Source organism: Collinsella sp. CLA-ER-H5 (assembly GCF_040092375.1).
GTDB lineage: Bacteria > Actinomycetota > Coriobacteriia > Coriobacteriales > Coriobacteriaceae > Collinsella.
In genome coordinates this window covers 1-94,462 of record NZ_JBBNLR010000007.1, presented here as the reverse complement: position 1 = coordinate 94,462, position 94,462 = coordinate 1, and the positions used below count along the sequence as shown (strand labels likewise).

At 60.1% G+C, this 94,462-nt stretch carries 75 protein-coding genes, 4 tRNA genes, 1 other RNA gene and 2 pseudogenes; 69 read left to right on the top strand and 13 right to left on the bottom strand.

Going from position 1 to position 94,462, the window contains the following annotated elements; translation table 11 throughout:
- Window positions 1-176: 176 nt before the first annotated feature.
- A complete protein-coding gene (rpiB, locus tag AAAX31_RS04290; RefSeq protein WP_055251633.1) occupies window positions 177-644 on the bottom strand; it encodes a ribose 5-phosphate isomerase B in 468 nt (155 codons plus the stop codon).
- Window positions 645-916: 272 nt separating this feature from the next.
- Here rpiB and AAAX31_RS04285 point away from each other — a divergent pair, with 272 nt between their 5' ends.
- Window positions 917-2,236 carry an L-serine ammonia-lyase, iron-sulfur-dependent, subunit alpha gene (locus AAAX31_RS04285; RefSeq protein ID WP_349076287.1) on the top strand — a complete coding sequence of 440 codons (1,320 nt, stop codon included), beginning with the start codon at window positions 917-919 and terminating at the stop codon, window positions 2,234-2,236.
- On the opposite strand, the gene AAAX31_RS04280 is transcribed toward AAAX31_RS04285, so the two are convergent.
- Window positions 2,233-2,991, bottom strand: a complete 759-nt coding sequence (locus AAAX31_RS04280; RefSeq protein WP_349076285.1) for an HAD family hydrolase — start codon at window positions 2,989-2,991, stop codon at window positions 2,233-2,235. The genes AAAX31_RS04285 and AAAX31_RS04280 overlap by 4 nt on opposite strands.
- 315 nt (window positions 2,992-3,306) lie before the next feature.
- Here AAAX31_RS04280 and rpsA point away from each other — a divergent pair, with 315 nt between their 5' ends.
- The 3 genes from rpsA (at window position 3,307) to AAAX31_RS04265 (ending at window position 6,038) form a co-directional block, all read left to right on the top strand.
- Window positions 3,307-4,473: a 30S ribosomal protein S1 gene (rpsA, locus tag AAAX31_RS04275; protein WP_022095232.1), complete on the top strand. Its 1,167-nt coding sequence runs from the start codon at window positions 3,307-3,309 to the stop codon at window positions 4,471-4,473.
- 340 nt (window positions 4,474-4,813) lie between these two features.
- Window positions 4,814-5,175, top strand: an RNA gene (rnpB, locus tag AAAX31_RS04270) — RNase P RNA component class A.
- Between the two features lie 224 nt (window positions 5,176-5,399).
- On the top strand, window positions 5,400-6,038 hold the full coding sequence (locus AAAX31_RS04265; protein WP_271807042.1) for a YigZ family protein: 639 nt from the start codon (window positions 5,400-5,402) through the stop codon (window positions 6,036-6,038).
- Window positions 6,039-6,105: 67 nt separating this feature from the next.
- On the opposite strand, the gene AAAX31_RS04260 is transcribed toward AAAX31_RS04265, so the two are convergent.
- Window positions 6,106-6,552, bottom strand: coding sequence for a C-GCAxxG-C-C family protein (locus AAAX31_RS04260; RefSeq protein ID WP_349076283.1), 447 nt, complete (start codon window positions 6,550-6,552; stop codon window positions 6,106-6,108).
- A gap of 233 nt (window positions 6,553-6,785) precedes the next feature.
- On the opposite strand from AAAX31_RS04260, the gene AAAX31_RS04255 reads away from it, so the two are divergent.
- The 4 genes and pseudogenes from AAAX31_RS04255 to AAAX31_RS04240 form a co-directional block, all read left to right on the top strand.
- Window positions 6,786-8,069, top strand: a complete 1,284-nt coding sequence (locus AAAX31_RS04255) for an O-acetylhomoserine aminocarboxypropyltransferase/cysteine synthase family protein (protein WP_349076282.1) — start codon at window positions 6,786-6,788, stop codon at window positions 8,067-8,069.
- Between the two features lie 141 nt (window positions 8,070-8,210).
- Window positions 8,211-9,515, top strand: coding sequence for an MFS transporter (locus AAAX31_RS04250; protein WP_349076280.1), 1,305 nt, complete (start codon window positions 8,211-8,213; stop codon window positions 9,513-9,515).
- Window positions 9,516-9,673: 158 nt separating this feature from the next.
- Window positions 9,674-10,252: a xanthine phosphoribosyltransferase gene (locus AAAX31_RS04245; RefSeq protein ID WP_117790618.1), complete on the top strand. Its 579-nt coding sequence runs from the start codon at window positions 9,674-9,676 to the stop codon at window positions 10,250-10,252.
- A gap of 152 nt (window positions 10,253-10,404) precedes the next feature.
- Window positions 10,405-10,716: pseudogene (locus tag AAAX31_RS04240) on the top strand (peptide chain release factor-like protein); the annotation flags it as partial.
- 86 nt (window positions 10,717-10,802) lie between these two features.
- Here the strand turns inward: AAAX31_RS04240 and AAAX31_RS04235 are convergent.
- Together AAAX31_RS04235 and AAAX31_RS04230 are read right to left on the bottom strand one after the other, a co-directional pair.
- The gene (locus tag AAAX31_RS04235) at window positions 10,803-11,765 is read right to left on the bottom strand and encodes a diacylglycerol kinase family protein (RefSeq protein ID WP_349076278.1); all 963 of its coding nucleotides are present in this window, start codon (window positions 11,763-11,765) and stop codon (window positions 10,803-10,805) included.
- Between the two features lie 87 nt (window positions 11,766-11,852).
- On the bottom strand, window positions 11,853-13,274 hold the full coding sequence (locus tag AAAX31_RS04230) for a chloride channel protein (protein ID WP_349076277.1): 1,422 nt from the start codon (window positions 13,272-13,274) through the stop codon (window positions 11,853-11,855).
- 210 nt (window positions 13,275-13,484) lie between these two features.
- Here AAAX31_RS04230 and glp point away from each other — a divergent pair, with 210 nt between their 5' ends.
- The 16 genes from glp (at window position 13,485) to AAAX31_RS04150 (ending at window position 29,080) form a co-directional block, all read left to right on the top strand.
- Window positions 13,485-14,747 (top strand): gephyrin-like molybdotransferase Glp, encoded by a 1,263-nt coding sequence (gene glp / locus AAAX31_RS04225; RefSeq protein ID WP_349076275.1) that lies wholly within the window; start codon window positions 13,485-13,487, stop codon window positions 14,745-14,747.
- Between the two features lie 10 nt (window positions 14,748-14,757).
- Window positions 14,758-15,237 (top strand): MogA/MoaB family molybdenum cofactor biosynthesis protein, encoded by a 480-nt coding sequence (locus AAAX31_RS04220; RefSeq protein WP_349076274.1) that lies wholly within the window; start codon window positions 14,758-14,760, stop codon window positions 15,235-15,237.
- A gap of 203 nt (window positions 15,238-15,440) precedes the next feature.
- Complete coding sequence (gene modA, locus AAAX31_RS04215; protein ID WP_349076273.1) at window positions 15,441-16,313, top strand: molybdate ABC transporter substrate-binding protein; 873 nt, start codon at window positions 15,441-15,443, stop codon at window positions 16,311-16,313.
- A 68-nt stretch (window positions 16,314-16,381) separates the two neighbouring features.
- Entirely contained in the window at window positions 16,382-17,824 is a 1,443-nt protein-coding gene (gene modB, locus AAAX31_RS04210; RefSeq protein WP_349076272.1) for a molybdate ABC transporter permease subunit, read from the top strand.
- 3 nt (window positions 17,825-17,827) lie between these two features.
- Window positions 17,828-18,898: an ATP-binding cassette domain-containing protein gene (locus AAAX31_RS04205; protein WP_195919185.1), complete on the top strand. Its 1,071-nt coding sequence runs from the start codon at window positions 17,828-17,830 to the stop codon at window positions 18,896-18,898.
- Window positions 18,899-19,327: 429 nt separating this feature from the next.
- On the top strand, window positions 19,328-20,611 hold the full coding sequence (locus AAAX31_RS04200) for a double-cubane-cluster-containing anaerobic reductase (protein WP_195544610.1): 1,284 nt from the start codon (window positions 19,328-19,330) through the stop codon (window positions 20,609-20,611).
- 154 nt (window positions 20,612-20,765) lie between these two features.
- A complete protein-coding gene (locus AAAX31_RS04195; protein WP_349076271.1) occupies window positions 20,766-21,929 on the top strand; it encodes a double-cubane-cluster-containing anaerobic reductase in 1,164 nt (387 codons plus the stop codon).
- Window positions 21,930-22,084: 155 nt separating this feature from the next.
- Window positions 22,085-22,849 (top strand): acyl-CoA dehydratase activase, encoded by a 765-nt coding sequence (locus AAAX31_RS04190; RefSeq protein WP_349076270.1) that lies wholly within the window; start codon window positions 22,085-22,087, stop codon window positions 22,847-22,849.
- A gap of 70 nt (window positions 22,850-22,919) precedes the next feature.
- Entirely contained in the window at window positions 22,920-23,969 is a 1,050-nt protein-coding gene (gene selD, locus AAAX31_RS04185; protein ID WP_349076269.1) for a selenide, water dikinase SelD, read from the top strand.
- Between the two features lie 60 nt (window positions 23,970-24,029).
- Window positions 24,030-24,656 (top strand): sulfurtransferase-like selenium metabolism protein YedF, encoded by a 627-nt coding sequence (yedF, locus tag AAAX31_RS04180; protein ID WP_349076267.1) that lies wholly within the window; start codon window positions 24,030-24,032, stop codon window positions 24,654-24,656.
- Between the two features lie 18 nt (window positions 24,657-24,674).
- A complete protein-coding gene (locus AAAX31_RS04175; protein ID WP_195239643.1) occupies window positions 24,675-24,926 on the top strand; it encodes a DUF3343 domain-containing protein in 252 nt (83 codons plus the stop codon).
- Entirely contained in the window at window positions 24,923-26,062 is a 1,140-nt protein-coding gene (locus tag AAAX31_RS04170) for an aminotransferase class V-fold PLP-dependent enzyme (protein ID WP_349076265.1), read from the top strand. The genes AAAX31_RS04175 and AAAX31_RS04170 overlap by 4 nt, the downstream gene beginning before the upstream one ends.
- Window positions 26,063-26,139: 77 nt before the next feature.
- Window positions 26,140-27,498, top strand: coding sequence for a branched-chain amino acid transport system II carrier protein (brnQ, locus tag AAAX31_RS04165; protein WP_346982238.1), 1,359 nt, complete (start codon window positions 26,140-26,142; stop codon window positions 27,496-27,498).
- A gap of 91 nt (window positions 27,499-27,589) precedes the next feature.
- Window positions 27,590-27,666 (top strand) — tRNA-Pro (locus tag AAAX31_RS04160).
- Window positions 27,667-27,672: 6 nt separating this feature from the next.
- Window positions 27,673-27,746: transfer RNA gene (locus AAAX31_RS04155), tRNA-Gly, on the top strand.
- Between the two features lie 332 nt (window positions 27,747-28,078).
- The gene (locus tag AAAX31_RS04150; protein ID WP_250787406.1) at window positions 28,079-29,080 is read left to right on the top strand and encodes a hypothetical protein; all 1,002 of its coding nucleotides are present in this window, start codon (window positions 28,079-28,081) and stop codon (window positions 29,078-29,080) included.
- A 110-nt stretch (window positions 29,081-29,190) separates the two neighbouring features.
- Here the strand turns inward: AAAX31_RS04150 and AAAX31_RS04145 are convergent, their stop codons facing one another.
- On the bottom strand, window positions 29,191-29,667 hold the full coding sequence (locus AAAX31_RS04145) for a hypothetical protein (RefSeq protein WP_349076262.1): 477 nt from the start codon (window positions 29,665-29,667) through the stop codon (window positions 29,191-29,193).
- Window positions 29,660-29,983 (bottom strand): type II toxin-antitoxin system RelB/DinJ family antitoxin, encoded by a 324-nt coding sequence (locus tag AAAX31_RS04140; protein WP_158554596.1) that lies wholly within the window; start codon window positions 29,981-29,983, stop codon window positions 29,660-29,662. The genes AAAX31_RS04145 and AAAX31_RS04140 overlap by 8 nt, the downstream gene beginning before the upstream one ends.
- A 427-nt stretch (window positions 29,984-30,410) precedes the next feature.
- Between AAAX31_RS04140 and AAAX31_RS04135 the strand changes: the two genes are divergently transcribed.
- The 29 genes from AAAX31_RS04135 to AAAX31_RS03995 all read left to right on the top strand — a co-directional run bounded on the left by AAAX31_RS04135 (window position 30,411) and on the right by AAAX31_RS03995 (window position 66,845).
- The gene (locus AAAX31_RS04135; protein ID WP_022095206.1) at window positions 30,411-30,929 is read left to right on the top strand and encodes a 4Fe-4S dicluster domain-containing protein; all 519 of its coding nucleotides are present in this window, start codon (window positions 30,411-30,413) and stop codon (window positions 30,927-30,929) included.
- Between the two features lie 76 nt (window positions 30,930-31,005).
- The gene (gene fdhF / locus AAAX31_RS04130; protein ID WP_349076260.1) at window positions 31,006-33,228 is read left to right on the top strand and encodes a formate dehydrogenase subunit alpha; all 2,223 of its coding nucleotides are present in this window, start codon (window positions 31,006-31,008) and stop codon (window positions 33,226-33,228) included.
- Between the two features lie 78 nt (window positions 33,229-33,306).
- Window positions 33,307-33,924 (top strand): 4Fe-4S dicluster domain-containing protein, encoded by a 618-nt coding sequence (locus AAAX31_RS04125; RefSeq protein ID WP_117564604.1) that lies wholly within the window; start codon window positions 33,307-33,309, stop codon window positions 33,922-33,924.
- Window positions 33,917-35,935, top strand: a complete 2,019-nt coding sequence (gene hyfB / locus AAAX31_RS04120; protein ID WP_217107802.1) for a hydrogenase 4 subunit B — start codon at window positions 33,917-33,919, stop codon at window positions 35,933-35,935. The genes AAAX31_RS04125 and hyfB overlap by 8 nt, the downstream gene beginning before the upstream one ends.
- A gap of 12 nt (window positions 35,936-35,947) precedes the next feature.
- Window positions 35,948-36,874 carry an NADH-quinone oxidoreductase subunit H gene (locus tag AAAX31_RS04115; protein ID WP_217107803.1) on the top strand — a complete coding sequence of 309 codons (927 nt, stop codon included), beginning with the start codon at window positions 35,948-35,950 and terminating at the stop codon, window positions 36,872-36,874.
- Between the two features lie 15 nt (window positions 36,875-36,889).
- Window positions 36,890-38,347 (top strand): hydrogenase 4 subunit D, encoded by a 1,458-nt coding sequence (locus AAAX31_RS04110; protein WP_217107804.1) that lies wholly within the window; start codon window positions 36,890-36,892, stop codon window positions 38,345-38,347.
- 13 nt (window positions 38,348-38,360) lie between these two features.
- The gene (gene hyfE, locus AAAX31_RS04105; protein ID WP_349076258.1) at window positions 38,361-39,014 is read left to right on the top strand and encodes a hydrogenase 4 membrane subunit; all 654 of its coding nucleotides are present in this window, start codon (window positions 38,361-38,363) and stop codon (window positions 39,012-39,014) included.
- A 3-nt stretch (window positions 39,015-39,017) separates the two neighbouring features.
- Window positions 39,018-40,577, top strand: a complete 1,560-nt coding sequence (locus AAAX31_RS04100; RefSeq protein ID WP_217107806.1) for a hydrogenase 4 subunit F — start codon at window positions 39,018-39,020, stop codon at window positions 40,575-40,577.
- 3 nt (window positions 40,578-40,580) lie between these two features.
- On the top strand, window positions 40,581-42,353 hold the full coding sequence (locus AAAX31_RS04095) for a hydrogenase large subunit (RefSeq protein ID WP_349076257.1): 1,773 nt from the start codon (window positions 40,581-40,583) through the stop codon (window positions 42,351-42,353).
- Between the two features lies 1 nt (window position 42,354).
- A complete protein-coding gene (locus tag AAAX31_RS04090) occupies window positions 42,355-43,071 on the top strand; it encodes a formate hydrogenlyase complex iron-sulfur subunit (RefSeq protein ID WP_349076256.1) in 717 nt (238 codons plus the stop codon).
- Between the two features lie 2 nt (window positions 43,072-43,073).
- The gene (locus tag AAAX31_RS04085) at window positions 43,074-43,856 is read left to right on the top strand and encodes an NADH-quinone oxidoreductase subunit B family protein (protein ID WP_022095195.1); all 783 of its coding nucleotides are present in this window, start codon (window positions 43,074-43,076) and stop codon (window positions 43,854-43,856) included.
- A complete protein-coding gene (locus tag AAAX31_RS04080) occupies window positions 43,857-44,438 on the top strand; it encodes a formate hydrogenlyase maturation HycH family protein (protein ID WP_349076255.1) in 582 nt (193 codons plus the stop codon).
- On the top strand, window positions 44,438-44,941 hold the full coding sequence (gene hycI, locus AAAX31_RS04075) for a hydrogenase maturation peptidase HycI (protein WP_349076254.1): 504 nt from the start codon (window positions 44,438-44,440) through the stop codon (window positions 44,939-44,941). The genes AAAX31_RS04080 and hycI overlap by 1 nt, the downstream gene beginning before the upstream one ends.
- 39 nt (window positions 44,942-44,980) lie before the next feature.
- Window positions 44,981-45,820 (top strand): formate/nitrite transporter family protein, encoded by an 840-nt coding sequence (locus tag AAAX31_RS04070; protein WP_006234104.1) that lies wholly within the window; start codon window positions 44,981-44,983, stop codon window positions 45,818-45,820.
- 122 nt (window positions 45,821-45,942) lie between these two features.
- Window positions 45,943-48,060: a molybdopterin-dependent oxidoreductase gene (locus AAAX31_RS04065; protein WP_349076253.1), complete on the top strand. Its 2,118-nt coding sequence runs from the start codon at window positions 45,943-45,945 to the stop codon at window positions 48,058-48,060.
- A gap of 76 nt (window positions 48,061-48,136) precedes the next feature.
- The gene (selA, locus tag AAAX31_RS04060; protein ID WP_349076252.1) at window positions 48,137-49,594 is read left to right on the top strand and encodes an L-seryl-tRNA(Sec) selenium transferase; all 1,458 of its coding nucleotides are present in this window, start codon (window positions 48,137-48,139) and stop codon (window positions 49,592-49,594) included.
- A complete protein-coding gene (gene selB, locus AAAX31_RS04055) occupies window positions 49,591-51,558 on the top strand; it encodes a selenocysteine-specific translation elongation factor (protein WP_349076251.1) in 1,968 nt (655 codons plus the stop codon). Before selA ends, selB begins: the two co-directional genes overlap by 4 nt.
- 149 nt (window positions 51,559-51,707) lie before the next feature.
- A tRNA-Sec gene (locus AAAX31_RS04050) sits at window positions 51,708-51,804 on the top strand.
- 154 nt (window positions 51,805-51,958) lie between these two features.
- Window positions 51,959-52,591: a molybdenum cofactor guanylyltransferase gene (locus AAAX31_RS04045; RefSeq protein WP_349076250.1), complete on the top strand. Its 633-nt coding sequence runs from the start codon at window positions 51,959-51,961 to the stop codon at window positions 52,589-52,591.
- A gap of 15 nt (window positions 52,592-52,606) precedes the next feature.
- Window positions 52,607-53,002 carry a DUF3343 domain-containing protein gene (locus AAAX31_RS04040; protein ID WP_349076248.1) on the top strand — a complete coding sequence of 132 codons (396 nt, stop codon included), beginning with the start codon at window positions 52,607-52,609 and terminating at the stop codon, window positions 53,000-53,002.
- 257 nt (window positions 53,003-53,259) lie between these two features.
- Window positions 53,260-54,615: an NADP-specific glutamate dehydrogenase gene (gdhA, locus tag AAAX31_RS04035; RefSeq protein ID WP_349076247.1), complete on the top strand. Its 1,356-nt coding sequence runs from the start codon at window positions 53,260-53,262 to the stop codon at window positions 54,613-54,615.
- 155 nt (window positions 54,616-54,770) lie between these two features.
- Window positions 54,771-55,685 (top strand): FAD binding domain-containing protein, encoded by a 915-nt coding sequence (locus tag AAAX31_RS04030; protein WP_349076246.1) that lies wholly within the window; start codon window positions 54,771-54,773, stop codon window positions 55,683-55,685.
- Window positions 55,685-58,516 carry a molybdopterin cofactor-binding domain-containing protein gene (locus AAAX31_RS04025; protein WP_349076245.1) on the top strand — a complete coding sequence of 944 codons (2,832 nt, stop codon included), beginning with the start codon at window positions 55,685-55,687 and terminating at the stop codon, window positions 58,514-58,516. The genes AAAX31_RS04030 and AAAX31_RS04025 overlap by 1 nt, the downstream gene beginning before the upstream one ends.
- A 140-nt stretch (window positions 58,517-58,656) precedes the next feature.
- A tRNA-Leu gene (locus tag AAAX31_RS04020) sits at window positions 58,657-58,740 on the top strand.
- Window positions 58,741-58,828: 88 nt separating this feature from the next.
- Window positions 58,829-60,121: a trigger factor gene (gene tig / locus AAAX31_RS04015; RefSeq protein ID WP_349076243.1), complete on the top strand. Its 1,293-nt coding sequence runs from the start codon at window positions 58,829-58,831 to the stop codon at window positions 60,119-60,121.
- 163 nt (window positions 60,122-60,284) lie between these two features.
- Window positions 60,285-60,905, top strand: coding sequence for an ATP-dependent Clp protease proteolytic subunit (locus AAAX31_RS04010; protein WP_022095182.1), 621 nt, complete (start codon window positions 60,285-60,287; stop codon window positions 60,903-60,905).
- Window position 60,906: 1 nt separating this feature from the next.
- Window positions 60,907-62,313: an ATP-dependent Clp protease ATP-binding subunit ClpX gene (clpX, locus tag AAAX31_RS04005; RefSeq protein WP_349076242.1), complete on the top strand. Its 1,407-nt coding sequence runs from the start codon at window positions 60,907-60,909 to the stop codon at window positions 62,311-62,313.
- 211 nt (window positions 62,314-62,524) lie between these two features.
- Entirely contained in the window at window positions 62,525-65,221 is a 2,697-nt protein-coding gene (locus tag AAAX31_RS04000; protein ID WP_349076241.1) for a valine--tRNA ligase, read from the top strand.
- A gap of 280 nt (window positions 65,222-65,501) precedes the next feature.
- Window positions 65,502-66,845 (top strand): Mur ligase family protein, encoded by a 1,344-nt coding sequence (locus AAAX31_RS03995; RefSeq protein WP_349076239.1) that lies wholly within the window; start codon window positions 65,502-65,504, stop codon window positions 66,843-66,845.
- Between the two features lie 351 nt (window positions 66,846-67,196).
- Here the strand turns inward: AAAX31_RS03995 and AAAX31_RS03990 are convergent, their stop codons facing one another.
- The 4 genes and pseudogenes from AAAX31_RS03990 to AAAX31_RS03975 all read right to left on the bottom strand — a co-directional run bounded on the left by AAAX31_RS03990 (window position 67,197) and on the right by AAAX31_RS03975 (window position 71,652).
- The gene (locus AAAX31_RS03990) at window positions 67,197-68,285 is read right to left on the bottom strand and encodes an aminopeptidase P family protein (protein WP_349076238.1); all 1,089 of its coding nucleotides are present in this window, start codon (window positions 68,283-68,285) and stop codon (window positions 67,197-67,199) included.
- A 128-nt stretch (window positions 68,286-68,413) separates the two neighbouring features.
- On the bottom strand, window positions 68,414-68,812 hold the full coding sequence (locus AAAX31_RS03985) for a DUF1667 domain-containing protein (RefSeq protein WP_117840082.1): 399 nt from the start codon (window positions 68,810-68,812) through the stop codon (window positions 68,414-68,416).
- 4 nt (window positions 68,813-68,816) lie between these two features.
- Window positions 68,817-70,169: pseudogene (locus AAAX31_RS03980) on the bottom strand (FAD-dependent oxidoreductase).
- Between the two features lies 1 nt (window position 70,170).
- Window positions 70,171-71,652 carry an NAD(P)/FAD-dependent oxidoreductase gene (locus AAAX31_RS03975; RefSeq protein ID WP_349076237.1) on the bottom strand — a complete coding sequence of 494 codons (1,482 nt, stop codon included), beginning with the start codon at window positions 71,650-71,652 and terminating at the stop codon, window positions 70,171-70,173.
- A 405-nt stretch (window positions 71,653-72,057) separates the two neighbouring features.
- Between AAAX31_RS03975 and AAAX31_RS03970 the strand changes: the two genes are divergently transcribed.
- The 14 genes from AAAX31_RS03970 to AAAX31_RS03905 all read left to right on the top strand — a co-directional run bounded on the left by AAAX31_RS03970 (window position 72,058) and on the right by AAAX31_RS03905 (window position 88,129).
- Window positions 72,058-72,489, top strand: a complete 432-nt coding sequence (locus AAAX31_RS03970; protein ID WP_035138069.1) for a zinc ribbon domain-containing protein — start codon at window positions 72,058-72,060, stop codon at window positions 72,487-72,489.
- Window positions 72,490-72,715: 226 nt separating this feature from the next.
- Complete coding sequence (thrS, locus tag AAAX31_RS03965) at window positions 72,716-74,479, top strand: threonine--tRNA ligase (protein ID WP_349076235.1); 1,764 nt, start codon at window positions 72,716-72,718, stop codon at window positions 74,477-74,479.
- A gap of 325 nt (window positions 74,480-74,804) precedes the next feature.
- Window positions 74,805-75,395 carry a hypothetical protein gene (locus AAAX31_RS03960; RefSeq protein ID WP_349076234.1) on the top strand — a complete coding sequence of 197 codons (591 nt, stop codon included), beginning with the start codon at window positions 74,805-74,807 and terminating at the stop codon, window positions 75,393-75,395.
- Window positions 75,396-75,479: 84 nt separating this feature from the next.
- Entirely contained in the window at window positions 75,480-76,232 is a 753-nt protein-coding gene (locus tag AAAX31_RS03955; protein ID WP_349076233.1) for a sugar transferase, read from the top strand.
- On the top strand, window positions 76,233-77,342 hold the full coding sequence (locus AAAX31_RS03950) for a glycosyltransferase family 1 protein (RefSeq protein WP_349076232.1): 1,110 nt from the start codon (window positions 76,233-76,235) through the stop codon (window positions 77,340-77,342). It abuts the gene before it with no gap.
- A complete protein-coding gene (locus AAAX31_RS03945; RefSeq protein ID WP_349076231.1) occupies window positions 77,342-78,460 on the top strand; it encodes a polysaccharide pyruvyl transferase family protein in 1,119 nt (372 codons plus the stop codon). Before AAAX31_RS03950 ends, AAAX31_RS03945 begins: the two co-directional genes overlap by 1 nt.
- 11 nt (window positions 78,461-78,471) lie before the next feature.
- Entirely contained in the window at window positions 78,472-79,677 is a 1,206-nt protein-coding gene (locus AAAX31_RS03940; protein WP_349076230.1) for a Coenzyme F420 hydrogenase/dehydrogenase, beta subunit C-terminal domain, read from the top strand.
- A complete protein-coding gene (locus AAAX31_RS03935) occupies window positions 79,670-80,887 on the top strand; it encodes a glycosyltransferase (RefSeq protein ID WP_349076229.1) in 1,218 nt (405 codons plus the stop codon). Before AAAX31_RS03940 ends, AAAX31_RS03935 begins: the two co-directional genes overlap by 8 nt.
- Before the next feature lie 17 nt (window positions 80,888-80,904).
- Window positions 80,905-81,849 (top strand): glycosyltransferase, encoded by a 945-nt coding sequence (locus tag AAAX31_RS03930; protein ID WP_349076228.1) that lies wholly within the window; start codon window positions 80,905-80,907, stop codon window positions 81,847-81,849.
- A gap of 9 nt (window positions 81,850-81,858) precedes the next feature.
- Window positions 81,859-83,091, top strand: a complete 1,233-nt coding sequence (locus AAAX31_RS03925) for an O-antigen ligase family protein (protein ID WP_118094139.1) — start codon at window positions 81,859-81,861, stop codon at window positions 83,089-83,091.
- A 33-nt stretch (window positions 83,092-83,124) separates the two neighbouring features.
- Window positions 83,125-84,540, top strand: coding sequence for a hypothetical protein (locus AAAX31_RS03920; RefSeq protein WP_349076226.1), 1,416 nt, complete (start codon window positions 83,125-83,127; stop codon window positions 84,538-84,540).
- Between the two features lie 27 nt (window positions 84,541-84,567).
- Window positions 84,568-85,467, top strand: coding sequence for a glucose-1-phosphate thymidylyltransferase RfbA (gene rfbA, locus AAAX31_RS03915; RefSeq protein ID WP_349076225.1), 900 nt, complete (start codon window positions 84,568-84,570; stop codon window positions 85,465-85,467).
- A 19-nt stretch (window positions 85,468-85,486) separates the two neighbouring features.
- Window positions 85,487-86,509, top strand: coding sequence for a dTDP-glucose 4,6-dehydratase (gene rfbB / locus AAAX31_RS03910; RefSeq protein ID WP_349076224.1), 1,023 nt, complete (start codon window positions 85,487-85,489; stop codon window positions 86,507-86,509).
- 114 nt (window positions 86,510-86,623) lie between these two features.
- Window positions 86,624-88,129 carry a sugar nucleotide-binding protein gene (locus tag AAAX31_RS03905; protein ID WP_349076223.1) on the top strand — a complete coding sequence of 502 codons (1,506 nt, stop codon included), beginning with the start codon at window positions 86,624-86,626 and terminating at the stop codon, window positions 88,127-88,129.
- 500 nt (window positions 88,130-88,629) lie between these two features.
- On the opposite strand, the gene AAAX31_RS03900 is transcribed toward AAAX31_RS03905, so the two are convergent.
- Together AAAX31_RS03900 and AAAX31_RS03895 are read right to left on the bottom strand one after the other, a co-directional pair.
- Window positions 88,630-91,020 carry a DUF4214 domain-containing protein gene (locus AAAX31_RS03900; RefSeq protein WP_349076222.1) on the bottom strand — a complete coding sequence of 797 codons (2,391 nt, stop codon included), beginning with the start codon at window positions 91,018-91,020 and terminating at the stop codon, window positions 88,630-88,632.
- Window positions 91,021-91,210: 190 nt separating this feature from the next.
- Window positions 91,211-91,729 (bottom strand): hypothetical protein, encoded by a 519-nt coding sequence (locus AAAX31_RS03895; protein WP_349076220.1) that lies wholly within the window; start codon window positions 91,727-91,729, stop codon window positions 91,211-91,213.
- Window positions 91,730-91,749: 20 nt separating this feature from the next.
- On the opposite strand from AAAX31_RS03895, the gene AAAX31_RS03890 reads away from it, so the two are divergent.
- Both AAAX31_RS03890 and AAAX31_RS03885 read left to right on the top strand, forming a co-directional pair.
- A complete protein-coding gene (locus tag AAAX31_RS03890) occupies window positions 91,750-93,195 on the top strand; it encodes a DUF3800 domain-containing protein (RefSeq protein ID WP_349076218.1) in 1,446 nt (481 codons plus the stop codon).
- 41 nt (window positions 93,196-93,236) lie between these two features.
- Window positions 93,237-94,064 (top strand): trypsin-like peptidase domain-containing protein, encoded by an 828-nt coding sequence (locus AAAX31_RS03885; RefSeq protein ID WP_349076217.1) that lies wholly within the window; start codon window positions 93,237-93,239, stop codon window positions 94,062-94,064.
- Window positions 94,065-94,462: the final 398 nt, after the last annotated feature.

The following is a 94,462-nucleotide window of genomic DNA, read 5'->3' as shown; positions in this document are numbered from 1 at the left end:
CGCCGCGCGGCCGTGCCCCTCGTCGTGCAGCTCTGCCGCTCGCAGTCTCATTCCGACGTCGTACAAAGCGTTTCCAGCCATAAAAAGGCCTCCCATTTCTTGTGTCCAAGAAATGGGAGGCAGTTCAATGTGTGTTCCGGGCGGGGGCTTTCGTTAGTGTATGGCGTTGTAGGTCTTTAGGCCTCGTCGACGACCTTGAGGCCGCGGGTCTGGTCAATCTCGTTGAGGAGATTGACGCGACGCTCGTGGCGGCCACCCTCAAACTCGGCGTCGAGCCACTCGTCGACGATCATCTTGGCGAGCTCGGATCCCACGACGCGGGCGCCAAAGGCGAGCACGTTGGTGTTGTTGTGCATGCGCGAGAGCTTGGCGCTAAAGGGCTCGGAGCACACGACGGCACGAACGCCCTCGACCTTGTTGGCGGCCAGGCTGATGCCGACGCCGGTGCCGCAGATCAGGATGCCCAGGTCGACGTCGCCGTTGGCCACGGCCTTGCCCACCTTGTAGCCGGCGATGGGGTAATCAAAGCTCTCGGAGGTGTCGGTGCCAAAGTTCACGACCTCGCATCCGCGCTCCTTCAGGTGCTCGGAAATGATGTTCTTGAGCTCGACGGCGGCGTGGTCGTTACCGATACCGATCTTCATAGATGGTTCCTCTCTGGTCTGTGCGGCGCAAATGCTAAAGGTGTTTACCGCGTTCGACTGCATGATAGCGCGACTTTTGTGTATACGCTCGGGCGTTTTTTGATCAAACGCTTTAGCAGGCAACAAGACCCGCTTTTCATGAATGAATGCCGCCAGTTTGTGCTTGAGCGCCGTCCGCCGGAACCATGGTTGCGGTTTTTGATGCATTGTTATCAAATAGAAGAGCTAATTATTTTTGAGAGACCAGCCCGTTATGCAAGCAGGAGATACCTATGCCTACCGATTCCCTTCGTGATGCCGCGTTTTGCGATGTTTTGAACCGCGAGCTTGTCTGTGCGCTCGGCTGCACCGAGCCTATTGCCGTTGCCTATGCAGCGGCGTTGGCGAGCCAGACGCTCGGTTGCGAACCCGATCATATGGACGTTGCCTGCTCGGGCAACATCATCAAGAACGTTAAGAGCGTGACCGTGCCCAACTCGGGCGGTATGCACGGTATTGAAGCTGCAGCCGTGCTGGGTGCCGTGGGCGGTGACGCCAAGAGCGCGCTTGAGGTGCTCGAGAGCGTTAACGATGAAGACCGCGCTCGTGTGGCCGAGCTCCTCGCCGACGCCGGCTACTGCGATGTGTCGCTTGTCGAGGGTGTGCCCAACCTCTACATCAAGGTGGCTGCGACGGCCGGGGGCCATACCGCGGTCGTCGAGATTACCGATCACCACACTAATGTCACGTGCCATACGCTCGATGGTATTCCGGTATGCGGCAAGTCGGCGGGGGAGTGCGCCGCCTGCGCCGAGCGCGTGGTGGCCGAGCGTGCGGCAGATAACGCCGATACGCCCATGTCCGTTGATTCCATCATCGACTTTATCGAGGACGGTGACATTGAGGGCGTCCGCGCTGCCGTTGAGCGTCAGATTGAGCTGAATGGCGCAATCAGTGCCGAGGGCCTTGCGCACGCTTGGGGCGCCGAGGTGGGTCGTACGCTGCTGGGTGCTCGTGCCGATGACGTCGCCTGCCGTGCCCGTGCCCGTGCGGCCGCCGGGTCCGACGCCCGCATGAACGGTTGCGCGCTGCCGGTCGCCATTGTGTGCGGCTCGGGCAATCAAGGCATTACCTGCGCATTGCCCGTCATGGAGTATGCCGAGTACCTGCGTTGCGACCACGAGCGTCTGGTGCGCGCCGTGATGCTGTCCGATCTTATCGCCGTGCATATCAAGAGCTATATTGGTGCGCTTTCGGCGTTTTGCGGTGCTATTTGCGCCGCGTGCGGCGCCGGCGCTGCGATTACCTGGCTGTGCGGTGGCACGCGCGAGCAGATTGGCGCGACGGTCTCGAATACGCTCGGTAACGTGGGCGGCATCGTGTGCGACGGCGCCAAGGCGAGTTGTGCCGCCAAGATTTCGGCTGCCGTCGATGCGGCGATTCTGGGACATGACATGGCCATGCAGGGGCGTGGCTTCCGTGCCGGCGAGGGTTTGATCCAGGATACCGTCGAGCAGACGATTGCCAGCATGGGCTACGTGGGCCGTGTGGGCATGAAAGATACCGACGTCGAGATCCTCAACATCATGATCGGCAAAACCCAAGTGTGCTAGGACAGTTCGTCGGCTACTTGGTGTTCGTAGAAGGCTTCTACTACGGCGTTAAAGTCGCGGGCGAAGCCTTCCATGGTTCCGCGCCAGGTGACTCGGTTGGGCTTGCCCTGGCCTACATAGGCAGTCTGAATGCCGCAGGCGGGTTTAGGGAAGTCGCGTTTGGGATCGTTGCCCACCATAAGGACCTCGTGCGGTTCGAGCCCCATCACCTGAAGCTGCTCTAGATAGTAGGTGGCATCAGGCTTGCAGCGGGTGGCGTTTCCCATGTGCGTGACGAGCTCAAAGGGGGCGTCGGCCAGGTCGCCCCAACCCATGCGGCACTCGATGGCCCCCTGCGGAAAGCTGGGGTTGGTAAAGAGCGCGCAGCGCAGCCCTGCGTCCTGTACGGCCTGAAGCGCGGCGTGTGCGCCCGGCATGGCATGGGCGTTGATGAGTTCGTCATTCTTGTACGGAAGAACTTCGCGGTCGTAGTAGGTAAACGCCTCGTAGATAAGTGGGTCCGAGAGGCAAATGCCGCACCGGCGCTCAACCTCTTCTTGGTAGAACTCAAGATTGGTGCGATTGTCCGTGCCGCTGCGGCGATTGGCGTTGAGGTCGACCAGGATGGTGCCGAGGCGTGCCATCGTGCCACCGCGGCTGCGGCGCCCGATATCCGCGAGCATCGAAGAGACACCCTTAAAATAGCGAAGGATGAACGCGTTGAGGTTGATGCTAAGAAGCGTTTCGTCCATATCGAAAACGACTGCTTTGAGCACGCGGGCACCTTTCTCGAAAAATCGATCTAGAATCGTTGGCTCCGGATACTTTACCCCAAAGCCGAATGCCTGGCTGGTTATCGTCAAGTTGCGAAGACGTGTGTTCATAAGATTACGAAAAAGTCTCCACACGAGTAAAAAATCGCAGTTCACGCTTGAAATCGAACTCATTTCCCCGTAACCTATACGAACGTGATTGCATAAGCGTCACATTAGTATCTGTCGGCTCCCGAGTGTTCCTAAACGTTGTGTGCTTGTCGCACCCTTCTGTAGGTCCTAGCAATCGGGGCCCCGTAGTTCGAAAGGGGTCCACCTTTGAGTGAGATTCAGAACTCGTCCATTTTCTCTCTTGACGATGTCAACGAGGAGGAGATGAACAACCTCATCGACGGTACGATTACCGACTTTGATGAGGGCGATCTCGTTAACGGCACTGTCGTTAAGATCGAGCATGACGAGGTGCTCGTTGACATCGGATTCAAGTCCGAGGGCGTTATCCCGGTCCGCGAGCTGTCCATCCGCAAGGACGCTAACCCTGCAGACATCGTTGCACTCGGTGATCCCATCGAGGCCCTGGTTCTCCAGAAGGAGGACAAGGACGGTCGTCTGGTCCTGTCCAAGAAGCGTGCCGAGTACGAGCGTGCTTGGAACCGCATCGAGGAGAAGTTCAACTCCGGCGAGAACGTCGAGGGCGAGGTTATCGAGGTTGTCAAGGGCGGCCTGATCCTCGACATCGGCCTGCGTGGCTTCCTGCCCGCTTCCCTCGTCGACCTCCGTCGCGTCAAGGACCTCACCTCCTACATGGGCACCCGCATCGAGGCCCGCGTCATCGAGATGGACCGCAACCGCAACAACGTTGTCCTCTCCCGTCGCGTCGTGCTCGAGGAGTCCCGTAAGGCCGAGCGCTCCGAGATCCTGTCCAAGCTCAAGTCTGGCATGCGTCTCCAGGGCACCGTTTCCTCCATCGTCGACTTCGGCGCCTTCGTCGACCTCGGCGGTATCGACGGCCTCATCCACATCTCCGAGCTCTCCTGGAACCACGTCAACCATCCTTCCGAGGTTGTCAAGGTCGGCCAGGAGGTCGAGGTCGAGGTTCTCGACGTCGACCTCAACCGCGAGCGCATCTCCCTGGGTCTCAAGCAGACCACCGAGGATCCGTGGCGCGCACTGGTCAAGAAGTACCCCGTCGGCGCTATCGTCGAGGGCACTGTGACCAAGCTTGTCCCGTTCGGCGCTTTCGTCGATCTGGGCGAGGGCATCGAGGGCCTGGTGCACATCTCCGAGATGGCCAACAAGCACGTCGATCAGCCTTCTCAGGTCACCCATGTGGGCGACAAGGTTCAGGTCAAGGTCATGGAAATCGACCTCGACCGTCGTCGTATCTCCCTGTCCATGAAGTCTGCTGCTGAGACTCTGGGCGTCGAGATCGAGGTTACTCCGCTGCCTTCCGAGAAGAAGGACGAGGAGACCGATGCCGAGTAAATCGGTTTGACGATCACTTGTTTTAAGGGATCCGTCCGCAATGGACGGGTCCCTTTTTGCATTTGCTGCTGAGGTGCGTGATGCTGCCCGTGCGCAATGCTGCCCGGGTTGTCTGTTTGCTATTGGGTTGTCGGTGCATGAAAAATGCCGACATCCCGCCTCGGGGAGGAGGCGGGAACACACTGAGTAGACGGAGGGGTGCGGAGCGCGGTCGCGTCTCGACTGACGACGTTGCCCATCGACAGGACCATTGTAACGCATGGCGGTTCTTGGTTTATCGTGTCGAGCGTTTGCGTTGTGTCGTTGCCTGTGGCGGCGGTGTGCTACACTCTTGCACTGCTGAGTGGGCCAGACGGTCGCGCGATGTACTGCTTGCGGTACGCGTGAGGAAAGTCCGGGCTCCAGAGGGCGGGATGCCGGCTAACGGCCGGGCGGAGTGATCCGACGGAAAGCGCCGCAGAAAAGAAGACTCCCACCTGCGCCGCAAGGCGTAAAGGGAAAAGCTGAAACGGTGGTGTAAGAGACCACCAGCGTCGTGGCAACACGGCGGCTTGGCAAGCCCCATCCGGAGCAAGCGCGAATAGGAACGCTATGGGCCGGCCCGGTCCGCGTTCGGGTAGCGTGCGTGGAGCTGCACGGTAACGTGCAGACAAGATAAATGACCGTTCACGACAGAACCCGGCTTATCGGCCCACTCAGCTTTCTTGTTGACGCTGCGACGGCGTCAGCTGGCCGATTTGTCGCTCATTCGTCGGTCGCCGCCATAAGGCGTGCTCCCTCCTCTTTCGGGCCAAATCGACTCAGCTGACGCCGTCTCGCTGTTTTTGCCTTATCATCGGTGGCTCCGTTCTTTTTGGTGAGGTAGCCGAAGTACTCTTTGCCGTATTATTGAGGCTGTTTGTTGCTTTGCTTGTTGTTGAGGGGCTTTGTTGGACAGCTATTTTACTCTGCAATCGAATAATGAGGCTTCGGGCGAGTTTGTGGACCGCAAGAGCCGGTTTATTGCCCAGCTGGTCCATATTGAGTCCGAGGACGAGGCGAATGCCTTTATCGAGATGGTTCGCAAGCGTCATTATGACGCTCGACACAATGTTCCCGCGTGGATTTTGGTCGATGGACGCGAGCGCCAGAGCGATGATGGTGAACCGAGCCGCACGAGCGGTATGCCGACGCTCGAGGTGCTGCGCGGTGCGGGGCTCAAAAATGTTTGCTGCGTAGTAACGCGCTATTTTGGTGGCACGCTGTTGGGGCCTGGTGGTTTGGTGCGCGCCTATACCGCGGCGACGCAGGCGGCGGTGGCCGCGGCTCAGGAGGCCGGGCAGATCGTCGAGATGACGAGCGTCGTGCCGGTTGATGTGCATGTGGCCTATCCACAGTATGAGCAGGTGCTTCGCTTGGCGCAGGATTCGGGTGCCAAGGTTTCGGATACCGATTACGCGGATGCTGTGACACTTCACTTGGTGTTTAAAGCGGGGGAGCAAGAGCCGTTTTGCGCTAAGATGCGCGAGCTTATGGCGGGGCGCGAGGAGATTGAGGTCAGCGCTCCCGAGTTTGCTGAGTTCTAACGACGACGGCCGGCGTGCATTTGGATGAATCCCAAGCGCGCCGGCTGTCGTTTTATGTCGCTGCCGTTTACTCGGCGAGCTGCTTTAGTACATCGCAGGCGATTTCGACGGCATCGTCGATGCAACCGGGACAGCTGCGGAGCGGACCCTTGTCCGATCCGATGCCCTTGAGCGTGCCGCAGACGGTCGTCGTGTTCTTCTCGCCAAAGCGCTTGGCAATCTCGCGCGACAGTTTGTAGGTCTGGCCCTTGGTCTTGGGGTTTTCCATGCCATCGCTCATTACAAAGCCCATGATGGCCACGGCGCCCGAGATGGCACCGCAAGTTTCGGTCATGCTGCCCATGCCGGCGCCAAAGCCCTCGGTGAGGGTAAAGGCGACCTGGGGGTCGAGCCCGACGGCGGGCGCGAGCGTGCAGGCGACGGCCTGCGCGCAGTTAAAGCCGCGGGCGTGGTATTCGGCAGCCTGAGCCTGGCAGGTGGCAGTGTTGAGCTGAGTGGTATCAATCTGCTTCATCGGTGTCTCCTTGATTGCGGTGTACCCGCCTATGGTACCCTTGCTGGCGCATTCGCTTATCGAGACCGCAGTGCATATCTCATTGTTTTTCGCCATCGAACACTTTCTTAAGATTTGGGACAAATAAACCTGATTAATTTGTCCCATAACCTATCGGCGGGATGGGTTGAGAGGGGTGCGGGGTAGCGGTATTGTGAACCGAATAAAACAAAACCCAAGTAAGGGAGTTGGATATGTGCGAGCAGACTATCGGTACCACGTGCGTTCAGGGCGGCTATCATCCGGGCGATGCGGAGCCGCGCCAGGTGCCCATCTACCAGTCCACCACGTGGAAATACGACACGTCCGAGCACATGGGCAAGCTGTTTGACCTGGAGGAGTCGGGCTACTTCTACAGCCGTCTGCAGAATCCCACGTGCGATCTGGTCGCCGCCAAGATCTGCGAGATGGAGGGCGGCACCGCTGCGATGCTCACGAGTTCGGGCATGGCCGCGAACTTCCTCGCGATCTTTAACGTGGCCGGTGCCGGTGATCACGTGGTCGCGAGCTCTGCTATCTACGGCGGTACGTATAACCTGCTCGCCCACACCATGGGCCGCATGGGCGTGACTTGCACGTTTGTCGCCCCCGACTGCACCGATGAGGAGCTGGAGGCAGCCTTTGAGCCCAATACCAAGCTCGTCTTTGGCGAGACGATTGCCAACCCCGCCCTTGCCGTGCTCGATATTGAGCGCTTTGCCAAGGCCGCGCATGACCACGGCGTGCCGCTGATGGTCGACAACACCTTCCCGACGCCCGTGATGTGCCGTCCCTTTGAGTGGGGCGCCGACATCGTCACGCACTCTACCACCAAGTACATGGATGGGCATGCGGCCTACCTGGGTGGCGTGATCGTCGACCACGGCCAGTTTGACTGGATGGCCCATGCAGACAAGTTCCCGGGTCTCACCACGCCCGACGAGAGCTATCACGGCGTGACCTATGCCGTGAAGTTCGGTCGCGAGGGTGCCTTCATTACCAAGGCAACCGCTCAGCTCATGCGCGACCTCGGCCCCATGCAGAACCCGCAGGCGGCGTTTTTCCTGAATAGCTCGCTCGAGAGCCTGCATGTGCGTATGCCGCGTCATTGTGAGAACGGCCTGGCCGTTGCTAAGTTCCTGCAGAGCCATCCCAAGGTGCGCTTTGTGAGCTATCCGGGCCTGGAGGGCGATAAGTACTATGACCTGGCTCAGAAGTACATGCCCAACGGTACCTGCGGCGTCGTGAGCTTTGGCTTTAACGGTGGTCGCGCGGCGGCCGAGACCTTTATGAAGAGCCTTAAACTCGCCCAGATCGCCACGCATGTGGCCGATGCTCGCACCTGCTGCCTGCATCCCGCTAACGCCACGCACCGTCAGATGAACGATGAGGAGCTCATCGCCTGCGGCATCTCCGCCGACATGGTGCGCCTGTCGTGCGGCCTCGAGGACACGGCCGATCTGATTGCCGACCTTGAGCAGGCGCTCGAGCAGTGCTAGGCTAGCTTCTCGTATGAAGCGACGGAGCCTCTTGGGGCTCCGGTGACATATAGTTCCGATTCCGTAGGCGGGACCCCAATCGCGACTGTTTGTAGGCGATTGGGGCCCCGTTTTTGCGTTGCGCCACTCGAAAGGATGGATATGGAGAAAACCGCAGAGCAGCTGCGCCGCGAGCACATTGCCCTTGAGGGCGAAACCCATGGCAAGAACAAATGGGCGATTCTGTTTACCGTGCTCATCATGACGTTTATGTCGTGTCTGGATTCGACCGTCGTGACCGTGGCGTTGCCCGTGATGCAAAAGGAGCTGGGCGTGGGCCTCGACCGCATCCAGCTGGTGAGCTCGGTGTACCTGCTTGCGACATGCGTGGCTATGCTGCCGTTTGGCCGCTTGGGCGACGTGCGCGGCAAGGTGGGCGTATTCCAGCTGGGCGTCATCGTTTTTACGGCCGGCTCGCTGCTGTGCGGCCTTTCGAGTTCGCTCGAAGTTCTTATTCTGGCACGCATTGTGCAGGGCGTCGGCTGCGCGGCGGCCATGGCTAACAACATGGGTATCATCACCGAGTCGTTTCCGGCGCGCGAACGAGGCCGTGCCATGGGTATTCTCGCGACCTTTGTGGCCCTCGGCATGATGTGTGGCCCCGTGCTCGGCGGCATGCTGGTGGCAAGCTTTCCCTGGGAGAGCATCTTCCTCATCAACCTGCCCATTGGCGTCATCTCGTTTATCGTGGGGCTCTACACGCTGCCGCATGTTAAGCCGGAGGCCGGCAAGCGTCCCATGTCGCTGGCGGAGGCCGCGCGTCGCTGCTTTGCAAATTCGGCCTTCACTATTAACCTTGCTTGCATGCTCATCGTGTTCGTTGGCATTGGCGCATCCGAGTTTATTCTGCCGTTCTATTTCCAGGATGCCCATGGCTTTAGCTCCGATATTTCCGGACTACTCTTTTTGGCGCTGCCGATGGTGAATGCCTTTATCGGCCCGCTTTCGGGTACGGTTTCGGACCGTGTTGGCTGCGAGGGCCCCACGGCGGTCGGCCTGGGCGTGTACGTGTGCGGTCTTTTTGCGGTAAGCACGCTCGACGAGCACTCTTCTATCCCCGTGATCGTGTGCTGCGTCGCGTTTATGTCGTGCGGTACGTCGATTTTCCAGAGCCCCAACAACTCGTTGTATATGGGCTCGGCCCCGCGCGAAGCACTCGGCTTTGCGGGCAGCTTGGGCAGTTTGGCACGCTATGCCGGCATGGCACTCGGCATTACGGCGGCGTCGCATATCCTGTATGGGCAGATGAGTGTGGCGATGGGCGAGGCCGTGACCAGTTTTGTTGCAGGCCGTCCGGATGTGTTCCTGTTTGGTTTTCGTTCGGTGTTCTATGTGTTGATGGCTGTGGCCGCTGTGGGCTTTGCGTTCGCAATGGTGCGTTTGGTGAGGATGCGCGCCCGCCATTAGCGTGTTGGGAGGCTGTCTGCCACGATTCGCGCCGTCTCAAAAAGACTCGTTTGTGGTGCGATGCGGCTTGTGGGGCGGGCGGGGGGTCGGTCCGTGGTAGACTATCGAACAACGTTTATTAATCGCGCGGTATCGTTGCCGCGAGAAGGGGTTGCGCCATGCAGGAGCTTGAGGATCGTATTCGCCATGACGGCATCGTAAAGGCCGGTAACGTCCTTAAGGTTGATGCCTTCCTCAACCACCAGTGCGACGTTGAGCTGTTCGACCACATGGGCGCCGAGTGGGCCCGTCTGTTCAAGGATGTCGAGATCAACAAGATCCTGACGATTGAGGCTTCGGGCATTGGCATGGCTTGCATCGCAGCTCAGCATTTTGGCGGCGTACCGGTGGTCTTTGCTAAGAAGGCACAGTCCATCAACCTCGATGGCGAGCAGTATGCCACGACCATCTACTCCTTTACCAAGCAGAAGGAGTACCCGGTCATCGTTGGCAAGCGCTTCCTGTCCGAGGGCGACAAGGTCCTGATTATCGACGACTTCCTGGCCAACGGCTGCGCACTCGAGGGTCTTATCAAGATCTGCGAGGCTGCGGGTGCCGAGGTTGCCGGCATTGGCATCGCGGTGGAGAAGGGCTTCCAAGGCGGTGGCGATAAGCTCCGCGAGCGCGGCTTCCGCGTTGAGAGCCTGGCCCGTATCGCCGATATGGACTGCGATACCGGCGAGATCACCTTCGCTTAAGCGCGTAACACAAGCGATTGGTATGCGATGTGACAAAGGGACTTTCCCTTTGTCACATTTTTTGTATGAGGGGAGGTGTTGATATGGATGAGAACAAGATGGGATGGCGCGAGTATGCGCGCTATGCCGAGATGTCGGTCGAGAGGTTGGCACGCGACTGCGAGGTGCAGGTGTTTCGCGCGACAGGTCCGGGCGGACAGGGCGTGAACACGACGGACTCGGCGGTGCGTATGAAGCATGGGCCCACGGGGATTGTCGTGACGGCGCGCGAGAGCCGCAGCCAGTTTCAAAATCGCGCGAGCTGCCTGCGTAAGCTGCGCGCAGAGCTTGAGCGTCGCGGGCGTCCACCGCGCCGTCGCGTCAAGACCAAGGTGCCTCAGCGCTCTCGCCAGCGCAGGCTCAACGACAAACACTTCAACGCCATTAAAAAGGCCAACCGTCGCAAACCGGGCAGCGACGAATAGCCTCCTCATAAGTTGCGGTGAAATAGGGACTGTTTTGCGGCTTTTGCTGCATAAACAGTCCCTATTTCACCGCAACTTAGGTGGGGTTAGCGGGTGGGGTGCCAGACCTCGAGGGCGCCGGCGAGGATGTCGACCTCGATGCGTGAGGCGACAACGGGCTCGCCGTCGGCCTGGATGGGGTAGTCGGGCTCCTCAAAGGTAAGCTCGGCATGGCGGCAGCGGCGCATGCGAACCGGCGGCAACTTGGTATGGTGGCCATCTTTGGCCGAAAGGAACATGGGAAGCGCGACCGCGCGCGGAACGGGGCCGCAGGCGTAGCAGACGTCGAATATACCGTCACAGGGGTCGGCGTCGGGACAGATGCGATAGCCCGAGCCATAGGTAGGACCCAGCTGAATCGCCATGATGATCGCCCTCACGCGCTCGGCAGGCGCCCCGTCAAAGCTGACTGTCATGGGGTAGTTGCGATAACGTAGGCCAAACTGCTCAAGTCCCGAGAGGGTGTAGAGCGGCGCGCCCGTCAAGCCGGTCTTTTTGCGCAGCTCGGTGGTGCCAAGGCCGATGGCGGCATCGATGCCGACCGAAAGCGTCTGGTCGTAGTACTCAACGGTAGCCTCGCCGCTGCCGCTCGCAGGGCTCCACGTGCGAATTCGCCCGATGTCCTGACGCTGCAGCTCACAGTTGAGCAGCGCGCCAAAATCCTTACCGGAGAAATCGTCGATGCCGAGCGTTTGGGCAAAATCGTTGCCAGAGCCCACGGGTAGGATGGCAAGAGCGGGGCGGGCGTCCTCCTCTTGCGTCATAAGCCCGTTGACGACCTCGTGAATCACGCCGTCACCGCCAAGGGCGATAACGGTGCGATAGCCCTGAGCCTGTGCGGCCAGCTCCTTGGCGTGTCCCATACGCTCGGTCAGCACCAGGTCAAACTGGGATGCTCGCGCGGTCATATCCAAAAAGCGTTGCAGGCGCTCGGCAACTTCGTGCGCCGCACCCGATTGGGCTGCTGGGTTGGCGATGATGAGCGTGCGGCCAAAATCAGTTGCGTGCATGGGGCGACTCCCGGCGTATGACGTGACGGTGCGGTCGCGCTCAGGTCTAATTGCCCCCGATTGTGGCTGCACGTCGAATACTTACGTCTACTCTATCAGGTCGTTGTGGCGCTCGATAGCATCCGCTACCGTACCGCCCTCATCCACAATAAGCGAACGGCGCTTGGGCGAGATGATGCGCTGGGCGGGGTATACGCCGCGGTGTCCGGCGGTTAGGTAGCTGATAAAGGCCACGATGACAAAGAACCCGGCTGCCGTGCCGTGGAACAGGTCGATGGCCATCATGCAGGTGGTGATGGGCACGTTGAGGCCGGCGCAGAACACGCCGAGCATGCCGAGAGCCGCCAGAAAACTGGGGTCGAGCCCGGTGAGGCAACCGATCCAGCCGCCGAGCGCCGCACCGATACCAAACAGGGGCGTGACCTCGCCGCCTTGGAAGCCGGCTCCAAGGGTGAGCGCTGTGACGACCAACTTGATGGCTGCGTCCGCCAGGGTGGTGTTGCCGGCAAAACCGGCGCCGGAAAGCCACGTGGAAAGGCCGGCGTAGTCCCAGGCGTCGAGGAGGGCATAGGCGGCCAAAACCACGAGTGCGCCTATGAGTGCGCGAATGAGGTAATTGGTGATAAAGCGACCGTACAGGCTCTTGACGGTTCGAACCGACCAGGCAAAGAGGCGTGCCGTCAGACCGAAGATAATGGCGCTGATAACAACGATGACAACCGTTTTGGGCGTCATAGCGGGAACGCTGGCGATGACATTCGCCTCGTACTCGGTACCCAGGGCGAGTGATGTAAAGTAGCCGGTAAACGAGGCGACCAGGCAGTAGATGCCCGCGGTGTAGTCGATCTTGCCGATAAAGCACATCTCCATGCCAAAGAAAGCTCCGGCAAGGGGCGAACCGAATACGGCGCCAAAGGCCGACGAGATGCCGGCGAGCATGAGGTCGTGATGGTCATGCTTTTTGAGGTGGGCGAGGCTCGAGATGTTGCTGGCGATGGTGCCGCCGATCTGCACCGCGGCTCCCTCGCGACCGGCCGATCCGCCCGTTAGGTGCGTGAGCGTGGAGCACACAAACGTGAGGACGGCCATGCGCATATGGATGAGGCGCGTGCCCAGAGCGGAGTCGATGACCAGGTTGTTGCCGCGCTTGGCGGCAAGACCGTGGTTTTTGTACACCCATGCGGTGGCCATGCCCACAACGGGAAGCAGCGCGTAAATCCACGCATGGTGCTCACGATAGTCGGTCGCGATATTCAGCGAGGCCAAAAACGCCCAAGCGGCAACGCCCATGGCGAGCGAGACGATGACGACGAGTGCGAGCAACTTGGCGCTCGCGAGTAGGTTGCGGGCGTTGCGGCGCGTGTCGGCAGCCAAGAGATGCTCAGAGCGGGTGAGCTGATGCCTGCCTGCCGTGATGACGTCGTTCAGGGAGAAAAAGCCGCCATCGTCGAGCGGCTGGGAATGATCCTGCGTTTCGTTTGCGCTTTCGGTTTTGTCGTTATGAGCCATACGTTCCTCTTTTAGGTTGCAACGCAAGCATTATAAAACGCGGTAAACGCGACGAGCCGGTGGGTTGGTTTCCATTCTGTTTCGCGGCCTGCAACCGACAGGTGTATTTGCGGGTACAGGCCGAGTCGCGGTCGTGCGTCGGGGGATTATACTGAGACAAGCATAAAGAATCGGCGCCCCTGTTGTGCGCCGTGGCATTAAGAGGTGCATATGGCAGAGAAACTCATTCCGCTGGAGGACGCGCAGTCGATTGTTCTGTCGCACGTTGCTCCGACCGATCTCGTCGAGATTCCCGTGTGGCAGGCCACCGGTCTTCCCTTGGCCGAGGATGCGGTGGCCGATATCGACATCTCGCCGTTTGCCAACAGCGCTATGGACGGATATGCCGTGCGCTCGGCGGACTTGGCGCGGGCATCTGGCGAGGCGCCGGTGATGCTCGACGTTATCGGACACGAGGCCGCGGGCCATGTGTTTGAGGGCGCAATCGGCGCGGGCGAGACAGTCCGCATCATGACGGGCGCGCCGGTACCCGAAGGTGCCGATGCCGTGGTGAAGTACGAGATCGTTGATGTGCTCGACGGTGACGGCAACGAGGGCTCGCGTGTGAGGTTCTCGGCGCCGGCCAAGGTGGGGGAGAATGTTCGCTCTGCCGCCGAGGAGGCCCATGCCGGCGATGTTGTGATGCACGCCGGCGAGGTTGTGGCTCCGGCGGGCGCGGGTCTGGTGGCAAGCGCCGGATACGCGAGCGTGAAGGTGCACGCTGCCCCACGTGTGGGCATCATCTCGCTGGGCACGGAGCTGGTTGCGCCGGGTGAGCTGCCGACGCACGGGCAGATTCGCGATTCCAACTCGTCGGCGTTGATGGCCGAAGCACTCGATGCCGGCGCCGAGCCCGTGTTCTACGGCATTGCGCCCGATGATGAGCAAGCGATCGCCGAGCTCGTGCATCGTGCCGTGCAGGAGTGCGACTTTGTCATTACGAGCGGTGGCGCCTCGGCGGGCGATTACGATTTCGTGACGGCGCTCGTCCGGCGCGAGGGCGAGGTACTGTTCGATCGCATCTCGATGCGTCCGGGTAAGGCCATCACGTTTGGCTTGCTCGGGGGTAAGCCCTACCTGGGGCTTTCGGGCAATCCGGCCGCGGCGTATGTGGGCTTTGAGATGCTTGCCCGTCCGGCGATTCGCAAGATGCGCGGTTTTGCCGAGGTTGCGCGTCCCGTGCAGCAGGCGACGCTCACACACGGCGTGAAAAAGCGACAGCATCGCCGCTTCTTCGATCGCGCCACGGTTTTGCGCGACTTCGAGACCGGTGAGCTGTTGGTGACCGAGGCCAAGACACAGAATTCGGCGCTGCTCGGCACGATGCAGCGGGCCAACTGTCTACTGCGTATTGACGAAGGACCGTGCGAGTTCAAGGCGGGCGATGCCGTGGACGTTGTTCGCGTCGACCTGCCCGAGGGCGCCGTGTTGTAGGAGGAATGCTATGGAGCTGAAGATTTCGATTGTGACGTGCTCGGATACGCGCGATCTTGCCCAGGACGAGGCTGGAGCCGCACTCGAGGAACTTATCGAGGCACAGGGCTGGACGGTCGCCTCACATGTGGTCGTGCGCGACGACGTCAGCGAGATCGGTGATGCCATTGTGGAAGCCGCCGATGAGTGCCACGCCAATGTCGTGCTCACCTGCGGCGGCACGGGGCTTTCGATGCGCGATGTAACGCCCGAGGCGACGCGTTCCGTCTGCGACCGCGATGTGCCGGGTATTGCAGAGGCAATCCGCGCGTATTCGATGACCAAGACGCGCCGCGCCATGCTCTCGCGTGCTATTTGCATGCAACGAGGTCATACACTTGTCGTAAACTATCCCGGTTCTACGAAGGCCGCCCGCGAAAGCTGGGAGGCCATAGCGGACCAGCTGGAGCATGCGGCTCAGATGACAGCGGGCGGCGGACATACCAACTAAGCGGTTTACCTGCGGCGGGGCGACCTTATCGGTCGCTCCGCTTTTGTTTTCCGCCGAAGCGACACCGAGGTGCACGGTAACTTGAAACTATATTCTCTGGAGAGAATAATTTCTCATAATCATTATTCGCGCAGAAGTATAAGCTGATTGCAGATTAAAGCCCGCGGTGGGGTACCCGGGCACAAGATCCGAAAGGGTTGAATATGTTCGATTTGGTTTCTCGCCGCGGATTCGTCTCACTTTCTGCTGTCGCCGCTGCCGGCCTTGGTCTTGCCGGTTGCTCGGGCAGCAAGACGTCCGAGCCGGCCGGATCCGATGCCGGTTCTGCTAAGGCATCTTCCAAGAAAGCTGTCGAGCTGCAGGTCTTTGCCGCCAACTCGCTCGAGAAGGCCCTGCCCGAGGTTCAGGAGCTCTACACCGGGCAGACCGGCACCACCTTTGCCGACACGCAGTTTAAGGCCTCCGGCGACCTCGTTGAGCAGATGCGTGCCGGTGCCGCCGTCGACGTGCTCATCACGGCCTCCAAGGGCACCATGGACGACGCCGAAGCCGCCGAGCTCGTCGATGCCGACACGCGTGAGGACATGTTCGTCAACGACCTCGTGATCATTCGCGCCGAGGGCTCCGATACTAAGGTCGAGGCCATCGCCGACGTCGCGAATCTGGACGGTAAGATTGCCATTGGCGACGCCAAGACCGTCCCCGCCGGCAAGTACGCCAACCAGGCCCTGGCCTCCGTGGGCCTCTACACCGGTACCGAGGGCGACGACGGCGAGTATGCTCCCGAGATCGCCGACAAGGTGGCCCTGGCCGACAAGGTCGGCACTGCTGCGTCTTACGTCTCTACGGGCGACTGCGTGGCTGGTTTTGTCTACAGCTCCGACATCTTCCGCTACGACGGCATCGAGGAAGCCTTTGTGTGCCCCGAGGACTCGCACAAGCCCATCGTGTACCCGGGTGCCGTTGCCGAGAGCTCCGAGCACGCCGACAAGGCCAAGGCGTTCATCGACTTCTGCCTGACCAACAAGAAGGCCCAGAAGATTTGGGCCAAGTACGGCTTTGAGCTTTCCGCGTAGTGCGGCTTGGCGCGATAATTCCATCGTTTTGTTTTTCACTTCGTCCTTGTATTCGCTTGGAGCTTTTCGTGCTTAATAGATTCCGCATGCTTGTCGCCTGTGCTTTGACCTTCGCGCTTTGCTGGGTGCCGGGATTTGCGTTTGCCGGGGACGCTGAGCACGGGGCCCAGGTTGCTGCGACCGCTCATGGGCTTTCCTATGGGATCGAAGGTTTTGAGCGGTTGGCCAAGGGGACCGCTCGTGCCATGGAGGGCCAGCCTGAGGGCTACCGGTTTCCCGTTGACGAGGACGTGGACCTTGTAGTGGCGCCTGCCGCCGATCGCGTTGTGGTGTGGATATCGCCCAAGGCGGTCGAGAAGTATGGGTTGGATCCGCAGGACAACGAGTGCGTATCGGGTCTCAAGGCCCTCGTCTGTGAGCTCGACAGCGCAAACTGCATGGGAGGTGCGCAGCTGGGGGACGTGGATCTTCCTTGGTATGTCACGGCGGAAACAACGTTTGATGCCGGCGGGTATACCTATAGCTTTGACGAGCGCGGTGCGGATGGGGACCGCTATGTGGTGATTGCATCAGCCTCGGGTGATGCCAAGGGCGGCGCGCGTTGGCTTGATAGCGCTCAAATGGTAGAGGCATCGTCTGTCGTGTTGCGGGATGAGCAGGGCCCCTTGACCTCCTTGGCCTCCTTTTTGGGCGACATCGACTATCGTCCGTTTTGGGTGTCTATCAAAACGAGCGGCCTCGCCCTGCTGATCTCCTTTGCGCTGGGCCTGTTTGCCGCATGGAAGACCATGGGTACTACGAGCCGTATCAAGGGCCTGCTCGACTCGGTCTTTACCATCCCTATGGTGCTGCCGCCCACGGTTTGCGGCTTTCTGCTCCTCATGCTGTTTGGTCGATCGACCGGGGTCGGTCGGTGGCTTATCGCGCATGGCATCTCGATCGTCTTTACGTGGCCCGCGGCGGTGATATCCGCCGTGGTGGTGTCGTTTCCCCTGGTCTACCGCACGGCGCTCGGAGCCTTCGAGAGCCTCGACACGCAGATGCTCGACGCCGCGCGAACCTTGGGATGGTCCGAACGTCGCATCTTTGCCAAGCTCATGATGCCGCTTGGCTGGCCCTCGATTGCCGCCGGCACGGTGCTCGCCTTCGCGCGTGCCATGGGCGAGTTTGGCTGCACCCTGTTCTTTGCGGGCAACTACGCCGGCATTACCCAGACCATCCCCATCGCCATCTACTTTGAGTGGATGGGCGGCAACACGTCGGTGGCGCTCTTTTGGGTCATCGTCGTAATCGTGTTCAGTTTCCTGGTCATCCTGTTCATCAATATGTACACCGCTCATTCGCAAAAGTATCGCGAGCGGGGCCTTTCCCGTGCGGAGCGCAAGCGGATCAAAGATCTTGCCGGACAGGGCGATTCGCTCGACCCGGCGGGCGGCGATGCCTTGCGTATCGATCGCGAGGCGCTGGCCGAGCTCATGCGCGATGATGCCGCTTTGCAGGGAGGTCGATAGGCCATGTCGCTCGTTCTGGATATCAAAAAGCGCTATCCCGGGTTTATGCTCGACATGCAGCTTGAGGCCGGCGAGGATCGTGTGGCGCTGCTCGGTGCCTCGGGTTGCGGCAAGAGCTGTACGCTGCGCTGCATCGCCGGCGTGGAGACGCCCGACGAGGGCAAGATCGTCGTCAACGGCGTGACCTTTTTTGACTCGGCGACGGGCATCAACCTGTCGCCCCAGGAGCGAAAATGCGCCCTGCTGTTCCAAAACTATCAGCTGTTTCCCAACATGACGGTGGCCGATAACGTATGCGCCGGTGTAAAGGATGCGGGCGACGCCGCCGCGCGCAAAAAGCTCGCCGAGCGCTATCTGGGCATTTTCGGTCTGTCCGATTTTGCCGACCGCTATCCCGCGCGACTCTCGGGCGGTCAGCAACAACGTGTGGCGCTTGCCCGCATGGTGGCGGCGCATCCGGGCATTTTTATGTTCGACGAGCCCATGAGCGCACTCGATTCCTATCTTAAGAGCGCCCTCGAACAGAACATGCTCGACCTGTTCGATGTATGCAACCGCACCGTGCTCTACGTGAGCCACGACATCGACGAAGCGTGCCGCCTGTGCGGGCGCATCTGCGTGATGCACGACGGGCATGTTGAGGAGATCGGCTCCGTCGAGGACGTGGTCCGCCGTCCGCAGACGCTGGCGGCACTGCGCCTGACGGGCTGCAAGAACACAAGCCGGGCGCGCAAGATCGGCGACGAAGAAGTTGAGGCCCTCGACTGGGGCATGACCTTTAATGTGGGTCGCGAGGTTCCCGATAATGCAGCGTACCTGGGCATTCGCGCAAGCTACTTCCATGTTGACAATCGCGCGGAGCGGGGACGCAACAGCTATGATTTGCACGTGGCCCGCGTGAGCGATTCGCGTTTTGAGCGCCTGGTGCTGCTGGACGTGCCGCGCGCTGATGCGCCCACGCGTCTGCAGTGGAAGGTCAACAAGGTGGGCGTGCCTGTCGACGAGCTGCCGCAAGCAGGCGAGACGCTGCGCATGCACTTCGATGCGAGTAGAATCCACTTGGTTTGTCGATAACGCCGGGTAATGCCGTCGGGGATATAAGCCTCGGCGGCTTTGTCTTGCCGCGCGCCGAATGAGGGATGGCAAACTCTTATCAATTAAGATAATTATTTATTAAACGACGGCACACGAGGCTGTCGTACGAATGTCAACGGTGTTCGCATGGTCGACGACCGTTGATATAGTTGACCTTAACTTGTAAAGGAGGGTGCGCACATGCCGCAGATGACATACATTCGCCGCGTTGCCGCGCGTGCCCTATATATGGCTCGGAGCCGCATATGAGCAGGTATGTTCACGGCTCCGGGAGAGACGACGCACAACTAAATAATCAGCTGCAAAGCAGGTTCCCCAAAATTCCGGGTTTAGGCGCGGTCGGGTTTTCGCCACCCACCGTGCAGCAATACCGTAGCTATTCATTTTTGATTCGAGAGGGGAACCGTCATGGCTGAAGAATTTGATTTCCATCCGATGTGGGAGAGCCTCGGCATGAATCTTGCCGACCACGACATGCTGCTGGGCGCCGTGGGCCAGATGTACGGCGATATGTTCCTGACGCAGAACAATCGCCCCAAGTCCACGTCCTACCTGGATTTTGTCGCCACCAACATCCACAGCGGCCGTATTAAGGAGATGCTCGACAAGAAGGAGGCCGGCGAGGCCACCAAGATCGTCGGTTCGTTCTGTGTGTACGTGCCCGAGGAGATCGTACTTGCCTGTGACGGCATTCCAGTTGGTCTGTGCTCGGGTGCCGACTGGGCGACCGACAAGGTCGAGGAGCATCTGCCGCGCAACACCTGCCCGCTCATCAAGAGCTTTGCCGGCTTTAAGCTGGGCGAGGTCTGCCCCTACATTGAGTCGAGTGACTTGGTGGTAGGCGAGAACACCTGCGATGGCAAGAAGAAGGCCTACGAGTTCTTTGCCACGCAAAAGAACATGTACGTCATGGATATTCCCAACGTGCACGACGAGTCGACGCTCGTGACCTGGAAGGCCGAGGTTAAAAAGCTTGCCGCCAAGATCGAGGAAGAGTGCGGCGTCACGATTACGCCTGAGCGCCTGAAGGCTGCCATCCACGCCGTCAACGAGAAGCGTCGCGCCCTGCAGCGTCTGGCTGCGACCCGCGCTGCCGATCCGGCGCCCATCAGCGGTCTCGACAGCCTGCTGACCGTTCAGGCCGCCTTTATGGATGACACGCCGCGTCTGACCGGCGCCATCAACGAAATGGCGGCTGAGTGCGAGCAGCGCGTTGAGGCCGGCGAGGGTGTGGCGCCCAAGGGCACCAAGCGCATCCTGTACACCGGTACGCCCATGGCCGTGCCCAACTGGAAGCTGTTCAACCTCATCGAGAAGGCCGGCGGCGTCGTGGTGGGCGAGGAGTCCTGCACGGGCTCGCGCTACTACAAGGACCTGGTCGACGAGTCCGGTGAGACGGTTGACGAGATGCTCGACGCCATCGCCGAGCGCTACTTTAAGATCAACTGCGCCGTCTTTACGCCCAACGACCAGCGTATGAAGGACATTGTCCAGATGGCCAAGGACCTGCATGCCGACGGCATCGTCGACGTGGCCTTGCAGTTCTGCACGCTCTACGAGATGGAGTCGTTTGCCGTGGAGAAGGCCGCCGAAGAGGCCGGCATCCCGTTTATGCACATCACGACCGACTACGCCGGCGAGGATGCAGGCCAACTGCAAACCAGGATTGAGGCTTTCTTGGAAACCATTTAGGGCTATCCGGTCCAGCGGCTTCCCCAAGCACCCGATCTTGCCGTTCAAACCATCGCTTGCATACCAAAGTACGCGGCGCTCCTCTTTCACGGCAACCTCGGGCACCTGGGAAAGCCGTTTCCTTGGTTGGTTAAAAGGTTTGTTAAGGAGTTATATGTCGGAAAATATTGAGCAGCCGTTGCCGTCCACGTTTGAGGAGTTCAACGAGCAACGCAAGGCGGCGTTTATTCGCGTCAAGGATTATAAGCAGGCGGGTAATCGCCTGGTCGGTTTTCTGTGCAGCTACACGCCGCTCGAGATTATCGATGCCGCGGGGGCTGCGAGCGTGGCGCTGTGCGGCACGTCCGACGAGGTGATTCCCGAGGCCGAGAAGGTGCTGCCGGCAAACCTGTGCCCGCTCATCAAGTCTACGTATGGTTTTGCCTATTCGCAAAAGTGCCCGTTTACGTACTTTAGCGACATGATCATCGGTGAGACCACCTGCGACGGCAAGAAGAAGATGTACGAGCTGCTCAACGAGCTCAAGCGCACGCACATTCTGCATCTTCCGCAGGGCCGCGATCGAGCCTACGAGCGCGAGGGCTGGTACGAGGAGTGCCGTCTGCTCAAGGAGGAGCTCGAGAACTTCTACGGCATCGCGATTACCGACGATGATCTGCGCGCTGCCGTCCGTCGCCGCAACCGCTTGCGTGCGGCCCAGCTCGAGATGTTTGCGCTGCAGGCCAACCAGCCGGCGGCCATGAGCGGCGTCGACCTGATGAGCACCATGTTTGCCGGTACGTTTAGCTTTGATATCGAGGCCTATACGCAGCAGCTGGAGCAAAAGGTTGTCAAGCTGCGCGAGGCCTACGACGCGAGCGAGCGCCCGGTTGCGGCGGATGCCAAGCGCATTCTGATCACCGGCTGCCCGGTGGGCGGCGTGATCAACAAGATCGGTCGCACCATCGAGTCCAACGGTGGTGTGGTCGTGTGCATGGACGACTGCTCGGGCGAGCGCACGGCGGCCATGATGATCGACCCGGAGGCTCCCGACATCCTTCGCGCCATCGCCGACCGTTACCTGGATATCAACTGCTCGGTCATGACGCCCAACGACGGTCGTATGGAAAACACGCTGACCATGTGCGAGAAGTATCACGTCGATGGCGTAGTGGAGAGCGTGCTCCAGGCGTGCCACACCTTTAACGTGGAGAGTGCGCGCATGCAGGAGGCTGTCGAGGGTGCGGGCATTCCGTACATGAAGATCGAGACCGACTACAGCAACGGCGACATGGGACAGATCGAGACCCGCATCGCCGCCTTCATCGAAACCCTCTAGCTTCCTCAGGCACCGGATCTTGCTCCTCAAACCGTCGCTTGCGTACCCAATGTACGCTGCGCTCCTCTTTCGGGGCAATCTCCGGCACCTGAGAAACCTAGAGCTAAGGCGCCTGAACGCGCCGCTACCTTTGATGTTTAGATTGGGAGAGAGCCATGATAGGGATCGGGATCGATATCGGGTCTACGGCGGCTAAGGCTGCTGTGGTCGATGGAGGGGGTTCGGTGGCGTGGACGTGCGTGCAGCCAACCGGGTTCTCCTCGGTCGATGCTTCCGAGCGGCTGCGCGAGGCACTGGCAGCGGCGGGTTATGACGTGGCTGCCGACGACGTGCGCGTGGTCGCGACTGGCTACGGCCGTGTTGCCGTGCTCTATGCGCACAAGGTCGTGACCGAGATCACCTGTCACGGCACCGGTGCCGTGCGCCTGTTTGGCGATCACGGCACGGTGATTGACGTAGGCGGCCAGGACACCAAGGTCATTCAGCTTAAAAGTGGCCGCGTGGCCAAGTTCGCCATGAACGACAAGTGCGCCGCCGGCACGGGGCGCTTTTTGGAGATCATGGCCGACCGCCTAGGTATTTCCCAGCAACAGATGGCCGACCTGGCGCGTTCCGGCGAACCCACCAAGATCAGCAGCATGTGCACCGTGTTTGCCGAAAGCGAGGTCATCAGTCTGATCGGTCGCGGTGAGCCGCGCGAGAACATTGCGCGTGGCGTGATCGAGAGCGTGGTCTCGCGCGTGGCGACCATGGCCGGGCAGGCCGCGGGCGCCCCGTACTACCTGACCGGTGGCCTGTGCGAGAACGCCTTCGTGGTGGAGCGGTTGGGCGAGCTACTGAGGTCGCCGGTGACCACCTCGCCCCAGGCTCGCTTTGCCGGAGCGATCGGTGCGGCGATTCGCGCGCAGGCGCTCAATTAATGCATCCGCCGCAGGCTCGCATTCATGCGTATACTGGGAGAAAATGATTGACCGATGAGAGGAGGTATCGATGGCTGACGATCAGATTAAGCTCACGTCTATGACTGCCGCGAGCGGTTGAGCCGCTAAGTTGGCTCCTGGAGCCCTCGCCCAGGTCCTGGGCGACTTGCCAAATGTGCCCAACGACAATCTGCTCGTGGGGTTCGATACCTCCGACGATGCGAGTGTCTTCCGTGTTGGCGATAACTTAGGCCTCGTTCAGTCCATCGACTTCTTCCCGCCGATGGTCGACGACCCGTATCTGTTTGGCCAGATCGCTGCGGCCAACTCGCTGTCGGACATCTACGCCATGGGCGGGCGGCCGAGCCATGCCATGAACTTGCTGTGCATTCCGAGCTGCCTGGGCATCGAGGTCGCCGGCCAGATTCTGGCGGGCGGCGCCGACAAGTGCGTCGAGGCGGGTTGCTCCATCGCGGGCGGCCATACCATCAACGACGACGAGCCCAAGTACGGCCTGTCCGTGAGCGGCTTTGTCGCGCTCGGCCGCATGCTCGCCAACAGCGGTGCATGCGTGGGCGATGTCCTGCTGCTGACCAAGGCGGTTGGCTCGGGCATCATCACCACAGCCATCAAGGGCGAGCTCATCGAGCAGGACGAGGCCGCAGCCATGTTTGACTCGATGTGCACCCTTAACGAGGCGCCGATTCGTCTGGCCGAGGGACTTGAGCTTCACGGCTGCACCGATGTCACGGGCTTTGGCCTGATCGGGCACGCGTGCGAGATGGCCGAGGGCTCGGGCGTGCAGGTTGAGCTTGCGTCGGGAGCGGTACCGCTCTTTGACCAGGTGCTCGACATGGCGCGTCTGGGCATTATCCCCGCGGGCTCCTACCGCAACCAGGACTTCTTTGGCCCGCGTGTGGCTGCCGACGAGGACCTGGAGCCGGGTATGTTGGATGCGCTGTACGATCCGCAGACCTCGGGCGGCTTGCTCATCGCGGCGCCTGCTGCCGATGTGGATGAGCTTGCGCGCCGTCTGCATGCCGAAGGACGTATTGCCGCCGTCGTCGGTCGCGTGTGCGAGCCGGTGCCAGGCGGTCCTGCCGTCCACGTTGTTCGCTAGCCCGCACGTTTATGTAACTGTTTACCGTTCTCTAGAACGGTTCTTTCGAAAGGAAAAGCTATGTCTACCAAGATTGAAGTCAATGCCATGGGCGATGCCTGCCCGCTGCCCGTCGTTAAGACGCTCAAAGCCCTGAAGCAGCTCGATGGAGAGGGCGCCGTCGTGACCTCGGTCGACAACGAGACCGCCGTCAAGAACATCTCCAAGATGGCGCAGGAGAAGGGCTGCACGGCCTCGGTCGAGAAGGTTTCTGACGCCGAGTGGCACGTGACCGTGGCGACCTCTGGCGCCGTTGCCGTGGCTGATCCCGAGCAGGATGACGCTGCCTTTTGTGATGCCAGCGCCGGCAAGGGCAAGCTCGTCATTTCCGTCTACACCGACTGTATGGGCCGCGGCGACGACGAGCTGGGCCACAAGCTCATGAAGGCCTTCATCTTTGCCGTGACGCAGCAGGAGGAGCTGCCCGCGACCATGTTGTTCTACAACGGCGGCGCCAAGCTCACCGTCGAGGGCTCGCCGGTGCTCGACGACCTGAAGGGACTGGCCGAGCAGGGCGTCGAGATTCTCACCTGCGGTACCTGCCTCGATCACTATGGCATTAAAGACCAGCTTGCGGTGGGCGAGGTCACCAACATGTACGTGATCGTGGAGAAGATGGAGCAGGCCGTGCGCGTCGTGCGCCCGTAGCGTTTGGGCGGGATTGCCATGAGAGAAAAGCGCCCGGCGCTTGTCATCACGTTTCCTACCACGGCGGCCGCCATGGGGTGCGAGACCCTATGCGTCGAGCGCGGCCTTCCCGGGCGTACGATTCCCGTGCCCGGGGAGGTCGCTGCCGGCTGCGGCTTGGCGTGGAAGGCGCTGCCTTCGGATGAGGACCTGCTGCGCGGCGAGCTTGCCGCGGCGGGCGTCCCCACCGAGGGCTTTACGGTAATCGACATGTGGGAGGTCGTGCGATGATCTACCTGGATAACGCGGCGACGACCATGCATAAGCCGCAGACGGTGATCGATGCCGTGACGCAGGCGATGTGTTCGCTCGGCAATGCCGGGCGCGGGGCCACGTCGGGTGCCCTCGATGCCGCTCGTACGATTCATGCTTGCCGTGCCAAGCTTGCGCGCTTGCTGGGCTGCCCGAGGGCGGACCATGTTTGTTTTACGCCCAATTCTACGGCGGCGCTCAACACGGCGATTAACGGCGTGGTGCGTCCCGGCGACCGCGTGGTCATAACGGTGCTCGAGCACAACTCCGTGCTGCGTCCGCTCAACCGCCTGGCGGTAGAGCGGGGCGTGACCGTTGAGCATGCGGGCTGCGACGCGAACGGCGCGCTCGACTACGACGAGCTCGAGCGGCTGGTGACGCCTGGCACGCGTGCCGTGGTGGTGACGCACGCCTCCAATGTGACCGGCAACTCCGTTGATGTTGCACGTGTGGCGGCTGTGGCTCATGCGGCCGGTGCACTCGTGATCGTCGATGCCTCGCAGTCTGCCGGCACGGCGCATATCGATATGCAGGCCATGGGGCTCGACGTCGTGTGCTTTACCGGCCACAAGGGGCTCATGGGACCCCAAGGCACCGGCGGTCTGGCCGTGGCAGAGGGCATTGACGTGTCTCCGTGGGCCATGGGCGGCACGGGCGTGCACAGCTTCGACCCGCTGCAGCCGCTTGAGTGGCCCACGCGCCTTGAGGCCGGTACGCTCAACGGCCATGGCATCGCGGGCCTTTCCGCTGGTCTCGACTTTATCGAGGCCCAGGGTGGGGTCGAGGCGATTGCTTCCCACGAGCGTGCGCTCGCTGATCGCTTCCTTACCGGTGTGCGCGAGATTCCGGGGATTAAGCTCTACGGTGCGTTTGACCAACCCGCGCGCTCGGCGATCGTGTCGCTCAACGTGGGCGATATCGACTCTGCCGAGATCTCGGACGCGCTCATGCAAGGGTGGGGGATTGCGACGCGCCCCGGCGCCCATTGCGCCCCGCTCATGCACCGTGCGCTGGGGACCGAGCGCCAGGGCGTCGTCCGTTTCTCGTTTGGGTATTTCAACACGACCGAAGAAGTCGACACGGCTATCGATGCTCTGTGCGATTTAGCCTGCTAAAGCTGCTAGACCGTTTATACTTGCGGGATGGGTGTTTTTGCCCGTCCCGTTTTTGTTTCGACCCGAAAGGTGTGCATATGGCCTCATCCGCTCCGCGCGGTTTGCGCTCCGACCATGTTGTTACCGTCGGCATTGCGCTGTTCTCGATGCTCTTTGGCGCCGGCAACCTCATTATTCCGCCGCTGCTGGCGCTGCAGGCTGGTTCTGCCACGCCGGTCGCCATGCTCGGCTTTCTGATTGCCGCCATCGGCCTGCCCGTCATGGGTTTTATCGCCGTGGCACTTGCCGGAACGGCGCGCGAGCTTGCCGGCCGCGTGCATCCTAAGTTTGGCGAATTCTTCGTTGCGGCGGTCTATCTGGCCATCGGTCCGTGCCTGGCCATTCCGCGCACAAGCTCTACGGCGTTCGAAATGCTGGTGCCGCTGCTACCCGAGGGCGTTTCGCTCGGCACGGCACGTCTGGTGTTTGCCATCGGGTTCTTCGTCGTCGCGTTTGTGCTCACGCTGCGCCCGGGTGTCATCACGCGCGTGCTCGGCCGCATTACGGGCCCTGCGCTCATTGCGCTTATCGTGCTCGTTGTCGGCGCCGCCGTGATCTCGCCGCTAGGACCGGCTGCTGTCCCGCAAGCTCCCTATGATGCCGGTGCTGCCGTGCAGGGCTTTTTGACCGGCTACCAGACCATGGACCTGCTCGCGTCGCTCGCCTTTGGCATTATCATCGCCGAGACCATCCACGAGCTGGGCGTTACCGATGACAAGCGCGTGGCCTTCGAGATTTCGCGCTCCGGTGTGATCGCCGGCGTGCTCATGGCCATTATCTATTGCGGCTTGGCACTTGCCGGTATGCAGCTCGGCACCGTGATGCCCGACGCCACCAACGGCGCTGCAATCCTTGCCCGCTCTGCCTCCATGCACTTTGGCCTTGCCGGCACGATCGTGGTCTTCGCCATCTTCTTCCTCGCCTGCATGAACGTGTGCATCGGCCTCATCAGCTGCTGCTCGCGCTACTTCTGCGAGACGTATGTGGTTGAAGGGGGAGCGGAGGCTTCCGAGGAGGCCATGCGCCGCCCCTTCGCGATCCTCGCCTTTGTATTCGCGGCGTTTTCGTGCGTGCTCTCCAACGTGGGCCTCGATGTGATCCTTATGTTCTCGGTACCCATGCTCAACGCTTTGTATCCCGTCGCCATTGTGCTGGTGCTTATGGGCCTGGTGCACGGCTTTTGCGACGCTCATCCACAGGTGTGGGTGTGGGTCGGCGGCGTGGTTGCTGTGCAGAGTGTGATCACCTCGGTCCGCGATGCGTTCTTTGCGGGCGCGTGGCTGCCGTTCGATGCACTGCCGCTTGCGGACATTGGAGCCGCGTGGGCGCCGGTTGCCGTGGTTGCCTTTGTGATCGGTCTGCTCCATAGTCGTTTTGTCGCACATTCGAGGAGCTAAGGCATCAATGCTTGCACAGGCGGGGAGTCTCCCCTATAATTTCCTTCGCTTTGGGACACGCAAGGTTTAGACCTTAGCTGCTCAACACCTTCGGGACGTGGCGCAGTTTGGTAGCGCGCCTGCTTTGGGAGCAGGATGTCGCAGGTTCAAATCCTGTCGTCCCGACCATATCTTGCGGGCGTAGTTCAATGGTAGAACCCCAGCCTTCCAAGCTGATGACGCGGGTTCGATTCCCGTCGCCCGCTCCATAAGATAGATGAATGGCTCTGATTCCTTTTGGGACCAGAGCCATTTTCATATACATGCCGGGACCCCACATCCCCTTCTAAGTTGCGGTGAAATACGGACTGTTTTTCGGCTTTTATGGCCCATGTAGTCCGTATTTCACCGCAACTATTTGTAAGGTTGGATTTTGATGCCGTTGGGAGGGTCGTAGCGACCGTCTACCGAGAGTGGAAATATTTTTTGAAGCTCTGACCTGCGGCGTCAAGCTTTTGGTCAGCTTTTGGCAAGGCCTGCGGACGGAAGCATGCGATAGCGTAATGGTATTCTCTCCGCCGTGATGGTTATGGGGTTGGCCATGCTCGATAAAGGCAAACATTTTCCGCAGTCATATGCAAGGATGCTATTCTCGGCCGTTGGAATTCATCAAGATGGACAGCTGCTTATAACAATTGATCCTTGGGATGAACGCCGTGCGCGTGAGCTTATGCAGGAAGAGCTCATGCTTCGTCTTTACAACCACGTGTATGCGGATCCGGTCTATTGGAATAATCTTGGGGTTGAAGATCGCATCTTTCAGCTGGCATCCGCTATTGCGGTCGTTGAACCGGATGCTGTGTTTTGCGGATCGACAGCAGCGCTGCTCTACGGCATCGGCTCGGCGTATACGCTTCTGGATAAAGTGCAAGTACTGCTGCCACGGTCTACAAGGCGTGATACGTATGAGTTCGTTGAATACAAACGCTGGCGGGCGGGCGAAGTGTGGCGGCTAGGTCTGTTTACACTGACGGATCCATGTCGAACGGTTGTTGATATCGCCCGAACGAGCGCCTTTCGCTATGCGCTGGGCTATGTCGATGGCTTGGCCCGTGAGTACGATGTCGAACGCGAAGAGCTGCGAGCATATGCGCAGGCAAATTGCCGAGGGTTGCATGGCATCGCGCGTGCTTTTGACGTTTTTGAGTATATGGACGGCAGGTCAGACAATGGCGGCGAGTCTGAGGCGAGAGCAGCGATGATTCTCGCTGGGGTTGTCGCGCCCGAGCTTCAAGTTGAGATAACGCGACCGGGAAACGCTGGCTATTATCTAGCAGATTATGGCTGGCAGATGTCAGACGGCTCATGGACGCTGGCAGAGCTGCATGGGCTAGGCAAGTTTGAAGACGAGGCTCAAAATGATCCCGAGCAGGCGGCGGCAAAAACGTATCGAGCGGCCCTCATGCGCGACGCGAACCTTCGCGCCATGGGCCACAACATCATTCATTTCAAACTCTCGGACACCTACGACGTAGAATCGTTCGGTGCCATGATGCGCGGTTACGGCATTCCGACAACAAAACCCTACGCCGAATCCCGATAGCGAAATCGTTCGCGGTCCACCTTCAATAAGTTGCGGTGAAATGCGGACTGTTGAGGCCTTTAAAGGCATAAATCAGTCTGTATTTCACCGCAACTTAGGTGGGGATGGGTTTATCTGCGGGGGCGGTGGCGGAGTTTGTCGATGGTGGAGTCGGTGCTTCGGCTGCGGGCTTCGGCGGCGCGGTCGCGAGCGTCGGCCGCGGTTTGGCGCTTGCGGCGGTAATCGATCATGCCTTGGATGATGGGCTTGCCAAAGCTCACGACATCATCGTTGTAGATGGCGGTTCGGGCTGCGAGGAGGCAGTCGGTAAAGTCCATATGGGTCTTGCCAAAGAGTTTGACGGCAAGGGCGACAACGGTGGGCTCGTCGACCATGACGTCATCGAGCAGCCTTTTCATGGCCGCAGTAATCTCAACGCGGGGAACCTTATAGACGTCGCGCAGCGTGACCACGACGCGCGTGATGATTTCGGGGTAGACGCGAGCGGTGCGCGTGGCGATGACCTTGGCGGCGCGCGGTGACAGAACCTCGTCGTCGTCAAGCAGGTAGCGCAGGATGACGGTCTCGTCGATGATGGTGCTACTCATGGATATCTACTTCCTCGGGACCCAAAATCGAATCGTCGCTTTCTGTGGCAAGGTACTCAATCCAGGCATTGCGCTCTTCGGAGCGGCGATTGGGGTCCCCATATGCTTTGAGCGATCCATAGGCGGCCGTGCCGTCCTTGGAACGCACGGCGACCGGCTGAAAGGGGAGCTTGCGCATCAAAATGCTCTGCGCGACAAATAGACGGACAGCCTCGGCGAGCGATGTGCCCATGGCGTCGTAGAGATGCTCGGCATGCTGCTTGTCTTCCTCGCGAATGCGCACCTGCAGGATGGCTCTTTTTTGAGTCGATGACATCACTGGCCCCCTTAATGAGCGTGCAATATAGTCGGTCAAATGCGGCATGTGCCGATACTTGAGCATCTTATAACGATTACTTTATTTCACTCAAGTTGATAACCATAAACACGAATACAAGCGTAGTACATCCAAAACGAGAGCGCGTAAAAATCTCTGAGGCGTACGCATGTAATACACTCACCTTTATAGCTATCCGAGAATAGTTCCAACCTGCCAAAACCCCTGCAATACACCCGTATTGCAGGGCCTATGCTCAAGTTTGCCACCTGCAACTGCGTATATTTAACCTGTATATCGTTGGAGGAATTCTATCGAAGTGCCTGTTTCGCCGCATGCACTCGATACGCCGATGCCGGGCCACGGGCGGTCCGGGGCAACGTCGACAGGGTCTCTCTGGCATGGGATTCAGGAGGGAGTGAACAACATGGGCAATAAACGAGTCGTAGCCGATTCCTCACGCTGCATTGGGTGCCAAACCTGTATGGCGGCGTGCATCGAGGCACACGATATTCCCGGCAACATCGCCGCGCCGCGCTTGCGCGTGACGCGTACGTACGAGATCTCCGCACCGGTGGCTTGCCATCACTGCGAGGATGCCCCGTGCGCCAAGGCCTGCCCCACGGGCGCCTTGTTCTTTGATCCAAAGAACCATCGCATCGGTGTTAACGAGGACAACTGCATCGGCTGCAAGAGCTGCGTCATGGCCTGCCCCTTTGGCGCCGTGAGCGTGGCGACCACGCAGGTCCCCGTCTTGATGGGCGACGTGCGCGTGGGTTCGCAGACTAAGAGCTTCGTGCTCAAGTGCGACCTGTGCGTGGACCGTCCCGGCGGTCCGGCGTGTGCCGAGGCGTGTCCGACCAAGGGCCTCACCCTGGTGGACGAGGAGCGTCTGGCAGAACTGACCGCCGAGCGTGCCCGCGCCACCATCGAAAACGAGGCGTAGGCGGGTGGCCATACAGGCCCAACGATTGTCAAATACGTACCGATTAATCGGTAGCAGAGAAAGGAAGGAGGGTGTCATGGAGAAGCATAAAGTGATCTGCCCGTATTGCGGCGCCGGTTGCCAGTTTAACCTCCTGGTCCAAAACGGCCAGGTCGTGGGTACCGAACCGCTTAACGGCATCACCAACCAGGGCGAGCTGTGCCTTAAGGGCATGAGCGGCTACGACTTCATCAACGACACCAAGATCTTGACTCCTCGCGTACTGCACCCGATGATCCGCCGCACCAAGGGCGCGGATCTTGAGCGCGTAAGCTGGGACGAGGCACTGGATTTCACCGCATCTAAGATGCAGGCCATAATTGACGAATATGGTCCTAACGCTGTCATGACCACCGGCTCTTCGCGAGGCGGCGGCAATGAGGCGAACTACGTCATGCAGAAGTTTACGCGTGCGTGCATCGGCACCCACAGCGTAGACAACTGCGCCCGTACTTGACACGGCCCTACTGTCCTCGGTCTGATGGACACGGTTGGTTCAGGTTGCATGTCATGCTCCATCCCCGGTATGGAGGATGCGGGCTGCATTTTCCTCTTCGGCTATAACCCTGCCGATTCGCACCCCATCGTCGCAAGGCGTATCGTGCGAGCCAAAGAAAAGGGTTGCAAGATCATTGTCGCCGACCCGCGCCATATCGAAACCGCGCGTATCGCCGATCTCTACCTTCCGATCAAGAACGGTTGCAATGTTGCGTTCCTCAACGCCTTTGCCAACTGTCTGGTCAACGATGGCCTCTACGACAAGGAATTCGTCGCCGAGCACACGAACGGCTTTGACGAGTGGTGGGAGACCATCAAGAACTACACTCCCGAATCCGTACAGGACATCACGGGTGTCGATCCCGCGCTGATCCACCAAGCTGCCGAGATGTACGCCACGGCGAAGCCTTCTGCCATCATTGGCTGGGGCATGGGCGTATGCCAGCAGAAGCAGAACCTGAAGACGGTGCACACCATCGCCTCCATCGCCTGCGTTGCCGGCCAGATCGGCAAACCCAACTCCGGCCTCGCGCCCGTGCGCGGCCAGAACAACGTCCAGGGCTCCTGCGATATGGGCATGCTGCCCAACCTGTACCCTGGCTACCAGAAAGTCACCGACCCCGCCGCTCGCGCCAAGTTTGCCAAGGCTTGGGGCGTGCCCGAGGAAAAGCTCCCGCTCGAGGAGGGCTACAAGCTCACCGACCTGGGCCACCTGGTCGACGAGGGCAAGGTGCACTGCTTCTACAACTACGGCGAGGACCCGGTGCAGACCGAGCCCGATTCGGCCGGTATGCGCAAGACGCTTTCCGAGCTGGATCTGTTCATTTGCCAGGACATCTTTATGACGCAGACGACCATGCTCGCCGACGTCATCCTGCCTGCCACCTCTTGGGGCGAGCACGAGGGTGTCTTTACCGCGTCCGACCGTAGCTTCCAGCACTTTGACGCGGCCGTTCCGCCCAAGGGCGAGTGCCGTCACGACTGGGAGATCTTCGCGGACCTGTCCACGCGCATGGGCTATCCCATGCACTACGACAACACCGAGCAGATCTGGAACGAGTGCATTAGCCTGTGCCCCAACTTTGTGGGCGCGACCTACGAGAAGATGGCTCCCGAGGGCGGTTACGCCCAGTGGCCGGTCAAGAGCACCGATGTGAACGACCACGGCACGGCCGACATGTTCGCTGGTGGCAAGTTCACCACCAAGGACGGCCGCGCCAACCTGATGGCGCACGACTGGGAGGCGCCCTCCGAGCTTCCCGACGATGAGTACCCGCTCATCCTGTGCACCGTCCGCGAGGTCGGCCACTACAGCTGCCGCTCGATGACCGGCAACTGCAAGACGCTGGCGCTGCTTGCCGACGAGCCCGGCTTTGTCCGCATGAATCCCGCGGACGCCCAGGCGCGCGGCATCAAGAACGGCGACATCGTCTCGATTCACAGCCGCCGCGGCCAGGTATACAGCCGCGCCGACGTGAGCGACCGTATCAACAAGGGCACGGTCTATATGACCTACCAGTGGTGGATCGGCAAGTGCAACGAGCTGACCATGCACAAGGTCGACCCGGTCTCGCACACGCCCGAGGACAAGTTCTCCGCCTGCCAGGTCGATCCAATCGCCGACCAGGTCTGGGCCGAGGACGAAGTCGAGCGTCAGTACACCGAGCTCAAGCAGGCTCTGGTGGACGCCGCCGCTCCCCAGGATGTTGAGCCCGGCGCCGCCAAGTTCGACGACGAGACGCACGTGAATCAAATCGTGTAGTCCCGTTCTCGTTGGCTTTTTGGGCCGGGCGTCCCGTACGTTCGGGAGCCCGGCCCGTTATTTTGAAAGGAAGTGGGGATGAACCGCTTCATCGACATCAACCCGGAGAGGTGCATCGGCTGCGGAACATGCCAGTCCGCCTGTGCCGACGCCCACCGGATGCAGGGTCTTCAGGATACGCCGCGCCTGGCGCTCGTGAAGACCGGCGGTATTTCGGCCGCCCTTGCCTGCCACCATTGCGAGGGTGCCCCCTGCGCCGAGGTTTGCCCGGTGAATGCCATCGAGCACGATGGCGATCGCATCCACGTCAAGGAGCAGGAGTGCATCGGGTGCAGGCTGTGCGCCATCGCGTGCCCCTTCGGAGCCATCCATCCCGATGGCACGTCTATCGCCGGTGTCGCAGGCATGTGCGACCCGACGCCTTCGTATCCTAAGTCCCTGAGCAGCCTGCTTACGTGGGCTCCCGGCCAGTACACCTGCGCTGTCAAGTGCGATCTGTGCGCCTTCGATCCGGACGGCCCGCATTGTGTGGCGGCGTGCCCCACCAAGGCGCTGACCGTCATGGGCGGCGCGGCCGATCGCGAGCTCGACGAGGCCAAGCGCCTGCGCTCGATCGAAAACGGCCCGACTGTCGACGTTACCGCCGTGGCCCAGGGCCTGTCCGAGAAAGCAGAAGGGAGCGTAAACAATGGATAGCATGACGCTGTTTATCGCATCGCTTGCCGTCTCGTGCATCGGTGCGCTCGCCTCGGTTCTGCTGATCAAGGCCGATAATGCCGCCAAGACCGCCGGCTGCCTTATCGGCGCCGTCGCCGCGGTGCTTTCGTTTGTGGCCGGTATCCAGGCCGTGCTGGGCGATGTCACGTCGGTCGACACCATCGTGTTCTTCCCGTTTGCCCATTTCCAGCTGCTGCTCAATCAGCTGTCCGGCCTGTTCGTGGCGCTCATCTCGGTGCTCGCGTTTGCCGGTTCGATCTACGGTCTCAACTACTTTGATGAGTACCCGGGCAAAAAGGGCCGCGCCGGCTTCTTCTTTAACACCTTCGTGGCATCCATGATGCTCGTCATCACCGCCGACAACGTGTTTTGGTTCCTGGTCGCCTTTGAGCTCATGTCGCTGACCTCGTACTTCCTGGTCGTGATTGAGGAGAACGAGAACTCCATCCATGGCGGTTGGCTCTACTTTGTGATCGCGCACGTGGGCTTTGTGCTCATCATGGCGAGCTTCCTCACCATGACCAACTTTGCCGGCGGCTCGTTTGCCTTTGCGGATTTCCGCGCCACGCAGTTTAGCCCCGCGGTCGCATCCGTGTGCTTCGTGCTCGCCTTCTTTGGCTTTGGTGCCAAGGCCGGTATCATCCCGCTGCACGGCTGGCTGCCCAAGGCGCATCCCGAGGCGCCGTCCAACGTGTCGGCCCTTATGTCCGGCGGCATGATCAAGATCGGTATCTTCGGCATCCTCAAGGTTGGTCTCGACCTGCTCTCCGCCTCGGGCGTTCAGGTCTGGTGGGGCCTTATGGTTATGGTCTTCGGTGCGATCTCGTCGGTCCTCGGCGTGGCCTTCGCCCTGCAGGAGCATGACATCAAGCGCCTGCTGGCCTATCACTCCGTCGAGAACATCGGCATCATTCTGCTCGGCGTCGGCGCCTCCATGGCCGCATTGGCGCTCAACTCGGTCGGCATCGCCGTCCTGGCTCTGATGGCCGCCCTCTACCACACGTTTAACCACGCGATGTTTAAGGGCGAGCTGTTCTTGGGCGCCGGTGCGCTGCTGTACTCCACGGGTACGCGTAATATGGAGAAGATGGGCGGCCTGTTCCGTCGTATGCCGGCAACGGCCATCTGCTTCCTCGTTGGCGCACTTGCCATCTCGGCCATCCCGCCCTTCAACGGCTTTGTGTCCGAGTGGTTTACCTACCAGTCGCTCTTTAACGCCGCCATGCAGGGCGACAAGGCCGTCATGATCGTGGCCGTGTTCGCTGCCGTCGCGCTTGCCATTACCGGCGCTCTTGCCGTCACGTGCTTCGTCAAGGCCTATGGCGTCTCCTTTGCCTCCGCGCCCCGCTCCGAGGCCGCGGCCAATGCCAAGGAGGTTCCCGCCCCTATGGTGTTTGCGCAGGGGCTGCTCGCGGCCATCTGCGTCGTGCTGGGCATTGGCGCTCCCGTGATCGCGCCCGTGCTGGTCGATGTCGCCGCGTCCGTGCTGCATCCGTACGGTGGCGTGTTTGCCGCCGAGGGCATGGAGCTCATGAACCAGTACTCCGGCGCTGCCACCTCCACGCCCGCGATCGCCATTGCGCTCGTGGTGCTCATCGGCCTTGCCTGCGGCTATCGCAAGCTCAAGACCGTCGGCAAGGTGCAGAAGTCCCAGCCGTGGGCATGCGGCTATGCTCCCAACGAGCATATGCCCGTCGTGGCCACGACCTTTGCCTCCGAGGTGTCCTGGTTTATGCAGCCGCTCTACACGCTGCGCGACCGCTGCACGGCCGTCTGCTGGTCCATCGCGCACTTCTTCCAGAAGCTCACCGGTGTGGCCGAGGCTGTGGAGCCCGTACCCGACAAGGTTCTCGTCGATGCCCCGCATAAGGGTGTCGAGAAGCTCGCCGACCTCGCGACTAAGCTCGAGGGCGGCAACTACAGCATCTATATCTGCTACATCGTCGCGGCACTCGTGGTGTTCCTCGTGCTCGCCGTGCAAATGGGTTAAGGAGGGGAGAGCATGAACAACATCGTACTTGCCGTTCTGCAGGGCGTGGTCGTTATGGCCGTCGCGCCGTTCTTCTCCGGTCTCGGTCGCGTGATCCGCGCCAAGATGCACAACCGTCGCGGCCCCAGCATCATGCAGGACTACCGCGACCTGGCCAAGCTCTTTGCGCGCCCCGAGTCCCAGAGCGAGGACGCGAGCTTTGCGCTGCGCATTATGCCGCCGCTGTTCTTCGCCGTTGCCTTTATGCTCGCGATGGGCTTGCCGCTCTTTACGACACAAAGCCCCATCCCGGTCTTTGGTGACGCCATCACCATCATGTACAGCCTGGCGCTCGCCCGCTTCTTCTTCGCCCTCTGCGGCGTGGATTCGTCTAACGCCTACGCCGGTATCGGCGGCGTCCGCGAGCTGCTCATGAGCGTGCTCATCGAGCCGTCCATGCTGTTGGCGCTGTTTGCCGCGGCCCTGGTGTGCGGCTCCACCGACATCGCCACCATGGGTCAGCACATCATGACGGGCGCCGTTGACGCGCCGGTCGCCGTGATCCTCGCCGGCATCGCCTTTGCGATCGCCTGCTATATGGAACTCGGCAAGCTGCCGTTTGATCAGGCCGAGGCCGAGCAGGAGCTTCAGGAAGGTCCGCTCGCCGAGCTTTCCGGCCCGTCGCTTGCGATGGCCAAGCTCGCCATGTCCATGAAGCAGGTCCTGGTCGTCGCTTGGTTCTGCGCGATCTTCGTCCCCTGGGGCGAGCCCGCGACCGTGGGCGCCACCGCCGTTCTGGGCGCGGTCATCTTCCTGGTGAAGTGCCTTATCGACTTTGTGGTCTGCGGCGTGATCGAGAACTCCTGCTCGCGCTCGCGCTTTAAGGTGCTCGGCAATCAGACCTGGGCCGTCGTGGGCATCGCCGTTCTGGCGTTTGTTTTCGTGGTCGTCGGCGTGTAGGAGAAGGGAGAAACAATGTCATTTGCAGTCAGTCTGTCCCTTCTCGGCTTGGTCGCTATCGCGGCCCCGATGGTGGCCTCGGTGCTCGTCGCCCTGTTCCCCCGTCCGTACGCCAAGTGGTTCAGCGTTTTGGGTGCCGCCGTCTCGACGGTCTGCACCATCGCCCTCGCCGCGAATTTCGCTGGCGCCGGCATGCCCGACACGCAGGTCCCCCTGATCTCGTTTGGGCAGACCCTCGTCATGGGATTCACCTTCGATCGCATGAGCACGCTGCTCGCGCCCGCCTTTGTGGGTATCGGCCTGCTTGTCGTGATCTATTCGATCCCCTATATGAGCGAGAATAACCGTGAGCATCCCGATGCGCCGCGTCGTCGCTTCTACGCGTACCTCGCGACCTTCATTGGTGCCATGGCTGGCCTCGTGTACAGCTCGACCCTTTTGGGCCAGCTCGTGTTCTTTGAGATCACGGGCGCGTGCTCTTGGGGCCTCATTAGCTACTACATGACGCCTACGGCCAAGAAGGCCGGTATGAAGGCCCTGATCATCACGCATATCGGTGCGCTCGGCCTGTATCTGGGTGCCGCCATCGTGTTTGCCCACACCGGCACCTTCGCCATTACCGCGATTACCGGCCTCGATGCCAAGCTCAAGGCTATCGTCCTTTTGCTCGTGCTGTTTGCGGCCTGGGCCAAGTCCGCACAGGTTCCCATGTACATGTGGCTGCCTTCGGCCATGGAGGCGCCGACGCCTGTTTCGGCCTACCTGCATGGCGCCTCGATGGTCAAGGTCGGCGTGTGCGTGTTCGCGCGTGCACTCGTCTCTGCCGGCGAGATTCCCGAGATCGTGGGCTGGGTCGCCATTATCGACGCCATGGTCACCATGCTCTTTGGTTTCCTTATGTACCTGCCGCAAAAGGACATGAAGCGCCTGCTGGCCTTCTCCACGATCGCCCAGCTCTCCTATGTGTTCTTTGGTCTGGGCCTTTCGGTCTTTGGTAGCCAGCTGGCCTTTGATGGCGCCGTGTGCCACATCTTTAACCACGCTTTCGCCAAGACTCTGTTCTTCCTGATCGCCGGTTCGTTCTCCTTTACGCTCGGCACGCGTATGCTGCCCAAGCTTCGCGGCATCGTAAAGAAGTACCCGATCTCGGGCGTGGGCTTCGGTGTCGCCGCGCTCGCCATTGCCGGCGTGCCGCCCATGAACACGTTCTTCTCGAAGTTCCAGATCATCGCCGGCGGCTTTTCTGTGGGTGCCGGCAACGTCGCGATCCTGGTGCTCGTGTGCATCATGGTTGCCGAGACCGTCGCCACCTTTGCCTGGTTCCTTAAGTGGATGGGCTATTGCCTGCCCGGCGAGCCGAGCGAAGAGGTCGCTGCGGGAGCCCCGCTTCCCCGCGCGATGGCGTTCGTGTTCATCATGCTCATCATCATGGTCATCGTCAGCGGCCCGCTTTCGGCCAGCTGGATCGGTTAGGAGGTAGAACGACATGGGATATTCGATCGTCAACATCCTTGGCGGCCTTCTGATCGTCACGTCCACCATGGTGGTCGTCTCCAAGAACATCAAGCACGCCATCCGCTGGTATGCGGTGCAGTCGCTGGTGCTCGTGGGACTGCTCGCCACGCTCGGTGTCACCACCGGTGCGCTGGAACTGCTTATGTGGGCCGGATCTGCCTTTATCACCAAGGTCGTCCTGGTCCCTTATATCCTCAGCCGCGCATATAAGAAGATGGGCGAGCCGAGCGACGCATCGCTCAAGGCCGGTCTTAAGCCCGCGTGGGCCATTTGCATCATCGCCGTCGAGGTCGCGATTTGCTTTGCCGTCGTGACGCAGATCAGCCTGCCCACGGCCGAGGTCGCAACGCCTGCGCTCGCTATTAGCTTCGCTCACTTCTTTGTGGGCCTCACCTGCATCATTTCGCAGCGCAACATCATGAAGCAGATCTTTGGATACTGCCTTATGGAAAACGGCAGCCATGTGACACTCGCGCTTTTGGCCCCCACCGCTCCCGAGATCATCGAGATCGGTATCGCCACCGACGCCATCTTTGCCGTCATCATCATGTCCATCGTCGTGCGTCGCATTTGGGACGACTCCCACTCGCTCGATGCGCGCGACCTGTCCGAGCTGAGGGGGTAGTCCATGGAAACGTTGATTCTCGCCCTGCTCGCGACTCCTTTGGTGTTCTCGCTGGTCATGGCATTTTTGCCCAAGAACACGTCCTATAACGTGTTTGCCGGTCTCAACCTGGTCTCCGTCGCAGCCGTCTTGGTGCTGTCGATTATGACGGCCGGTGACGTCCTTATGAGCGGCGACACCGCGAGCGCTCTTGGCCTGTGGTTTCACCTCGATTCGCTGGGCGCCATCTTTGTGCTGCTCATCGGCTTTATCGGTTTTCTTACGGGGCTGTTCTCGCTGCCCTATGTAAAGGCCGATATCGAGGAGGGCTCCATGCCCGCCGAGCGCGCCAAGCAGTATTTTGCGCTGTTTAGCCTGTTCGTGTTCACTATGCTGCTCGCGTGTCTGTCCAACAACATGATCCTCACGTGGGCCGCCGTGGAGGCAACCACGCTTTCCACCGTGTTCCTCGTGGGTATCTACAAGAACAAGACGGCCCTCGAGGCTTCTTGGAAGTATGCGATGGTCTGCACCGCCGGCGTGGCCTTTGGCCTGTTCGGTACGCTGCTGATCTACGCCAACGCCGCCGACGTGATTCCCAACGCTCACGAGGCCGCGTTCCTGTCGTGCGTGCTGCCGTATGCCGACCAGTTCGACCCGACGCTCATGCGCCTCGCCTTTGCGTTTATCGTGATCGGCTTTGGCACCAAGGCCGGCCTGTTCCCCATGCACACTTGGCTGCCCGATGCCCACTCCCAGGCCCCGAGCCCTGTCTCGGCCCTACTCTCGGGCGTGCTGCTTAAGTGCGCCATGCTTGTGATCATGCGCTTCTACGGCTTTACCATCCAGGCCGTGGGCGCCGAGTATCCGCAACTTTTGCTGCTGATCGTCGGCACGCTGTCCATTTTGGTGGCGGCACTTTCGATGTTCCGCCAGGACGACCTCAAGCGCCGCTTTGCGTACTCGTCTGTGGAGAACGTGGGCGTTATCGCCCTGTGCCTGGGTATCGGTGGCCCGCTGGGTATCGCCGCGGCCCTGCTGCACTGCGTGTTCCACGGCTTTACCAAGACGCTTGCCTTCTGCGTGTCCGGCAACATTCAGCACGCCTTTGGCACGCGTAGCCTGGCTAAGATCCAGGGTGTCGTCGAGGTTGCCCCCGCAACCGCCGCGCTCGCCGTCCTGGCGCTGCTCGGTCTTGGTGCCTTCCCGCCCTTTGGCATGTTTATCTCCGAGTTCCTGACTTTTGTCGCCGGTGTTACCGCCGGTCCCATGTGGCTGGTCGTCGTGGTCGCCCTCGGTCTTACCGTGGCCATCTCCGCGCTCACCCGCATCGCACTCAAGTCGGTATTCGGCCATGCGCCCCAGGGCATGGATAAGCATGAGGCCCCGGCGCTCATGCTTATCCCCGAAATCATCCTGGCTGTCATGATCTTGTGGTTTGGCATCGCCACCCCGCTGCCTCTCGTGCACGGTGTGGAGACCGCGACCGGCATTGTGCTCGAGCAGAGCACCGAGGAACTTCACGCGACGCCGATGTACCGCGCTGTGTTCGGTACCGAGACCGCTCAGAGCGAGGTGGAGTAACGAATGATTGAAACTGAGAACAAGGTGTATGCCCGTCGCTGCGAGAGTCATGTCGAGGCCCTGCGCCGCGCCGTTCCGGGCTGCATCGAGAAGGTCGAGTGGCAGTGCGAGGACCAGCTGACGATCACCGTCAAGCAGGACAAGCTGCCCGAGGCCGTCCACTACCTGTATTACGAGCGCTACGGCTGGATTCCCGTGATCATCGGCAACGACGAGCGCAGTCTGTGCGGTCGCTACGCCGTGTACTACGTCATCTCCATGGAGGGGGAGGACCCCGGCTGGGTGACCGTGCGCACCGAGGTCGATCCCGCCAAGATGACGTTCCCGTCCGTGACGCCGTTCGTCCCCGCCTGCGTGTGGGGCGAGCGCGAGCTGCGCGACATGTTCGGCCTGATTCCCGAGGGTCTGCCCGATCGTCGTCGCCTGGTGCTGCCCGACGATTGGCCCAGCGGCCTGTATCCGCTGCGCAAGGACTCCATGGACTACCGCTTCCGTCCCGCTCCCGCGAGTGACATGGAAAACTACGAGTTCTTGGCCGATACCAAGGGCAAGGAGACGACGCTCGTCCCCATGGGCCCGTTGCACATTACCTCTGACGAGCCCGGCCACTTCCGCCTGTTCGTCGAGGGCGAGACGATCGTCGACGCCGACTACCGTCTGTTCTACGTGCACCGCGGCATGGAGAAGGTCGCCGAGACGCGCCTGAACTATGACGCCGTGACGTTCCTCGCTGACCGCATCTGCGGCATCTGCGGCTGCGCCCACTCGGTGGCCTATGCCGAGGCCGTCGAGCGCGCCCAGGGCATCCATGTCCCGCCGCGCGCCCAGTACATCCGCGCCATCATGCTCGAGGTCGAGCGCCTGCACTCGCATCTGCTCAACATTGGCCTGGCGTCGCACTACACGGGCTTCGACTCCGGCTTCCAGCAGTTCTTCCGCGTCCGCGAGAAGTCCATGGACCTGGCCGAGAAGCTCTCCGGTCACCGCAAGACCTACGGCCTCAACGTGATCGGCGGCGTGCGTCGCGACATTTTGGCCGAGCAGAAGCTTTCCACGCTCACGACCATCCATCAGCTGCGCTCCGAGGTTCAGGAACTCGTCGACGTCTTGCTTTCCACGCCCAACTTTATTGAGCGTACGAGTGGCATCGGCATCTTGGACCGCAAGATCGCACGCGACTTCTCGCCGGTCGGCCCGCTCATGCGTGGCTCGGGCTATGCCCGCGACGTGCGCTTTGACCATCCCTTCGACGGCTACGCCGATCCGGACGTCCAAAAGATGCACGCCGCTACGGCCGACACCTGCGATGCCTTCGGCCGTACCGCCGTTCGCATCCAGGAGGTCTACGATTCGATCGACATGATCGAGACCATGCTCGAGAACTGTCCGTCGGGCCCCATCCTCACCACGGATTGGGAGTACACCCCGCACAAGTACGCCATCGGCGCCACCGAGGCGCCGCGCGGCGAGGACGTGCACTGGGCCATGCTCGGCAACAACCAGAAGTGCTACCGCTGGCGCGCCAAGGCCGCCACGTACAGCAACTGGCCGGTCCTGCGCTACATGTTCCGCGGCAACACCGTGGGCGACGCGGCGCTGATTGTCGGCTCGCTTGACCCGTGCTACTCCTGCACCGACCGCGTGACGGTGACCGATGTCGCCGCCAAGCGCGACCACGCGCTCGACAAGGAGCAGTTCGAGAACGTCTGGCGTGACAAGTCGCCGCTTGCGGGCGAGGGCACCATGGCCGCTCCGCTCGATGAGGAGGCGCTCTAATATGCTGAAGCTTTGGAAGGTCAACGCCAAGGCCGGCGACGCGACGGTCAAGTACCCGTTTGCGCCGTTCCCCACCAACAAGGACATGCGCGGCAAGCCCGAGCACAACGCCGAGCTCTGCATCGCCTGCGGTGCCTGCGGCGTGGCGTGCCCGGCCGATGCCATTCGCATGGACACCGACCTTGCGGCCGATACCATCACCTGGTCGATCGACTACGGTCGCTGCATCTTTTGCGGCCGCTGCGAGGAGGCCTGCCCCATGGAGGCCATCAAGCTCACCGAGGAGTTTGAGCTGGCCGTCATGAGCAAGGACGACCTCACCAGCAAGAGCGTCTACACGCTCGAGCACTGCTCGCGTTGCGGCAAGCCGTTTGCCCCGCACAAGGAGATCGACTACGCCAAGCGCCTGCTGCAAAAGGCCGGCGGCATGGAGGCCGAGCAGGCTGCCCGTACCGTCGGTATGTGTCAGGAGTGCAAGCGCGAGCTCGACGCCCTGCGCGCCGCCTCGGCCGTAAAGACCGGCAACGCTGCCGGCATGGCTGCCAACGAGACGCTTGCGTCCGGCGAGCCCCAGGGCCCCGGCATGGAGTATCTGGGCGGCCACGGCGTGAACCCGGAGTATATCGACCGCGAGCTCAACCCCGATGCGCCCGAGATTTCCGCCGGTCCTGCGCCGGTCGAGGGCATCATCATGGATTTTGATACGAAGGAGGAGTAACCATGGCCGAACCCACGCTTTTGCCCGAGCGGCTTCAGTACCGCCCGACCAAGATCGAGCTCGACGAGAGCATCGAGAAGGCCAAGGCGACCCTTCTTAAGAAGATCAAGCGCTCGGTGTACGTCTACCGCGTTGACTGCGGCGGCTGCAACGGCTGCGAGATCGAGATCTTCGGTTCCATCACGCCCGTCTTCGACGTCGAGCGCTTTGGCATCAAGGTCGTGCCCTCGCCCCGTCACGCCGATGTGCTGCTGTACACCGGCGCCGTGACGCGTGCCATGCGCATGCCGGCCCTGCGCGCCTTTGAGGCCGCACCCGATCCCAAGATCGTGGTGTCCTATGGCGCGTGCGGCTGCACTGGTGGCATCTTCTACGACAACTACTGCGTCTGGGGCGGCACGGACAAAATCTTGCCGGTCGATGTCTACATCCCCGGCTGCCCGCCCAGCCCCGCGCAGACCATCTACGGCTTTGCCATGGCGCTCGGCCTGCTGGACCAAAAGCTCCATGCCGAGACTACGGTGGAGGCCGCCGGCGAGCAGGCCGATATCCTGCACCCCGGCGTGCCGTACAAGCTGCGCGTTGCCATCGAGCGCGAAGCTCGCGCCATGAGCGGCTACCGTTACGGCCGCGACCTGGCCAACGAGTTTATGGATACGCTCGAGGGCGCGCCCAAGGGCGATATCCGCGGTGCCATGGCGCTGCTTATCGACAAGCAGGACGATCCGCGCCGCGTTGAGGTCTACTCGGCGCTGCAGGATCTGGTGCTGGCCGGAGGTCGCTAGATGGAGCTCACGGACCGCTCTGGTTACTTTGCGGGCCCTGGCATGCTCGGCGGCTCTTTTGGCGATGCCTCGCGCGCAAGCGACGAGGCCGCCGAGGGCGTCGCTGACCCCTGCCTGGGCCATGCGCCCGACCAGGTGGTCTTCTACGAGCTCACGCGTAAGTTTGTGGAGACCGAGGAAGACGTTCCCCAGGAGGCCTGCGACGTGCTGTACTACACGCTCGCCGTGGGCCACCACACCGGCGTGCTCGACTGCTTTGAGCCGCGCCTGTCGGTGTCGGTGGATGTGTTCTATTCGCTCGTCGACGCGCTGCCGGAGGGGGAGGCTAAGACCAAGTTCGAGGCCATCCGCTCCTTTGGGGAGTGCCAGCTCGACAAGGCGGCGGTGCCGTCGCTGCTCGAGGCCTGCGATGCGCTGCTCGACGAGCGCGGTTTTCGCGGGTCGGCCAAGGCCGGCATCTCGGTGTTCGATGACGACTTTGGCCTGCATGCCCAGCAGGTCGCGTTTCTGATGAAATTCCGCGATCTGGTTGAGCGCGTGCGCGATGTGTCGGGCGTGTATCTGACGGGAAGGTTGCAGTAATGGGTTGCGTTGTGGATGGACGTGTAAACGGCGCCCCGTTTGCAGGTATCGTGCTCACGGCGGGAAGCGTGCTGCGTGCCGACGATGCCGCCGGCCCCGTGCTCTCCAAAAAGATGGAAGACGCACCCATCGCCGGTTGGTACACCATCGACGGCGGCCAAACGCCCGAGGACGACATCATCGAGGTCAAGCGCGAGCGTCCGCCGCGTCTGGTTTTGGTCGATGCCGCCGACATGGCGCTGCCCGTCGGGTCCATCCGCCTGCTCGACAAGCGCGATGTGGCCCGCAAGTCGATGTTCACCACGCATTCGCTTCCTTTGTCGATTCTTATCGAGGAAATCGAGCAATCGTGTGATGATATCGTCTTCGTTGGGATTCAGCCGGGCGACACGGAGTTCTACAACCCCATGTCCCCGGAAGTCTTTGACGCCGTCGACGCCGTGTACAACGCCGTGGCCGCCAACGACTTTTCCCACTTTGTCCGCTTGGGGCAAGAGCAATAGGAGCGCTTGTCCCTGCTGATTAGGAAAGAAGTGATTGACATGGCAGATTCCAAGGTGGAGTACCCCGCTCCCGATTGCCTGGCGCCCGCCGCGATCGAGGCCAAGACCGAGGCCGCCGGCGTGACCAAGGCCAACCTGCCGGTCGCAAAGGCCTTTCTGTTGGCAATGTTCGCCGGTGCGTTTATTGCCTTCGGTGGTCTGTTCTTTACCGTGTTCTTGAGCGATAGCACGCTGGGCTGGGGCGCCCAGCGCGTCGTGGGCGGCCTGTGCTTTTGCCTGGGCCTGGTGCTCGTGCTGGTGTGCGGCGCCGAGCTGTTTACCGGTAATTCGCTTATGGTCTGCGCGCTCAAGAGCAAAAAGATTACCCTGGTCCAGATGCTCAAGGCCTGGGTCGTCGTATGGGTCGGTAACTTTGTCGGTGCCCTGTTCATCGTCTTTTTGGTGTACATGGCCGGCATTTACAAGCTCAACGGTGAGGCGGTCGCCAATTCCATGGTGAGCGTCGCCGCCGGCAAGGTGACGATCGACTGGGTGACGATCTTCTTCCGCGGCATCCTGTGCAACATCTTTGTGTGCCTGGCCGTGTGGATCGGTACCGCCGGCAAGACCGTGGTCGATAAGGTTGTGGGCATTCTGCTGCCCATAGCCGCCTTTGTGGCCTGCGGTTTTGAGCACTGCGTTGCCAACATGTACTTTTTGCCCATGGGTGCCGTGATGCACGCGTGCGGCTATGGTGCCAAGGTCGCCGGCGCCGATGCGCTCAACGCTGCGGGCATTGCGTTTAACCTGTCCGCCGCCACGTTGGGCAACATCGTGGGCGGCGCGGTTCTGGTCGCGCTCGGCTACTGGTTTATCTACGCCAAGAAGTCCGAGGCGTAAGGTATCGTCTGTTTGACGTAGGGCCTCCCGCGGGGCGTTGCCGTGCGGGAGGCTTTTTTGGCCTGGGGCTCGTTGCCGGGCTTTTGGCCTGCTGTGTTTGGCTTGTGAAAGGGGTAATCGAGATGGCATCTGCTTTGGAGCGTGACGGTCGCGCCTTGGTGACCACATGCGGGGGATGCTATGCCGATTGCGCCTTTGCGGCACACGTTGAGGACGGTCGCGTGGTGGCCGAGTTGCCGGTGCCGGGGCATCCGTGCGCGGCGCGTGCCCTGTGCGCCCGCGGACGGCATCGCCTGGCAATGCCGTTTGACGAGCGTGACCGGATTTTGCATCCCATGCGACGCCGCCAGGATGGCTCGGGGTTCGATGCGATTTCGTGGGACGAGGCGTTCGCGCAGATCGCAGCGCGCCTTGGGGAGATTGTCGACGGGCATGGTCCGCGCGCGTTGGGCATGACGCTCGGCGTGCCCTCGTTCGACCGCTACTGGGCGTATCGCTTTATGCATGCGCTTGGTTCGCCCAACGTGTACGGTGCCGATGGCGCCTGCGAGGTAAGCCGTCTCACCGGCTGGGAGCACAGCCTGGGCTATAGCCCCGCCTCCGACCTTGCGCATACCGATTGCATCATGTACCTGGGGCGTTCCATTGTCGATTCGTCGACGATGGGGGCCGTTGATACGCTCAACGATGCCCGTCGACGTGGGGCGAAGATTATCGTGGTCGACCCCCGGCGCAGTGGCTCGGCTGCGCTTGCCGACCGCTGGCTGCGCGTGCGCCCGGGCTGCGACTTGGCGCTGCTGTTGGGTATTGCCCATGTGTTGATTGCCGAGGACCTGTACGACCACGAGTTCGTGACCCGCTATACCACGGGCTTTGACGAGCTGGCGCAGGCGTCCCGTGCTTGGTCGCCCGAGTGGGCCGAGTCGATGTGCGACGTGCCGGCCGCAGAGATCGCCGCCACGGCGCGCGATCTAGCTGCCGCCGCGCCTGCTGCCGTGGTGGACGCTGGCTTTCATGGCGGCATCGGCATCGCGTATGCCAACAGTACCCAGACGGCGCGAGCTATCTGCATGGTCGATGTGCTGCTGGGCTGCATCGGACACGCAGGCGGCGCGCTCAATCCACCTGCACCGCTTGTGCTGGGCGACCTTGATCCCGCACGTTTTGCGACGCCGCCGGTGCCGCGTGAGCCTAAGTTGGGGTCCGAGCACTATCCGCTCGTTGATCCGGTGCGCGGCCTGTGCACGACCATCGGTCAGTCGATTCTGGCCGGGGACCTGCGCGGGCTGATCGTTTACGCTAGCAATCCCGGCGCGGGCTATGGCAACGCCGGGGCGTGGCTATCGATTCTGGAACAGCTCGACTTGCTCGTGACGATTGATATTCGCTGGTCCGAGACAGCGCGTGCTTCTGACTTCGTGCTGCCCGACGTGACGTATCTGGAGGCCGACCGCGGTGTGGGCACAGTCGTGGGCGCCAATGATTCGCGCGTGTTCTACCGCAACGCCGTGCTGCCTGTGCAGCATGACGGCACACGTCCCGGTCGGGAGATTTTTGCCGGTCTGGCGCAGGCGTGTGGCGTGGGCGAGTACTTCCAGTTTACGTCTGACGACCTGGCGGCTGCCCAGGTGGCGCCGTTTGGAATTGACCTCGCTGCGCTCAAGGAGCGCGGCTGGGCCGACACGGGTGTTGCGTTGCCGTCGCGTACGGGCGAGCCGGCGATTCCCTTGGATGGCGGTAAAATTGCGCTGGCAAGCGACATATGGGAACGAGTCGGCATGGGTCGTGTGCCCAACTGGATTGCGCCCATGGTGGAGCCGGGCCCGGGGATGTTTCGCCTCATTAGCGGTAACCGTCCCTTTGAGTCGCACACTTCGCGAAGGCTTGCGGCCCAAGGTGCCGCCGAGGCTGGATCGGACCTGGATGCCGTGCAGATGAATGCCGATGCTGCTGCGCACATGGGCATCGCCGACGGCGAGATCGTCGAGCTCGTGAGCGATATGGGCCGCGACCGCGTGCGCGTGGAGACGACGCCGTATCTGCATCCGGCGTGCATCTTTACGTCAGCCGCCCCCGGCGGACGTTCGTTTGGCGCCGATGCCGGCGGCGCTCAAGCCTTGGGCGTGGGCCCGCTCGACCATACGCCGCTGCGTTGGGACCCGTTGACGGGTGCCGCGCTCACCCAGGAAAACGCCGTTCGCGTGGAAAAGATCGCGGCGCGCGAGGATAATAGCGATTGATTGACTCAGCCGATCGAATTGGCTGATAGTTTGACGTTCGAACGATTGATTCACCTTTGGTTTTGAAAGGCCGCACATGAGCGATAGCCAGAACATGTCCGATGAGGTGCGCGCCCGCCTGCGCGCCATTCCCTCCGTCAACGAGCTGCTCGCCGAGTGGCCGGTAGTGAAGGCGGCGGGAGAGACCTGCGACGCGGTGGTGCATGCCGCCGTCACGGCCGAGCTCGACGAGGAACGCGCCGCCATTCGCGCCGGCGTTGCCCCGCGCTCTAAGCGCGACCTGGCCTCGGCCATCGAGTGGCGTGCGCACCGCTCCGCGTTGCCGAGCCTGCGCCCCGCCGTCAACGCCACGGGTGTGGTCATCCATACCAACTTGGGCCGCGCCCCGCTCGCGGAGTCGGCGGCAAGGGCCGTGGCCGAGGTCGCGCGCGGGTACAGCACGCTCGAGTACAGCGTGGACACCTGTTCGCGCGGGTCGCGCAAGGAGCACGCCGCGCAGCTGATTCGCTCGCTCACCGGTGCCGAGGACGCGCTCGTGGTCAACAACAATGCCGCCGCGGTGCTGCTGGTGCTGGCGACCCATGCCGCAGGCAAAGAGGTCATCGTCAGCCGCGGCGAGCTTGTCGAGATCGGCGGCAGCTTCCGCATCCCCGATGTCATGGCGGCTTCGGGCGCCAAACTCGTCGAGGTCGGCGCCACCAACCGCACGTACTTGGGCGACTACGAGCGCGCCATCACGCCCGATACGGCGATGATCCTTAAGGTCCATCCTTCTAACTATCGCATCGAGGGTTTTCACGAGGAAGTCGGCTCTCGGGAGCTTGCCGCTCTGGCCCACAAGCATGGCCTGCTGTTCTACGAGGACCAGGGGTCGGGCGCGCTGTTGCCCGATGACATCCTGGTGCGCGGCGGCGAAGAAACCACGCCGGCTTCGGTAGCGGCGGGGCTCGATCTGGTGTCGTGCTCGGGCGATAAACTGCTCGGTGCCGCACAGGCGGGCATTATCATGGGTCGTCGCAATCTGGTCCAGGCTTGTGGGTCGCATCCGCTTATGCGCGCCCTGCGCCCGGGCAAACTGGCTCTGTCGGCGCTCGAGGCCACGCTGCGTATCTACATGGACGGCGCCGATGTTGCCCATCGCGATATTCCGGTGCTCAGCATGCTTACGCTACCGCAGGCCCATTTGGAACGACGTGCCCGCAAGCTGCGCGATCGTATGGTCGCCGGGCTCGATAAGGCGGGTTGCCCGTGCGCCGTGCAGGTGGAGATCGTCGAGGAATCGTCGACCCCCGGTGGCGGCTCGCTGCCTACTGTGGAGCTGCCCACGATGTGCGTTGCCGTGCGTCTTGTTGACGCGCGCCTGACGGTCGATGCGCTCAAGCGCTCGCTCATCCAGGACTTCGATACGCCGGTCGTCACGCGCGCCTCGCACGACCTCATTTTGTTTGACGTCCGTACGCTTGTGGGCGACCGCGATATCGAGACGGCGGCATCGACGCTCGTCGCGTGCGTTGAGAAGGCGATTGCTCGATGAGTGAGGTTCAAACGCTCGTGGAGTGCCCCGTTATCGTTGGCACGGCGGGTCACGTTGACCACGGTAAGTCGGCACTGATCGAGGCGCTGACCGGCAAGAATCCCGATCGCCTTGAAGTCGAGCGTCGCCGCGGCATGACCGTTGAGCTTGGCTTTGGCGAGCTGGCGCTGCCGAGTGGCAAGATCGTTGGCCTGGTTGACGTGCCGGGCCACGCGCATTACTTACGCGCCATGGTGCAGGGTGCGACGGGCATTGATGTTGCCGTGCTGGTGGTCTCTGCCGTTGAGGGCGTAATGCCGCAGACCCGCGAGCACGTGCATGTGCTGGAGCTGCTGGGCGTCACGCATATGGTGGTGGCGCTGACGATGTGTGACCTGGCCGATGCCGAGATGACCGAGCTTGCCGAGCTCGATGTCGATGACTTTTTGTCGGGTACCGTGTTTGCGGGCGCGCCGATTGTGCCCGTGTCGTCTAAGACGGGCGAGGGGATCGACGGGCTGCTTGCGGTGCTCGACGAGCAGGTAAGCGCCTGCTGGGATGCCTGCCGCGACCGTGCCGAGCGCACCGATGCCGCGCCGCGCCTGCCGATTGACCGCTGCTTTACGATTAAGGGCGTCGGCACTGTCGTAACGGGAACGCTGCACGATGCGTCGGTTGCGGTGGGCGATGAGCTGATGGCTTTGCCGTCGCGTACGGTCTGTCGCGTGCGCGGGATTCAGGTGCATGGCGATACGCCGCGCGCGCTGCCTGGTCAGCGTGTGGCGCTCAACCTAGTTGGTGACGGTGTCGCGGCGCTTGACCGTGGCGAGATGCTGGGCGTGGCGGACCGCTTTGGCCAGACGTTGCGCTTTATGATGACGTTCACCTACCTGGGCCGCGAGGGCACCAAGCCGCGCGTGCTCGAGTCGGGTGCGCGTGTGCATGTGATGGCCGGCACGGCCGAGGTCGTCGGCCGCATCATGCTTTTGGAGGGCGAGGCCCCCATGGCGGTGGGCGAGACCCGTACCGTGCAGGTGCGATTGGAGGAGCCGCTGCCGCTGCGCGCCGGAGACCATGCCGTGGTGCTGTCGTATTCGCCCGTTATGCTTATTGGCGGCGGGCGCGTGCTGCTTTCGCGCTGCCGTCGCTCGCGCGAGCTTGCTGAAGGGGAGCGTGCACTGTATACGGCGCTCGAGTCCGGTGATATCGCGGGCGGTGTGGGCGCATGGCTGGCGCTGCAGACGCTGCCGGTTACGACGGTTGATGTTGCAGAGGCTTTGGATCTTGGTGCCGGCGAGGTCGATGCCGCACTGCGCGGGTTGGTGACGCAGGGCTCCGTTTGCAAGCTTGTCGTGGGCGATGCGGACCTCTATGCGGACACCGTGGTGCTGGACGCCGCGATGGATGCACTGGCGGCGACCCTGTCAGCCATGCACGCGGCGGCTCCCAAGGAGACGGGCTTTACGCCCGGCGCCGTTGCCCATGCTGCCTGGCTTGCCGCCGATGAAGGCGTTGCCGCGGCTCTGATTGCCGAGGGCTGCGCGCGTGGCGTATGCGCTGCCGAGGGGGCCGAGGTGTTCGACCCGCACTCGGCCGCCGCGGCGGCACGCGTGGTGCGCGAGGCCTGCGAACGTATCGTTGCCTTGCTGGACGAAGCCGGCCTCGATGCGCCGACGCTGCCCGAGGTTGGCGAGCAGTTGCAGCTCGATCGCGACACCATGACGCGTGCCCTGCGCGAGCTTTCGCTCAACCGTTCCATCGTGAAGATCGAGCGTGACGTTGCCTTGTCCGCCACCGTGGAGTCGCATGCGCGCGAGCTTGTCGCCGCCGCTATCGAGGCTGCCGGGGGCGCTGCCACCACGAGCGCCCTGCGCGAGGCGCTGGGTGTGTCGCGCAAACGTGCCATCAGCATCTTGGAGCACCTGGATGCCGTGCGCTTTACGGTGCTCGACAAGGATGCCGGCGGCCTGAGGTCCCTGCGCTAGGCCGGTCACTCGCTCCCGCCTCCTCAGTTGCGGTGAAATAGTTCCTATTTGGAGGCTTTGGCAGCAAATACAGGAACTATTCCACCGCAACTTCTTGTTCGTCTTTTTGGGATGGAGCCGTTTCGGTTTGGTAAAATACCTCCGCACTTGGGAACGGATGGGCTCCGGTGGGCTCCGCGGTCCTCAAAACCGTTGCGAGGCGTGCAAAACGTCTTGGATGTGTTCGATTCACATACGTTCCCGCCATACGCTACCAGCGCTTTTGTGCTCGCGGTCTTGCTGCGTGCCGCAAAGGCGCTGTTTTGTTTTTGCACGAGCTTTTCGTAGCGCTGCTATTTCGGTGGCTGTATTTAGCTTCGTGCACCGGGTTTCGAGCATGCCGATGGAGGTGTTTTGCCGTATGACTACCGTAAGACGTGCCGATCTTTCTTGTGTCGTCCAGGCGGGCGGGCTGTCCTCGCGCATGGGCTGCGATAAGGCGCGCATGGCGTTTTGCGGCGAGCCGCTCATCGAGCGCGTGCTGGGCCGGCTGGCGCCAGTTGCCGGCGAGTTGGTCGTGACGACGTCGCGTCCCAGCGAGCTTGCCTATCTTGAGGAGCGCACGTTTGGCGGCCTGGTGCCGCGTGTGGTGGCGGACCTTGAAGGCTCGGCAGGCGCCATGCGCGGCATCGCGAGCTCGTTGGCTGCGGCTCGGCTGCCGCTCGTGGCGATCGTTGCCTGCGATATGCCGTTTGTCTCGCCGGAACTCATCGGCACGCTTGCCGATCATGTTGAGGCCGAGGCGCTCGATGTGTGCGTGCCGCGCGAGGAGCGGGGGATTGAGCCGCTTTGCGCCGTCTGGCGCCGTGACGCGTGTGCGCCGGTTGCCCAAGAGCTGCTCTCCTGCGACCGACAGCGCATTCGCTGCCTGATCAATCGCGTTCAGGCTGGTTATATGGACGAGCCTCAGATTGTCGCGGTCGCCGGCTCGACGCTCTGCTTCGAGAACGTCAATACGCCCGAGGAGTTTGCGGCGGCCGAGTTACTCGCCTAGACGATTGGAGTTGCCATGTCTCACGATATTTGCCCCGATACCGGGGAACCTTGCACTTGCGACGGGTCCGAACCCTGTACCTGCGGTTGCGGTGGCTGCGGACATACTGCGGAAGAGGAAGCGGCCGCCGCGGCGTATCGTGATGCACACCGCGAAGGCCCGTCCGGTGATGCTCTCGACCATGAACGTAAGATCATCGTTTCGTTCGATAGCACCTTCGATGTGATGGAATGCGAACAGCTGTGTCTTGCCGCCGGTGTGCCCGGGCGCATCATGCCGCTGCCCGGCTCCATTACCGCCGGCTGCGGGCTGTGCTGGGCCATGCCGTTCTCGGGCGATGCGCTCGCGGCCTTCCGCACTGCCACCGAAGGCCGCATAACCCCCGCCGACTACCATCAGCTCTTCCTCTAACCACCAACATCACCACAAAGGTGCCTGTCCCCAATGTGGTGGCTTGGAACACGTGGACGAAACAGGTTTGAAACACGGGTTTTGCATGTCAGGCACTCAAAAACGCCTCTACCTGCATCGTAATCAAAACGAAACATCTGCTCGTCGGCTTATGCGAAACTTTCCCGCAACAGTGCGATATTATCCATACACGATAAAGCTCGCGGCGCATGGGGCGCCGCGACCGACACTTTTCGTTTCCCATCATTGGAGGAAGCATGAGCTACACGCAGAAAGTTCTCGAAGAGCTCAAGGCCCGCTATCCCGAGCAGCCTGAGTTCATCCAGGCCGCGACCGAGATCCTCGGCACCATCCAGCCGGCGCTCGACGCCCACCCCGAGTACGAGGAGGCCGCCCTGCTGGAGCGCCTCGTCGAGCCCGAGCGCATCGTCATGTTCCGTGTTCCCTGGGTCGACGATCAGGGCAAAGTTCAGGTCAACCGCGGCTATCGCGTCGAGTTCAACTCTGCCATTGGACCCTACAAGGGCGGCCTGCGCTTTAACCCGACGGTCACCCTGGGTATGCTCAAGTTCCTGGGCCTGGAGCAGATCCTCAAGAACAGCCTGACCACCCTTCCCATGGGCGGCGGCAAGGGCGGCTCCGACTTTGACCCCAAGGGCAAGTCCAACAACGAGATCATGCACTTCTGCCAGTCCTTCATGACCGAGCTCTATCGCCACATCGGCCCCAACACCGACGTTCCCGCCGGCGACCTGGGCGTTGGCGGCCGCGAGGTTGCCTACCTGTTCGGTCAGTACAAGCGCCTGACCAACGAGTGGACCGGCGTCCTCACCGGCAAGGGCCTCTCCTTTGGCGGCTCGCTTGCCCGTACCGAGGCCACCGGCTACGGCCTGGCCTACTTTGTGGACGAGTACCTCAAGAGCCGCGGTAACTCCTTCGAGGGCAAGAACGTCGTCGTTCATGGCTCCGGCAACGTCGCTATCTACGCCGTCCAGAAGGTCTCCCAGCTCGGCGGCAAGGTGCTGGCCTGCTCCGATACTCACGGCTGGGTCGAGGATCCCGACGGCATCGACTACACTGTGCTCGAGCACGTCTACAACAAGAAGCGCTCCGGCCACGACAAGGGCGTTACGCTCGCTATGTACGTTGACGAGAAGCCCAACGCCGTGTGGCACGAGGGCGACGGCCGTGGCGTTTGGCAGCTGCCCTGCGACATCGCGCTGCCCTGCGCTCGCGAGAACACGCTGCTGCTCGAGGACGCCCAGGCGCTCGTCGCCAACGGCTGCAAGGTGGTCGGCGAGGGCGCGAACATGCCTACGACCATCGAGGCCACGACCTACTTCCAGGAGAACGGCGTCGCCTTTATGCCCGGTAAGGCTGCCAACGCCGGCGGCGTACTCGTGTCCGGCCTGGAGATGAGCCAGAACGCCGAGCACCTGTCCTGGACCTTCGAGGAGGTCGACGGCAAGCTCGAGCAGCTCATGCGCGGCATGTTCCACAACGTGGACGACACCGCCAAGGAGTATGGCCAGGAGGGCAACTTTGTCATGGGCGCCAACATCGCTGGCTTCCTGAAGGTCGCCGACGCCATGCTCGCCCAGGGCGTCTGCTAAATCTTCGCTCGACATAGCATCGTAGAAGGCTCCCAGTCATCTTGGCTGGGAGCCTTTTTTGATCCGTTGGGGACGGAGGAAAACGGATCATTTTGTCTCGGCATGAGTTGCGGCCCCTCGTTTGGTACACTTAAAAGTACTGGACAAGTGGAGAGATGGGGGAGAACGTGCTCAAGTTCGGTACCTACGTCCGTGTTGGAAACGCGGCCGAAGCCTATGAGCTCTTGCAGAAGAACCGCAACAACAAGATTGTGGGCGGTGGCATCTGGATGCGCCTGGGTTCGCGTCGCGTGGCGACGGCGATTGACCTTTCGGCCTGCGGACTCGATCAGATCGAGGAGACCGAGACCGAGTTTCGCATCGGTGCCATGTGCACGCTGCGCCAGCTCGAGCGCCATACTGGGCTCAACGCGCTTGTCAACCATGTCTTTGAGTTCGCCGTCCACGATATCGTGGGCGTGCAGCTGCGCAACACCGCCACGGTGGGCGGCAGCATCTACGGTCGCTTTGGCTTCTCGGACGTGCTCTCCGCCTTCCTCGCGCTCGATTCGTACGTTGAGCTGACGGGTGCCGGCCGCGTGCCGCTCGCCGAGTTCGTGGACATGGGCTACGTGCGCGACGTGATCGAATACGTGGTGGTCGTTAAGCACGATTACCGTGCGAGCTACGAGGCCGTGCGCAAGGCCGCGACCGACTTCCCCTCCTTAAACGTCACCGCCGCCTGGTGGGACAACAGCTGGCATGTCACCGTGGGTGCCCGTCCGCTGCGCGCGACCCTGCTGCAGGGCGAGGCATGTGGCCTTATCGGCAAGCAGCCTTCCGAGGACGAGCTGCGCTCCCTGGCCGCGTCCGTACGCGCGCTGAGCTACGGCACCAATATGTGGGGCTCGGCCGACTACCGCCGCCGCATCTCGGCCCCGCTTGCCGTCCAGGCCGTGCGCCGCGCCGCCGGCATCGAGCTTTCGGCTGCGCTTGCCCGCGAGCTCGAGGGCGTGCAAGTGCCTAAGTTTGCCACGGACGAGTATTCCTGCCGCCGCGTGCCCGGCGTCGATTCTAGCGAGGTGCGCTAATGGCTGCCAAACTCATCGATCTTTCCTTTACGCTCAACGGTCGCAAGGTCAAGGTTCAGATTGCCCCCGATACCATGCTCTTTTCGCTGCTGCGCGAGCAGGGCTGCGCGTCGGTGCGCTGCGCCTGCGAGACCACCAACTGCGGCCTGTGCACGGTGTGGCTCGACGGCGACCCGGTGCTGAGCTGCTCGGTTCCCGCCGCCCGTGTTGAGGGTCACACCATCACCACGCTCGAGGGCCTCAAGGCCGAGTCCGAGGCGCTCGCCCGCGTGATGGCTGCCGAAGGCGCCGAGCAGTGCGGTTTTTGCGCCCCCGGCCTCATCATGAACGTGCTGGCGCTTGCCCGCGCCGCCAAGGAGGACCCGAGCCTCGTCGCCACGCGCGAGGAGCTCTCACGCCAGCTTGCCGGCAACCTCTGCCGTTGCAGCGGCTATGAGAGCCAGCTGCGCGCCATCGTCCGCTTTCTCAACGAGTCCGGCGTGCAAGTGGGCTTTGAGATGCCCGAGCTGCCGGTCAACGACACCAGCTCCGACGGCGTCTCCTACAAGCAGATCACCCACAAGCAGCCCAAGAAGGACTCGAAGGCCCTGCTCGAGGGTCGTCCCGTCTACACGGGCGACCTGGTGCCCGCCGGCGCCCTGATCGTCAAGCTCAAGCGCAGCCCCTATGCCCGCGCCAAGATCCGCTCCATCGATACGTCGCGCGCCCTGAAGGTGCCCGGCGTGGTGGGCGTCTACACCTACGAGGACGTGCCCAAGCGCCGCTTTACCATCGCCGGTCAGAGTTATCCGCAGCCGAGTCCCTACGACCGCCTGATTCTCGAGAACCTCGTGCGTTATCAAAACGAGGAGGTGGCGATCGTCGCCGCCGAGACCGAGGAGGCCGCCGACAAGGCACTCAAGCTCATCAAGATCGATTACGAGGTGCTCGAGCCCCTGCTCGACTTTACCCAGGCACTCGATAACGACATCGTGGTCCACCCCGAGGGCGACGTGACCTTTATGTTCCCGCAAGGCGGCGACGTTGCTCGCAACCTGGTGTGCAGCGGTACCAGCGATTTTGGCGACCTTGACGAGGCGTTCGCCCAGAGCGACATCGTCTTTGAGCGCACCTACACCAGCCAGGCCACGCAGACCGCGCCCATGGAAACTTTCCGCGCCTTCGCGACGACCGACGCGTTCGGCCGCATCTCGGTGACCACCTCGACGCAGGTGCCCTTCCACGTGCGCCGCATGGTCGCGCAGTCGCTCGACATCCCACAGTCGCAGGTGCAGGTCATTAAGCCGCGCATCGGCGGCGGCTTTGGCTCCAAGCAGACGGGCTGCTGCGAGATCTTCGTGGCGTTCGTCACCCAGCAGACCGGCCGTCCGAGCTACTGCTGCTACACCCGCGAGGAGACCATCACCGCGGGCAACTCGCGCCACCAGATGCAGATGACCGTTAAGCTGGGCGCCATGAACGACGGCACCATCACGGCCATCGATCTGCATACGCTGTCCAACGCCGGCGCGTACGGCGAGCACGCTACCACGACGATTGGCCTTTCGGGCCACAAGAGCCTGCCCATCTACAACCATGTGAAGGCGAGCCGCTTTAGCTGGGACGCCGTCTACACCAATACCAACCGCGGCGGCGCGTATCGCGGCTACGGTGCCACCCAGGGCCAGTTTGCCGTGGAGAGCGCCGTCAACGAGCTTGCCGACATGCTGCACATGGACCCCGCCGACCTGCGCCTTAAGAACATCGTGCGCGAGGGCGAGGTCATGCCGCAGTACTACAACGAGAAGCTCAACGCCTGCGCGCTCGACCGCTGCCTGCTGCGCGCGATGGACATGATCGGCTGGCGCGACAAGCCGCTGGCCGTCGACCTGGGCGATCGCGTGCGTGCCCTGGGCTGTGCGCTCACCATGCAGGGTTCGGGCATTTCCAACGTGGATATCGCCGGCATCGACATGCGCCTGGAAGAGGACGGCTTCATTACCATCGGCACCGGCGCCACCGATAACGGCATGGGCGTCGATACGATTCTGGCGCAGATTGCCGCCGAGGAGCTGGGCGTTGAAAGCTCGCTGATCGTGGTTCGCGGCGTGGACACCGACGTGTCGCCGTTCGACGCCGGCTCGTACGCGAGCTCGGGCACGTACGTGACGGGTCTGGCAGCCAAGAACGCCGCGACCGAGCTGCGCGAGAAGATTTGCGCCAAGGCTGCCCGGATGTGGGACGTGGACGCCGCCGATGTGGTCTTTGATGGTCAGTACGTGCGCCTGTCCGACGAGCGTGCCGCTCGCGAGCAGAACCGCTACCTCACGCTGCGCGACTTTGCCAACCTGTGCGTCAAGAACATCGCGGGTGGCGACGCGCTCACCTCGCACGCCTCTGCCTGCCTGCCCGTTTCGCCTCCGCCGTTTATGGCCGGCATTGCCGAGGTAGAGGTCGACAAGGCCACCGGCAAGGTGACCGTGGTGGACTACGCGGCGGCTGTGGACTGCGGCACCGTGATCAACGAGGCGCTCGCGCGCGTCCAGGCCGAGGGCGGCATTGCCCAGGGTATCGGCCACGCGCTCTACGAGATCGTCGAGCACGACGAACGCGGCCGCCTGCGCACCGGCAACTTTATGAGCTACAAGCTGCCCACGCGCCTGGATATCGGCAGCATTCGCGTGGCCTTTGAGCCGAGCTACGAGCCGACGGGCCCGTTTGGCGCCAAGTCGATCGGCGAGGTCGTCATCAACACGCCGCTCGCCGCCGTTGCCTCGGCCGTGGCACACGCCACCGGCCACCAGGTTCGCTCGCTGCCGATCACGCCCGAGAAGGCCCTGCTGGGGGAGTAGCGGGTCAGCGAATAAGTCGTAATGGGCGGGGCGGGGCAACTCGTCCCGCCTTTTGCACTCGTGGTGAGGTCGTGAGCTTGTAAAAGGTGTGCGTGCGCTTGCCGTTCGTATCTGCTATCATTCCTAGTCTGTGCGCTCATGCGGGCGTGGCGGAATTGGTAGACGCGCCAGATTTAGGTTCTGGTGGGATTCCCGTGAAGGTTCGAGTCCTTTCGCCCGCACCATCGCACCTGCGTCGGCCCTGGCCGTCGCGACACTTTGTTGCATAAAGGTACCAGCACCTCAGATAAGCTGGGCAGTATGAGGAGGAACGTGTTGAACATCACCGCTTCTGACGTCAAGGACGCCAAGCTCACCGCTACGGTCACCATCCCGGCCGCCGACGTCGACGCCGCGATCAAGAAGGCCTACAAGGACACCGCCAAGAAGTACCGCTTCCCGGGCTTCCGTGCCGGCAAGGCCCCCCGTCCGGTCATCGACTCCGCACTTGGCGCAGAGGCTACCCTCGCTCAGGCCACCAACGACCTGATCGCCGCCAACGAGCCCGCCGTCCTCAACGAGCTGGACATCGTCCCCACCAAGAATGGTGACTACAAGGACCTCGACCTCGCCAAGGATCACGAGGACTACACCTACACCGTCGAGTTCTCCCTGCGTCCTGCCGCTGAGCTCTCCTCCTTCGACGCCGTCGAGATCGAGATGCCCCCTGCGGAGGTCACCGAGTCCGAGATCAACAACCAGGTCGAGATGCTCCTCAACTACCGTGCCACCTTCGAGGACGTCGAGGGCCGCGCCGTCGAGGCCGAGGACTACGTCACCGTCGACCTCAAGGCCGTCGAGAACGCCGACAACTTCGCCGCCGAGGGCCGCATGCTCATCGCCGGTAGCGACAGCAACCCCAAGGAGTTCAACGAGGCCCTGATCGGCGCCAACGTTGACGACGTCAAGACCGTCACCTGGACCGACGAGGTCGAGGAGGGCGAGACTCACACCGTCGAGGTTGCCGTCAAGGGCATCAAGGTCCGCAACACCCCCGAGCTCACCGATGAGCTCGTCAAGTCCGACTTTGGCTTCGACAGCATCGACGCCATGCGCGACGCTATCAAGATCGAGATCGAGCAGGACAAGGCTTCCCGCCTCCCGGCCGAGAAGGAGAACCGTTGCGTCTCCGCTCTCGCCGAGCGCCTGCAGCTCGAGGAGATGGACGCCGACTACGAGCAGTCCGTCTTTGAGGAGCTTGGCCAGAACTTCCTGTCCAACCTCGCTGCCCGCGGCATGACGCTGGACACCTGGCTGCCCGCTTCCGGCTTGACCATGGAGCAGTTCATCGGCGACCTGCACAAGCAGGCCAACGACGTTGCCCGTGAGTCCCTGGCTCTCGACGCCCTCGCTCGTGAGCTCAAGATCGAGGTCACCGAGGACGACATCAACGCCGAGTTCGAGAAGGCCGGCGTCAAGGACGTCGAGGCTTCCAAGGCCGAGTTCATCGCCGATGGCCGCATGCCTGCCGTCCGCGAGTCCATCCGTCGCTCCAAGGCCGTCGACCACCTGGTCGAGAACGCCAAGGTGACCGAGGTCGACGAGACCGCCAAGGACGCCGAGTAATTCTCGCCACCTTGCCCGCGAGCGCATGCGTGCGCCCGTGATGGGGTAAAGTTATACACCGGTTATCCGGTAGCTTCGTACGGTGCCAGCCAATGCATAGCATGCGGGCACCGTACGTTTATCTAGAACCAATTTGGTCCGCAAGAGAGAAATGGAGATGCGTATGATCGCTAAGTTCGATTCCGCCCTCGTGCCATACGTTATCGAGCAGACGCCGCGCGGCGAGCGCAGCTACGATATCTATTCGCGCCTGCTCAACGACCGCATCATTTTCTTGGGCGAGGAGATCAACTCCGTCAGCGCCAACCTGGTCGTTGCCCAGCTGCTGCATCTTGAGAGCCAGGATGCCGAGAAGGATATCTCGCTCTACATCAATTCGCCCGGTGGCGAGGTCTACTCCGGCCTGGCAATTCTGGACACCATGAACTTCATTAAGCCGCAGGTCTCCACCATCTGCGTGGGTATGGCCGCGTCTATGGCCGCCGTGCTGCTTTCGGCTGGTGCCAAGGGCAAGCGCTTCTGCCTGCCGCACTCCAAGGTCATGATTCACCAGCCCAGCGGCGGTGCTCAGGGTCAGCAGACCGAGATCGAGATCGTGGCCGAGGAGATCAAGAAGACCCGTCGCGAGCTCAACCAGATTCTGTCCGACGCGTCGGGCCAGCCCATCGAGAAGGTCCAGGCCGATACCGAGCGCGACAACTACCTGACCGCTGCCGAGGCCCTCGACTACGGCCTGATCGACCGTATCGTCACCTCGCGCGACCTCGCCGCGAAGGACGCCTAGGATGGCCGGTAACATACAGGACAACTTCGACGAGAACGGCAACCCCATCCGCTGCTCCTTCTGCGGAAAAGAGCAGGGACAGGTCCGTCGTCTCGTAAAGGGTCCGACCAACATCTTTATCTGCGACGAGTGCGTTGCCGCCTGCTCCGAGATCTTGGAGGAGTCGCTGGCTTCGGACTTTATGGATGCTGCCCGCAATGGCAAGCTGCCGGGCTTCCTCAACGACCACGGTCAGCCGGCATCCCAGCCTGCCGTGGACCCCGAGGCCGAGGGCTTTGAGCTCGAGGACGACCGCCAGGTCATCACGCACGTGCCTACGCCGCACGAGATCTATGACGAGCTTTCGGCCTATGTTATGGGCCAGGAGGACGCCAAGCGTGCCATGTCGGTTGCCGTGTACAACCATTACCGCCGCGTGATCGAGGGCGGTGCTGCGCTTTCGGCCTTTGACGATGGCTTGGACTCGCAGCTCGACGATGATATGGACGAGGTGGAGCTCGCCAAGTCCAACATTTTGCTGCTCGGTCCCACCGGTACCGGTAAGACCCTGCTCGCTCAGACGCTCGCGCGCATCCTCGAGGTGCCGTTTGCCATCGCCGATGCCACCGCGCTCACCGAGGCTGGTTACGTTGGCGAGGACGTGGAGAACATCCTGCTCAAGCTCATCAATGCTGCCGATGGCGACATTGAGCGCGCTCAGGTGGGCATTATCTACGTGGACGAGATTGACAAGATTGCCCGCAAGGCCGAGAACCTCTCCATTACCCGCGATGTCTCGGGCGAGGGTGTGCAGCAGGCGCTGCTTAAGATTCTTGAGGGCACGGTGGCCAGCGTTCCGCCTACCGGTGGCCGCAAGCATCCCCAGCAGGAGCTGCTGCAGATCGACACGACTAACATCCTGTTTATCTGCGGCGGTGCCTTTGTGGGTCTGGACAAGATCATCGCCGACCGCGTGGGCAACAAGGGCGTGGGCTTTAACTCCGAGATCGCCGGCCCCACCTCTGTCGACGAGAACGACCTGCTGCGTCAGGTGCTCCCGCAGGACCTCAACGCCTTTGGCATGATCCCCGAGTTCGTGGGCCGTACGCCCGTTGTCACCCAGACGCAGGCGCTCGACGAGGACGACCTGGTGTCGATTCTGACCGAGCCCAAGAACGCCGTGGTGCGTCAGTACCGCAAGATGTTCCAGCTCGAGGACGTTGAGCTTGAGTTTGAGGCCGCGGCCCTGCACGAGATCGCCCGTATGGCGCTCGCCCGCAAGACCGGCGCCCGCGGCCTGCGTTCCATCTGCGAGGACGTGCTTCAGCAGACGATGTTCGACCTCCCCAGCGAGGAGGGTGTCGCCAAGGTCATCGTGACCGAAGCGGCGGTTAAGGGCGAAGAACAGCCCCAACGCATCTACGGGTAAACCTGCCAAAAACGTGCTTGCAAATAGCCTCCGACCATCCGCGGTCGGAGGCTATTTTATATATACGCAAAACACCCAACTACCTGTGTTATTCTGTGTGTTTGTTTAAGCCTCAGCGAAGTCATATCAGACTGAAGTAATCGATACCTAAGGGGAGGAATGCAGACCCTAGCGGGCCTACATTCCTCCCCGACGGGCAAGGGAGAGATATATGGAAGAGATGCCCAAGAACTACGATCCGTCGACCAATGAGCCGGCGATCCTGCAGAAGTGGCTTGACGGCGGCTACTACAAGCGCCGTGAGGGCGTGGGCGACTGCACCGTCACCATTCCGCCTCCCAACGTGACCGGCAAGCTCCACATGGGCCACGCCACCGACGACTCCATCCAGGACGCCGTCATCCGTATGGCCCGCATGCGCGGCAAGTCCACGCGCTGGGTGCTCGGCACCGACCACGCCGGTATCGCTACGCAGACCAAGGTCGACAAGAAGCTCAAGAGCGAGGGCATCAGCCGCCTGGAGATCGGCCGCGACAAGTTTGTCGACGCCTGCTGGGACTGGACCCACGAGTACGGCGGCATCATCGTCGAGCAGATCAAGCGCATGGGCTGCTCCGTCGACTTCGACAACGAGCGCTTCACCATGGACGAGGACTACGCGCAGGCCGTGCGCAAGGTGTTCTGCGACTGGTACCACGACGGCCTGATCTATCGCGGCAAGCGCATCGTCAACTGGTGCCCCAACTGCACTACCGCTATCTCGGACGACGAGGCCGAGTACAAGGACGAGAAGGGCCACCTGTGGCACCTGCGCTACCCGCTGACCGAGCCGGTCAACGGCCAGGACTACATCGTCGTCGCTACCACGCGCCCCGAGACCATGCTCGGCGACACGGGCGTCGCTGTCTCCCCGAAGGACCCCGAGAAGGCCGCCTTTGTGGGTAAGACCGTCAAGCTCCCCATCGTCGACCGCGAGATCCCTATCTTTGAGGATTGGCATGTCGACGCCAACTTCGGTTCCGGCTTTGTTAAGGTCACCCCGGCTCACGACCCCAACGACTACGCCATGGGTCAGGCCCACGACCTGCCGCAGATCAATATCTTCGACGAGCACGCGGTGGTCGTCGAGGGCTACGGCGAGTTTACCGGCATGAACCGCGACGAGTGCCGCGAGGCCGTCGTCAAGTGGTTTGACGAGCACGGTCTGCTCGACCACGTCGAGGAGCTCGACCACTCCGTCATGCACTGCTACCGTTGCGACTCCGCCCTGGAGCCGTGGCTGTCCGAGCAGTGGTTCGTCGCCGTCGACAAGCTCAAGGGGCCGGCGCTCGACGCCGTCAACTCCGGCAAGGTCACCTTCCACCCCGCGCGCTGGACGCAGACCTACACCACCTGGATGGAGAACCTCAAGGACTGGTGCATCAGCCGCCAGCTGTGGTGGGGCCACCGCATCCCCGTGTTCTACTGCGAGGACTGCGGCTGGGAGGACGCCCTCACCGAGGACACCGACGTGTGCCCCAAGTGCGGCGGTCATCACGTGCATCAGGACGAGAACGTGCTGGACACCTGGTTCAGCTCGCAGCTGTGGACCTTCGCCACGCAGGGCTGGCCGCAAAAGCCGGAGCTGCTCGAGGGCCATCACCCCACGACGGCGCTCGTCACCGCGCGCGACATCATCGCGCTGTGGGTCGCTCGCATGGTCATGAGCTCGCTGTACTTCTTGGACGAGGTGCCGTTTAAGGATGTCGTCATCTACCCGACGATCCTGGCCAAGGACGGCAGCCGCATGTCCAAGTCCAAGGGCAACGGCGTTGACCCCATGGACCTCATTGGCATGTATGGCGCCGACGCCATGCGCTACAACCTGCTCACGTTGTGTACCAACAACCAGGACGTCAAGTTCGACGCGAACATCGATAAGAAGACCAAGAAGCTCATCGACAGCCCGCGTACCGACCAGGCCAAGTCGTTTGTGACCAAGATCTGGAACGCCAGCCGCTTCCTGCTTATGAATATGGAGGGCTACACGCCCGGCGAGCCCGTCGTGGAGACGCCGGCCGACGCCTGGATGTTCAGCCGCCTGGCCAAGGCCGTCAAGATGGTCACCGAGGGTATCGAGCAGTACACCTTTGGCGACATGGCCCGCGGCGTGCAGCAGTTCTTCTGGAACGAGGTCTGCGACTGGTACGTTGAGGTCACCAAGGCCCGCCTGAAGGGCGAGGGCCGTCTGCAGGCCCAGCGCAACCTGATCTTTGTGCTCGACACCTCCATTCGCCTGATGCACCCGCTCATGCCGTTTGTCACCGAGGAGATCTGGGACAACATGCCGGCGAGCGTGCTCGACCTGGACGCCGAGGGTAACGTGGACCGCGCCGAGGCGCTCATGATCGCCAAGTGGCCCGAGCCCACCGACTACGCCAAGTATGTTGATGAGGATGCCGAGCGCGCGTTTGAGCTGTGCCGCACCGTCGTGTCTGCCGCCCGCGCCACGCGTTCGCGTTATCGCTTGAGCCCCAAGGCTGAGCTCGACGTGGTCGTGCGCGCCGGTGCCGAGGACATCGAGAAGCTCGAGAGCCTGCGCTCCACGATTGAGCCGCTGGCGAACACCGCCTCGCTGGTCATGGGTACCGACGTCGAGAAGCCGGCTGCGAGCATCGCCGTGGTCGATAGCGGTGTCGAGGTCTTTGTGGTGCTCGAGGGCAAGGTTGATCTTTCGGCCGAGAAGGCGCGCCTGGAGAAGGAGATCGCCGCTGCGCAGAAGGAGCTCGCCGGCTGCGAGAAGACCCTTGCTAACGAGGGCTTTGTTGCCAAGGCCGCGCCTGCGGTGGTCCAGAAGAAGAGGGACCGTGCAGCTGAGCTCAAGGAGACCCTGGTGGCGCTGACTGCTCAGGTTGCTGACTTCTCGTAAGGCTTGCTGAGGGGCGCGTCCCGACGCTTTGCTCGCTACTGCGGACAGTCCTGCGCAAGACGGACAGCACATTAAGTGCTGTCCTTTGCGTGCGGAACTTGTATCGAGCAAAGCGTCGGGCCGCTCCCAGTTCGTTTACGTGGTTGTTTGCAACTGGTTAGTTAGGGCCACTGGGTTGTGGTCTTGATCTCGCTGCAAAGCGGTATTTGTCTGATATTTTGAATGGGAGGGGCTCGTTGTTTATTACGGGCCTCTTTTTATGTTGAGGGGACTTTGGGTTATGGCTAAGCGTTCTGGGTCGTATGTCGTTCCTTTTGAGTTTGATTTGCTTTCGTTTGATGAGGCTGTGGGGCTTGCTGCTGATACGGGGCGGATTTCTGGGGATGCTGGTCCTCTGCTCGAGACGGTTGTCGATATGCTCGATGAGCTGGGACGTCCGGACGAATATTTTGATTGCATTCAGGTCGCCGGTACCAATGGCAAGACTTCGACTACGCGTTTTTCGGCTGCCATCCTTCGTGGTGAGGGGTTAAAGACCGCGCTTTATACGTCGCCGCAGCTTGTGCGCTATCCCGAGCGCATGGAGGTCGATGGGTGCGTTGTGAGCGATGAGGCGTTTGCCCGTGGTGTTTCGGCTGCTGTCGAGGCGGGACATCGCGTGAATGCCCGTCGTGTGGCGGCGGGGGAGCGTACCTATACCATCACGCCGTTTGACTTGCTGACGGCCGCCGCGCTTGTGGTGTTTGCCGAGGCCGCGGTGGATGTCGCCATGCTCGAGGTCGGCATGGGCGGACGCTGGGATGCCACGAGTGCGACCGATCCCGTGGCCGTCGCTATTACGGGCATTGGGCTCGATCACACACGTATTTTAGGCGACACGCTCGAGGCCATTGCGGGGGAGAAGGCTGCGGTCATTAAACCCGGGCGCCTGGTTGTACTGGGTGAGGGCACGCATGAGGCGAGCGTTCAACGCGTGATGGATGCTCGTTGCCGCGAGTGCGGCGTTGTGCCGCTTGTGGTAACCCACGCCACGACTAAGATGCCGGAGCACGTGGGCGATACGGTTGAGTTTAGCTGCACTACGCCGCGTGTCATCTATACGTCGAGCATGGTTAAGCCGGCGTATCAGCCGCAGAATGCCGCGTGCGCGATTATGCTGTGCGAGGGGTATCTGGGTCGCGAGCTCGATCATGACAAGCTCGATGCGTCGCTTATGGGCTGCCCCACGCCGGGCCGATTTGATGTGCTGGGAACTGATCCGCTCAAGTTGATCGACGCCTGCCATAACCCTCAGAGCTGCGAGAACTTTGTGAGCGCGCTGGACGAGATCGATCCGTGCGTAGAGAATCGCCCCACGCTGCTGTGCGCCGCGCTGGCCGACAAGGACGTGGCAGGCATTGTCGACGTGTTAATCCCGGCTTTCCCGCGCGTGGTCGTAACCCAGACCGATTCCGATCGCGCCCTGCCGGCGGAGGAGCTCGCCGCCCTCGTTGATGCCTATAAGCTCGCGGGCGTATACCCGAGCGTGTCCGAGGCCCTCGCTGCCTTCGATGCCGCGGGCGAGCCCTTCGTAGCAGCCGGCACCATCACCCTAGCCGGCGAAGTAGCGGGGCTGCTCCGTTAACCCATCCCCTCATCAGTTGCGGTGAAATACGGACTGTTTTACAAGCCAGAAGCCTCAAACAGTCCGTATACCACCGCAACTTAAAAGTAGTCAATTTGGGACGGGGCTATTTTGACTACCCTGCTCCTCGAGTTGACTTGCTTGCCACGAAATGGGCTTATCTACTACGTTTTGGCGACTACTCTCGACCACACGGAAAATCGTGAAATCAAAATCGCAGGTAGACGGCTTGCTGATTTTTAAAAAAGACCCGCATGGTCGACCTATGCGGGTTAAACGTAGTAGATAGCCCGCTTTCGTGGTGAATCGTTGGCAGGATGCGGCAAAGGGACAGCCCCTTTGCCGCATTGCCTAGTCTAGGCGGACCGGATCGTGGGGGTAGGCGTTGAGAATCTCGACGCCGGACTCGGTCACCAGGGCCAGGTCCTCGATGCGGACGCCGGTACGGCCGGGGAGGTAGATGCCCGGTTCGATGGAGAACGTCATGCCTGGCTCTACGACTTGCTCGTTGACCAGCGAGACGTCGCCCGGCTCGTGGTCCTGCAGGCCGATCGAGTGTCCCAAGCGGTGCGTAAAGTACTGCCCATAGCCTGCGTCCTCGATCACATCGCGTGCGGCGCGGTCCAGGTCGCACATGCGAACGCCCGGTGCGATGAGCCCCTCGGCGGCTTCGTTGGCGCGGCGCACGATGTCGTAGATGCGTACGGTTTCCTCGTCCGGCTCACCCCAAAAGAACGTGCGCGTCATGTCCGAGCAGTAGTAGCGATGGCGTCCGCCAATGTCGAACAGCACCACGTCGCCGCGCTTGAGCACGGTATCGTCGGGTTCATGATGCGGGTCGCCGGCGTTGGCGCCAAAGCTCACGATGGGCGGAAAGCTAAAGCCCTCGCAGCCGTGCTTGCGATACAGACTGAGCATCTGGTCGGCAATTTCGCGCTCCGTCACGCCCTCGTGGACGAGCTTGATGGCATCGGCCATCACGGCGTCGTTGGCAGCCGAGGACACGCGCATAAGCTCCTGCTCGGTAGCGTCCTTGTACGTGCGTGCGGCGGTGACGGCAAAATCGCCCAGGAAAAACTCACTGGCGGCGTGGCACTCTATGAGGGGCATCAAAAAGCCGGAGCGCATGACGGTATCGATGCCAAGCGGCTTGATCGGATCGACCTCGCGCGCGATGGCATCGGTCACGATATCGGTATCGGTGTGGTAGGCAACGCGGGCATTGTCGTATTCCGGCAGCTGGTGCAGGGCGTTGACTAGGATTACCGGCTCGGCATTGCGCGCGAGCAGCACGCCGCAAAAACGCTCGAACATATCGGCATAAAAGCCGGTCAGGTAATAGATTGACCACGGGTCGTTTACGAGCAGCTGTGCGCCGGGGTGCTGGGCCTCGAGCGCATCGAGCACGCGTGCCACACGCTGGTCATCGACATGTGCCATGAAACATCCTTTCGCTAGGCTGCCACCATGGTATCCCAAGCCCGGCACATAGGGACGTTCCTTTTATGCCGGCACCTGGGGACACTCCTTGCAAAAGCAGCTAAAAGAGCCCGTCCTAAATTAGCTGCTTAGGCTGGGTCGATGTCCATGCTGGCGATGAGGTCGATGCCCGTGTGGAGGAGGTCTTCCAGCACGACGTCGCCCATACGGACGGGGGCGTCGATGATCAGGCCGCGGATGAGGTCCATCGTCTGGGCGTGGACTGTCAGCGGGATGGCTTCGGCCGTGCGCACGGGCAGCAGCGCCTCGTCGCCGCCGGATACGGCAACGGTGGTGGTAAGCACGCGCATGGGACAGGTGAGTTCCTGATGCGCGAACGTATCGCCGCGCGGGCAGCTGTTGCCGGTCACGGAGCGCACCTCTACCACGGCGCCGTCTGCGCCGCGCTCCACCTCTACGGTCAGGAGGCACTCGGATGGGCAGGTGGTGCAGTTGAACTGCAGTGTCTCGATCGCGTTTATGCTCATGGCCTTACGCCTCCTCTACGGGGTCGACGGACAGGACAATCTCGCTAACACCTTGGTCGAGTGCGTGCTGAATCACCTTTGCCGGCAGCGGGAAGCTTTCCATGACGCTCGGTTTTAACGGGCGGACCTTGCCTGCAAACAGCTCCTCGTCGCCTGCCAGAATACGTACGCGGGCGGCATCAACCGGTCGGCGCACACGGAAGTTGAGTTTGGTGAGTGCCACAGCCGTAATGCGTCCCGGCAGTGCGTAGCCCGCGATACCGGCAGGGGAGACCGTGAGCTGGCAATTCGCGCCCGTCTCGACATCCGCGCTGCCACCCAGCGCGTACGCCGCCGCGGCCGCGCCGGCGCGCTCGGACTCGGTCGTTACATTGTCTGCCAGGTCGTGCACGTGCAGCACGTTGCCGCAGGCAAAGATGCCCGGCACGCCCGTTTGCAGGTTCTGGTCCACCACGGCGCCGCGCGTACGTGGGTCAAGCTCAACGCCCGCGCCTACCGAAAGCTCGTTTTCGGGAATCAGACCCACCGAAAGCAGCAGCGTGTCGCACGGAACAACGCGCTCGGTTCCCGGAATGGGTGCCAGGTGCTCGTCGACTTGGCTCACCTCGACGGCCTCCACGCGATCGTGTCCGATCACGCGCGTGACAGTGGTGGACAGGTGCAGCGGAATGCCAAAGTCGTCCAGGCAGTTCTTGACGTTTCGGCGCAGACCGTTGGCGTATGGCATGAGTTCGTACACGCCCTCGACCGAAATCCCCTCGAGCGTGCAGCGGCGCGCCATGATCAGCCCGATGTCACCCGAGCCCAAAATGACGGCGCGCGAGCCGGGTTTTAGGTTCTCGATATTGATGTATCGCTGCGCCAAGCCGGCCGTAAACACGCCGGCGGGTCGGCTGCCGGGAATCTTGATCTCGCTGCGTGTGCGCTCGCGGCAACCCATGGCAAGGACGACCGCGCACCCGTTGAGCTGCAACATTCCGGTGGGGCTCATGAGCGTGACGGTGTGGACCGCGGCGTCTTCCGGGGACTCGCCCGAATCAATCCCAAGCACCATGCTGTCCAAGAACAGCGCAATGTCGGTCGCGCGCACCTGGTCGATAAAGCGCTGCGCGTATTAGGGGCCGGTGAGCTCCTGCTTAAAGTGCGAAAGGCCAAAACCGGGATGAATGCACTGGCGGAGGATGCCGCCCAAGTGTTGCTCGCGCTCCACGATAGCAACGCGCGCGCCGGCCTTATGCGCGGCAAGTGCGGCAGCCATGCCGGCGGGGCCGCCTCCGATAACGACCACGTCGAAGGCCTGCGTCGGTACTGCCTCAACGGCGTCGTTATCAAACGCGCTCGATTTGAATGCCGCCATCCTAGCGCACCCCCTTTAAAGGTCCCTCAACGAGCCACGAGCCAGTGTCCTCCAGCAGCACCTCGCTGGGGTCGCAGCCCAGCTCGCGCGCTAGGATGGCCACCACGCGGCTCTGGCAGAAGCCACTCTGGCAGCGGCCCATGCCCGCGCGGCAGCGGCGTTTGACGCCCTCGACCGAAACCGCACCCGGACGGCGCCGAATCGCGGCCACGATCTCGGCCTCGGGCACCGTCTCGCAGCGGCAGACTATCTGCCCCCACGCGGGGTCAGACTCAATGAGCTCCTCCTTGCGCGCAAGCGGCGCACGGTCGAAGTCGTCCGGCGCGCGGCGAATTGGGTTCCAGTCCGCCCGCTCGTGCAGCTCCACGCCCGCTTCACGCATCACAAGCTCCATGCGCTCGGCAATGGCCGGCGCGCTTGCCACGCCCGGCGACTGAATGCCCGCCGCCTGGAACAGCCCCGGCACCACGGCCGACTGTCCAATAAAGAAGTCGTTCGTTCCCTGAATGACCGGACGCCCGCCGGCAAATGCGCGCACCACGCGGCGCGTATCCAGATCGGGCACTAGCTTGTGCGCGCCGGTCAGCAGCGCGTTCACATCGCTCGCATAGGTCTGAGTGTCGCCCGGCTCGCGCACGGCAGCCGTCGCGGTAATCACGGTGTTGCCATGTACGGTGCCCGTCACGATAACGCCCTTCGACACCGGCGTCGGCACGGGGTAGAGCGGCATGAGCGCACGCGGCTCCTTGTCCAGCACCACGATGTTGCCCTGGCGCCATACCATCTGAAACTCCTCGGCGCCCGCCATATGCGAGATGTCCGCGGCACCGTTGCCCGCGGCGTTAATCAGGTACCGACAGTGTACGTCGCCGGCGGGTGTCACCAGCGTAAAGCGCGCGTAGCCTTCGCCTTCGGCAGCAACGCCTTTGTCATCCGAGCGAACAACCTCTATCGCCTTCACCGGCGCGGAGCGCATAAACGTCACGCCGTTGGCGACGGCGTTTTCCAGCGCAGCGATGGCCACTTCAAACGGGTCGACGTAACCGGTCGAAGGGCACCACAACGCGCACGTCGCCTTAGCACTCGCGCGCGGCTCCAGCTCGTGGATGCGCTCGGGGCCGATAATCGACAGCTCGGGCACGCCGTTGGCAAGGCCATTCTGGCGCAGCTTCTCTAGGTGCGCGCGGTCTTCATCGTTGAAGCCCAGCACCATCGAACCGGTGCGGCAAAACAAAAAGCCCAGCTCCTGGGCCCACGTGCCATATAGCTCGCAACCACGGGCGTTGACCTTCGCCTTTACGGTGCCCGGCGCCGGATCGTAGCCAGCGTGCACCAGGCCGCCGTTGGCCTTCGACGCGCCCAGCGCGATATCGTTTGCTGCCTCGACCACGCAAATGGACAGGTCAAATCGCGCGAGCTGCCGCGCGATGGCGCACCCCGTAATGCCCGCGCCCACAATTGCGATATCAAACGTTTCTGCCACGGTGCCTCCCAGACGAGTTGACAGGCTGTCAATAAGACTATCCTACGGTCTGCACACCCCCAGCGCGGCGGCAATGCGGTGAACAGCCCCGCAACACCCGCCAACGGCTGGCGAGGGGAGACCCGGCACGGATGTTGGCCTCGTCTGCCGACAGCTACGGCAACCGTTCGTCTTGATCTGTAACAGTAAGAGGGGTTTTGGAGCCCAAGATGTTTCAGATCGAGATTGAAGTCGGGGAGGGACTTCTGTTTCTCGGTCTGTAACATCTAGACCCGGATTCCGCTTCCACCTGTTACAGATTGAGATGTTTGTGTCCGCGCCAGCCCCGTACCTAGCCGTGGTCCCATATAAACAAACCCCGTGGTAAACTTGACCGGACTGTTAATATTCCGAAAGGTACCCGTAATGTCCAAGTACATCTCCGAGCTCATGTCGCCGCAGCTTATGGGCGTCGTCTATGCTTTCGTTGGCTTTATCATCGCCCTGTATGTGCTGTCGGTCGTCTATGTGTTCATCGACGCTCGCCGCCGCGGCGCCAGCGCCTACGTGGCATGGGGCATCATCGCCCTCATCCCGTTTGTGGGCCTCATTGCCTACCTGGTCCTGCGCCCGCACTCCTACGCGGCCGACCGCGAGGAGCAGGAGCTGGACATGGCCCTGCGCGAGCGCCAGCTTGCCCAGTATGGCACCTGCCCGCAGTGCGGCGCCCCCATCGAGAAGGACTTTGTCGTCTGCCCGGTGTGCGATACCCAGGTTCGCAACGTGTGCCCCAGCTGCCATCGACCGCTCGATGCGCACTGGAAGGTCTGCCCCTACTGCCGAACTCGCATCCAGTAACGCATCCATCGCCGGACCGGCCGCAAGCTACGGGCACGCCGCAAGCCACGCGCGCGCCACACCCCGCCCCCACACGATGAAGCATGCGTAGAAAATCGCCCGCCGTGCCATTAAGGTGCGGCGGGCGCTTGTATACCAAGGCAACCTGCCTATAATGATGCAAGTCAAAAACGCCGAGCGCATCGCACGCACTTGCATCAGGCATCCGAGAGGAGAAAACATACCCATGAAGGCACTCTACAATGACGGTTCGGTGGCCGAACTCCCGCAGGACGAGGTCACGCACGTCATCCGCCACTCCGCCGCGCACATCATGGCGCAGGCCATCAAGCGCCTCTATCCCGAGGCCGACTTTGCCTACGGCCCCGCGACCGACAGCGGTTTTTACTACGACGTCGACCTGCCCGAGGGCGTCAAGATCAGCGAGGACGACTTCCCCGCGATCGAGGCCGAGATGAAAAAGATCGTCAAGGAGAACCTCAAGTTCACCGTGTTCGAGAAGCCCCGCGCCGAGGCCATCGCCCTTATGGAGGAGCGCGGCGAGAAGTACAAGGTCGAGCACATCGGCGACCTGGACGACGACGCCCGCATCACCTTCTACCAGCAGGGTGGCTACATCGACATGTGCGTCGGCCCCCACATCTGCTACACCAAGGCGCTCAAGGCCTTTAAGCTCACCGGCGTCTCTGGCGCCTACTGGAAGGGCGACAAGGACAACAAGATGCTCACCCGCATCAACGGCGTCGCCTTTGCAACCAAGGAAGAGCTCGACGAGCACATGCACATGCTGGAGGAGGCCAAGAAGCGCGACCACCGCAAGATCGGCCGCGAGATGGACCTCTTTATGATGCGCGACGAGGCCCCCGGCTTCCCATTCTTCCTGCCCAACGGTATGGTCCTTAAGAACACGCTGCTGGACTACTGGCGCGAGATTCACCACAAGGCCGGCTACGTGGAGATCTCCACGCCGCTCATCATGAACAAGCAGTTGTGGAAGACCTCGGGGCACTGGGACCACTACAAGGACAACATGTACTCCACCGTCATCGACGACGAAGAGTACTGCATTAAGCCCATGAACTGCCCGGGCGGCGTGCTGGTGTACGCCTCCAAGCCGCACTCTTACCGCGAGCTGCCCATCCGCGCCGGAGAGATTGGCCTGGTGCACCGCCACGAGCTGCGCGGCGCCCTGCACGGCCTGTTCCGCGTGCGCTGCTTTAACCAGGACGACGCCCACCTGTTTGTGCGTCCCGACCAGCTGACTGACGAGATCGTGGGCGTGGTCAACCTCATCGACTCCGTGTACCAGAAGTTCGGCTTTAAGTACCACGTTGAGCTTTCCACCCGCCCCGAGGACTCCATGGGTTCGGACGAGGATTGGGCTCGCGCCGAGGAGGGCCTGCGCACCGCTCTGGAGAAGCTGGGCATGGACTACGAGGTCAACGAGGGCGACGGCGCCTTCTACGGCCCCAAGATCGACTTCCACCTGGAGGATTCGCTCGGCCGTACTTGGCAGTGCGGCACCGTCCAGCTCGACTTCCAGATGCCGCTCAACTTTGACCTGGAGTACGTGGACGCCGACGGCACCAAGAAGCGCCCCATCATGCTGCACCGCGTATGCTTTGGCTCCATCGAGCGTTTCATCGGTATTCTGATTGAGCACTTTGCGGGCAAGTTCCCCACTTGGCTGGCTCCCGTGCAGGTCAAGGCGCTTCCCGTCTCTGAGAAGAGCCGCGACTACGCCCACGAGGTGTGCGCCAAGCTGGAGGAGGCCGGCATTCGCGTGGTCTGCGACGACCGCGACGAGAAGATCGGCTACAAGATCCGCGAGGCCCGCAGCATCGACCGCGTGCCCTACATGCTCATCCTGGGCGAGAAGGAGGTCGAGGCCGGCAACATTTCCGTCCGCGATCGCTCCAACGAGACCGTTCAGATGAGCGTTGACGAGTTTGTTGCGAAGGTGACCGAGGAGATTAAGACCCGCGCCTAAGGCAAGCTTCACAACAATTAATAAAGGCGACCGTCCACAAAGGGCGGTCGCCTTTTTCTTACCAAAATAAGAAAAGTCGCTGGTTGAGCGGCTTTTTTTGTTGCACAAAAAGGTACAGGTTTTTGTATCTTTCGACAGACGACATTATACGAGCAATCAATCAGCGTTTGCCCAGATTACGCAAAATGTACTGCTAGTAGGTACATCTCCATACCCCTCTACAAAAACCTGTACTTTTGCGACTGCGCCTAGCTGCGAGCGAGAAGCCTGTTCTAAACGCCCCTGCATTTGCGTGCATCGCAAAGTCAAAAGAGGGGGCGAGAACATGGAACAGACGGCGCGGCGCCAAGAGCAGCTGCCGGGCGCATTTAACGGCGCCACTACCAACAGCCAGCACGGCCGCGTCCGCTGGTATCTGGTCCACACCCCCCATGGAAAAGAGCGCGAGATCTGTGAAAAGGTCCGCTGCATTATCCCGCATGAGCTGATGCAGGACGCTTTTGTGATGCAAAAGGAGTTCTGGTTTAAGCGGGACGGCGCATGGTCGCTCCAAACCAAGCCCATGTATAAGGAATATTTCTTCGTCGCTACGCACGATGCCGCTGCGCTCGATAGGGCTTTGGCCCAGTTGAGCTTTGGCTGTCGCATCGCCGGCAGTAGGGAGCGGGCGTACATGCCCATGCCGGACGATGCGCAGGATTGGTACCGCAGCGTGCTCGATGACGACGGTGTGGTGCGTAACAGCATTGCGCGTATAGAAGACGGCGTGCTGCATATAGAGCAGGGGCCCTTGGTGGGGCAAGAGGCCCGCGTAAAGAAGATCGACCGTCATAAGCGTTGGTGTCTGGTGGACGTAGGCGAGGGTGACTCCGCATTTAGGGAATTACTTCCGCTCGACGTGCCCAGCAAAACGTAAGGGAGACGTTGCATCAGCAATTCGTTCGCAATTTGAATTCATGGACGGGGGGGGGTTCCTGGGGACAGGGACGTAAGTTCTATCGTGACTGCTAATAAAGAAGTGACAGAGAGTAATGCGCCCGCGGGGGCGGCGCTGATTGCACAGGCTATGAGCCAGCGTGAGGGCGTCGGCCGCTATAAGGCTGTGCAATCCATCATGGACTGGGACAACTCGCGCCTGGCCTACCGCGCCGTCAAGCGCACGTTCGACATCGTGTTCAGCGGCTGCGTGCTGGCCGTCATTGCCGTGCCGAGTTTGGTGCTTGCCGCCGCCATCCGCCTGGAGAGCGAGGGCAGCCCTTTCTACAGCCAGATCCGCGTTGGCCAGACCCGCCCCGACGGCAGCCTGACCACCTTCCGCATGTGGAAGTTCCGCTCCATGTACAGGGACGCCGACGAGCGCCTCGCCGAGCTCAAGGAGCGAAACGAGATCGCCGGCGCCATGTTCAAGATGAAGGAAGACCCGCGCGTCACCAAGATCGGCAAGTTCATCCGTAAGCACTCCATCGACGAGTTCCCGCAGTTCGTGAACGTGTTCCTGGGCCAGATGTCCGTCGTGGGCCCGCGCCCGCCGCTGCCCAACGAGGTGGCCGAGTATACAGAATTCGACCTGCAGCGTCTGGCGGTTAAGCCCGGGATCACCGGCTGGTGGCAGGTCACGGACCGCAACGATACCGACTTCGACGGCATGGTTCGACGTGATCTCGAGTACATCGCCAAACGCGGTCCCATCACGGACCTGAAGATTGTTCTCCTCACGGTCGTTGAGGTCTTTACCGGTGGCGGTGCTTGCTAAATGGCTGAACCGATTAGAGTAGCTCAGGTTGTTGGCAAGATGGTTGGCGGCGGCGTCGAGGCCGTCGTCATGAATTACTACCGCCATATTGATCGCAGCAAAGTGCAGTTCGATTTTCTTGTCGATTCCGATTCGACGCTTGTTCCCCGCGAGGAGATTGAATCTTTAGGTGGCAGGGTTTTTGAGATTCCTCCCTACCAGCATGTTGTCGAATACCAGCGAGAGCTTCAGCGCCTCTTTAAGGAAGAGAACTGGAAGATTGTGCACAGCCATATCAATGCGCTTTCTGTCTTTCCGCTTCGCGCTGCTAAGAAGGCGGGCATACCTGTGCGTATAGCCCACAGCCACTCTACAAGCGGAAAGGGGGAGTTTGCTAAAAATGTCATCAAAGGCTCTTTGAAGCTGTTCTCAACAAGGTATCCGACTGATTTGGCAGCCTGCACCGAGCATGCTGGAAAATGGCTGTTCGGTTCATCCCGTTTTACTGTTTTTAATAATGCTATCGATTTGAACAACTTTTCTTTCAATCGATCGATTAGGGACGAGCGACGTGCTGAGCTCGGAGCGAAGGACGATACGCTGGTATTGGGGAATATCGGTAGGTTCATCTCTCAGAAGAACCAGCTGTTTTTGCTTGATGTTTTCAAGGCAGTGCATGCTCAGAATCCTGATTCCATCCTTGTCGTCTGCGGCGATGGAAAACTGAGACCTCAAGCGGAGGAAAAGGCATGCTCACTTGGCATTGCCTCGGCGGTGCGTTTTCTCGGCCAGATTTCTGATGTGCAGGACGTCTATCAGTCGCTCGATTTATTCGTGCTCCCCAGCCTGTACGAGGGCCTCGGAATGGTCGCGATTGAGGCCCAGGCTTCCGGCCTCCCGTGCATCTGCTCTGAAAGGGTCCCCAACGATGTTGCGTTATCCAGTCGGTGCAGCTTCGTTCCGTTGAGTATGGGCGTCGAGGGGTGGTCCAAAGCGATCCTTGCCGCTCGCAGAGATGTCCTTGATCGCTCCGATCCTCATTCATCTCCGGGGTTTGAATCTTATGACATCTTTAAAGCGGCGCCCAAGCTTGAAGAGTACTACCTGAAGCTATTTGAAACGGTGAATTAATGAAAATCTGTATTTTAACGTGGCTCCATAACCAAAATTTCGGCACGTTGCTTCAGGCTTATGCCTTGCAGCAGTTTTTGAAGTCCGAGGGTCATGATGTTGTTGACGCTGACTATCTTCCCTGCGTCAAAGAAAAGCTACTGAACTGGGCGATTAACCGAAATTCTTTCGATTTGTTTGCCGGTAAAGCGCATGAGCTGCTCAATCGTAAGAAGGAGCATGACGACTTCGGTTCCTCGACTGCTGACGTTTTCAATCGCTTTTTGAGTCAGAATATCGTGACTACTGAACGAATTACCGATACAGACGGACTGGTCGGCTTGCGGGGGAAATACGATGCGTACGTCTGTGGATCGGATCAGATTTGGTCGCCTTATCTTTTGAACAGGAATTTCTATTTCTCCTTTCTGGGCGACAGTGATAAGCGAATCGCGTATGCGCCCAGCTTCGGTGTCACGAACACCACAGAGAGAAAGAAGAGGATCATCGCTGATCTCCTTAAATCTTTTAGTTCCGTATCCGTTCGCGAAGATGCCGGTGCGGATTTTGTCGAATCACTCGGTCTTGAGCGTCCCTCACAGGTCGTGGACCCTGTCCTGCTTCTGTCGAAGGAGGACTGGTCCCCTCTCATTGACGGAAAATGTCCTGAGCCCGGTAAAATTGTCTGCTACTTTCTTGGGGATAGGTCGTTTTACAGGAAAGCGGTCGATTCGATTTCGAAGGAGCTCGGCTGCGAAGTTGTGACGCTTGTTGGTTCAGGTAAAAATGCAGTCGACGAGGAGCTTAATCCACGCTACGGGCTTGGTCCCGATGAATGGCTCGCGTATTTGGCGAGTGCGCGGTTCGTGCTGACCGATTCGTTGCACGGTACGCTGTTCTCCCAAATCTTTCGCAAGGACTATTACTGCTTCAAGCGATTTGAGGAGACCGACAAACGCTCTCAGAATTCCCGAGTCGAGAGTCTCGCGAGGCTCTCGAACACTGAAGATCGCCTACTCGATGGCTATGAAAGCCACATGCATGCTACTGAAATCGAGGGGTATGAAAGACGTCTGTCGGATGTGGAGTCACTCATCTCGTTCTCGAAAAATTGGCTCTTGGATGCTCTCGAACAATAGGGGGAGTCAGCTTGAACAAAAACATCGCCATAATTTCTCATCAAGCCTGTTTTGGATGCGGAGCATGTGCGGCCAAATGCCCTTTTTCGGCTATTGAAATGCATCCTTCGCCCGATGGTTTTGATTATCCCGTGGTGGATGCAGCCAAATGCACTTCCTGTGGCCTATGCCTGCGCTCCTGTCCGGCGGAAAACCGAGTTGATACGGACTCGGAGGTCATTCGCGCAGCTGTTTTGCAGGGCGGTGACCCTGACGAGCTCGCGCAGAGCTCGTCAGGCGGCGTCTTCTCCCTTCTTGCGAAGCGGGTTCTTACGGGAGGCGGGCGTGTTTACGGCGCCGCTTGGGACGGTGTCGATTGCGTCAGGCATATCGGTATATCCAATCTTTCTGATATTGCGCTCCTTCAAAAGTCCAAATATGTCCAGAGCGATGCGAGTGAGTCGTACCCCGATGTGCTCAACGATCTGAAATCCGGCAAGCATGTACTGTTTAGCGGTACTCCCTGCCAGGTTTCCGCGCTGCTTCTCTATTTGGGTAAGCCGATGGATGGGCTGACAACCGTCAGTGTTGTTTGCCACGGTGTACCAAGCTCTTCCATGTTTCGTTCCTATGTTGACTGGCTTGAGCTTCGGGAGAAGTCCGATGTCACCGCACTGACTTTTAGAGATAAATCGAAATTCGGTTGGGGCCATAACATAAAGATTGAGTTGTCCGACGGCAGGATTATAAAGAGGCCCGCCGCATTCGACCCGTTTTATGGGTCCTATATCAAAGGCATGATCAGCAGATCGTCTTGCTATAGTTGTCCCTTCAGAGGGTGCGACAGTCCCGCTGACATTATCCTCGGCGACTCCTGGCGTTCTGAGTCAGCCCGAGACTGCGTGTATCCTGAGAAGGGCATTTCAGCCGTTATCGTGAAGACCGAGCGCGGCGCCAAGCTGATTGATGAGATAGTCGATTGCGTTGCCTATTCTAACAACGACGTCGCAGCTGATGACGTGCTCCTGCATGAAGACCCTAATAAGCGTTCAGGACTTGAAGAGAGGCGCGATGCGGTCATCGCTCAGTATGAGGCACTGGGGTCGGGGATCTTTGATTCTGTCTTGGTTCCCAAAGTGAGCCTTTTCGACCGTGTGAAAAAAATGCTTCCGCCGTCGATGCGGTTGGGCGTAAAACGTTTGGCCCGATCCATTATGCCTGGGAACGCGCATGAGTAGCCTTACCACAGCGATTACGATTTGCGACCGTCCCCATATCGGGGGTGGAGCTTCAAAAATCGCAATCGAGACAGCTTCGGCATTGGCAAAGATGGGGCTTAACAGCTATTTCTTCTCAGCGCTGGGAGATCCCGATCCGGCTTTGGTCGAATCGGGGGTTATTTGCGTTAATTGCGGGCAGGGCGACGTCTTGAACGGTGGCGTCTCTGGTGCTGTTCAGGGCATCTGGAACCGACGCTCGGAAACGGCGCTGGATGATTTGCTCAATCAGCTTGACCCAGAAACGGCGGTCGTTCATGTGCATTCTTGGACGCATTCCCTTTCTCCCTCTATATTCAGGGCAATAGAGCGACGGGGCTTCAAATGTCTCATTACTGCCCATGAGTACTTCCTTGTTTGCTCTAACGGTGGGCTCTACGACTATGTGAATCATTGTAACTGCGGAATCGCTCCCGGTTCTCCGAAGTGCCTGCTGCACAACTGTGACAAGCGCTCGTATGCCCAAAAATTGTACCGGTCCGTTCGTTTCTCCGTGCAGAACCATGTCTTAGGCTCGCTTCGCCCGGCGGTCGCCTTTGTCTCCGACTCCAGCCGTCGATTGATCGAACCTCATCTAGCGTGGAATTCTGAACGGTATGACTGCTTAAACTATGTTGATGCGGCTAAGTTTCAAGATGATTCCGAAGGAGATTCTTCGGCATACCTATTCGTCGGCCGCTTAAGTCCAGAGAAAGGCTGTGACTTGTTTTGCGAAGCGGCCTGTCGGGCGGGCGTGAATGCGATCGTCATTGGCGACGGTACCGAATTGAAGAGGTTGTCGGATAGCTATCCAGATATCAGATTCATGGGCTCCTTGCCTCATGATGAAGTTCTTTCCGTCATGAAACAATCTCGCGCTATCGTCATGCCTTCTGTTTGTCGAGAGACGTTCGGGCTCGTCGCTTATGAAGCAATGATTGCCGCCGGCCTGCCATGTATTGTTTCGGATGTCGGCGATGCGGCCTCCTTTGTGATGTCAAAAGGTCTCGGCGAGATCTTCAACGCAGGTAGTGTGGAGTCGCTATCTGACGCAATGGTCAATATGCTCGATTCTGATGTTTACTCGCGTTACAGGGAGGCAGTTGAGAAGGCGGACTTTAGCCATCTCAAAAAGATCGCGTATGTTGAACGTCTTATCAATATTTACGATCAGCTAATGGCTGAGCTTTAATTGGACGAAGGTTTTTAATGGTTACGGTTGTGATGTCAGTCTATAACGGCACACGATATCTTACTGAACAGCTAGACAGCTTGCGACTTCAGACCGTGTCTCCGGATCGGGTGGTGATCGCGGATGATTGCTCGACAGATGGATCGTTCGATCTCATCTGCGAATACATCGAGGAACACGCGCTCGCTAATTGGACCGTCAACAAGAACAGCTCGAATTTCGGCTGGCGCAAGAGCTTTAAACGGCTTCTTGACCTTGCATCTATAGACGATGGAATCGTCTTCCCGTGCGACCAGGATGATATTTGGGAACTCGATAAAATCGCTGTGATGTCCTCAATCCTCGAGAAGGACCCCTCGATTGAGGTTCTCAGCTGCGCCGTCGAGCCGTTTTATGAGAGCGGCGGTAAAAAAGTAACAGTCTATGGTGCTGTCGATGATTCCAAACCTCTGGACGATTTGGAGACCCCGGTTTTCGATAGCAAGTTTATGTCGGTACGGCGCCCTGGATGTTCGTATGCCGTTAAATCTAGTTTTATAAGGGAAATCATGCCATATTGGCAGGATGATTTTGCGCATGACGGTATGTTATGGCGCTTCTCATTACTGAAGGGGACTCTCAGACTTCTAAATCAGCCCTTGATTCGGTTCCGCAGGCATGACTCTAATGCAACTGAGATGCGACATATTGACAAGAAATCTCGTGTTGCTGAGATAGGGATGTGCTTGAGATTTTCTAAGGTTTTAGAAGAATACTGCAGTAGTAATCCTGGCGATTATCGTATATCTTTTTCACATATAGAGCATTACGGTTCTGTTTTAAATGCCCGTTTGCACTTGCTCGTAGGTGGCCTAAAAATAAGTGATTTAGGCACCATTCTAAAATACCGTAAGTATGAACTGTCAAATCGTTCCCTGCTTGGTGATTTTAAGGCCTTAATCAGTTCCTGTGACAGTAAGTAGGTGTTTAGAATGCTTGAGCTATTTACTAATGAATTCACTATTTTGATTTTTGCCGCAATCTTAAGTGTCATTTCTCCCGTTAAAGGACTATTTTTTTCTGTTCTAGGATTGCTCGTTTTCAAAGAAGTTCTTTCTGGGCGCCTCTACAAAGTGTTTTTAAATAACGCTATTCCCATTGTCGTTATGGGCGCGATGGTTTTCTTTTCTGCCATTGCGTTTACGTCCCGAAGCATTAATGAATCCCTCCTTACGGTCTGCTCGTATTTCTTTTGCATCCTTCTTGGTTATATTTACGGTAAAGTAAAGAACGATGACTGGGTTGAGTCTGCATTGCTTATGCTTCGCAACGTTATGGTGTTCGCCTGCCTATTTAGCTTTGTCCTTGAAATTGTTTTAGGTCAACGACTAGTTACAAATGGTTCCTTTTCTTTTCTGCAAACTGTAACGATTGATAATCCATCCTTGTATCGACTGCGTAGTTTTTTCGGTCATGCAATCGTATTTGGCCAAATGATAGTTATTGCTGTTGTAATCAACTATAAATTGGAGACGGGCAGGATGAAACGTCTCTTATACTCTGTAGTTCTTTTGGTCGCTCTGCTTCTGACAAAGAGTCGTAGCGCGTGGATTATTCTCATTGCTTTAGCATCGGTGTACCTGATCTTTCGCCTAAAGAACCCCGAGTATTCTAAATGGAATTTAATTGCGCTTTTAGTTCCAGCTGTATTGCTACTCGTTTTCATTCTCTACAAGTTTGGACTGTTTAACTTTGTGGCTTCTCGATTTGGTGAGCTTGAAACTGATGTTTCATATAGCCAGCGTTCCGGAGCCATTGCCTATATTATTCATAGCTTTTTAAGCAGGCCGCTGTTTTGGCTTACTGGAAATGGTTATGGCAGTAGTCGCATGACTATGCTGGGCACGACGGTTGAAATTAGCGGTTTTTCAACGGTGGATAATGGTTTCCTTGCAATGCTGTATGAATATGGTTTTCTTGGAATTTGTAGTTTTGTATTCTTGCTAATTTCCGCTGGCATCGGTTCGTTCAGGTCGGGTTGCGAACTCGATCAAGTACTATTTTCCGTTTCCTGTATATGCTGCGCGGAGCTCATGTTTTATTGCGAGCTTGGTTGGTGGGTGCCAACGGTCATCTTGTTTGTTTCCTGTGGACTCGTTCTGGGTAGAACGAGTGCTCGGTATTCAGATTTGTGCGAGTCAGGCCCTATTTTGATTTCTGAATAAATCAAGGTTGCTAGTTTAAACAAACGAGGTTGAATGAATTATTCGTCTATCGCACGCAACACTATGATTGCGTTTGCTGCACAGTTTATTTCTCTATCGGTCAGTGTCGTCATGTCGCTGCTCGTGCCGAAAATCGTTGGCGTTGCTGATTATGGATACTGGCAACTGTTCATGTTTTATACGACCTATTCCGGCTTTTTTCACCTTGGCCTGAATGATGGTGTCTACCTGATTAACGGGGGTCTCTCTCGTGATGAAATCGATAAGAGCTCAATCAAATCCCAGTATATCTTCGGTGCTTGTTTCCAGGCAGTGATTTGCCTCGGCATCACTTTGGCTTCGCTGCCTCTCGTCGATGATGCAAATCGGTTATTTGTTATCGCGTCTTTCGCGCTTTACACCGTCGTATATAACCTGACAAGTTATTTGGGCTTTGTCTTTCAGGCCATGAACGAAACTAAGCTTTTTTCGTTTTCTACAATGCTAGACAGGCTGGTGTTTCTGGCTCCGCTCCTTGTTTTAATTGGATTTAAGGTTTCGGACTACCATCCCTATGTCTACGCGTATCTCGTTTCGAAAATTATTGCGCTCATATATTGCTCTTGGATGGGCAGGGATATCCTACGCGCTAAATCAGTGTCTTTTGGCAATTCGCTTAAGGACGGCATCCGCAGTATCATCGTCGGCGTGAAGCTGATGATTGCGAACATCGCCGACACACTAATCCTCGGGGTATCTAGGTTTCTTATCGATCATTTTTGGGGTATCGTCGCCTTTGCAAAAATTTCGTTCTCCCTCTCTCTGGTGAATTTCTTCATCACCTTCGTCTCACAGGCGAGTATGGTTTTATTTCCTGCCCTTAGGACAGGCTCTGAAGATGAGAGGGTTCGTTTTTACATTGGCATAAGGAATTCTATCGAGCTTATTTTCCCTGCGATCTATTTACTCTATTTCCCTATGGTTTGGTTTTTGGGGATATGGCTTCCTCAATATGCCGAAAGCCTCAAATACTTTGCGCTCTTACTTCCGATATGCGTCTTCAATACAAAGATGAGCCTTTGCTGTACTACCTATTTCAAGGTACTTCGTAAAGAACAGCTGCTCCTGAAGTTGAATATCGTCACTGTTATTTGTAGCGCTGTTTTTTCGATATTCGGTGTTCTTGTCCTTAACTCGCTCGACGCCGTCCTGTGTGGCGCCGTTATCTGCATTATTGGCAGGTCGTTGTGGTCCGAGCTCTATCTGAACGAACAGCTTTGCGCCCCGGGTTCAACTAGGCCGTTTCAGGAGATCCTGCTTACAGTCGCTTTCGTCTTGTTCGCTGAGCTTTTATCTGGTGGAACTGCGGCGATTCTGTATGCATTAGTCTACGTTGGCTATCTCTTGCTCAATCATTCTGCGCTGAAAAGCGTTGCTTCATGTTTGACCAAACTTAAGAAGCAGCGATAGCTACATCAAAATGGATTGGATTTTAATATGAAAGGCATCATCCTCGCTGGCGGGTCAGGCACCCGCCTGTACCCGCTCACGCTCGTGACCTCCAAGCAGCTGCTTCCGGTCTACGACAAGCCCATGATCTACTACCCGCTGTCCACCCTCATGCTGGCGGGCATCCGGGACATCCTGGTCATCTCCACCCCGACCGACCTGCCCAACTTCGAGCGCCTGCTCGGGGACGGCTCGCGCTACGGCGTGAACCTGTCCTACGCCGAGCAGCCCAGCCCCGACGGCCTGGCTCAGGCCTTCACCATCGACGAGGACTTCATCGCCGGCGAGCCGTGCGCCCTGGTGCTCGGTGACAACATCTTCTACGGCAACGGCCTCAGCTGCCACCTGACGCGCGCCGTGCAGAACGCAGAGTCAGGCCGCGCCACGGTCTTCGGCTACCACGTGGACGACCCCGAGCGCTTCGGCGTCGTGGAGTTCGACCGCGAGGGGAGGGCCGTCTCCATCGAGGAGAAGCCCGCCGAGCCCAAGAGCTCCTACGCCGTCACCGGCCTGTACTTCTACCCGGGCGACGTGGCCGCCAAGGCACACAAGGTGAAGCCGTCGGCCCGCGGCGAGCTGGAGATCACCGACCTCAACCGGATGTACCTGGGGGAGGGGACGCTGTCCGTCGTCACCCTCGGCCGCGGCTACGCGTGGCTGGACACCGGCACCATGGAGTCACTCCACGAGGCCGCGGAGTTCGTCCGCGCCGTGGAGCACTCCCAGGACCTTCCCGTGTCCGTGCCCGAGGAGATCGCCTGGGAGAACGGCTGGATCACCACCGAGGGGCTCAAGCAGGCCGCCGAGGCCTACGGCAAGTCGGTCTACGGGCAGCACCTCAAGAAGGTCGCCGCCGGCGAGATCGTCAACAGCCCGCGCGAGTACTAGGAAACAAGGAGATACGAACATGGCAGAGGAGACCTTCTCCCCCAGGAACATCATCGTCACGGGCGGCTGCGGCTTCATCGGCAGCAACTTCGTCCACTACGTGGTCAACAACCACCCCGACGTGCACGTCACCGTCCTGGACAAGCTGACCTACGCCGGCAACCCCGAGAACATCGCCGGGCTGCCCTCCGACCGCGTGGAGCTCGTCGTGGGCGACATCTGCGACGCCGAGCTTTTGGACCGCATCGTCCCGGGCCACGACGCCATCGTGCACTACGCCGCCGAGAGCCACAACGACAACTCCATCGCCGACCCGGAGCCGTTCCTGCGCACCAACGTGGAGGGCACCTTCCGCCTGCTGGAGGCCGTCCGCAAATATGGCGTCCGCTACCACCACGTCTCCACCGACGAGGTCTACGGCGACCTGGCGCTCGACGACCCCGCGAAGTTCACCGAGGAGACGCCATACAAGCCGAGCTCCCCGTACAGCTCGACCAAGGCCAGCTCCGACATGCTCGTGCGCGCCTGGACCCGCACCTACGGCCTGCGCGCCACGATCTCCAACTGCTCCAACAACTACGGCCCCTACCAGCACGTGGAGAAGTTCATCCCCAGGCAGATCACGAACATCGTCGACGGCGTCCGTCCCAAGCTCTACGGCCGCGGCGAGAACGTCCGCGACTGGATCCACACCGAGGACCACTCCTCGGCCGTCTGGGACATCCTGACCAAGGGCCGCACGGGGGAGACCTACCTCATCGGAGCCGACGGCGAGAGGGACAACATCACGGTCCTGCGCATGATCCTCGAGGCCATGGGCCGCGACCCCGAGGACTTCGACTGGGTCGCCGACCGCCCCGGCCACGACCGCCGCTACGCCATCGACAGCACGAAGCTGCAGCGCGAGCTGGGCTGGAGGCCGGCCCACACCGATTTCGCCGAGGGGCTCAAGGCCACCATCGACTGGTACGTCGAGAACGAGTCCTGGTGGCGCCCCGCCAAGGAGGCCACCGAGGCCCGCTACCGCGCGCAGGGGCAGTAGGCCGCCCGAGTGCCCTTACGGGGCGCGCCGGGCGGACCGCAGGGCATGGGGATGATCCTGCGGCCCGCCCGGCGCGCCCGCAACCTGAACATCGTCGATAGGAGCTTTTCCCACATGGCAGACATCGCATTCGAGAAGGACCTCTCCGTCACCGAGACCGGCATCGGGGGCCTGAAGGTCGTCGATCTGGCCGTCCACGGCGACTCGCGCGGCTGGTTCAAGGAGAACTGGCAGCGCGCCAAGATGACCGCCCTGGGCATCCCCGACCTCCGCGTCGTCCAGAACAACGTCTCCTACAACGAGAGGAGGGGCGTCACCCGCGGCATCCACGCCGAGCCCTGGGACAAGTTCATCTCCGTCGCCCGCGGCTCGGTCTTCGGCGCGTGGGTGGACCTGCGCGAGGGCAGCGCCACCTACGGCAAGGTCTACACCTGCACGCTCGACCCGTCGAAGGCCATCTACGTCCCGCGCGGCGTTGGCAACTCCTTCCAGGCCCTGGAGGACGGCACCGCCTACACCTACCTGGTGGACGCCCACTGGTCGCTCGAGCTGAAGAGGACCTACACCTTCGTGAACCTCGCGGACCCCGAGCTCGCCATCGAGTGGCCGATCCCGCTGGCCGAGGCCACCGTCTCCGAGGCCGACCTCAACCACCCGATGCTCGGGGACGTCACCCCCATGGCGCCGAAGCGCACCCTCGTCACCGGCTGCAACGGCCAGCTGGGCCGTGCGGTGCGCGCGCTCGCCGAGGAGCGCGGCGTGGCGAAGGACTTCGACTTCTGCGACATCGACACCTTCGACATGTCCGACCCGGCGGCCTACGCGCAGTACGACTGGTCGCTCTACGGCACCGTGATCAACTGCGGCGCCTACACGGCGGTCGACAGGGCGGAGACCCCCGGGGGCCGCGCCGCCGCCTGGAAGGCCAACGCCACCGGCCCGGCGCTGCTCGCCCGCACCTGCGCCGGGCACGGTATCACTCTGGTCCACGTGTCCTCCGACTACGTCTTCGACGGCACCGCCGAGGTCCACACAGAGGACGAGCCCTTCTCCCCGCTGTCCGTCTACGGCCAGACCAAGGCCGCCGGCGACATCGCCGTGGGCGGGTGCCCTAAGCACTATATCGTGCGCTCGAGCTGGGTGATCGGCGATGGCAAGAACTTCGTGCGCACGATGGCGGCGCTCTCCGACCGCTGTGCCGACCCTGGCGACGCGCTTAACCAGGTAACCGTCGTGGATGACCAGCTCGGGCGCCTCACCTTCACCCGCGATATGGCCGAGGGCATATTCTGGTTGCTAGGCTACCGCGATGGCGACAAGGAGCCTAGCTGCCCCTGCGAGCCCGGCACCTACAACCTGACGGGCTCCGGCAAGGTTGCCTCATGGGCTGACATCGCCGCGAGGGTGTTCGAGTTGCGCAATGGCAATGCGAGCGCCGTCAAGCCTGTGAGCACTGAGGAGTACTATGCTGGCGCTAAAGGCTCCGTCGCGTCTAGGCCGATTTGCTCGGCGCTATGTCTTCTGAAACTCGAAGGCGTGGGTTTTGTTCCTTGCGATTGGGAGGAAGAGCTAATGGAGCGTTATATGCCCTCCATAAGCCCTGTGCGTCCGGTCCAATAAGAGACCAGTCAATTTTCTGTATTCTGCCACTAGATTGCAGAAGGGTTTTCCTGTAGTCCTGTCGATTCTTAATTCTGAATTCAGATAATGGATTTGGCCAGGTCAAGGTAGCTTCGGGAGGGCTAGGAATCCACTATATGTGGTCGATCACCTACATGACGTACGGAACCTCGCCCTTAGGATTGCGCCAATCGCTTTCTTTCGATGACCTTGAGCGCCCTGCCTGTGGCATGCTGCAGGCAGGGCGCTTCGGACAATGCTTGCCCTAAATCAGCCTTCTTCCGTCGACATGGAGAATGCCTGCAGGACTGAGGCTATTTTATGAACATACCATGCCATTTCGAAATCTAGGAAGACTAATATCCCTCATGTAATTGGGTAATTTGAATTGATATCTTGGGCTTTTTGAATAAATGTGGAGGGATATCGATGGCGTATATTCTCACGCCCATCCTTCTTATCGAATTCAATTTGACACCAACGCGTCATGACTCGTCATACTAGCGGAGTCCGCATTTTGTGCAGACCATCTCGAATTCTTGTGAGCACGTCGCCTGTCTGGCGATGTCCAAGGGAGTCGCTCCATTTTCGATCAAGCCTGAGTAGTACTCTAGTCCGCCCTTGTCCGGCTCGCGCAGCAGTGCAGAGCGGTAAATCCTTCGTACCGTCTCCTCTGGGTTCAAGCAACCAAGGCTGAATTCGGTTGACGCGAAGGCAGCCTCTATCGCGTTTCTCGCGGATGTTTGGTCTACAATGGCCGAGGTCCAGTAGGCGAATCCCTCTTTGTCGCTGGGCCTACCGAGGGCTTCCCTGTACATATTCTCGACGAATTCCTCGACAGTGATGGATGGATGGTTCAAGACAAATTCACGCGAGCTCGTGATGGTTCTGACAAAATCGGATGGCGTCGTACCGCGTTCGAGTGAAGATGTCCAACGGGCCTTCTCGTTGGCATCGGCTTCCCGTCCAAGCAAAGCGCTGATAACAACTGATATCAACGCTTCGCTGGTTTGTGATCTGTTGGCGACTTCAGAGGAAGAAAGGAAACAAACTGCGGCGTTCTCGTAGCCCAGCTTTTTCGTTATGTACAGCCAATAGGCAAAGCCGTCGGCGTCCGCTCTCCGGTTCGCGCCTCCAGCGTATAGCCCCGAGACGAATTCGGTCATAACATCCGATGCTCTTATCTCGAACGTTTTTCGTATTGTCCCAGTGTAGTTGCCGATGCCGTAAATGGCGACCTCGGCCGTCCCCGGTGTTACGTTGTCGGAATAGGTTGCTATGTAGTCTATCCCCTGCTTGAGAGCGATACCGTTGAGATCTACGGTCGTAGCTGGTTCCATAGCTTCCCCGGTGTACTTCACGTCAGCAACGGCTATATCTGCCTGAGAAACGTCGGCTATCGGAGCGGGGGCGGGATACTCTACCTCGAAGTCGAACTTCGCCGACCATTCGTAGCTCGAAACTCTGGTGACGTTCGATGCTGTCGTGAGTGTGACGGTACCGTCGGTCGTGCTCCATTGTCGTTGGTTCATCGCGTATGCAACAATTCCGTTTTGTATGCCAGAAATGCTGGGTGGGAAGGACTGGTTATCTGCATCGATGCTGAATTCGGTTTCCCTAGCATCCAGATGCTGCTGTATGCGCTCGGCGTATGCTTCTGCCCACTCGTCGGCCTTCCCGTTGCGCACGAAGCGGTTGTTGCTTAGGTCGGTCGAGCGGTAGGCGTAGTCTCCCTTTTGGTAGTTTGCCGTGTGGTCGGAGTGGGCGATTGCCATGAGCTCGTCGGTCAGGCCAAAGTACAGATGGCGCTGGTCCAGGTCTCCGTACCAGTTGTCACTGGTGTCGTCCCAGGTTAGGTCCATCTGGCACCATTTGCCGTCGATCTTTACGGCGTTCCAGGTGTGGCCGTTGCCGGTGATGCGGCCGTTGGCGATGCCCGCTGCGTCAAGGAGCTTGGAATAGATGCGCTGGTAGCTCTCGCAGGTGCCCTGGTGGCGCGTGAGGCCGCTTTCGGCCGAGCACCAGTTGAGGCCGTGGTCGTACTCTAGCTGGTCGAGCGTCCAGTCGTGGAGCCATAGAGCCATGTCGTATTCCGAGCCGTTTGTCTGTTGCCTGCACTGAGCCACGGCGTTGTTGACGATCTGCGTGACGCTTGGGCGGGCGGCGTCGTTTACGGTCACCTCCGCCGTGGTGCGCAGGTAGTAGATTCCCTTGTCGTTGTGGGGGTCATTTCTGTCGTTGTCCATAAAGTAGAAGTAGATGCGGTACGTGCCCGATGCCGTGAAGTCAAAGGTAAAATCGTGGCCCGCGGTGCCCAGGCTGTAGTAGCTGGCCCATGCCGGGCGCGACGGGTCGCAAACGCTTTCCTGGCTGCCGCCGTCCCAATAGGTGGGCACGTCCATGCGCGCCTTGGCCTGGGACGAGCCGTTGGCTTGGGTTACGTGGAAGGTTGTCGCGGCGCCCACGGGGGCGTCGTTCCACGAGACGGTGAAGGTGACGCCGTTTTGGCTTGCCGTGGCGGAGTGGGCGTAGGTGGTTTGTGACGTGGTGGAGATTGCGGTGGGCGTGGGGTTGGTCTGGGCTCGGAGGGATGGGGTGGGGGCTGTGGTGGCCGTGTCGGTTGCGGCGGTGGTGCCGTCGGCGCTTTCCGTGTTGACGGCGCTGGTGCCGGTGGACGTTGCGGTGCCGTTCTCTACGGTATCTGCTGCCGAATTTGTGTTGGTGCCGACGTCAGCCTTGCCTGTGTCGCTGCTCGTGGCGTCGGCTTGCGCCTGCTGCTCGGCTGTTGTTCGAGGCTGCATGGCTTCTGCGATGGCTGGCATAGGCAGCGTCGCGCCGACCATGGACGTGCACGCGATCGCACAGAGCAGGTAGTAAAGGGGTCGTTTCATAGCGGAGCCTCTCGGTGAGCAGCCAATAGGGTCCGAAGGCGGCTCCAGGCCAGCACTCCGCACATATTTGTTGGGGTTTATTTTACGGGAATCCCAGTCAACATCAGCGAACTTTCTGGGGAATGTTGGGGAGGGGGAGAGAGCGGGCCAGTTTTAGTCCTCGACGGCGCCCTGACCCGAGCTGGGTTGACTACACGCGATGCGGCAGCTTCAACATGAGGCCGACTTCCGCTTCCTCGAGACTCGGCACCGAGACCTTCCAGGAAAAGTCTGCGAGGCCGCTGCATAGTTCAAGCTCTGCATGGCCGTATTTTTCAATTCTGCAGCCAGGGTGATTCTCGTCTGGTAAAAGGCGACATTCGACCGGTCGCAATCCGATGATTCGATACTCCTGCTGATATGCGTATTTAGGCGTTTTGATAACGAGATTGTGCGGGATGCCCTCAAAGATCTCGCGGATCAGTTTTGGCCCGGGGACGCCGTAGGAGATAGGGCCGTGGGCGTAGATGCTTCCGTCATCGGCGATGTGTCTGTCGGCGAGGCTCGCGAAGCTGTCGTACTGTAGGCAAGCATATCCGTAGAGGCATACCAGAGGGGCCGTACTTCTCTGGGATGTTATGTTTGCATAATTAATTAAGACAATATAATTGGTGGCAATTAATAAATGCAACGAACGTTTGTGTTTGCTATCGGTGCGCTGTTCATTCATGGATCGGAGATTGATCACGGATGTCTGATTACAATTTCTACTACGACGAAAGCCAGCATAGCCGCTTACTCAATCTCGAGACCATCAAAGCTGATGAATTCTATGATGGATTTGTTGTTGCAATAGTAGGGTGGGATTCTCAACGGGAGTCCGATTTAGCTGCCCAGTATTGTGAATTCGAGAAAAAGTATCTTTCTCCAAACGCTAAAGAGTTAAAGAGCACTTGTCTTAAAAGGAGCCAGTTCAAATATGGATTTAAATCTCTATCTCAACATAACGCGCGTTTGATCAGTGATTATCTCGACCTGTTTGATGAAGAAATGTATGTCTATTGTTCCTTCTCAAGTAAGGTCGAATTGCTTGTTGATAGACTGTTCAGCCAATATCAAAACCAGCCCTGCTTTAATGCCGATCTGATGAAATACTCTCTTGCAAAGCTGTTAGTTCAATATAGACCTAATGAAGTTGTTGAATCGATATATAAATCGCCCGACGATTTATTAGACGCTTTACGGGACTTTCTCCTAAATAGAATCGAAGATGACAAAGCGAATCCCGAACTTAAGTGGACCGAAATGGATCAATTCAGATCGATTTTGGAAGTTATGGACCACGTGATGCCACTGGATGATTATCAGTGGGAATACTATTCGCCTCTTGCGGGATTCGGACTATATCTGAGCGAGCATAATGAGATCGATAACTGCACGCTTATCATTGATCAAGAAGAGAATACTAGAGCTGCTGCAGAACGGCTTGGCTTTGATGGGGTGCGTGAAGCGGATTCTTCTGAGTGCTTCGGTGTCAGAATGGCTGACATGCTTGCAGGAATAGTGGCAAAACTCATGAAAGCTATTCGCGATGAACTGACCTATCAGTCGCGAGAAGATGAGATTAAAAAGAACCTTTTTGGTGTGGAGTGGTTCAACCTAAATGATGAGCGCCTCGAACTATACAAAAAGTTATGTCGAGTGTTGATTCAGTATGATAAATGCTGGTACAAGGTTTATGGAAGCGGTTTCTCTGATGATCTTGTCGTTTTAATTGCGCTGCTAAAGTACTTCAATAATTTTGATAGCGCCGCTCAGCTCCGCGAGCTTAGCGCTAATAATGCGGAAAGATTTAACACCTTCTGCTGCCAGAGTCTTTCGGAGCATTTTCAAGTGCTAAGCGATGACCCTTTGTATACGGGCGATTTGAGCGATCCTAAAATCTTATTTCGCCCCCGTCTTAGGATCACCGATCGGCCCAGAACCTATATGGTGATGGATGTTATGTTTGGCGAAGATGGTGCCCCAATGGCTCTGATATCTGAGAATGGACGTGAAAATGCCTATGTATTGCCTGCTGACCTTTCTGGCTGGGTCAGTATGGTGCTTTCCAATGTTGTTTTTAAAGATATATTGTTTCCTGGAAAGGTGAGGTTTCAGTATTTCGAAGGCAGATTTAGAGCTGATTTTCTATAGTTAGGGGCTCCTGTCCCTAAGAGCTTAAGAAGGACGACATAGTGGATCTTACAGAAAAGCTAATGTACATTACGGTGCAGGTGCGCTGCGAACTCACTGACGGGGGATTGTCTCGGGGGAGCGGCTTTATTTTCACTTATTCTAAAGGTGCTACAACGCTTCCAGTGCTTATTACCAATAAGCATGTGGTAAGCGGAGCGTCTAGAACACTCCTCTCGGTTCCGTACGTTCATCGCGAGGGCGACATTAGTGAGCGTCGTTCGTTTAACGTTGCCATCGGTGATGGTGAGGACGTTTGGGTTGGGCACCCCGATAATTCTATAGATCTTTGTGCGCTTCCGCTTCAGGGTGTTATCGAACGAATGCTTAAACATGACCCCTATGCTCATCATGTTTCCGTTGACGAAAGTCTTATCCCTTCTCAAGCTGAACTTAATAAGCTAAGTCCTTTTGAAGATGTCATTATGATTGGTTATCCGATCGGTCTTATTGATGAAGTGCACAATGCCCCACTTATGCGCAAAGGCATGACGGCCACCCATCCAAAATACGATTTCAACGGCTTGCCTCAATTTATGATAGATTGCGCTTGTTTTCCTGGGTCGAGCGGGTCGCCCGTATTTCTGCTGGATAATGGGCCATATGTCGAAGACGGGGCGATGAATCTTGGCCAGCGGCGATTTAAATTTCTCGGAGTTTTATTTTCGGGGCCGGTGCAACATGCAAGTGGTGAAATTGCTGTTATAGATATTCCCACGACCCAACAGTTAGTTTCTTCCACCGACATTATGGTGAACTTGGGAAACGTTATTAAGTCAAAGAAGCTAGAGGAGCTTGGGGTGGTTTTGTGGAACATAGCCGAGGGCTAAATTCCATCTAGTTTGTTTGCGTCGGTTTAAGACCTTTTCTGTATGGGTGCTGAGTGTCAAATCGTAAATATCATTCCCAATTTGTGCTGTATGCCCTCGGGCGATACTTGAAGAGGGCTGATGCGTCGGTCCTCTTTTTTGATGATTTCTTTACAGCATACTTGATATGACCGCACGGGTCCGTGTGGGGAGATGTCATTTCCAGAGCGCTATTCCTATTTAGTGATCGTCCAAAGCGGTCATCTCGCACGATGCCGATCCAGCCGTCGGCCACCTGAACTAATCGATCATTCGTCCGGTAATCACGACAGTATTGTCAACGATGTCTCTCTCGCACCGTGAACATTCAGAAGATCGGCAAGAGCCAGTTGGCGCAGAGGTAGTGTCGAGAAAGTTGG

Bases quoted from the DNA above. Each gene is read 5' to 3' on its own strand.
- rpiB (WP_055251633.1), bottom strand. From the start codon at position 644: ATGAAGATCGGTATCGGTAACGACCACGCCGCCGTCGAGCTCAAGAAC.
- AAAX31_RS04285 (WP_349076287.1), top strand. From the start codon at position 917: ATGCCTACCGATTCCCTTCGTGATGCCGCGTTTTGCGATGTTTTGAAC.
- AAAX31_RS04260 (WP_349076283.1), bottom strand. From the start codon at position 6,552: ATGAAGCAGATTGATACCACTCAGCTCAACACTGCCACCTGCCAGGCT.
- AAAX31_RS04255 (WP_349076282.1), top strand. From the start codon at position 6,786: ATGTGCGAGCAGACTATCGGTACCACGTGCGTTCAGGGCGGCTATCAT.
- AAAX31_RS04250 (WP_349076280.1), top strand. From the start codon at position 8,211: ATGGAGAAAACCGCAGAGCAGCTGCGCCGCGAGCACATTGCCCTTGAG.
- AAAX31_RS04245 (WP_117790618.1), top strand. From the start codon at position 9,674: ATGCAGGAGCTTGAGGATCGTATTCGCCATGACGGCATCGTAAAGGCC.
- AAAX31_RS04235 (WP_349076278.1), bottom strand. From the start codon at position 11,765: ATGCACGCAACTGATTTTGGCCGCACGCTCATCATCGCCAACCCAGCA.
- AAAX31_RS04230 (WP_349076277.1), bottom strand. From the start codon at position 13,274: ATGGCTCATAACGACAAAACCGAAAGCGCAAACGAAACGCAGGATCAT.
- glp (WP_349076275.1), top strand. From the start codon at position 13,485: ATGGCAGAGAAACTCATTCCGCTGGAGGACGCGCAGTCGATTGTTCTG.
- AAAX31_RS04220 (WP_349076274.1), top strand. From the start codon at position 14,758: ATGGAGCTGAAGATTTCGATTGTGACGTGCTCGGATACGCGCGATCTT.
- modA (WP_349076273.1), top strand. From the start codon at position 15,441: ATGTTCGATTTGGTTTCTCGCCGCGGATTCGTCTCACTTTCTGCTGTC.
- AAAX31_RS04205 (WP_195919185.1), top strand. From the start codon at position 17,828: ATGTCGCTCGTTCTGGATATCAAAAAGCGCTATCCCGGGTTTATGCTC.
- AAAX31_RS04200 (WP_195544610.1), top strand. From the start codon at position 19,328: ATGGCTGAAGAATTTGATTTCCATCCGATGTGGGAGAGCCTCGGCATG.
- AAAX31_RS04195 (WP_349076271.1), top strand. From the start codon at position 20,766: ATGTCGGAAAATATTGAGCAGCCGTTGCCGTCCACGTTTGAGGAGTTC.
- AAAX31_RS04190 (WP_349076270.1), top strand. From the start codon at position 22,085: ATGATAGGGATCGGGATCGATATCGGGTCTACGGCGGCTAAGGCTGCT.
- yedF (WP_349076267.1), top strand. From the start codon at position 24,030: ATGTCTACCAAGATTGAAGTCAATGCCATGGGCGATGCCTGCCCGCTG.
- AAAX31_RS04175 (WP_195239643.1), top strand. From the start codon at position 24,675: ATGAGAGAAAAGCGCCCGGCGCTTGTCATCACGTTTCCTACCACGGCG.
- AAAX31_RS04170 (WP_349076265.1), top strand. From the start codon at position 24,923: ATGATCTACCTGGATAACGCGGCGACGACCATGCATAAGCCGCAGACG.
- brnQ (WP_346982238.1), top strand. From the start codon at position 26,140: ATGGCCTCATCCGCTCCGCGCGGTTTGCGCTCCGACCATGTTGTTACC.
- AAAX31_RS04150 (WP_250787406.1), top strand. From the start codon at position 28,079: ATGCTCGATAAAGGCAAACATTTTCCGCAGTCATATGCAAGGATGCTA.
- AAAX31_RS04145 (WP_349076262.1), bottom strand. From the start codon at position 29,667: ATGAGTAGCACCATCATCGACGAGACCGTCATCCTGCGCTACCTGCTT.
- AAAX31_RS04140 (WP_158554596.1), bottom strand. From the start codon at position 29,983: ATGTCATCGACTCAAAAAAGAGCCATCCTGCAGGTGCGCATTCGCGAG.
- AAAX31_RS04135 (WP_022095206.1), top strand. From the start codon at position 30,411: ATGGGCAATAAACGAGTCGTAGCCGATTCCTCACGCTGCATTGGGTGC.
- AAAX31_RS04125 (WP_117564604.1), top strand. From the start codon at position 33,307: ATGAACCGCTTCATCGACATCAACCCGGAGAGGTGCATCGGCTGCGGA.
- hyfB (WP_217107802.1), top strand. From the start codon at position 33,917: ATGGATAGCATGACGCTGTTTATCGCATCGCTTGCCGTCTCGTGCATC.
- AAAX31_RS04115 (WP_217107803.1), top strand. From the start codon at position 35,948: ATGAACAACATCGTACTTGCCGTTCTGCAGGGCGTGGTCGTTATGGCC.
- AAAX31_RS04110 (WP_217107804.1), top strand. From the start codon at position 36,890: ATGTCATTTGCAGTCAGTCTGTCCCTTCTCGGCTTGGTCGCTATCGCG.
- hyfE (WP_349076258.1), top strand. From the start codon at position 38,361: ATGGGATATTCGATCGTCAACATCCTTGGCGGCCTTCTGATCGTCACG.
- AAAX31_RS04100 (WP_217107806.1), top strand. From the start codon at position 39,018: ATGGAAACGTTGATTCTCGCCCTGCTCGCGACTCCTTTGGTGTTCTCG.
- AAAX31_RS04095 (WP_349076257.1), top strand. From the start codon at position 40,581: ATGATTGAAACTGAGAACAAGGTGTATGCCCGTCGCTGCGAGAGTCAT.
- AAAX31_RS04090 (WP_349076256.1), top strand. From the start codon at position 42,355: ATGCTGAAGCTTTGGAAGGTCAACGCCAAGGCCGGCGACGCGACGGTC.
- AAAX31_RS04085 (WP_022095195.1), top strand. From the start codon at position 43,074: ATGGCCGAACCCACGCTTTTGCCCGAGCGGCTTCAGTACCGCCCGACC.
- AAAX31_RS04080 (WP_349076255.1), top strand. From the start codon at position 43,857: ATGGAGCTCACGGACCGCTCTGGTTACTTTGCGGGCCCTGGCATGCTC.
- hycI (WP_349076254.1), top strand. From the start codon at position 44,438: ATGGGTTGCGTTGTGGATGGACGTGTAAACGGCGCCCCGTTTGCAGGT.
- AAAX31_RS04070 (WP_006234104.1), top strand. From the start codon at position 44,981: ATGGCAGATTCCAAGGTGGAGTACCCCGCTCCCGATTGCCTGGCGCCC.
- AAAX31_RS04065 (WP_349076253.1), top strand. From the start codon at position 45,943: ATGGCATCTGCTTTGGAGCGTGACGGTCGCGCCTTGGTGACCACATGC.
- selA (WP_349076252.1), top strand. From the start codon at position 48,137: ATGAGCGATAGCCAGAACATGTCCGATGAGGTGCGCGCCCGCCTGCGC.
- selB (WP_349076251.1), top strand. From the start codon at position 49,591: ATGAGTGAGGTTCAAACGCTCGTGGAGTGCCCCGTTATCGTTGGCACG.
- AAAX31_RS04045 (WP_349076250.1), top strand. From the start codon at position 51,959: ATGACTACCGTAAGACGTGCCGATCTTTCTTGTGTCGTCCAGGCGGGC.
- AAAX31_RS04040 (WP_349076248.1), top strand. From the start codon at position 52,607: ATGTCTCACGATATTTGCCCCGATACCGGGGAACCTTGCACTTGCGAC.
- gdhA (WP_349076247.1), top strand. From the start codon at position 53,260: ATGAGCTACACGCAGAAAGTTCTCGAAGAGCTCAAGGCCCGCTATCCC.
- AAAX31_RS04030 (WP_349076246.1), top strand. From the start codon at position 54,771: ATGGGGGAGAACGTGCTCAAGTTCGGTACCTACGTCCGTGTTGGAAAC.
- AAAX31_RS04025 (WP_349076245.1), top strand. From the start codon at position 55,685: ATGGCTGCCAAACTCATCGATCTTTCCTTTACGCTCAACGGTCGCAAG.
- AAAX31_RS04010 (WP_022095182.1), top strand. From the start codon at position 60,285: ATGATCGCTAAGTTCGATTCCGCCCTCGTGCCATACGTTATCGAGCAG.
- clpX (WP_349076242.1), top strand. From the start codon at position 60,907: ATGGCCGGTAACATACAGGACAACTTCGACGAGAACGGCAACCCCATC.
- AAAX31_RS04000 (WP_349076241.1), top strand. From the start codon at position 62,525: ATGGAAGAGATGCCCAAGAACTACGATCCGTCGACCAATGAGCCGGCG.
- AAAX31_RS03995 (WP_349076239.1), top strand. From the start codon at position 65,502: ATGGCTAAGCGTTCTGGGTCGTATGTCGTTCCTTTTGAGTTTGATTTG.
- AAAX31_RS03990 (WP_349076238.1), bottom strand. From the start codon at position 68,285: ATGGCACATGTCGATGACCAGCGTGTGGCACGCGTGCTCGATGCGCTC.
- AAAX31_RS03985 (WP_117840082.1), bottom strand. From the start codon at position 68,812: ATGAGCATAAACGCGATCGAGACACTGCAGTTCAACTGCACCACCTGC.
- AAAX31_RS03970 (WP_035138069.1), top strand. From the start codon at position 72,058: ATGTCCAAGTACATCTCCGAGCTCATGTCGCCGCAGCTTATGGGCGTC.
- thrS (WP_349076235.1), top strand. From the start codon at position 72,716: ATGAAGGCACTCTACAATGACGGTTCGGTGGCCGAACTCCCGCAGGAC.
- AAAX31_RS03960 (WP_349076234.1), top strand. From the start codon at position 74,805: ATGGAACAGACGGCGCGGCGCCAAGAGCAGCTGCCGGGCGCATTTAAC.
- AAAX31_RS03950 (WP_349076232.1), top strand. From the start codon at position 76,233: ATGGCTGAACCGATTAGAGTAGCTCAGGTTGTTGGCAAGATGGTTGGC.
- AAAX31_RS03945 (WP_349076231.1), top strand. From the start codon at position 77,342: ATGAAAATCTGTATTTTAACGTGGCTCCATAACCAAAATTTCGGCACG.
- AAAX31_RS03935 (WP_349076229.1), top strand. From the start codon at position 79,670: ATGAGTAGCCTTACCACAGCGATTACGATTTGCGACCGTCCCCATATC.
- AAAX31_RS03930 (WP_349076228.1), top strand. From the start codon at position 80,905: ATGGTTACGGTTGTGATGTCAGTCTATAACGGCACACGATATCTTACT.
- AAAX31_RS03925 (WP_118094139.1), top strand. From the start codon at position 81,859: ATGCTTGAGCTATTTACTAATGAATTCACTATTTTGATTTTTGCCGCA.
- AAAX31_RS03920 (WP_349076226.1), top strand. From the start codon at position 83,125: ATGAATTATTCGTCTATCGCACGCAACACTATGATTGCGTTTGCTGCA.
- rfbA (WP_349076225.1), top strand. From the start codon at position 84,568: ATGAAAGGCATCATCCTCGCTGGCGGGTCAGGCACCCGCCTGTACCCG.
- rfbB (WP_349076224.1), top strand. From the start codon at position 85,487: ATGGCAGAGGAGACCTTCTCCCCCAGGAACATCATCGTCACGGGCGGC.
- AAAX31_RS03905 (WP_349076223.1), top strand. From the start codon at position 86,624: ATGGCAGACATCGCATTCGAGAAGGACCTCTCCGTCACCGAGACCGGC.
- AAAX31_RS03900 (WP_349076222.1), bottom strand. From the start codon at position 91,020: ATGAAACGACCCCTTTACTACCTGCTCTGTGCGATCGCGTGCACGTCC.
- AAAX31_RS03895 (WP_349076220.1), bottom strand. From the start codon at position 91,729: ATGAATGAACAGCGCACCGATAGCAAACACAAACGTTCGTTGCATTTA.
- AAAX31_RS03890 (WP_349076218.1), top strand. From the start codon at position 91,750: ATGTCTGATTACAATTTCTACTACGACGAAAGCCAGCATAGCCGCTTA.